Below are 114,252 nucleotides of genomic sequence, written 5' to 3' on the forward strand. Positions count from 1 at the left end.
CGAGGCGAACGCTCCCTTCGGCGGGGAGAAGAACTCCGGCCTCGGCAGGTTCCGCGGCGACTGGATCATCGACGAGCTGACCCGGTTGCACTGGGTCTCCGTCCAGCGGACACCGCGGGACTACCCGCTCGTCTGACCGATCGACCTGCTGACCCCGGCACCGGAGCCCGGTGCCGGGGTCAGAGGGCGAAGCGCGGGTGCGGTGCGCCGCCGGTCGCCAGGTCGGCGACGAGTTCGCCGATGAGCGGCGCGAACTTGAACCCGTGCCCGGAGAACCCGGTCGCCACCGTCAGCGGGCCGCGGCGGTCGATGACGAAGTCCTCGTCCGGGGTGGTGTCGTACAGGCAGCTGATGAACGTCGGACGGGTCGCGTCCACCCCCGGCACGTACCGCGCGACGTACGCCTGCAGCCGCTCGGCCTCGGCCGTCACCGGCAGGTGGTCGCGGGCGTCCGGATGGACGACCGGTCCGGTGCCGTGGAACCCGACCTTCACGCCCTCGCCCGGCGTGAGCAGTCCGTACACGTCGTCGCCGTCGGCCCAGTGCACGAACGACGGCCAGGCCTGGTCCGGCAGGTGGCTGGGGAAGTGCGCGGGCTGCTCCTGGGTGACGCGCACGGCCGGGAGGCGCGCCCCGCGTTCCACGAGCAGGTCGCCCACCAGCGTGGGCGCCCAGGACCCGACGGCGGCGACGACGCTCGGCGTGCGGACCGCCGTACCGTCGCCGAGCGTCACGGTGACGTCCGCGCCGTGGTCGTCGATCGCCGTGACCCGGGTGTCGAAGCGGAGCTCGGCGAGACCGGTGCGCTCGGCGAGCGTCAGGAAGACCTCGATCGCGTCGGCCGAACGGATGCGTCCCGCGGTCGCGTGTGCGAGGACGTGGCCCTCGAAGGAGATGCCGGGCCAGCGGGCCGCGGCGTCCTGCGGTGTGAGCGTCTCGTGCGGGATGCCCGCGTCCGACAGTGCGGCGGCGATCGCGTCGACGACGTCGGGGCGCCCGTGGTCCACCGCTCCCGTGCGGTCGAGGAGCGTGGTGCCGGATGCCCTCTCGAGTGCTTCCCAGAGCGTCAGCGCCCGGGTGGTCAGGGCGACGTACTCCGGGTCGGTGTAGCCCTGCCGGAAGATCCGCGTCGCACCGTGCGACGACCCCTCGTGGTGCCCGCGCCCGTGCTGCTCGACGAGCAGGACGCGTTCGCCGCGGGCGGTCAGGGCGTGGGCGGTCGCCGCGCCGACGACCCCGCCGCCGACGACCACGTGCGGTGCGGGACGGTTCGGGTGCACCGCGTCAGGCTACGACACGCGCCCGGGCCGGCTCGCCGCACGGCCCGCGGGGTGCCCTGGTCGAACGCCGGTGACCGGGCCTCGGCGTCGCCGCAGCCGCCTCGAGGCCGCCGCGGTACGTCGCGTCCGCCGACCGCCGCTACGATCGGCCCGGGACATCCCGATCACGGCGGAAGGTGCTGAAGTGGTGCGGCCCAGCAACGCGCTCACCCGTCCGGGTCGGCTCATCGCGTCGGCGTTCGCGGCGGCGCTGGCTGCCGGAACGGCGCTGCTGTCGTTGCCGATCGCGACGAGCAGCGGAACCGTGCCGCCGCTCGTGGACGCCCTGTTCACCGCGACCAGCGCACTGTGCGTCACCGGCCACGTCGTCGTCGACACCGGGACGTTCTGGTCACCGTTCGGGCAGGTGGTCATCCTGGTCCTCATCCAGGTCGGTGGGTTCGGGGTGATGTCGCTCGCGACGCTCCTCGGGTTGCTCGTCGCGCGGCGACTCGGGCTCCGGACCCGGCTGACGGCGGTCAACGAGACGCACAGCGTCGCCCTCGGGGACGTGCGGCGGGTGCTCCGGGGCGTCGGGACGATCACGCTCGTCGTCGAGGCCTCGGTCACGGTCCTGCTGACCGCACGCTTCGCGACCGCCTACGGGCACCCTCCCGGCACCGCGCTCTGGGAAGGCGTGTTCCACAGCGTCTCCGCGTTCAACAACGCCGGCTTCGCGCTCAGGTCGGACAGTCTCGTCGCGTACGCCACCGATCCGTGGGTGTGCCTGCCGATCTGCGCGGCGATCATCATCGGCGGTCTCGGCTTCCCCGTCGTGATGGAGCTGGTCCGCGGGCGTCGACCCCGGACGTGGACGCTCAACACGGTGACGGTCGTCGTCGGGACGGGCGTCCTGCTGCTCCTCGGCGGCGCGGTCCTCACGGCGCTGGAGTGGACCAACCCGGCCACCCTCGGCGCCCTCCGACCCGAGCAACGGCTGCTGGCCGGCTTCACCGCCGGGGTGATGCCGCGGACCGCCGGGTTCAACAACATCGACATCGGCGCGATGCACCCGGCGAGCTGGCTCGTGACGGACGTGCTGATGTTCATCGGCGCGGGCCCGGCCGGGACCGGCGGCGGTCTGAAGATCACCACGTTCGCCGTCCTGCTCTTCATCGTCCTCGCCGAGCTCCGCGGCGACGCGGCGGTCAACATGTTCAACAAGCGCCTGCCCCGCTCGACGCACCGGGAGGCGCTGACCGTCGCGCTCGTCGCCGTGGCCGTCGTGGTGACCGCGACGTTCGCGATCATGCTGATGACCACGGTCCGGCTCGACCGGGTCCTGTTCGAGGTCATCTCCGCGTTCTCGACCGTGGGGCTCTCGACCGGGATCACGGCGGACCTGCCGAGGGCGGCGCAGCTGATCCTCGTGGCCCTGATGTTCATGGGACGGCTCGGTCCCGTCGCCCTCGCCTCGTCCCTGGCGCTCCGCCGCACCTCCCGTCTCTACGAACTCCCGAAGGAGCGTCCGATCATTGGCTGACCACCTCTTCTCCAGGACCCGACGGGGCCGTGGCCCCGACACGGTCGCCGTCATCGGCCTCGGCCGGTTCGGCAGCGCACTCGCCACGGAGCTCGTCCGCTCCGGCACCGAGGTGCTCGGCATCGACACGGACGAGGACATCGTGCAGGCGCACAACGGTGTCCTCACCCACGTGGTCCGGGCCGACTCGACGCGGGAGGCGGTCCTCGAGCAGCTCGGGATCGCCGACTTCGACCGTGTCGTCATCGCGATCGGGACCGACATCCAGGCCAGCATCCTCACGACGTCGCTGATCAAGCGGATGGGCGGGCCGACGATCTGGGCGAAGGCGATCAGCGCCCAGCACGGGTTGATCCTCGAGCAGCTCGCGGTCGACCACGTCGTCTTCCCCGAGGCCGACATGGGGCGCAGGGCGGCGCACCTGGTCCGCGGATCGATGCTCGACTACGTCGAGTTCGACCAGGACCTCGTCGTCGCGAAGACCATCGTGCCGGAGAGCATCGTCGGCAAGCGACTCGACGAGGCGGGCGTGCGGCGGCGGTTCGGCGTCACCATCGTGAAGGTGAAGACCGCCGCCGGACGGTGGGAGCCGGCCGGTGCGGACACGGTGCCGCAGTCGGGGGACACGGTCATCGTGATCGGTCCGAGTGACCGCACCGAGGGCTTCTGCACCCAGTCGTGACGGAGCGGGAGCCGGCGGCCGCGCCACGGCAGCAGCCGCCGTGCTGCCGTCGCCCTCGTCACCGTGCGGCGACCGGGATCTCCCAGTAGGCGGGCTGCTCGTACTGCTCGGACCAGCCGCGCCGCATGCGGGTCGCCGCGCGGTCGAAGGCGTCGACGACGTCGGTGTCGTTCGTCAGGAGCGACTGCAGGCGGAGCCCGTCGTAGAGCGCGAGCAGCTGCTGCGCGCCCCGCACCGGGTCCATCGTCGCCGGCTCCCGGCCCGTGCGGACGTCCTCGGCGAGGGCCTGGCGGATCACCTCGCGGAACTCCAGGTACGCGGACCGGTAGTAGTCGGCGCCGTCGGCCGAGGGGTCGGTCGCGACGGTCAGGCTCGACGCGACCAGTCGCATGAGCGCCGGTTCCTCGGCGTGCGCCGCGAGCAGGGCGTGCAGGTACGCGACGGTGCCCTTCTCGGCGGCGAGCGGCTGCAGCGGCAGGGACACCGCCCGCGTCCAGCGCATGACCGTGGCGGAGAGCAGCGCGTGCGGGGCAGGGAAGAGCTCGGTGATCTGCGCGACGGTCATGCCGCTGCGTTCGGCGACGGCCTCCACCGAGAACCGGGAGACCCCGCCGTCGTGGATGACGGCGATGGCTCCGTTGATCGCCCGGGTCTTCGGCGCTTCTTCGTCGATGGTCCGCTGCGAGGTCAGGGGGGCGAGCGGGTGCTTGCGGAACCACTCGAGCAAGCCCCGGGCACGTGACGCAGCGAAGGCCGGATCGGTTGGACGCCCGGCGGTGAACAGGTCGCTGAACCCCGGGATCTGCTGCATGAGCGGGTCGAGGGACTGGAACGCCATGGACCAGTCCGGGAACGACCGCTGCTGGATCGTCTCGTCGAGCAGGACGCGCACGTTCGTGTGGCGAGGGTCCATGCGGACCTGCTCGAACCGGGCGTGGACGACGTCGTCCTCGCCCTCGAGGATCCCGATGCAGTTGTCGCCCTTGTGGGCGAGCATCCCGGTCACGCCGAGTCGCGTGTTCTTCTCGCGGCCGACGGCGAGGATCTGCGCGAGCTCCGAGTCCGTGATCGGACGGGTCTGCGTGCTGGTGTAGACGAGTGAGCGCATCTGCTTTCTCCTTGTTGCGCGGAGCACGGTGCTCCCGGTCGAGTCAAGACGGCTCCGCGCCGACGGGCAAGCCCCACGTTCGGGAACCGGAGCATGCTCTGACCCCGACCCCGACCCTGACCCGTTCCTCGGTGAGCGGGGTGTCCTCCAGCGGGTACGTCGCTGCGGCTCGCCGGGACGACGCCGCCGACGACGAGGGCCGGGCCCGCACCTGTCGTGCGGACCCGGCCCTCGTCGCCGTCGACCGGCGCTCGTCGCTGGTCAGGCCTGTCGGCGACGCCGCGACCCGATGACCGCCGTCACGGCGCCCAGCAGGAGCAGCGCGATCGCCGCCGCGATGCCGGGGCGCGGGTCCGACCCGGTGAAGGCGAGGTTGCCGGACGTCCCGGTGCCGCTGCCGTCACCGACGGTGACCGTGGTGCCACCGGTCCCACCGGCGGTGCCGTCGCCGACCACGACGTAGTCGAACGCGAGCGCGTCGCTCGTGCCGCCCGGGGTGCTGACGGTGATCGCCGTCGTGCCCTCGTCGCACGCCGGCGTGGTGAACGTCAGCGCGGTGCCGTCCTCCGAGACCGTGACGTCGGCCGGGTCGATGGTGACCCCGCAGATCGTGACGGTGATCGCTCCCGGCACGAAGCCGTCGCCGTCCACGGTCACGGTCGTGCCGCCGGTCGTCGGGCCGGAGCCGGGGGTGACGCCGGTGACCGCGGGGACGGGCAGGTAGGCGTAGGCGTCCTCGGCGACGGTGGTGCCGCCCGGGCCGGTGACGGCCACGTCCGCCGTGCCGACGGTGCCGGCGGGCGTGGTGACCGTGACGGAGGTGTCGGTCGGCTCACCGACGATGGTCGCGGGGGCGCCGTCGAAGGTGACCTCGGTGGTGCCGGCCAGGTCGGTGCCGCTGATCACGACGGTCTGGCCGCCTGCGGCCGGCCCGGAGGCGGGGGTCACGCCGGTCACGGTCGCCGCGGCGGCCGGCGCCACGTACCGGAACTGCGTCGGGGCGGTGAGCGTGGTGTCGCCCGGGAACCCGACGGTGACGTCCACGAGGCCGGTGCCGGCCGGTGACGTCACGACGATGCTCGTCCCGTCGTCGGACACGGACTGCACCTCGGCGAGGGCGTCACCGAAGCGGACCTCGTCGGCGGCCTGCAGGCCCGTGCCGGTGATGGTCACGGTCGTGCCGCCGGCGGTGGGACCCTCGGTGGGCGAGAGCGCGGTGACCGTCGGGGCGACGTACACGTAGGGCAGGCTGTCCGACGAACCGCCGCTCGTGACGACCACGGTGGTCTCGCCGGCGGTCCCCGCGGGCGTCACCGCGGTGAGCGACGTGCCGTCGTCCGCGACGGTGACGTCGGTGGCGGGGACGCCGCCGAACGTGACCGTCGTGTCGTCCCCGAAGCCGTCGCCCGTGATCGTGACGGTCTGGCCGCCGGTGGTGGGGCCGGTGCCGGGGGTGATGTCGGCGACCGTGACCGGCGCCGCGGCGGCGGTCGGGGTCTCGCAGTTCGCCTGCGCCAGCACCACGGTGGCGACGGCGTCGTCGGCCAGGGTGACGCCGGCGACGGTGCCGTCGAGGGTGACGGTGGCGAGGACCGAGGTCGCGGCGGCGGTCGTGGCCGTGGTGGTCGTCGTGCGGACCAGGTCGACGGTCAGGGTGACGCCGGCCAGGTCGCCGGTGAGCGCCGTCGAGGTCGAGACCGTGGGCGTGTCCGCGTCGAGCGTGACGGTCTCACCGAGCACGGTCAGGCCGGTGAGCAGTGCGTCGCTCGTCGGGGTGCCGCCCACCGGGCACGTCGCGGTGGCGGTCGCGGCGGCGGCGGTCAGCACGTCGAGGCCGAGCAGCTCGATGGATGCACCGGCGATGTCGGCCGACGCGGTCGACCGTGCGGCGTCGCTGCTGGCAGACGTCGAGACGACGTCCGCACCGATGTCGGCGACCGCTGCCTGCACGAGCGTCGAGGCGTCGCCGTCGAACTCGTCCGTCCCGGAACCGGTGACCGAGACGGCACCGGCGGACACGTCGGCGGTGAGCCCGAGGAGGCCGGCGAGGTCGGGCAGCGCAACGTCCGCACTGATCCCGACGGCTGCCGCGTCCCCCGGTGCCGCTGCTGCGGGGCTCGCGACCACGAGGGCGCCTCCCAGGGCGGTCCCGGCGGCGACGGACATCGCTGCGACCCGCATTGCCGAGCGTCGTTGCATGGCGTTCCTTCCGTTGAGGGTTCTGTCCCAGCGGAAGGTAGGCCCGCGTCCGGGGGCCGGTCCGACCCTCGTTCGGGGGGATGGACAGGGCCGTCGAAGCTGTAGAATCCCTCAGTTACGGGCGTTGACGCGCTCCAACCGAATCGGCCACGCCCTGATCGGCAACGATGATCCGCGTTCTGCGGCTTGCGCGCCGAGGACAGTCCGCACCCGGATGACGAGCCTCGAGGGCGTCGGCCCGTGCGTGAGCAGTCCCGCTCGGCTGCAGGACCGGCGGCCGGGGCCAGGGGGAGAATCGGAGCGAGTGACGGGAATCGAACCCGCGCTACCAGCTTGGGAAGCTGGAGTTCTACCATTGAACTACACTCGCGCATCCCGTCGAACGGGACGCAGCAAGCCTAGCGGATTCTCCGCTGGATGCCAGCCGAACGCGCGCCGCACGGTCCGTGGCGGTGGTGACCCGGACCTCCCGACCGGCGCGGCCCGACCACCGCTGGCGCGTCGCTCGGGAACCGCTGGCGTCGGCCCACCGTCCGGTGGCCGTGTCTCCCCTGTGAGGTGCCCGGGCTGACGGACAGGTGTCGTGGCCGTGTGTAGCGTCCAGGGGGTTCCGACGCCCTACCCCGAGGAGGACCGGATGGTCAGGCATCCCCTCATCGACGACGTGGTCGGCCCCGCCATCGTGGTCCGGTCCGCCTCGCCGGTCGTGTGGCTGACGGACTCGTTCGCCTCACTCCTGCGTCGAGCGTCCGAGTCGGGACGCACGGTCGTGCTCCGCACCGGCCGGGAGGCATCACTCACCCCCGCCCTGCGGCACGCGCTGGGCGCGCACCAGGCCGCATGGGCCGTGGACGACTTCGACGGCACCCTGCGGGACGGCCGTACGGGCGTCTTGGCGTCGGGCATCGAGGACTTCGTGCACCGCGGGCCGGAGCTCGTCGGCACGCCCTCACCGGAGCACCCGGTGTCGTCGGACTCGGTCCGGCAGATCAGCATCGACCTGACGCTGCGGCACCACGCGGACCGCGCGATCGACATCGGCACCGCGATCGAGGCCCTGTGCGACACCGTCGGCATTTGCCCGACGCGCTGGGGCACGAGCGAGCCACTGACGGTGCCGTGGGACCGGTGGGTCGTCACCCAGTACGCCAAGCACGAGGCGCCGGCCGTCTCGACGTCGTACGCGGTGGGCGAGGGGTTCTCGGCGACGATGACCGCGCACCTGCTCGACGGCGTCGTCGTGGAGACGATGTCCGCCGTGCTGACCATCCCCGAGGACGGTGCCGACCCGGCGCTCGCGTCGCGGCTGCTGGACGCGGTGCACCGCGTGGCGGACGAGGTCGAGCCGGTGTTCGGCGTGGTCATGCAGCGCCGCGGTGACGCGGACCACCTGGTGCGCGCCGTGTCGCACGGTGAACCGGAGCCGCTCGCGGTGGTCATCGGCGCGGAGGCGACGGAGTTCCTGGACCGAGGCGGCGTGTGGCCGCCACCGCGCACCACCACCTCGGTGTTCGGCGGGGGCGGGCTCGTGGTCCGCTTCGACGACGGGTGGGAGGCGCTCGAGGCGTTCCTCGACCGGATCGACGAGGACCGCTTCCTGCAGCTCGTCGGTGGTGCCCCGCTCGACCCCGCGCACGACGAGGGCACCCTCGACGGGCACGACCGCGGCGACCGCGCGCACGGGGCCCACGCCGGCTCCGGACGGACGACGGGCGGTCAGGGTGCCGCGTGACGTGACGCTGCTCTGCCGTGGACCGGTGGAGACGCGCGACGTCGCCGAGGCGCTGCTGCTGCACGACGAGGCGTGGGGTGTCCGTGCACTGGACGACGGCCCGGTGCTGCAGGTCTGCCGTGACGCGTCGCACCCGGTGATCACGGTGCTCGGGGTGCGGCGGGTGGACTCCCTGGACGAGGTCCAGCGGATCCTGCCGGACGCCCCGACCCTGGCGACCCCGCTCTGGTGGGTGGACACCGTGACGCCGTTCGGTCCCGCGGGTGAGGCGGGCGTCACCGCCGCGCTCGAGGCCTCGATGGAGCTCGACGCGGTCTGCATCGTCCACGGGGACTGAACGTCCACGGGGACTGAGCGGCAGCGCCCGTCCCCGAACGCCGGAGCCGGGTCAGCCCTGGTCGCGGTCGTTCATGGCGGCGAGGCGCTCGTTGTACGCCTTCAGCTCGGCGTCACCGTCGCGGTCGGCCTTGCGGTCGAGGCGCTTCGCGTCGCGCTTGTCGGTCCGCACCCAGTTGCGCACCACGAGCAGCGCGACGAACACCATCGGCAGCTCGGAGGCGCCCCAGGCGATCCCGCCGCCGGTGTGCTGGTCGTCGAGCAGCGCCCGGTCGTCGGTCTGCCCGAGCGCGTGGAACCAGTCGGCGGCGAACACCGACTGCGACGTCATCACTGCGACGCCGAAGAAGGCGTGGAAGGCCAGGGTCGCCAGGAGCGCGATGATGAGGATCGGGTACTGCGGACGCTTCGGGCCCGGGTCGACACCGACGAACACCCAGAAGAACAGGTAGCCGCTGAACACGAAGTGGACGACCATCACGACGTGCCACTCGTGCGACTGCATGGCGTACTGGAACGCCGGGGTGAAGTAGAACACCACGAGCGACCCGGCGAAGATGACGCCGGCGACGGCGGGCTTCGCGAGGAACTGCATGTACCGCGAGTGCGTGAAGAGCATGAGCCACTCGCGGGCGCCGCGCGAGCCGTCGTTCCGCACCGGCAGTGTGCGGAGCGCGAGCAGCACCGGGCCGCCGAGCACGAGCGGCAGCGGCACGAACATCATGAGCAGCATGTGCTGGAGCATGTGCGACGAGAAGTGCACCATGCCGTAGACGGCGGGGCCGGCCGAGGTGGTCCAGATGAACAGCGCGCAGCCGAGCAGCCAGGCGATGGTCCGGCCGACCGGCCAGGTGTCGCCGCGCTGCTTGAGCTTGCGGACCGACAGCAGGTACCAGCCCGCACCCACGACGGCGACGGCCAGGTAGACCCAGTCGATGTGCCACTGCGTCAGGTACGTCTGCACGGTCTGCGCGGGCGGGTACTCGTACCCGAGCAGGCCGGAACGGGTGTCCTGCCCGGTCTCGGGCGTCTGCGGGATCGGCGGCTGCGAGCGGGACACCGCGACCGAGACGCCGATGGCGACGGCCATGAAGACGATCTCGGCCAGGGCGAACCGGACGAACAGCCCGCGGTCGAGCGGGGCGCGGAGGAGCCCCGGCACGAGCCTGCGGCGCTGGGCGACGCCGGCCAGCCCGAGCAGCACGAGGATGAGTGCCTTGACGGTGATGAGCCAGCCGTAGGTGGTGGTGACGAGGTCGGCCGGGCCGGTCAGGCGCAGCGAGGCGTTGACGATGCCGGAGAACGCGACTGCGGCGAAGGCCCAGCCCGCGAGCGTCGAGTAGCGGGCGACGACGCGTCCGGTGGCGCCCTTCGTCCGGGTGCGGAGCAGCAGGACGGCGACCAGGCCGCCCGCCCAGACGCAGACGGCGACCAGGTGCACGGCGAGCGAGTTGACGGCGTTCGCGTGCTCGAGCGCACCGGCGGCGTGCCCGGACAGCGCGAGCGGCAGCAGCGCGAAGAGCCCGGCGACGGTCGCGACCGCGAGCGTGGTGGCCCGGGTGGCGAAGGCTGCGACGAGGGTGGCGACCAGGATCGCGGCGGCGGAGACGACGAGCGCCTGTCCGATCTCGACCTGGAACGCGAAGAGCAGGAAGTTACGGGCGAACACCGGGCTGGTGAGCGGCACGCCCAGGGTGTTCGCGCCCGTGAGCACGATGCCGACGACGGCGGCGAGGAACCAGACGGAGCCCGCCGCGGCAGCCCACCGTGCGGCGCGGTGCTGCACGCTCGACATGGTGCCGTGGTCGGCCTTCTTGGCGGGCAACGCGAACGCGGCGACGATGAGCAGACCGATCGTCAGCGCGGCCGTGGTGTCGTGCACGACGCGGGCGATCGGCAGGCCGTACTCGACCAGGTCACCGGCGGAGACGAGCTGCTGCGACGCGGTGAAGGCGCCGGTCAGGGTCATGCCGAGCACGGCGCACGCGACGGCGAGGGGGATCGCGATGACCAGGACCGTCGCGACGGTGGTGGAACGCGCGGAGGTGGGGGCGGGATCGGGTGCCGTGTCCCCGGGCTGCGTGGTGGCTGACGTGACGGTCATGACCGTCCAATGGTAGGTGCGCCGCCTGACACCCCGATCCCAGTCCGGCGGCGGCCGCACCGACCCGGTCGGGTCAGTCCCGGTGCTCCCAGATGCCCTCGCTGCCGACCCCGACGAACCCGACCGCCTCGTTGACGTCGAGCATCGGACGGTTCTCCTCGGCGTTGAACGTGACGATCGACGGCCGCTCCGGGAAGTCCCGCTCGACGGTCTCGATCCCGACCACCTTGAGCAACCATCCGAGTCGGTGCCCGCGGTGTTCGCGGAGCACGAGCGTGTCCCACTGCATGACCGCCCGACCTGCGGCGTCCGGCACCTTGATCTGGCTGAAACCGGCCAGGGTGGTGCTCTCGATGTGCTCGACGGCGACCGTCAGCATCGTGTGCGGACCGGTGGCGAGCTGCCCCTCGGACTCCCGGACGCGCTCGGCCGTCCAGACGTCCTCCGGCTCCTGCATGTCGCCCTCGGGGGTGTCGGTGCTCATCCGGGTGTGGAGCAGGGCGAGGCCGTCGAGCCACCGCTCGGGCGTCGGTCCCGTCCACACGTGCACCCGGTACCCGGGGCCGGCCGCGGTCTCCGCTCGCTCGTGCAGCTCCCGGACCACCGACGCGTCGGCGGGGAGCGCGAGCCGGCTGATCCGGTTCACCTGACCGAACCGCCACCCGCGGCCGGTCAGGAACCGCACGCCGGCCTCGTCCTCGGGCACAGCGCCGAAGCCGGTCGGTGCCGGGACGTACCCGGGCCCGTCGCCGGGGCCGACCTGGCGCGAGACGGCGTACGTCTTCCACTGTGTGCGCCCCTCGGCCCGGGCGACGCCCTCCAGGTGGTCGGCCAGCAGCGTCCCGATGCCGCGGCGCTGCCGGTCGGGCCGGACGCCGAGCGACAGCCAGCAGTTCGTCGTGCCCGGCTCGGTCTTCGAGTCGTACGCGCCCGAGGCCACGACCTCACCCGCGGCGTCGCGTACGACGAACAGGCGGCTCGGTGCGCCGGGCTCGTGGCACATCGGCAGGTACTCGGCGGGGGTCCAGGACAGCTCGGGGAGCCCGTGCACGGCGACCTCGGCGGCGTCGGACACGGCGAGCCAGTCGCGGAACGCCTGCACCCGGTCGGGCTCGTCGTCCATCGTCGTCGGCACGACGAGTTCCTCGACGGTGTACTCGGAAGCGGTGTCGGTCATCGTCGCCCCTGGTCGGCCGGTCGGACGGCCGTCGTCCGCCGCCCCGGGAGGGCAGCCTCGCAGCATATCGGCGACCACACCCTGCCGCTAGGCTTCCTGCGTGCTGCTCTCCGACCGCGACATCACCGCCCAGCTCGCCGAAGGCCGGATCGGGCTCGACCCGTACGACCCCTCGCTCGTCCAGCCGTCGAGCATCGACGTCCGGCTCGACAAGTACTTCCGGCTGTTCGACAACCACAAGTACCCGCACATCGACCCGGCCGAGGACCAGCCCGAGCTCACCCGCCTGGTCGAGACCGACCCGGACGAGGCGTTCGTGCTGCACCCGGGGGAGTTCGTCCTCGGTTCGACGTTCGAGGTCGTCACCCTGCCCGACGACATCGCCGCGCGGCTCGAGGGCAAGAGCTCGCTCGGTCGCCTCGGCCTCCTCACCCACTCGACGGCGGGCTTCATCGACCCGGGCTTCTCCGGCCACGTCACCCTCGAGCTGTCGAACGTCGCGACCCTGCCGATCAAGCTCTGGCCGGGCATGAAGATCGGCCAGCTCTGCTTCTTCCAGCTGTCGAGCCCGGCGGACAAGCCCTACGGCTCGGCCGAGTACCAGTCCCGCTACCAGGGGCAGCGCGGCCCGACGCCGTCGCGATCGGCGCTGAACTTCCACCGCGCGGACGTCTCCCAGCGCGACTGACGCCGCGGAGGGGATCGCCCCCGCGAGTGATGTACTACTGGGCCGCGAAATTTCGCATTTCGCTATCGTTCACGGATGGTCGAAGCACCCGCCCGTGGGCCCCAGCCGGTCGTGGCGTCCGAACTCATCCGTGACGCCCGGCTGCGTGCCGGCCTGACGCAGGTGCAGCTCGCCGCCCGGGCCGGCGTCACCCAGAGCGTCATCAGTACGTACGAGAACGGGCGGCGTGAGCCTTCGCTCGCCGCGCTGCAACGGCTCGTGCGCGCGGCCGGGTTCGAAGCGACGATCGACCTGCTCCCCGCAGACCCTCCGCCGCTGCCGGATCGCGCCGCCGCCGTCCGTGATCGTCCAGATCGGGGCCGCCACCGGCGCGCTGACCGTGCCGGGTGACGGACGGGAGGCCCGTGGCGGCGCCGCCACGGGCCTCCCGTCCGACCCTGCGCGTCCCGCGAGACGGGGGCGTCTGCGCGAGACAGTCGCGGGGCGGCGAGACGCCGCCGGAAGTGGCGGCGTCTCGCGTGGACCGCGGCGTCCCGCCGCGACGCCGGCGTTTCGCGAACGCCCCGGAACGCGGGAAGGCCCCGTCTCGCCGGAGCGAGACGGGGCCTTCCTCGTGCTGTGGTGCTGCTGCGGAAGGGGATCAGCCCTTCTTGGCGAGCTCCTCGAGGGTGTCGTTGCCCTTGTAGGCCTCGACCGCGTTCTCCTTGGTGACCAGGACCGGGGTCAGCTCGACGGCCGGCACGATCTTCTTGCCGTTGTCGTTGTTCTTGTCCTCGGTGGTCTCCGGGGTCTTGCCGTCGGCCAGGTCGGAAACCAGGTCGATCGCGGCCTGGGCCTCGTCGGTGGTGTTCTTGTAGATCGTCGAGTACTGCTTGCCCTGCATGATGAGCGGGATCGAAGCGGTCTCGGAGTCCTGACCGGTGACGACCGGGTTCGGCTTACCGGCCGCAGCGGTCGCGGTCAGGATCGCACGGGCCAGGGTGTCGTTCGGCGACAGGACGCCGTCGAGCTCGGTGTCGGTGTACGACTTCGTCAGGATGTCGGTCATGCGCGACTGGGCGTTCTGCGCGAGCCAGCCCTGCGTGTTGGTCTCCGAGAAGCTGGTGCGACCCGAGACGACCTTGACGGTGCCGTCGTCGATCTTCGGCTGGAGCACGTCCATGGCGCCGTTGAAGAAGACCTTCGCGTTGGCGTCGTCGGGCGAGCCGGAGAAGAGCTCGATGTTGTACGGGCCCTTGGCCTTCTTCTCCTTCATGCCGTCGAGCAGGGCCTGCCCCTGCAGCTGGCCGACCTTGAAGTTGTTGAACGCGACGTAGTAGTCGACGTTCTCGGTGTTCAGGATGTTGCGGTCCCAGGCGATGACGACCGCGCCGGACTTCTTCGCCGCGGCGACCTGCGTGCCGAGCTGCGAACCGTCGGCGGCACCGATGATGATCGCCTTCGCGCCCTTGGTGACCATCGACTGGATCTGGGCCTGCTGGTCCGGAACCGGGTTGCCGGCGTTCGCGTACTGGATGTCGGCCTTGAAGCCGGCCTCCTCGATGGACTTCTCGAAGGCGTCACCCGCGAGCACCCAGTTCTGCGAGGTCTTGGCGGGGAGCGCGACGCCGATCAGGGCGCCCTTCTCGATCTGGACGTTCGAGGCGCCGTCCGACGAGCCGGAGCCGGCGTCGGAGTTGCCGCGGGCCGAGCAGCCGCTGAGGGCCATGCCCGCGACGAGTGCCAGACCGATGCCGGCGATGAGCTTCTTGCGCATGAGATTGCTTTCTCTTCGTTGAGGGGTGGTGCTGTGAGGGGGATCCGTGCGGGCGGCCACCGGGGTGGCCGCCCGCCACGCGTTACTGGACGTTGACCTTCTCGGGCTGGTCCTCGATGCTCCGCGGCTGCTGCGCGGCCACCGTGTTCTGTTCGGTGTCCTTCCGCTGGAACTGCTTCAGCATCCCGCCGATCAGGGACGGACGACCCTGCGACTTCGAGTAGACGTCGAAGGCGACGGCGACGAGCAGGACGAGACCGCGGATGATCTGGACGCGGTTGGACTCGAGGCCCACCAGCGACAGACCGTTGGACAGCAGGGCCATGACGAGACCACCGATGATCGACCCGGAGATCGTGCCGATGCCACCCGCGACCGCGGCGCCACCGACGAACACGGCGGCGATCGCGTCGAGCTCCCAGCCGGTGCCGTCAGCGGGGCCCGAGGCGCCCGAGTAGCCGACGAAGACCATGCCGGCGATGGCGGCCAGGACCGACATGTTCATCATGACGAAGAAGTTGACCTTGCGGGCGCTGACGCCGGACAGGACGGCGGCGTTCGCGTTGCCACCGACCGCGTAGACCTGGCGGCCGAAGATCGTGTTCTTGGTGAGGAAGCCGTAGACGATGGTCAGGACACCGAGGATGATCGCGACGACCGGGATCGAGGTGCCGGCGGGGCCAGCGGCGAACAGGTAGGTGGCGACGAGGGTGACGGCCACCAGGATGCCCGTGCGGACGATCGAGACCCAGAGCGGGACGACGTCGGCGTGCATCTTCTTGCGACGCTGACGACCGCGGAACTCGAGGAAGATCAGCACCAGGCAGGTGATGAGGCCGAGCATGAGCGTGCCGTTCGAGAACCCGAAGTCCGGGCCGAAGTCGGGCAGGAAGCCCGAACCGATCTGCGCGTAGTCGTCCGGCACCGGCTGCGAGGTCGAGTTGCCGATGATCTGGTTCGCACCGCGGAAGATGAGCTGACCGGCCAGGGTCACGATGAAGGCCGGGACCTTCACGAACGCCACCCAGAAGCCCTGCCACGCACCGACGGCCGCACCCACGGCGAGGCCGAGGAGGATCGCGGCCCACGCCGGGAAGTTCCACTGCGCCATCGACTGGGCGACGATGATGCCGGTGAACGCCGCGACCGAACCGACCGACAGGTCGATGTGGCCGGCGATGATCACCATGACCATCCCCAGCGCCAGGATGAGGATGTAGGAGTACTGCAGGAAGACGTTGATGATGTTCGTGGGCTCGAGGATGAGGCCCTTGGTCCAGATCGAGAAGATGATCAGGATCGCGATCAACGCGATGATCATGCCGTACTGGCCGATGCTGTTGCCCTTGCCGAAGAGCAGTTTCAGGTTCTTCATGAGACGAGTGCGCCCTTCCGCGCGGAGGTCATGCTGCGCATGAGCGTTTCGGGATCTGCCTGGTCCGCGGGGACGTCGGCCGTGATCTGGCCCTCGAAGATCGTGTAGATCCGGTCGGAGAGGCCGAGGAGTTCGGGGAGCTCGGAGGAGATGAGGATGATGCCCTTCCCCTGTGCCGCGAGCTGCTGGATGATGCCGTAGATCTCGAACTTCGCGCCCACGTCGATGCCGCGGGTCGGCTCGTCGAGGATCAGCAGGTCGGGGTCGGTGAACATCCACTTCGACAGGACGACCTTCTGCTGGTTCCCGCCGGACAGCTTGCCGACGTTGTCCTCGACCGAGGGCACCTTCGTGCGGAGCATCTTGCGGTACTTCTCGGCGACGTCGTACTCCTGCAGGGAGTCCACGACACCGGCCTTCGAGATCTTCGGCAGGTCGGCGGCCACCGTGGAGCGCTTCACCGTGTCGAGCAGGTTGAGGCCGAGCGCCTTGCGGTCCTCGGAGACGTAGCCGAGACCGTTCGCGATCGCCTGCTGGACGTTCGTGACCTTGATCTCGCGGCCGTCCTTGATGATCTGGCCGTCGACGAAGGTGCCGTACGAGCGGCCGAAGATGCTCATCGCGAGCTCCGTGCGGCCGGCGCCCATCAGGCCCGCGAAGCCGACGATCTCACCACGGCGGACGTGGAAGTTCGAACCCTTGGCGACCAGGCGCGAGGGGTCCTGCGGGTGCTGGACGGTCCAGTTCTTGACCTCGAAGAAGACCTCGCCGATCTTCGGCGTGCGGTCCGGGAACCGGCTCTCGAGCGAGCGGCCGACCATCCCGCGGATGATGCGGTCCTCGTTGACGCCGTCGCCCTTCACGTTGAGGGTCTCGATCGCCTTGCCGTCACGGATGATCGTGATCTCGTCCGCGATCTGCTCGATCTCGTTGAGCTTGTGGCTGATGATGATGCTCGCGATGCCCTTCGACTTCAGCCCGACGATCAGGTCGAGCAGGTGCTGCGAGTCGTTCTCGTTGAGCGCCGCGGTCGGCTCGTCGAGGATGAGGAGCTTGACGTCCTTGTGCAGGGCCTTCGCGATCTCGACGAGCTGCTGCTTGCCGACACCGAGGTTCTTGATCTGCGTGTCCGGGTCCTCGTCGAGGCCGACGCGGGCGAGCAGGTCCTGCGCGCGCAGCTGGGCGCTGGTCCAGTCGATGACGCCGAACTTGCCGGGCTCGTTGCCGAGGAACAGGTTCTCGGTGATCGACAGCTCGGGGATGAGCGCGAGCTCCTGGTGGATGATGACGATGCCGGCCTGCTCGGACTGCTTGATGTCCTTGAAGCGGACCTCTTCGCCCTCGTAGACGATCTCGCCGCTGTACGTGCCGTACGGGTAGACGCCCGACAGCACCTTCATGAGGGTCGACTTGCCGGCGCCGTTCTCGCCGCAGATCGCGTGGATCTCGCCGGCGCGGACGCTGAGCGACACGTCCGAGAGTGCCTTCACACCAGGGAACTCCTTGGTGATCGACCGCATCTCGAGGATGGTCTCGGCGCTGGTGACGGACCTGGTGGCCAGGTCCGGTCCCTGTGGGGTTGACGCCACGGTGCATCTCCTTCTGCCGCTGCGGTGCGGCAGTCCTTCGGGTGGTGAGCTGCGGCATCGGGGGCGCAGGAGCACCTGCGTGGACCTCGTTGTCGCGTCCGGTGTTCCGCTCGGGGTCGTTTCCGACCGGCGATGTGACGGTCCATGTGAACGGTCACATCAGCAGAACGGAGGTAATTTACGCACAGCCCCGTCACGGCTGTCAATTCGGTCCGGTTGCGTTTGTGTAACGGCCCGCGCGATCTGGCGGAACCCGGGCGCGGCCGTCCCCCGAGGTGGGGGGACGGAGTGGTCCGGCACCGCCACCGGGTGTCCCGTGGCCCCGCTCCGGTCGCCCGCGGCGCCGTGCGCGGTGGTTCCGGTCGCAGGACGCGCCGCGTGCGGTCCTTCCGGTCGCGGAACGCGCCGCGCGGGGCGAACGTGAGCGGCAGGTCGTGCGACCAGAGCGAGCCGGTGGGGACGGGACGGACGGGAGGCGCGGACCGGTCTGGCACCGAACCTCCTGATGGAAGGGTGGCAGCTCCGGTCGCAGGACGCGCCGCCCGCGGTCGTTCGGGTCGCGGAACTCGCTGCGCGGGGCGAACGTGAGCGGCAGGTCCTGCGACCAGAGCGAAGCGGTCGGGACGGGACGGACGGGAGGCGCGGGGCGGCGCTGCCCCGGGCCGCCCGTCCGACGGGGGTCGGGGGTCGCGTCAGCGACGCCGCGGTGCGCCCGACGAGCCGCGCACGATGAGCTGCGGCACGAGGTCGACCGGCCGGAGCGCCTGGTCCTCCGACGGCAGGAGCAGCTCCACGCAGCGCCGGCCGAGCTCGGGGAAGTCCACCTGCACGGTCGTCAGCGGCGGCCAGAGGTGCTTCGCCTCCGGGATGTCGTCGTACCCCACCACCGACAGGTCGCCGGGCACGTCGAGCCCGTAGGACCGCGCCGCGTGCATGACGCCGAGCGCCATCGCGTCGTTCGAGCAGAAGATCGCCGTGCAGTCCCGGAACCGCAGGAGCTCACGGCCGGCGTGGTACCCGAAGTCCGCCGTCCAGTCCCCGAGGACCGGCGCGACCACGGGCATGTCCCGGTCGCTCATCTCGCGCAGGAACCCCTGCATCCGGGCGTCGGCCTCGATCCAGTCCTGGGGCCCCGCGATGTGCCGGACGTACTCGTGCCCGAGGTCGAGCAGGTGCGCGGTCGCGAGCCGGGCGCCCTCCATCTGGTCGATGAAGAGCGTCGTGGGCTCGTCGGCCGCGCTCGTGCGGAGCGCCACGTAGGGCGTCCGCATGCCGAGCTCCTCGATGAGGTCGAACACGCGCTGCTGCGGCGCGATGACGATGATCCCCTCGACGTCCTGGTCGAGCAGGTGGCCGAGACCGTCGCGGACCGCCTCGTCGGTGGCCGCGGCGATGTTCGACGTCGTCACCGAGTAGCCCCGGGCGACGGCGGCGTCCTCGATCGCCTGCATCGTCGCCGCGGGGCCGTAGTGCGACCGCTGCGCCGTGAGCACGCCGATGGTGTGCGTCCGGCTCGTGACGAGGGCGCGGGCGGCACGGTTCGGCCGGTACTGCAGCTGCTCCATCGCCGCGAGCACGCGGTCCTTGGTCTCCGCCCGGATCGCGTCCGAGTTGTTGAGCACGCGCGACACGGTCTGGTGCGAGACGCCGGCGACCCGCGCGACGTCGCGGATGCTGGGCGAGCGCGGTTGCTGTGTCCGCGGTGACGCCATCGTTGCTCTCTCCCGCCCGGGGCCGTGGCACGCCGATGTGCACGTTCACATTCCGAGCCAGATCATTATGCACGCCCGCGACCTGCGCGCCAGCCGTGGCGCCAGGCGGGCGCAGCCGTGCGCCATGCGGGCGTGGCCATGGCATCAGCCGGGCGCAGCCCTGCGCAGCCGTCCGCAGCCCTGCGCCAGGCGGGCAGCCGTGGCACCAGCCGGGCGTCAGGCCGCGGTGCTGCTCCCCGGCAGCCGGTCGCGCTCCCGGGACGAGCCTCGGCGCGACGCGTCAGCGCGTGATGTGCAGGCCCGCCTGCTCGAGCTCCGTGAGCTGCCACCCGAGCCAGGGGCTCCAGGCGAAGGGTGCACCGGCGACGGACTCGCGCAGGGACTCCTCGGACACCCACGCGTACTCGGCGACCTCGTCGTCCGCAGGGGCCGGCACGTCGTCGGTCACGGCACGGAACACCGGGCAGACCTCGTTCTCGACTATGCCCGACGCGTCGACCGCGCGGTACCGGAAGTCGGGCAGCACGAGCTCGACGTCGCGGACGGTGATCCCGAGCTCGCGCGAGGCGCGACGGGCGATCGCGTCCTCGAACGCCTCGTCCGGACCGGGGTGCCCGCAGAACGTGTTCGTCCACACCCCCGGCCACGTCTTCTTCGACAGCGCACGACGGGTCACCAGGACCTGGCCGTCGGCGTTCCGCACGTGGCACGAGAACGCGAGGTGGAGGGGCGTCTGGTCGGTGTGCACCGCGAACTTGTCCGCCGTCCCGACCGGGGTACGGTCGTCGGCCAGCAGCACAACGGTTTCCGGGAAAGTGTTCATCTGCCTCGATAGGTTAGGCCAATGAGCGAGGAAGCGGCCACCGTGGCGCAGATCGACCTCGCACTGGTCGACGACTGCATCGAGCGCTTCTTCGCGGTGTCGTCGGCCCGTGCGCGTCGGTTCGGCAGACCGTCCGAGGAGCTCTGGCGCGTGCTCCGCAAGGCGAGCATGGGCGGGAAGCGCTTCCGCCCCCGCATGGTCCTGACCGCCTACAGCGGACTCGGGGGCAGCGACGGGCTCGCCGCGGCGAACGTCGCAGCGGCCTACGAGCTGCTGCACACCGCGCTCGTCGTGCACGACGACGTCATCGACCGCGACTGGTCGCGCCGCGGCCGACCGAACGTCGCGGGCTCGTTCCGTGACACCGGCACCACCGGCGGCCTGGCGCTGCCGACGGCCGAGCACCGCGGGGTGAGCGCCGCCGTCATCGCCGGAGACCTCGCGCTCGCGGCCACCACCCGCTTCATCGAGGCCTCCGGCGTGACCGGCGAGCGTCGGAGCCGTCTGCTCGAGATCCTCGACGACGCGGTCTTCGCGAGCGCCGCCGGCGAGATGACCGACGTCGACCTCGCACTCGGCGTGATGCCCACGGTGGACGAGGTCCTGGCGATGGAGCGCGCGAAGACGAGCGTGTACTCGTTCGAGGCCCCGCTGCAGTCCGGCGCCGTGCTCGCCGGGGCCGACGAGTCCGTCGTCGCCGCGCTCGGCGCCTTCGGGCGGGAGATCGGCATCGCCTACCAGATCGTCGACGACCTGCTCGGGGTGTACGGCGACGAGTCCGTCACCGGTAAGTCGGTGCTCGGTGACCTGCGCGAGGGCAAGCGCACGATGCTCATCGCCTACGCCGCGACCACCGACTGCTGGGGGGACATCGCCCCCTACCTCGGCGACCCGGACCTGACCGAGGAGCGCGCCGCCGAACTGCGTGCGACCCTGGAGACCTGCGGCGCCAAGGCGGCGGCCGAGTCCCGGATCGCCGAGCACGCCGCACTCGCCCGTGCCGAGCTGTCGGCGCTGCCGTACGAGCTCGCCGAACGACTGGAGCACCTGGTGTCCGAACTGCTGGAGCGCGTGCGGTGACCCAGACCGCACCACCGCGTCTGCCCCTGTACGACGCGACGGCCGAGGCTGCGTCCGGGGTCGTCATCGAGCGCTACTCGACCTCGTTCGGGCTCGCGAGCCGGCTCCTCACGAAGGACACCCGCGAGCACATCCGCAACGTGTACGCCCTGGTCCGCGTCGCCGACGAGGTCGTCGACGGCCCGGCGACCGAGGCCGGGCTCGACCACGACCTCGCCCGCACCGTGCTCGACGAGCTCGAGGCGGACACCGAGCGGGCGATGGCGCTCGGCTTCTCGGTGAACCCCGTCGTGCACGCCTTCGCCCGCACCGCGCGCACGACCGGCTTCGGTGCCGAGCTCACGAAGCCGTTCTTCGCGTCGATGCGGATGGACCTCGAGCGCACCGAGCACGACCAGGAGTCGTTCGACCGCTACGTGTACGGCTCCGCCGAGGTCGTCGGGCTGATGTGCCTGCGCGCCTTCGTCCACCGCGCCGGTCGACCGACCTTCGACGAGGCCGTGCTCGTCGACGGCGCACGGGCGCTCGGGGCCGCGTTCCAGAAGGTCAACTTCCTGCGCGACCTGCACGCCGACTTCGAGGTGCTCGGCCGCTCGTACTTCCCGGGCGTCGACGTCCGCACCTTCGACGAGGCCACCAAGGTGCGCCTCGTCGCCGACGTGCAGGCGGACCTGGACCGCGCCGCGCTGACGGTCCCGCTGCTCCCGGTCGACGCGCGCAAGGCCGTCGGGCTCGCGCACGCGTTGTTCCAGGAGCTCAACGACCGGATCGCCGCGTGCCCGGCGGACCGCCTCGTGACGACGCGCGTGCGCGTGCCGAACCCGGTGAAGGCGCAGCTCGCCGCGCGCGTGCTCGCCGGTCGCGCCCCGCTGCCGTCCCGCGCAGCCCACCACCGGTCTGGAGGCCGTGCATGACCCCGCCCCGCGCCTCCCGTCCGTCACGTCCCGCCCCGGGCCGTGCGGTGCCCGCCCGACGTGCCGTCATCGTCGGCGGCGGCATCAGCGGACTCGCGTCCGCCGCGTTGCTGGCGCGTGACGGCTACGCCGTCACCGTGCTCGAGCAGCGCGACCAGCTCGGCGGCCGTGCCGGGTCGTGGGAGCAGGACGGCTTCCGGTTCGACACCGGCCCGTCGTGGTACCTCATGCCCGAGGTGTTCGACCACTTCTTCCGGCTGCTCGACACCACCGCCGACGCCGAGATGGACCTCGTGCGGCTCGACCCGGGCTACCGCGTCTACAGCGAGGGCCACGACGAGCCGATCGACCTGCGCGCTGACCGCGAGGCGAACATCGCGCTCTTCGAGTCCATCGAGCCCGGCGCCGGCGAGCGGATGCGGAAGTACCTCGACTCGGCCGAGGACACCTACGCGATGGCCGTCCGGCGGTTCCTCTACACGACGTTCCAGGACCTGACGAAGCTCGCTGCCCCGGACGTGCTCCGCCGGCTGCCGAAGCTCGCACGACTGCTGCTCCAGCCGCTGTCGGCGTTCGCGTCGAAGGCCGTGCGGGACCGACGGCTCTGGCAGGTCCTCGGCTACCCGGCCGTCTTCCTCGGCACCAGCCCGTACGCCGCGCCGAGCATGTACCACCTGATGAGCCACCTCGACCTGGCCGACGGGGTGCTCTACCCGAAGGGCGGCATCACCGAGGTCATCGCCGCCGTCGAACGCGTCGCCCGTCGCGAGGGCGCCGCGATCACCACCGGTGCGACCGTCGAGCGCATCGTCGTCGAGGACGGCCACGTCACGGGCGTCGTGCACCGCGACGCCTCCGGTGCCGAGCACACGGTGCCGGCCGACCTGGTGGTGAGCGCCGCGGACCTGCACCACACCGAGCTGCACCTGCTCGACGCGGAGCACCGGACGTACCCGGAGCCGCACTGGCGGAAGCGCGACCCCGGGCCGAGCGCCGTGCTCGCCTACCTCGGCGTCGACGGACCCGTGCCCGGGCTCCTGCACCACACGCTCGTGTTCACCGCCGACTGGGAAGCGAACTTCGGCGCGATCTTCGGGAAGGACCGGCACGTGCCGGACCCGGCGTCGATCTACGTCTGCGCCCCGTCGGAGACCGACGACTCCGTCGCACCCGCGGGGTCGAGCAACCTGTTCGTCCTCGTGCCCCTGCCCGCCGACCTGACCATCGGCCGGGGCGGGATCGACGGTGCCGGCGACCCGGAGGTCGAGCGGATCGCGGACCGGGCGATCGAGGTCATCGCCGAGCGAGCAGGCGTGCCGGACCTGCGCGACCGCGTCCGGGTCCGCCGCACGATCGGCCCGCAGGACTTCGCCGACGACTACAACGCGTGGAGCGGCTCCATGCTCGGGCCCGCGCACACCCTGGTGCAGAGCGCGTTCTTCCGCGAGAAGAACGTCTCCGGCAAGGTCGAGGGGCTGTACTACGCGGGCGCGTCGACCACCCCGGGCATCGGGCTGCCGATGTGCCTGATCAGCGCCGAGGTGCTGCTCAAGCGCATCCACGGCGACACCTCGACCGAGCCGCTGCCGACGCCGCTGCCGGCGCCGCTGTCGGGTCCGGCCGGGTCGTCGACGGCGGCGTCCGCCCGGACAGCGGGCTGATGCCGGGGGCCTACCTCGCCGGACTCGTGGTGTCGATCGCAGGCATCGCGGTCCTCGACGCCCGGTACCGGTTGTTCTTCTGGCGCAGCCCCCTGCGGGCCGCGGCCGTGATGGTGATCGGGCTCGTGTTCTTCCTGGTGTGGGACGTCGCCGGCGTCCACCTCGGGATCTTCTTCATCGGGCAGAACGAGCTGCTCACGGGCGTGCTGCTCGCTCCGGAGGTGCCGCTCGAGGAGGTCTTCTTCCTCGTGCTCCTGTGCTGGACCACGATGGACCTCTTCGGCGCCCTGCGCGCCGTCGTGGCCCGTCGGCTCGACCGGCCCGACCAGACGGACGGCCTCGACGAGGGGAGCCGGCCGTGACCGGGACGGCGACGTACGCACTGCTCGCGGTGCCGTTCCTCGGCGTCGCGGCGCTCGTCGCGGTGGCCGCCGGTGCGGTCGCCGCCCGTCGCCACGGTGCCGGCCGCCGTCCGGTCGGGGTCGTCAGCGCCGTGCTCGCCGGAGCCGTCCTGCTCGTCATGACCGGCGTCTTCAACAACGTGATCGTCGGGCTCGGGATCGTCGCGTACGACCCCGCACTCGTCTCCGGGGCGCGGGTCGGCCTGTTCCCCGTCGAGGACCTCGCCTACTCGATCGGCGCCGCCCTGCTGCTGCCGAGCTGCTGGGTCCTGCTCGACCGCCCGCGCGCCGAGCGACCGGTACGGTCGGAACGCCCGAGCCAACCACCCCGTCGACCGGAGGAGACCCCGTGAACGCCACCACCGCCTCCCGGCCGTCGACCCTGCGGGCGCTCTTCGTGTCGTCACGACCGATCAGCTGGGTGAACACCGCCTACCCGTTCGGCGCCGCGTACCTGCTCGGCAGCGGCGTCGGGGTCGACGGTGGCGGCGGGTTCTCGCTCGTCGCGTTCCTGGTCGGTGTCGTCTACTTCCTCGTGCCGTACAACCTGGCGATGTACGGCATCAACGACGTCTTCGACTACGAGTCGGACCTGCGGAACCCGCGGAAGGGCGGGGTCGAGGGGGCGCTGCTCGACAAGAGCGTGCACCGCGCCACGCTGTGGGCGGTCGTCGTCACGAACGTGCCGTTCCTCGTCGCGCTCGTGGTGCTCGGCGCGCTGTCCGGCAACGGGCCGTGGTCGTGGCTCGTCCTCGCGGTCAGCGTCTTCGCGGTGATCGCCTACTCGGCGCCGGGGCTGCGGTTCAAGGAGAAGCCGTTCCTCGACTCACTGACCTCGTCGACGCACTTCGTGTCGCCGGCGGTGTACGGGCTCGCGCTCGCCGGGCCGCACTGGACAGGACAGCTCGTCGCGGTGTGCGCGGCGTTCTTCCTGTGGGGTGTGGCCTCGCACGCGTTCGGTGCCGTGCAGGACGTCCTGGCCGACCGGGCCGGGGGCATCGGCTCCGTGGCGACCGTGATCGGCGCGCGGGCGACCGTGCGCCTGGCGTTCGTCGCCTACCTCGTCGCCGGGGTGACGCTGCTGTTCTCGGCGTTCCCGGGGCCGATCGCCGCGGTCGTCGTGGTGCCGTACGCGCTGAACGTGCTGCCGTGGTGGAACGTCACCGACGCCGGCGCCGAGTCGGCGAACGCCGGGTGGAAGCGGTTCCTGTGGATCAACTACCTGGCGGGCTTCATCGTGACGATGGCCCTCATCGCGTTCGCCTGGACGCACTGACGCACTGGCGCACTGACGCGTGGGGCGCCCGCGCCTGCGCCCGCGCCGTTCATCAATGGAGCAGAAGACGTCGGGTCGGGGGAACGCACTCGACGTCTTCTGCTCCATCGACGGGGCGCCGGCGGTCCCCTGCGCGACACTCGTCGCCGCCCTGACAGACTGGACGCACGCGCCGCGGGAGTCGTGGCGCCGCAGCCACGAAGGAGTGCACGCATGACGGTCCGCATCATCCACGTCGGTCTCGGAGGGTGGGGCGGCAACTGGGCCCGCACCGCCATCCCGCAGGTCACCGAAGTGGAGGTGGTCGGGCTCGTCGACCCGGTCCCCGCGACGCTGGACGCCGTGCGCCAGGACCTCGGCATGCCCGAGTCGGCCGCGTTCCCCTCGCTGACCGAGGCGCTCGCCGGGGTCGAGGCCGACGCCGTCGTCATCACCGCCCCGGCGGTCACGCACGTGCCGCTCGCGCTCGAGGCCCTCGAGGCCGGCAAGCACGTGCTCGTCGAGAAGCCCTTCGCGAACTCCACCGACGAGGCGCTCACCGCCGTCCGGCGTGCCGAGGAGCTCGGGCTCGTGCTGCAGGTCAGCCAGAACTACCGCTGGTACCCGGCACCCCGCGTGGTCAAGGAGCTGCTCGCGGCGAAGGAGGTCGGTGAGCTGTCCGCGATCAGCATCGACTTCCGGCAGTGGGACAACGACCAGCCCGTCGAGACCTACCCGCACTACCGGTTCCCGCACCCGATGATCAACGACATGGCGATCCACCACTTCGACCTGCTCCGGATGATCACCGGGCTCGAGGCCGTCCGCGTCTACGCCCGCACGTCGTACCCGAGCTACAGCAAGTACCAGGACGAGGCCGTCGCGTCGATGATCATCGAGCTCGAGGACGGGCTCGTGGTGAGCTACCGCGGCAGCTGGCTGTCGCGTGCGCCGCGGACCGCGTGGGCGGGGGAGTGGAGCATCCAGGGCGAGGACGGCGAGATCTGGTTCACGAGCCGCGACGGCTCCCCGAGCGAGGTCGCCGGGGACCGTGTGACGCTCCGTGCCGACCAGGACGCCGAGGCCGAGGCGGTCGAGCTCCCGACGCTCGAGCACACCGATCGACAGGGCGGGCTGCAGGCCTTCGCGCGCTCGGTCGAGGGTGGGCCGGCCCCGCAGACGAGCGGTCGCGACAACCTCCGCAGCCTCGCGCTCATGGAGGCAGCGGGCCGCTCCGCCGTGTCCGGCCGCCCCGAGGACGTGGTGCTGCCCGAGTAGGACGCCCGCCCCGGGCGAGCCCGGCGCCCCCGGCCCGCCCTGCCCGGCGCTTCCGGGCGTACCTGGTCGATTCGGGCGTACCTGGTTGTTCCGTTCGACCAGGTACGCCCGTTCCCACCAGCCATCGCAACCGTCCTGGGAAGGAACGGGCACGCGGGGACGCACGCCGCACCGGTCGGGAGGCACGGGGCGGGGCCGCCACGCGCCTCCCGTCCGCCGCCGGCCCGGCCCCGCTGCCCGACGAGCGACAGGCCGACGCGAGCCGTCGCGGCAGGATGTCGCGTCCGCGACAGCGCCGACGCGCTACGCGACGCCCGCGACCCGCCGGGCCTGCGCGACCGCGGCGCGGACACCCCGGTCGAACGCGGGCCCGTGGCCGGGCAGGACGTGCCGCGCCTCGGTGTCCTCGAGCCGACCGAGCGATGCGACCGCCTCGTCGACGTCCGACGTCGCGGCCGGCGCGACCACGCGCGGTCCGATCCCACCCGTGTACGGGTCGAAGGTGACCAGGGCGTCACCCACGATCAGGGCGTCCCGGTCGGCGAAGTGCAGCGCGACGTGTCCGTCCGTGTGCCCGGGCGTCTCGATGATCCACGGCGTGCCGGGGACGTCGGCCCGTGACTCCAGGGGCTCGGTGTCCTCGATCCCGTCGACCGTGGCCGCACCGGCGAGCAGCATCCGGCCGAGGGGTGCCAACCCGCCGGGGTGCAGCGCGACGAAGCCGAAGCGGTTCGTCTGCGGCCGGTACGAGTACGGGTGGGCGGCGAGGGCGCGGTCACCGGGGTGCACGTAGACGGGCGTGCCCCACTCCCGGTGCATCCGGGCCGCGGTGCCGACGTGGTCGAAGTGCCCGTGCGTGAGCAGCAGGCCCTCGACCCGGTCGGGCGAGTACCCGAGGTCGTGCACGGCGAGCAGCAGGTGCGGCCACGCGGCGGGGAGTCCCGCGTCGACGACGAGCAGCTGGTCGCCCGTCTCGACGAGGTACGTGTTCGTGTGTGCGATCTCGAGGCGGTGGATCCCCTCGGCGACGTCCCGGAAGAGCATGGACTGGACCGTAGACCGCGGTCGCTCGGTGCAGTGCCGGGTACCGCCTGGTAGGCACGATGCATGGCCAAGGACAGCATCCCCGAGCTGGAGCTCGCCAACGTGCGGACCCGCGAACGCCTGACGGACAGCGTCAGCGAGATCAGGCGGCGCTCCGACGTGCCCGCCCGCACCCGACTGGCGGTGGCGAAGGCACGTCAGCGCTGGCACCGCGACCCCACCCCGCTCGTGGCGATGGCGGTGACGGCGGCCACCGGCATCGCGGCGATCGTCCTCGGCACCCGGATCGGTCGGACCGACGCCGGGCACCTCGACCGTCCGTCGGCGTCGACGGCGTTCACCGCCCTGCTGCCGTTCGGCGCGCGCGGCGAACTCGACGCCGACCAGGCGAAGGGCGGCCGGAAGGCTCGGAAGGCCCGTCGCAAGGCGGCCGAGGAGGCACTCGAGCGTGACCCGGCGCACAAGAACCGGGTGAAGCAGCGGGTGGGCATCGTCGCCGTCCAGCGTCGGGCGAACAAGAACCGGAAGCAGGCCGCGAAGCGGTCGAAGGCGGCGGCCAAGGCCGCCGCGAAGGCGAGGGGCTAGACCATGGCGCACCACGACGAGCAGCACAAGCCCGCTCCGGACGACCCCCGGAAGCCCGACAGCCCGACGGACCTCACCAAGCCGTCCTTCACCTACACGCTCAAGAAGACCCTGCGGGAGTTCTCGAGCGACCAGTGCACCGACCTCGCCGCGAGCCTGACGTACTACACGGTGCTCGCGCTCTTCCCCGGCCTGCTGGCGGTGGTGTCGATCCTCGGCCTCGTGTCGAACCCGAGGGACACGATCGACAGCCTGCTCGAGGTCATCACCAACGTGGGCGGCGGGCAGGTCGCAGACCTGCTGCGGAACCCCGTCGAGGGGCTCGTCCGGTCGCCCGCCGCCCCGGTGACGTTCATCGTCGGTATCCTCGGCGCGCTGTGGTCGGCCTCCGGGTACGTCGGCGCCTTCGGCCGCGCGATGAACCGCATCTACAACGTGCGCGAGGGGCGTCCGATCTGGAAGCTCCGCCCGACGATGCTCGGTGTGACGGTCTTCACCGTCGTGCTGCTCGTCATCGGTCTGCTCGTGCTCGTCTCCGGTCCGCTCGCCCGGAACTTCGGCGACGTCATCGGTCTCGGCGACGTCGCCGCCCTGGTGGTGTCGATCGTGCAGTGGCCGATCCTGCTCGTGGTCATGATCATCGTCGTGGCGGTGCTGTACTACTGGGCGCCGAACGTCCGCCAGTCGAAGTTCAAGTGGGTGAGCGGCGGTGCCCTGGTCGGCATCACGATCTGGATCATCGCGAGCGTCGGCTTCGGCTTCTACGTCGGCAACTTCTCGAACTACAACGCGACGTACGGGTCCCTCGGTGGCGTGATCGTGTTCCTGCTGTGGATCTGGATCACGAACAACGCGCTGCTCTTCGGCGCCGAGTTCGACGCCGAGCTCGAGCGCGGTCGCCAGCTGCAGGCGGGCATCCGCGCCGAGGAGGACATCCAGCTCCCCGAGCGCGACACCCGCCAGATCGAGAAGCAGGACGAGAAGCACGCGCAGGACGTGCTCGAGGGCATCCGCATCCGCGAGAGCGCGGGACGCACGAAGGACGAGTGACGGCGCGGCCCCGGCGGGGCCGGGATCGTCGTGCGGGCCGCGTCCTCCACAGGCTGGAGGCGCGGCCCGCCTGCGTCACGCACCGTCCGTAGGCTGGTCGCATGACCGACACCGCGCTCCCCGCCGACCGTCCGACCGCCCTCGTCACCGGGGCCACCCGCGGGATCGGCCGGGCGATCGCGCTCGACCTCGGGCGGACGCACCACGTGCTCGTCGGTGGCCGGACGGCCGCCGCGGTCGACGAGCTCGTCGCCGAACTGCCGAGCGCCGCGCCGTTCGTCGGGGACCTCGGCGCAGGCGACGTCCCGGCGCTGCCCGACCGTCTCGACGTGCTCGTGCACAGCGCGGGCGTCGAACAGGGCACACGGATCGCCGACACGTCGCGCGACGTGTGGGAGCAGGTGTTCGCGACGAACGTCTTCGCGGTCGCCGAGCTCACCAGTCTGGCGCTCCCCGCGCTCCGGGCGGCGCGCGGCATCGTCGTCCCGATCAACAGCGGAGCGGGCTTCACGGCCGGCCCCGGTGGTGGTGTGTACGCGGCGTCGAAGTTCGCGCTCCGGGCCTTCGCCGACGCCCTGCGTGAGGAGGAGCGGGCGAACGGTGTCCGGGTGTCGAGCGTGCATCCGGGCCGGACAGACTCGGACATGCAGCGTGCCCTGACGGAGAAGCTCGGCGAGGACTACGACACGGCGTACTACCTGGCGCCCGAGGACGTCGCCGCCGCCGTCCGCACCGTCGTCGACCTACCGGAGCGCGGCACGATCGAGTCGCTGGCGATCCGGCCGACCCGGAAGCGCTAGCTGTGCCGGGGGGCGTCCGTGCCGCCGGCCGGTCACGTGCCCCCGTGTGATGACGGCCATGCTGCTCCCGCCGCTGAGCAAGAGGTGACAGGCTGGGGGCATGCCGGAGAACCTGTTGCCGAACCCGTCCGCGAACCCCGCCACCCTGCTGCCGGAGGAGCCCGAGGTGACCGCGGCGCTCGCCGCCGACGCCCCGGTGTCGAGCGTCGTCGTGTCGCACCCGGCCTCGAGCCTGGCGTGGGCGCTCCTCGCGGACGAGGCCTGGGAGCGCGGCGCGACCCTCGAGTCCTACGCCTACGCCCGCGTCGGCTACCACCGGGGGCTCGACGCCCTGCGGAAGGCGGGCTGGCGTGGTGCCGGGCCGGTGCCGTGGTCGCACGAGCCGAACCGCGGGGTGCTCCGGGCGCTGTTCGCACTGCGGCGGGCGGCCGAGGCGATCGAGGAGCCCGGCGAGCCCGAGCGCCTGACGGAGTTCCTCGACGCGTCGGACCCGGAGGCGCTCCGCGCCCTCTCCGCGGGGGAGTAGCCCCGCGAGCTTGCTGCGGCTCCGAAGGCCCGGCGCGGCCCCGCGCCGCCCTACCCGAGCACCACGCTCCACGAGAACGCCTGCGGCCACAGCTGGTGCTCCGGCAGCACGTCGAGCCCGCACGCCCGCGACCCCAGCCCGTGCTGCGCCGCGTCGAGGTACAGGTAGGCGTGCTCCGGCGTCGGCAGCTCGTACGGGTGCATCGCGCGCCCGAGCTCCTGCGCGGTCCACGGCGAGAGCGTGAAACCGGCCCGGTGTGCCCCGACGGTCGACACCGTGAACGGGCCGACCGACAGTGCACGCAGGTCAGGCCGGTGCCCGGTCTCCTGCGGCATCGAGTACTCGACGCCCAGGGCACGCACCGGCGCGCTGAACCGTCCGACCCGGGCCGCATGCGACGAGTCCGCGTAGGACTCGAGCGGCCCCGTCCCGAACCACGACGCATCGAGGTCGAGCACCGAGGCGGGCAGGTCGAACCGCACACCGATCCGCGGCCAGGTCACGTCCCACGCGCCGAACGGCACGGCGTCGGTCTGCAGCAGCAGCCCGTCGTCGGTCAGCGTCCAGCGGTGCGTCACGTCGACGCCCCACCCGCTGTTCGCCGCCGCCACGCGGACGCGCTGCTCCAGCCCGTGGTCGGTCCGCGACACCGACACGAGTCGGTGCGTCAGCCGGTCGAGACCGCGCTCGCGCCAGCGGGTTGCCGACGGAGGAGCGGAAGGGTCGCCGACGCCCTTCGTCAGCACCGGGTCCGCCGTCTCGTACCCGCCCTGCGACGCCAGGCTGTCGTTGTCGGTCGGCGCCCGCCACAGCTCGAGCCGCGGCCCGGCCACCGCGTGCCCCTTCCACGACACCAGGTCGCCGCGTGCGGTGAACGTCCCCTCGCCGAGACGGTCGCCGTCCCAGCCCTGCCGGGAGGTCCGGGGCGCCTCCGCCACGCGCGATGCGACGAGCCGTTGGGTGCGTGCGACGACGTGGCCGGTGTCCGCCCACGCGGTCGGGCCCGCCAGTTCCGCCGTCACGTCGAACCACAGTTCGTCACCGGGAGCGAGCGCGTCGGCGTCCGCCACCGCGGCGAGCACCTCGTCGGGCACCGGCACGGTCGCCGACTGCCGTGCGGCGACCACGCCGGGGGCGAACCGGCCGCTCGCCTCCACCACACCGTTCCGCGACAGGGTCCAGCAGAACCGCAGTCCCGCCGTCGATGCGGAGTGGTACCGGTTCTCGACGAGCACCGTCGTGTCCGACAGCGAGAACCGGATCGGGGCGACGACGGCGGCGAACTCCGCCAGGCCCGGGGTCGGTGTGTCGTCGGGCAGCACGAGCCCGTCCATCACGAAGTTGCCGTCGTGCACGACCTCGCCGAAGTCCCCGCCGTAGGCGTAGTAGTCCGCACCCGAAGCGGTCTGCGCGAGCAGCCCGTGGTCCCGCCACTCCCACACGAAGCCGCCGTGCAGCCGCGGGTACCGGTCGACCAGGTCCTCGTACTCCTGGATCTGGCCGGGGCCGTTGCCCATCGCGTGCACGTACTCGCAGTGCAGGAACGGCTTGGACCGCTGCCGCGCCGCCTCGGCCGGACCGCACCCGAGCAGCGGCGTCTCCGGGCCACCGCCGATCGACTCGGTCTCCTGCAGCGTCGGGTACATCCGCGAGTACACGTCCGTGTAGGTGCCGGTGTAGTCGCCCTCGTAGTGCACGGGCCGTTCGTCGTCGCGGTCGTGCACCCACTGCGACATCGCGGCGAGGTTCCTGCCGGTGCCGGACTCGTTGCCGAGCGACCACATCACGATCGACGCGTGGTTCTTGTCGCGCTCGACGGTCCGCGCGATCCGGTCGAGGTACGCCTCGCGCCACGCGGGGTCGTCCGAGGGGTTGCCGACCCAGTCGGTGAACAGGAAACCGTGGGTCTCGAGGTCGCACTCCAGGACCACCCAGAACCCGAGCTCGTCGGCCAGGTCGAGCACGCGGGGGTGCGGTGGGTAGTGCGAGGTGCGGATCGCGTTGACGTTGTTGCGCTTCATGAGCGCCATGTCCGCGCGGGCGTGCTCCTCGTCGAAGACCCGGCCCCGGACGGGGTGGGTCTCGTGCCGGTTCACGCCGTGGAACACCACGCGCTCGCCGTTGACCAGGAACCGGTCACCCTCGATCGACACCGAGCGGAAGCCGAGTCGGAGCGACACGGTCTCCCCGCCCGCTCTGCCACCCGCGTCCGTGCCGGTCGCCAGCGTGGCGTCGTACAGGCGGGGGAGCTCGGCGCTCCACGGCTCGACGCCGTCGACCGTGATCGGCCGGACGTCCGCAGCGGAGGCCCAGACGACGTCGACGCCGAGCGCCGGGACCGCGAAGCGCACCGGGAACACCGCGTCGAGCGTCGGGAACGTGACGGTGCCCGTGCCCGTCTCCGGACGCCCCGACGCGGCGGTGCCGGCGGTGGCGGCACCGCCGAGCGTCGAGGTCCAGCCGGCGCGCACGAACACGTCGTCGATCGGCGCGGTCGGTCGGGCGAGCAGCGTGACGTCGCGGAAGATGCCGGGCAGCCACCACTGGTCCTGGTCCTCGAGGTACGAGGCCGCCGACCACTGGTGCACCCGGACGAGCAGCTCGTTCGACCCGGGCACGAGCAGCGAGGTCACGTCGAACTCGGTGGCGAGTCGCGACCCGGTGCTCCAGCCCACGAGCGACCCGTTCAGCCACACCCGGAAGTGCGACTCGACACCGTCGAACCGGAGGAACACCCGTGCCGCGCCGTCGAACGACGTGGGCAGCGAGAATGTCCGCCGGTGGTCACCGGTCGGGTTCTCCTCCGGCGGGTGCGGCGGATCGATCGGGAACGGGTACTGCAGGTTCGTGTAGCTCGGCGCACCGTGCCCGTGCAGGACCCAGTGCGACGGGACGGTGAGGCTGCCCCACTCCGCCTCCGCCCCGGGGACCGGGACGTCCGCGACCGGCGACCACCGGAAGTCCCACTCCCCGTCGAGCGACAGGGACGGGGCGTCGGTGTGCAGCCAGGCCCTCGGCGCGAGCCGGGTGTCCGAGCCCGGTGCCGTCGAGGCGAGCGCCGCGAGCGCGTCGCGCCCGTCGGTCGTGGCGGTGGACGAGGTGGAGGGGGAGTGAGCAGCGATGGTCAACCCTTGACCGATCCTTCCGTGAGGCCCCCGCGCCAGAAGCGCTGCAGGACGATGATGGCGATGACGAGCGGGATGACCGAGACGAGCACCCCGCCGGTGGTGAGCTGGTAGAACTCCGGCAGCCGGTCCACCTGCGCACGCCAGTTGTTGAGTCCCAGTGTGATCGGGTACAGCTCCTGGTCTGCCAGCATGATGAGCGGCAGGAAGAAGTTGTTCCAGATGCCGACCACCTGGAACAGGAACACGGTCACCAGTGCAGGGGTCATCTGGCGGAGCACGATGGTGTGGAAGATCCGCAGTTCACCGGCCCCGTCGATGCGTGCCTGCTCGAGCAGCGCCGTGTCGACCGAGGCCGCGGCGTACACCCGGCACAGGAACAGGCCGAACGGTGACACGAGGCTCGGGATGAGCACGCTCCAGTACGTGTCGGTCAGGCCCATCGTCGAGAACAGCAGGAACAGCGGCAGGGCCGTCGCGGTCCCCGGGACGAGCACGCCGCCGAGGATCGTGCCGAACACGAGCTGGCGCCCGCGGAACTCGTACTTCGCGAGCGCGTAGCCGCCCGCTGCGGCGAAGTAGGTCGCCAGGACCGCGCCGACGCCCGAGTACAGCACGCTGTTCGCGATCCACCGGACGAAGATCCCGCCGTCGTACGAGAACACCTGCTGGATGTTGCTGAACAGGGCGAACTCGCCGCCGAACCAGAACCCGTTCGTCGCGAACAGCGCACCCGTGGTCTTGGTCGCCGCGACGACGACCCAGTACAGCGGCACGAGGAAGTAGATCGCGACGATGACGAGGATGCCCGTCACGACGATCTGCGACCCCGGGGAACGGTCGAGCTTGCGGCGCTGATGTGCCGTGATCGACGTGGTGTCGACGGGCTCGGCGGCCCGCTTGGTGACGGGCGCCTCGATGGCTTCGCTGGTCATCGGTCCGTTCCTTCCGTCGTCGCGACGTGACCGGACTGGAGGCCCGGATCGGCCTGGGTGGTGACCACCCGTCGGGCAGATGCTCGCGTCTGGAGCGCCCGCCGCGCCTCTCCCCACCGGCTCGGCCGGCCCGCCGCTGGCGCGTCGGTCCGGAACCGGCGGCGTGGGCCCAGACCGTCCCGTCGCGCCCGCTTGCGGCGATCTCGTTCGTCTCGCGGCGGCCGGTTCGTCAGCGCGAGGAACGCGAACGACAGGATGAACGCGGCCAGCGCGATGATCACGGCCTGTGCGCTCGCGACGCCGTACTCGTTGAACGCGAACGCGTTCGTGTAGGCGGCGTAGTTCGGCGTGTACTCGGTGTCGATCGCGGGGGCGACCGTGGACAGGATCTGCGGCTCGGCGAAGAGCTGCAGTGTGCCGATGATCGAGAACACCGTCGTGAGCACCAGGGCCGGGGCGATGAGCGGGATCTGGATCCGCCAGGCGACCTGGAAGGGTCCGGCGCCGTCCACCTTCGCTGCCTCGTAGACCTCGCCGGGGATCGACTTGAGCTGCGCCACGATGATGAGCATGTTGTAGCCGGTGTACGTCCACGTGACGATGTTGGCGATCGACCAGAGCACGCTGTCCGCGCCGAGGAAGTCCGGCTGCAGCCCCATCGACTGCAGCAGCGACACGATCGGCGACAGGCCGGGCACGTACAGGAACGACCACAGGATCGTCGCGATGACGCCCGGGACGCCGTACGGCATGAAGTAGACCGCGCGGAAGAAGGCGGGCCAGCGGGCGCTCGCCGACTCGAGCAGCAGCGCCAGGATCGTGCACGCGATGATCATGACCGGCACCTGCACGATGCCGAACAGCAGCATGCGGCCGATCGACGCGACGAAGCCGGCGTCGTTCAGGGCGGTGACGTAGTTGTCGAAGCCGGCGAAGCGGCCGGTGACGCCGTCCTCGCCGAACAGGCCCTCGCGGTCGACGGTCGTGAAGCTCTGGAAGAGCGCGCTGATGATCGGGATGACGAACGTCAGCAGGAAGAGCGCGAGGAACGGGGCGAGGAGGATCCACGGGGCGCGCTTCTGGGCGCTCGTGGCCTTGGTGCTCGTGCGGAAGCCGGTGCCCGGCTGCGAGGTGGCCGTCGTGCGGTCCTGGGTGGCGGTCACCGTGCGGTCCTGACGCTCAGGCCCTTGTCCGTGAAGGACTGGACGATCTCCCGCTGGGCGAGCTCGACGGCGTCGGTGAGCTTCAGCCCACCCGTGAGCTTGCGGCGGAACTGGTTCTGCAGGCTGGTGAAGGCCGACTGGGTCACGGGCGACCACGACCACTCGAGGTTCTGCTCCCGGGCCGAGGGGACGAAGACCTCCTCGTTGTAGTTCTGGCCGGAGAACCACTCGGAGGGCTTCTGCCGCGCAGCGCCGATGTAGTCCTTCGCCGGGGACCACCCGATGCCGCAGTACTCGATCATCGCGTCGACGCCCTCCTTCGAGGTGGTCATCCACGTGATGAACTCGAGCGCCTCCCGCGGGTGCTTCGCGTTGGCCAGGACGGCAGCCGTCGAGCCGCCGATCGAGCTCGAGCCGTAGCCGGTGTCACCCCAGGTCTGCATCGGCGCGACCTTCCACTTGCCCTCGCCGCCCTGGACGGACTGGATGAGGGCGTCGCCCCAGCTCGCGCTCGTGACGGCGGCGATCTTCCCGCTCGCCGCCGCGGCGTACCAGCCCGGGGAGTACGCCCCGGCGCTCGTGTCGACGAGCTTCTCGTCGATCACGCCGTCGAAGAACTCGGCGACCATCATCGTCTTGTCGTCGGTCATGTCGACCACCCAGGAGTCGCCGTCGGTCCGGAACCAGCGGGCGCCGGCCTGCTGCGCGTAGGCGGCGAAGGGCGAGGCGTCGGCGACCGGGAAGACCTCGAGGTAGTTCCCGTTGCCCGTGCCGCGCACCTTGTCGGCCAGGTCGCGCCACTCGTCCCACGTCGTCGGGGGCTCGCCGCCGGCCTGCTCGAGGATCGCGGTCTGGTAGTAGAAGCCCATCGGGCCGGTGTCCTGCGGGATGCCGTAGACGCCGTCGACGAACTGGACCTGCGACCAGGCGGCCTCGTCGTAGCGGTCCTGCACGTCCTCGGCGCCGTACCGGGCGAGGTCGACCAGGCCGTTCGCGAGCATGAACTCCGGGATCTGCCGGAACTCGACCTGCCCGATGTCGGGGCCGCCCCCGGCCGCGAGCGCGGAGTACATCTTCTGGTACCCGCCCGCGTTGCCGCCGGGGATCCAGTTCGCCGTCACCTGGATGCGCGGGTTCGCCGCGTTCCAGACGTCGCAGACCTTCTGCAGGTCCTTCAACCACGCCCAGTAGGTCAGCTGGACGGTCTCGCCGTCGGCGGCGGCCGGCACCAGCGCAGCCCGGTTGACGTTCGTGGAGCCCGGGACGGCACACCCGGCGAGCAACCCCGCCGCAGCTGTGCCGAGCCCGAGGCTCAGCAGGTTCCTTCTGGAGATCACAGTTCTCGGTGGGGTCGGCGTCATTGCCGGGCCTCCGGTTCGTCGTCGGATCGGGGTCCCTGCCAGCAAAGCACAGAACGGGACGAGCCTGTACGTCCACGCAGGATTCACGGCGTCCCGTGACCGGCTGCGACGACGGCGGGCCACGACTGCGTGTTCGCTCCGACCTGCGGACACCTCCAGGACCGAGCGCGCAGGGTGGTCGGCACAGCAACACCGAAGCCGCGAGCGGCCCGACGGCGCCGTCGGCGGCACGAACGGGAGGAGAGGCTTGTGACCGATCGCGGGAACACCACCCACGGACCCGAACTCGACGACCAGCTCGCGCACGAGGCGCAGAGCATCGTCCAGGGACACGGCAGCAATGCGCACGTCGAGGAGTTCCGGCAGTCCGAACCGGTCCCCGACGACACCGACGACGCCGAGACCGTGACGGCGTCCGGGTACGACGGAGCGCTCGAGGGGTCGCTGCAGGACGACACGACGGACACCGCTGCGGACGGCTCGGGGTCCGATGCCGTCTTCACGACCGAGACCGACGAGGACGGGAGCCGCTGATGGCGCAGACCACCCGTGAGGCCAGCGCCCTGCAGTCCGAGGTCGTCCAGGCGCTCCAGACGCCGGGCACCTGGACGTGGGCGTACGTCGACGCCTCCGGCAACCGCGAGGACCCGCGCCGACTCGCCGCCCTGCAACGACGCACGGTGTCGGACGCACTCAAGCAGCAGGGCTGCTCGGACCGGGCCGTCGAGATCATCGAGGAGGAACTCGTCGAGCAGCCCGGCGTTCCCGCACCCGTCGCCCGGTACGTGCTCGTCCGTGATGACGAACTCGTGCTCAGCGAGGTGCTCCCCGGACACCTGCACGGCCAGGAGTCGATCGGCACCGGGGCCGTGCCCGACCTGCTGCCCCTGCTCGCGCACCGGCCGTTCGACCTGCCGTTCCTGGTCGTCACCGTCGGGCGCGAGGGCGGCGGGTTCCGGGGCTACCGGCTCGGGCACGCGCCGAGCGGGGCGGCCGAGGACGAGCAGCGCATCCAGGGCCGCACCGACACGCTGCACAAGTCGAAGACCGGCGGCGGATGGTCCCAGCCCCACTGGCACCAGCACACCGAGGAGATCTGGAAGCAGACGGCCGGCGAGGTCGCGGCGGCGATCGAGGAGACCGTGAAGGCCACGTCGCCGAAGCTGATCCTGGTGGCGGGTGACATCCGCGCCCGGGAGCTCCTCCGAGGAGAGCTCTCCACCGCCACCCGGGCGCTCGTCACCGAGGTCGCGGTCGACCCCCGTGCCGACGACGCGTCCGAGAAGGCACTCGTGCAGCACGTCGACCTGGCGCTCGCGCGGATCCTCGCGTCGCGTCGGCACGACGTGCAGGACCTGCTCCGGACGCACGAGGGCCGTGGGGACAACGAGAGCGTGAGCGGGCTCGGAGCCGTCGTCTCCGCGCTGCAGCAGGCCCAGGCCGCCGTGGTCGCGCTCGACGCGGGGGCGCTCGGTGACCGCACGCTCCTGGCCCTCGACGCCGCCCCGTGGGTCGCCACCGCTCCCGAGCAGGCCGCCGGCGCGACCGTGCTCGGCCAGGTGCCGGCCGTCTGCGCGCTCGTGCGAGCGGTGGTGCTCACCGACGCCGAGCTCGTCCTGGTGAACGCCGCGTCCCTGCCGAGCGGCGCGCCCGCGTCCGCACTCCTGCGCTGGCCGGTGGGCCCCGCCGTCCCCGCCTGACGCCTCCCGCGGACGCTTCGGTTCGCTGCGCCCGCAGAACGCAACGAGAGCGGTTCCTCGCAGCGGTACTCCGTTGCGCGGAACCGCTCCTGTTGCGTCTCGGGAGGGGCAGCGTCTCGCGCAGGCACAGGCACAGGCGCAGGCGCAGGCGCAGGCGCACGCGCGGGCGCACGCGGTCAGTCGTGCGAGCGGTCCGTGCGTGGGACGACCGGCAGCGCCAGCAGGGGCAGCGCGGCCACGACCGCGAACGCCGCCGCGAAGCCGAACACCCCGACGAGGGCCCCGACCCCGGGGCCGACGGCGCTCGCCGCCAGGAACTGCCCGGTGTTCTGCGCGCCGAGTGCCCGCCCGGACCAGGACGGCCCCGCTGCCTCGGCCACCGACGTGTACGCGAGCCCGTTGTCCGCCACGGTGACGCTCGTCGCGACGACGAGGAAGACCGCTCCGGCGGCCCAGTGCGTGACGTCGACGAGCGCCAGCACGCCCATGACGACCGCCGCCGCGACCGCGACCAGCCGCAGTGGTCCCACGCGGGACCCGGCGCGGTCGCTCCAGGCCCCGACGAGGATCCGCCCCACGGCTCCGACGAACTGCGACGCGCCCACGAGCAGCCCCGCCGCCGGGGTCGACCACCCGAGACCCACCAGCCAGACGAGACCGTACGTCGAGAGCGTGAACTGCGGCACCACCAGGAGTACGGACACCAGGTGCACGCGCCACAGGAACCCGGACGCCCGGTACGGGTTCGCGGTGGCACCGACCGTCGCCGGTGCCGCGCGGGCCGGTCGCGGCGGGTCGGTGATGCCGACGGCGCAGAGCGCGGTGAGCACCGCGCAGAGGACGAACGGCAGGACGAGCGCGCTCCGGACGCCGTGCGTCTCCGTCAGCAGCGGCACCGTCACGGCCGCGAGCGTCACCCCGAGTGGCTGCGACATCTGCCGGATGCCCATCGCCAGCCCCCGGCGCTCCTTCGGGAACCACCCGACGACCACCCGGCCGCTCGCCGCGTTCGTCGACGCGCTCGTCATGCCCGCCGTGAGGAACGCGAGCCCGAGCAGCAGTGGATCGCCCGCGGACGCCCACGCGGCCACGACGGTCAGCGTCGTCAGCGCGAGCCCGCCGGCGATGACCACCCGTTCGCCGACGCGGTCCGTCACGGCGCCCCACGCGATGAGCGTCAGGACGAGGCCGATCGTCGGGGCTGCGGCGAAGAGCCCGGCCGAGGCGAAGGGCATGCCCTGCCGGAGCAGGTGCGGGATGAGCAGTGCGGGAGCGGAGACGACGAGGGTGCCCGCTGCCTGTGCGGCGACGCCGAGTGCGAGCATCGTCCACGCCCTGGCCGCGACGTCGGGCGGAACTGCGGCGGAGGTCGGCGAGGACAAGCGGATCCGTTCCGGGAGCGGTTGGTATACCACAACGGTATACCAAGGCGCCGGGATCCGCACTATGCTGGTGCGCCGTGACCGAGACGACCGCGAACGCCGTGCCCGTGTCGCAGACGAGCCAGCTCTACGACAACCTGCGCGAGGCGATCCTCACGCTCGACATCGCCCCCGGCGAGCGGATCTCGGAGCGCGGGCTCGAGAGCCGGTTCCATGCCTCCCGGACGCCGGTCCGCGCGGCGCTGTCGCGGCTCGAGCGCGAGGGGCTCATCCTGCACGAGGGGCGCTCGTGGACGGTGACGCCGATCGACCTCGACGAGATCGCCTCGCTCGCGGAGCTCCGGGGCGTGCTCGAGCCCGCGGCCGCGCGGCTCGCCGTCGAGCGCGCCTCGACCGACCAGCTCGACGAGGTCCGCGCGCACCTCGACGCTCTCCGGGGCACCCCCGACCGCGAGGCCGGCATCCGCATGGGCTCGACCTTCCACCTCGACCTCGCCGCGCTCGGCGGCAACCGGTTCATCACCGATGCCATCGCCGATGCGCTGACGCGACTGGAGCGCACACGCTGGATCGAGGTGCGGACCGCCGAGGCTCGCGAGGCCGCGTGGGAGGAGCACAGCGCCGTCCTGGACGCCGTGCGCGCGGGCCAGGCGGACCGCGCCGCGGAACTGCTGGCGGCGCACGTCGCCGGGACGAACGACCGCCTGCTCGCATGGATCGCGCAGGAGCGTCGGCGTCTGCGAGGTGCGGGCATGGCCATCGTCGGCAGCCCGGAGTTGCTCGGCGAACCCGACCAGGGCGAGGCAGCGGCCCGCTGACGCGACGGGCGGCGCGGAGTCGGCCCGTGCCTCCCGGCCGGCTGACGTGAGGCCGGCGCGGAGTCGGCCCGCACCTCCCGGCGACCATCCGGGCCGCCGCGCACGGTCAGGCTCTGGTCGTCGGCTCCTCGGATCCGTCGATGTCCTGAGCGGCCCCCGCCGCCCCGTGCTCCGTGTGGTCGAGGAGGGCGTCACGCACCTCGGCCTCGTCGGTGGTAAGTCGGATGGCGTGCTTGCTGCCGGACCGCGTCGACTGGGACATCGAGATCTCCTCCTGTGTGCGTGGGCATCGGTGGTGATGCGCTTCCTCACGGGGCGTTCTGAGGTCGCAACAGTCTGCGCCCGCTCCTCCACGACGCGCAAGCGTTCCCACCGACCTGTGGAGAAGGCGGTTCCCGTGCCGTGCCTAGGATGGTCCGGCCGCGCACCGGCGCGGCGGCCAGGCGCACGTCGGACGGGAGGCACGGCATGAGCACCCAGCGCACCGCACCTCCCACGGTCTACGACGTCGCGTCCGAGGCGGGCGTCTCCATCGCCACCGTCTCGCGCGTGCTCCGCACGCCCGACGCCGTCCGCGAGGGCACCCGCGACCGGGTCCAGGCGGCGATCCGGACGCTCGGCTACGTGCCCTCCGGCAACGCGAGGGCGCTGGCCGGCAAGCGGACCGGCGTCGTCGGGCTCCTGCTGCCCGGGTTCGACGTCGTGCCGGACGAGCGACCCGACCTCGTGACCGACGGTGGTGTCCGGGTCGTCGACGACCGGCGGCACGTGACCCAGCCGTTCTCGTCGAACCTGTACTTCGACGAGGTCCTGCGCGGCGCCGAGACCGAGGCGTGGCAGCGGGGTCTGGCACTGATGGTCGCGGCCGGGCGGGGCTCCTCGCGCGACGTCATCGTGAACGACGTCGCCGGGCGGGTCGACGGTCTCGCGGTGCTCGCCCAGACCGTTCCCGACGACCTGCTCGAGCACGTCGCCAGGCGGATCCCGGTCGTGGTGCTCGCGGACGACCGGCGGTCGCACGGCTTCGACTCGGTGAGCGTCGACAACGCCGCGGGCATGCGCACGCTGGCGTCGCACGTGATCGGGCGCCTCGGCATCCGGTCGCTCGCGTACCTGGCCGGCCCGATCGACTCGCCGGACGACATGGAGCGCTGGGCGGGCTTCCGGCAGGCGCTCGCCGACCACGCACTCCCGTCGTCCGACGTGCGGGTCGTGCACGGCGACTTCGGGCGGGCCCGGGCGCGGGAGCTCGCGTCCGTGCTGTTCGACGGTGCCGAGGTGCCCCGCGCGGTGATCTGCTCGAACGACCAGACGGCGCTCGGGGTCCTCGACGCCGCCGGGGCCCGTGGGCTGCGCGTGCCCGAGGACGTGGTGGTCACCGGCTTCGACGGCATCGACGCCGGGCGCTTCTCGGCGCCGCCACTGACGACGGTGCACCAGCCCATGGGGGAGCTCGGCCGCGCGGCGGTCCGGGCGATCGTCGACCGGTTCGAACGGCGCGAGGGGCCGCCGCGTGCCGTGCGCCTGCCCGTCGAGGTCCTGCTGCGTGAGAGCTGCCCGCCGGCCCTGTGAGCCCTGCCGGCCCGCTCGGACGGCCTGCGCTCGGCGGCACTCCGGGCGCGCGACGTCCCGCGGCGCAGGTGTTCCGGTCGCGCGACGCGCCATGGCGCAGGCGCACAGGTCGCGCGACACGCCGTGCCACGGCGGGCGGGGCGGCGAGTCGTGCGACCGGAGCCTCCGTCGGCGGCGAGTCGTGCGACCGGAGCCCCCGTCGTCGGCGGCGAGTCGTGCGACCGGAGCGTGCGGGGCGATCGGACGCGTGCCTCTCCCCGGCGGGATGTCGTGGCTTGCATCGCGGGATGTAAGCGCATACATTGGGCCGCGTACCCATTCGACACGGAGGTCGACCGAGCAATGACGCTTCCCCCACAGCGCCTGCCACAGCGCACGCGCCGGCGCGGACGCCTGATGGCCGCACTCGCCGGCATCGCCGTCGTGGCCCTCACCGCCACCGGCTGCAGCATCCAGGTCCGCTCCCAGCCGGACCCGAGCATCGGCAAGGACACGATGCTCATCAACGCCGACCGCGGCAACCCGCTGTTCGACCGGAACTTCAACCCGTACATCCCGAACGCCCGCACCGCGAGCAAGTGGATGTACGAGCCCCTCATCGAGATCAACCCCCTCGACGGTGAGGGCACCCCGTGGCTCGCGAGCTCGTGGGAGCAGCCGGACGCCCGGACGATCGACATGACCATCCGGAAGGGTGTCGAATGGTCCGACGGCACGCCGTTCACCCCCGAGGACGTCCTCTTCACCTTCGACCTGCTCAAGAAGTTCCCCGCGATGGACGTCAAGGGCGCCTGGCAGCACATCGACCGCATCGAGCGTGACGGCGACCACGTCGTGTTCCACCTCAAGGGCGAGGACGTGCCGAGCCGCAACATCATCGGCGCGACGTACATCCTCCCGGAGCACCACTACGGCGGGGTCGAGGACCCGGTCACGTGGCGGGACCCGAACCCGGTCGGCACCGGTCCGTTCGTGCTCGGCAACTACTCCGACCAGCAGTACTCGATGGACAAGAACCCGACGTACTGGCAGGCCGACAAGATCGCCATCCAGCACCTGGTCCTGCCGGCGACGAACACCCAGCTCGACACCGTCACGCGTGGCTACGACTGGGCGTACTCGTTCATCTCCGACGTCGAGGGCACGTGGGGTGCCGCGTCCGACACGAACGAGTGGTGGTTCCCTGCCGGCGGCGTGATCGGCCTCATCCCCAACCTGACGAAGGCGCCCTACGACGACGTCAACGTCCGCAAGGGCATCTCGTACGCGCTCGACCGCGACGGCATCGCGGAGACCGCATCCGAGGGCAACCTCAGCGCCGCGGGCCAGACCGGCCTGATCCTGCCGAACCAGGAGCAGTACCTCGACCCGTCGATCCCCGACAAGGGGATGATCACGCAGGACACCGACCGTGCCCTCGCCCAGTTCGCGAAGTCCGGCTACGAGCAGCGGGGCGGCAAGCTCGTCAAGGACGGCAAGCAGCTCGAGATCAACCTCATGACCGCGAACGGGTACTCGGACTGGCTCCGCGCCGCGCAGCAGGTGCAGCGGGACCTCGGGAAGATCGGCGTGAAGGTGCAGATCCAGGCACCGCAGCCCGCCGGGTACCAGCAGAACATCAACAACGGCACGTTCGACATGGCGATGGGCGGCATGGGGAACGGCGACGTCTTCCAGGCCTACAACTCCCTGCTGTCGAGCGACTTCTACCAGCCGGTCGGCAAGTCGACGGTGAACAACTTCGAGCGCTACAGGAACGCGGACACCCAGAAGCTCCTCGACGAGTACCGCGGTACGACCGACCGGGGCGAGCAGCAGCAGATCCTGAACAAGCTGCAGGCCATCGTCTACGACGACCTCCCGGTGATCGGCATGTACTACGGCGGCCTCTGGGGGCTGTTCAACACCGGCAAGTTCGTCGGCTGGCCGAGCGCGGAGGACCCCTACATGGCACCGCAGAACTACGACTCGGCCCCGCTGCTCATCTTCACGAAGCTCCGACTCCGTGACAGCGAGGCGGGCAAGAAGATCCTGGAGGAGCAGGCCAAGTGAAGTACATCCTCCAGAAACTCGTCCTCTTCGTCCTGACCCTCTGGGCCGCGGTCACCCTGAACTTCGTGCTCCCGCGCCTCATGCCCGGCAGCCCGTCGGACGCGGCACTCGCGAAGCTCAGCCAGAACGGTCCGGTCACCGACGCCACCAAGAAGGCCATCGAGGCGCAGCTCGGCGTCCCCAGCGGGAACCTCTGGGACCAGTACGTCAGCTACCTGCACCAGGTCGTCACCCTCGACTTCGGCACGAGCTACACGTTCTACCCGCAGCCCGTCGGTGACCTGGTCGGCCGCGCCCTGCCGTACACGCTCGTGCTCGTCGGCACGGTCACGGTCCTGGCGTTCGTCATCGGCACGCTCATCGGCGTCGCCGCGGCGTGGAAGCGCGGCACCTGGCTCGACTCGCTCCCGACCCTGTCCGGCTCGTTCATGTCCACGTTCCCGTACTTCTGGACGGCGCTCCTGCTGCTGTTCTTCCTCGGCTACGTCCTGCACTGGTTCCCGACCACCGGGGCATCATCGGCGACGAGCGTCCCGGGCTGGAACGGCACCTACATCGGCGACGTCCTGCGGCACGCGATCCTGCCGGCGGTGACGATCCTGGTGACGAGCCTCGGCGGCTGGATCATCGGCATGCGCAACGCGATGATCAACACCCTCGGCGACGACTACGTCACCTTCGCCGAGGCGAACGGCCTCCGCGGCCGCACGGTCGCCGTCCGGTACGCCGCACGGAACGCGATCCTGCCGAACCTGACCGGCTTCGGCCTGGCGCTCGGCGGCGTGGTCGGCGGCTCGGTCCTGGTCGAGCAGGTCTTCGGCTACCCGGGCATCGGCTACCTGCTGTTCAACGCCGTGATCGGGCAGGACTACCCGCTCATGCAGGCCCTCTTCCTGATGATCACCGTGTCGGTGCTCATCGCCAACTTCATCGTGGACGTCCTGTACGGCGTCCTGGACCCGAGGACGCGCCGATGACCAACACGCGCACACCCGACGCAACCGTCGCAGTACGCACGCAGCAAGACGAGCACGACGACCAGCAGCAAGCCCCCTCCAAGTGGAAGGCCGCCGCCCGCCAGTTCGGCGTCGTCTGGAGCAACACCAAGGCCCGCGTCGGCATCTGCATCCTCGGCTTCTTCGTCCTCGTGGCGATCGCCGCCCCGCTCCTCGCCCCCTACGGCGGCAGCGAGAACGGCTTCCCGAGGAATGCGGACGCCAGCGCCGCCCACTGGATGGGCACCACCGCCGCCGGCGAGGACGTCCTCTCCCAGCTCATCCACGGCGCCCGGGTCTCCGTGCTCGTCGGTGCGGTCGCGGGCTTCCTGTCCACGCTCGTCGCCGTCGCGATCGGCCTGAGCTGGGGCTACATCCGCGGCTGGGTCGCCGAGGTCATCGGGTTCATCGTGAACCTGTTCCTCGTCATCCCGGGCCTTCCCCTGATGATCGTCATCGCGGCGTACCTGCAGAACGGCGGCATCGCGGTGATCATCGCCGTGATCGTCGTCACCGGCTGGGCCTGGGGCGCGCGCGTCCTGCGCAGCCAGACACAGTCCCTCCGCAGCCGCGACTTCGTCACCGCGGCGCAGTTCTCCGGCGACGGTGCGACGCGCATCGTCTTCCGCGAGATCCTGCCGAACATGACGAGCCTGATCGTCGGCAGCTTCTTCGGTGCGGCGACGAGCGCGATCCTCGCCGAGGCGGGCCTCGAGTTCCTCGGGCTCGGCGACTCGTCGATCGTCAGCTGGGGCACGATCCTCTACTGGGCGCAGAACTCGAACGCGCTGCTCACCGGCCAGTGGATCCTGCTGTTCGCCCCGGGCCTCTGCATCGCCCTCCTGGCGATGAGCCTCACCCTGATCAACTTCGGCGTCGACGCCGTGTCCAACCCGCGGCTGCGCGAGGGCGCGCGTCGCAAGAAGGAGGCAGCAGCATGAGCAGCCAGCCCACGACCGGACTGGAGGCGCGGGACGGCGCCGCCCCGCACCTCCAGACCGAAGGCGCAGACGTCCTGCTCGACGTCCGCGACCTGTCCGTCGTCTACGAGTCGGCTGGCCAGACGGCCGTCCAGGCCGTCGACCACGTCTCCTTCTCGCTGCGCAAGGGGGAGTTCGTCGGGCTGGTCGGCGAGTCCGGTTCGGGCAAGTCGACCCTCGGCTACGCGCTCACCCGGCTGCAGAAGCCGCCGGCGCGCACCAACGGCGGCAACATCGTCTTCGGCGGTGCGGACATCCGCGACCTCGACGACGAAGCCCTGCGCCAGCAGCGCCAGGGCGGCTTCGCGATGGTCCTGCAGTCGGGCATGAACGCGCTCAACCCGGTGCGCACGGTCCGCAACCACTTCATCGACGTCTTCACGGCCCACGGCCACGTGCCGCGCGAGCGGTGGGACGCCCGGATGCGGGAGCTGGTCGGCAAGGTGAAGTTGCCCGAGACGATGCTCGCGCGGTACCCGGGGGAGCTCTCCGGCGGCATGCGCCAGCGCGTCTCGATCGCCCTCGCGCTGTCGCTCGAACCGCAGCTCATGGTGTTCGACGAGCCGACCACGGCCCTCGACGTCCTCGTGCAGCACGCGGTGATGGACACGATCATCGAGCTGCAGCGCTCCGAGGGGTTCACTGCGATCCTCATCAGCCACGACCTCGGCATCGTGCTCGAGGCCACCGAGCGCGTGCTCGTCATGCACGAGGGGCGGATCGTCGAGGACGGCCGCTCGCTCGAGGTCCTCCGTGACCCGCAGGACGACTACACGAAGATGCTGCTGTCGCACTACGCGGACCCGCGGGCCGAGGTCGTCTCGCTGCCGGGGTTCCCGGACCGTTCGCTACGCGATCCGTCCGCCACGCGCCAGGAGACGACCTCGTCCTTCAGCACCGTCGGCTCACGTGAGCGGTCCGCCGCGAAGAATCCGATCATCGTCGACCACCTCGTCAAGACGTACCCGGCGCCCCGCCGCGGCGAGCAGCCCGTGCAGGCCGTCCGCGACGTGTCGTTCACCCTCGAGCCCGGGCAGTCGCTCGCCCTCGTCGGCCAGTCCGGCTCGGGCAAGTCGACGATCGCGAAGATGCTCACCGGCGTCGAGCAGCCGACCAGCGGCACCGTGCGCTTCGGCGACACCGACGTGGCCAGGCTCGGTCGGCGCGGCCTGAAGGACCTGCGCGCCGAGGTGCAGATGGTGTTCCAGGACCCGTACGCGGCGCTCAACCCGCTGCACACCGTGGAGTACATCCTGTCGCGGCCGATCGCGAACTACACCGGGCTGCGCGGGCGTGATACCCGCCGGCGGATGCTCGAGATCCTCGAGACCGTGGGCCTGACGCCCGTCGAGCAGTTCGCGCAGAAGCTCCCCCACCAGCTCTCCGGCGGGCAGCGGCAGCGCGTGGTGATCGCCCGGGCACTCGCGAGCGACCCGCAGGTGATCATCGCCGACGAGCCCGTCTCGATGCTCGACGTCACGCTGCGGGCGGGCGTGCTCGCGCTGCTCGAGGACCTGCGGGAGCAGTGGGGCGTGTCGCTCCTCTACATCACGCACGACCTGCTGAGCGCGCGGCTCATCACCGACGACATCATGGTGCTGCACGACGGCGCCGTGGTCGAGCGGGGCCGCACGGCCGAGGTGCTGCAGCACCCGCAGGACGACTACACGGTCGCGCTGCTGGACGCGGTGCCGAACCCGCGGAGGACGCTGCTGGCATGAGCACCCTCCACGAGTTCCCCGCTGTTGCTCCCTTCGGCCACCTCCCCACCCCCGAGGGCGTCGACGTCGTCGGCATCGACCTGCCCGTCGGTCGGCTCACCGCCTACCGCGTCGTCCCGGACGGGCGGAGCAAGGGCACCGTCCTGATCGTCCCCGGGTACACCGGGTCGAAGGAGGACTGGCGCACCTTCATGCCGTTGCTGCGCGAGGCCGGCTGGACCGCGGTCGCGATCAGCCGCCGCGGCCAGGCCGACTCGGCAGCGCCCACGTCGCCGTCGGACCACTCACTGGACGAAGAAGCGGCCGACGTCGTCCGGGTCGCGGCCCTGCTCGACGAAGGCGCACCCGTGCACCTCATCGGGCACTCGCTCGGCGGGGTGATCGCCCGCGCGGCCGCGATCGCCTCGCCGGAGTCGTTCCGCAGCGTCGTGCAGTTCTGCTCCGGCCCCGACGGCTGGCCCTACCGCAAGGTCACCGAGCTCACGATCCTGGACGACACCGGCGGGAACCTCCGCCAGCTGTTCGACGCGACGAACCCGCTCTGGGCCGGGCGCCCGGACGAGGACCTGCCCGACGACGCCCGCATGGTCCGCGACCGCTTCGACGCGACGAGTCCGCTGAGCGTCGTCGCCGGCGGGCACATCCTCGAGGACCACACCGACGCCTCCGCCGAGCTCCGAGCGACCGGGCTCCCCGTCCTCGTGGCGCACGGCGAGTGGGACGGCGCCTGGCCGATCCCGTGGCAGCGGCAGATGGCGCTCGACACGGGCGCCCGGTACGAGGTGATCCCGACGAGCTACCACGGCCCGCACGTCGAGAACCCCGGCGCGACGATCGCGCTGTTCGACGACTTCCTGAGCCGGCACTCGTCGGCCGACGACTGAGAGGCACCACCATCACCACGCTGCAGTTCCCCGACGGCTTCCTCTGGGGTGCCGCCACCGCCGCCCACCAGATCGAGGGCAACAACGTCAACAGCAACTGGTGGGTGCACGAGCACGAGCCGGACACCACCATCGTCGAACCCTCCGGCGACGCCGCGGACAGCTACCACCGGTACCGCGAGGACATCCGCATCGCCGCCGACCTCGGCCTGAACTCCTACCGGTTCAGCATCGAGTGGGCGCGCATCGAGCCGGAACGTGGCTTCGTGTCCCGCGCCGAGATCGACCACTACCGCCGCATGGTCGAGGCCTGCCACGAGGCCGGCATCGAACCGATCGTCACGCTCATGCACTTCACCGTGCCGCGCTGGTTCGAGCGCGACGGCTTCTGGCGGGCCCCGGACGCCGCCGACCTGTTCGCCCGGTACACCGAGGCCGCGCTCCCGGTGGTGCAGGACGGCGTCCGCTACGTCTGCACGATCAACGAGCCGAACATCGCGGCGATGCTCGCGGGCGGCGAGGACGCGTCGAACCTGGTCGCCTACGGCCTGCCGAACCCCGACCTGGGTGTCGCGGACGCGCTGCTCGCGTCGCACAGGCGTTCCCGCGAGGTCCTCTCGCAGGTCGACGGCATCCAGAGCGGCTGGACCATCGCCACGCAGGCCTTCCGCGCGAACGGGGAGCCCGGCTCCGAGGAGATGCTCCGCGAGTACGGGTACCCGCGCGACGACTGGTACCTCGAGCAGGCCGCCGGCGACGACTTCCTCGGCGTGCAGGCCTACACCCGCACGTTCATCGGGCCGGACGGTCCGCTGCCCGTGTCGCAGGACGTCGAGACCACCCTGACCGGGTGGGAGTTCTACCCCGAGGCCTCGGCCGACGGGCTCCGCAGCGCGTGGGAGCTCTCCGGCCACGTCCCGCTGATGATCACCGAGAACGGCATCGCCACCGCCGACGACTCCCGCCGGGTCGCCTACACGCAGGGCGCCCTCGAGGGGATCCACCGCTGCATCGAGGAGGGGATCGAGGTCGTCGGCTACCAGCACTGGTCCCTCCTCGACAACTACGAGTGGGCCTCCGGCTACCGCCCGACCTTCGGGCTCGTGGCTTGGGACCGCGAGACGTTCGCGCGGACGCCGAAGGACTCGGCGCGCTGGTACGGCGGGGTGGCGCAGGCGAACGCACTCGAGACGCGTCGCGACTGACGCGACCGCCTGACGGGAGGCGCGGTGCCGGCTGGCGCCGCGCCTCCCGTCCGCCTGCGGGGGCCCGGTCAGCGGGTCGCTTCGTCGCTCGACGGGTCGTCCGCCACGTACGCCTCGCCCACGGCGTGTGCGTCGAACCAGGCGAGCAGGACCTCCTCCGCCTTGCGCGAGCCGCGCTCGCGGGCGATGTCGAGCGCGCTGCGGCCCTCGGCGTCGAGCACGGTGACGTCCGCGCCCCGCTCGAGGAGCGCCTCGGTCGTCCCGCGCCGGTCGAACCAGGCCGCGGCGTGCAGCGGGGCGAAGCCCCAGCGGGCGTCGACCTCGTCGATCCCCGCCGGGTCCGCGCCGAACCCGTCGAGCTCGAGCGAGAGCCCGCCGACGTCGCCGTGGGCGGCCGCGCGCACCGCGGGGGAGGCCCACTCGACCCAACCGTCCGGCACCGGGCCGTACCAGCCGTGGGCGGGGCGTTCCTGCAGGTCGGTCCACGCCGACTCGGCGACGGGCCGGACCTCGATCACCACGTCACGGAAGTGCACGGCGAGCTCGCCGGTGGGGGAGAGCAGGAGCCGGAGCTCCCAGACGTCGGCGTCGACGTGGGCGATCTCACCGCGGGAGACCTGCACGTCGCCGGCGAGGACCGCGAGCGGCTCGGTGTCCGCGGGCTCGAGCACGGCGCGGTGGAACTCGAGCGTCACGCGGGCGTGGTTCCAGCGGCGCCAGAGGCCGTCCGGGGTGTCGAGGACCTCGTCGTTCCGGACCACGACGACGGCCCGCACCGTGCGGGTCGGCGCCTCGTCGATGCCAGCGGTGTCCGGGCTGCCCGACGGCGTCGTGGTGGCGGTCTCCTGCCACTCGGCGATCCTGGCCTCGTTCCAGGTGACCGACGCGAGGGCTGCGACCGACGGGGGCGCGTCGGTGACCAGACGGGCGAGTTGCTCGGGGTAGCCCTCGACGTCCTCGAGGGAGACGTACCCGACCCCGGGCCAACCCACTCGACTCCATCGCACGGTCCGAGGATAGTGGGGCACGCCGATCGGTGCCTCGCGCGGCTCTGGGCCACCGGCGGCGCTTCGGCATCCGGAATGTTCAGCGGCAGCGGCGATGCTGAGAGGCGGGCTCGACGGCGCAGAGACGCCGCGAGGCCGATCAGCTCCTGGCCGCTGCGCAAGTGCGTCTCCGCAATGCCAAAGCCGCACGCGCTGGCGCGGCCGCGGCCCTCTCGGTTGACGCAAAGCGCGCGCCCGGCGTCGAACCGGGCTGATCAGGTCGTACTCGGCTACGAAGACGAGTAGGACGAGTTGGCGCCGCTGAACCCAAGCGCAGAAAGCACGATCACGCTCACCCTCCACGAGTACGAGTACGAGTACGAGTACGAGGCCGACCGGATCGAGTGGTCCCTTGCGTCGTCGGAGTAGCAAGGACGCCAGAACGAGACGAAAGCGACGTCGATCCAAAGCTTTCCTTCGACGAGCTCGACTGCGACCGCGACCGAAAGACAGTGTTCGCGAACATCGTCAGCATGCGCAGATGGCTTTCCACGGTTCGGACTGCCGCCCCAAAGGCCTCCGAAGCGGCGACGAAGGCAACGGGGGCCACCCGCGAGCGTGGTTGGTAGCTCAGAGCGACCGGGGCTCCTCACCAGGATCCGCGACGCGCTGGTGTGGGTTGCTCCGATGGGTGGCCGGGTTCACTGGCCGAAATGTGCTCCGATCTCTTCACGAAGCCGTGGCTATGGTTCCTGGAGATTCGTGAGGATCTCGTGTGTCAACCGCCTGCAGCGGCTGGCTGAGAAAGTCAAGAGCGCGACCGAGCAGCGTTGCAGCGGCCGCGCCATTACCGGCGGTCGCCGCCTCCCAGAATGCGGCAACAGCGCGTTCGATGCGGCCCTCGTCGACGGTGACCCGGTACTTCCGGAGCGAGCCGGGTTCATAGAACAGAGCCAACTGCTGGGCGGCGACGGATGCGAGTGCGTCTCCATCGCACAGGAGCTGGCAGATTGCGATGGTGTTCAGCGCAGGGGTCTCGCGCGCAGGAGGAGCGGGGAGGCGCTCTGCTGCAAGATGACTGGGGAGCCTTGTCAGGCAAGCTGCACGTAACACGAACAGTGCAGTCGCGATCGTGAAGTCATCGACCAAGTCGGTGACCGCGGAGCGGCATTCGTCGAATACACGAAGATCAGGGAAGTCGATCACGCGACCACCTTGCAGTTGACGAGCGAATTCGGAATGGCGAGGAAAAGCCTGAACGGATGAGATGCGGCAGCGCCGGTCACCGTCCTTGCGGCTGGCTCGGTGCCCGCTCGAGCAGGCGGCACCGTAGGGTCGCTGCCGAGGGCGAGTCGGATAGCGTCTGCTGCGCCGCCCACGCGGCGCACTTCCGAGCATGAAAAGTGGGTGGATCTGTTCATCTGACCGAGCTCCAAATAACATCCGCATGATGGCAGCGAGGCGGTGCAGCCCTGAATCAGGGCCCGCCTCGCGCATTTCGTGATCATGGATTTGCCTGATGCCACAGCACGGCCGCGGGCGCCGGAGGACGGCTCGTGACTGGCTTGAACGCGACCCGGCTGCTGCAGCGGTTGAGGCTCGGGCCGCCGCACCGGCGTGTTCGATGGCGGCACTGAGCGCTGCGCTGTACGAACTGAGAGCCGCAACTAGGTCGGTGCGAGCTTCGCGATGGCCGGACCGAGACCATGCGGATCTCAGACGGTGCAGTCACCCCCTCGAGAAGGGGAGTCCGAGACACTTGCAGCTCGTCCTTGAGGTCAACAAGCGCGATCTTGCTCCCCGGACCCAACGCCCCAGCAACGGTCGCTTCGAGTGCGACGTCGAGAATCTGGTCGGATGGCCGCCATCGTTCGCGGTACCCCCAGCCGTGCAACGGTGCCATCGGCGTTCCTCTCTCCATCCTGAACATGTAGAACCGCGCGTACCCACACAGCATGTAACATACTAGTTAAGGCTGAATGGAGGGAAGTCGACATGAGTCGTACTGGAGCAGTTGCGATCGTCTTGGGCACCCGCCCAGAGATCATCAAGCTCGCAGGCATCATCCGCGCCCTGGAGAAAGAGGCGCGCGTGATCCATACAGGACAGCACTACGACGAGTCCATGTCCGGGCAGTTTTTCGCCCAGCTCGGCATCGGCGAGCCGGATCTGGTCCTCGACGGCATCGGAGGCATGGACCGAGGGACCCAGATCGCGAGAGGGATCGCTGCGCTCACGCAAGAGTTCACCGCACGGCGACCCGCTGCTGTCATCGTCCAAGGTGACACCAACGCGGTCTCCGCGGGAGCCCAGGCTGCCAACTACCTCGGAATCCCAGTGATCCACGTCGAGGCAGGGCTGCGATCACACGATCGCTCGATGCCGGAGGAACTCAATCGCTTGGTCGCCGGCGTGCTCGCGGACGTGCACTGCGCTGCAACTGAGACGAACGTACGGAACCTTCTAGCTGAAGGTGTGGCCGCAGACCGCGTGGTCCTCACCGGAAACACTGTCGTCGAGGCCACCCTCGAGGCGCTCGAACAGCAGCGTTGTCGGGAGGACACTCCGGATGACCTACCGGCGTCATTCGCGCTCGTCACGATCCACCGGCCTGAGAACACCGACACCGAGGCGGCTCTTCGCCGTGTACTCGAGGGGCTCCACGCACTCGACCTACCGGTGGTATTCCCTGTGCATCCACGCACCGCAGCGGCGATCGCACGATTCGGGCTGCAGGACCTCACCCGCGGGATGCACTTGCTCGAACCTGTCGGACACGCTGAGTTCCTGCAGCTCGCATCGCGCGCGAAGCTCCTCGTCGCCGACTCGGGCGGCCTCCAAGAAGAGTGCACCGTCCTGAAAAAGCCACTCCTCGTGGTCCGACAGTCCACCGAGCGGCCTGAAGCAATCGCTGCCGGATTTGCGTCCCTCGTTCCACCGACTGCGAGCATCGCCGATGAAGCAGCCGCGCTCCTCGCGAACTTCGAAGCACAGCACCTCGCGGCAACTCCCTCCCCGTACGGAGACGGGTCAGCCAGCAAGACCATTGCCGACCTCGCGCGAACCTACATCAACTCACCCGCCTGACGGGGGGGGGGGGGCAACATCAGCGGCGTGGTGGGTGAGGGTCTCCCGTCCCGTCCTGGTGGCCTCCGAACCGGCTGTACCTGCTCGCCAGACTTTCACGGAGGGCCTCGCCTGCGTCCGGTCCGCGCTGCCGACCAGTACAAGTGCGTGGGCCCAGGTGAGGGCGCAATGCGAAAGCGGTATCACGCCCACAGGGGCGTGATACCGCTTTCGCCTCAGACGGACAAGTACGGGATGGCGCAGCAATCGGCCGTGCCGTCCCCGTACGGTGCTGTGCGCCCAGCTGCCCAAGCTGAGCCGGAGGGAGGGACGCTGCACTCCAGTCACAGCTCGATCCAATGAGCGAGCGTCAGCCGGTCATGGGTCGCTCTCGGCGCTACCGGAGCACACCCCCGCCGGTCGACCCCACAGCAGCAGGATTCGAAGTTGCCTACCTCGCCGCAGCTCGTTCGCGAGCGACAGCGGCCGGTGATGCACCATCACCCGCACCAGCTGACGCACGCCCTGCCCCGCTGGTGCCCAGAATCACCCGTTGCATGATCCCCGTCACGGGCGCAACGCGCAACTGTTGACGATCATGCCGTCACTCGCTTTGTCTCACGAGCCGCGTACGCTCCGCGCCGCAGGCGTTGTCGGACGGAATACAGCGAAGCCCTCAGGCGTCTCGCCAGTCCTCAGGAAGTAACGCGTACGGAAGCTATGTTGGTGCGCGCCCTGCTCATTCTTCAGCGCCTCGGGTGTCCCATGACGTTGTCGTAGTCGCCCCGACCGGCGACAGCAAGTCGCCGGCGAAGCGCGCGACCCTGGGTGTGCTCCTATGGCGTCACCCGACCATCGCTACGCGCCCGTGATGTTCTCTTGCGAAGCTCCCCTGGGCACGCCGCGGTGTCGCTTCAAGTTCCGTCGCATGAGGGCGGCCACAGCGTTACCGAGCCCGATTGCAGTCGCAACGATGAGTATCGAGCCGTTCAGGATTTCATTGCGCCACATGTGAATGGGACTCGTTACCACCGTGCCGACGACGCCCATGAGTGCAGCGCCGATGTGCAGTACTTCCATCGATGCGAGCCGCCGTGCGTGCACGCGCGCCTGACGGGACGCATCACGGAGGCTCGCCGTGGTGACATCAGTCATGAGCAGTAGGGCATTACCGACAACGAGGGCGACAGACCCGAACGTGACCCCCCACCCGAGCTCGTACGCGCCGGTCGCCCTCCACGCGACCACGAGCGCAATCAGGAACAAGAGTTGCACAAGTACTGTAGTACGCTCGGCCGCCACAACGCCAGGGGTCATGCGGGTATACCTCGACCCGACGCCTACCCGCACTGCGACGAAAACACCGCCGATCATGACAATCACTACGAGTGCCGACGCGGGAGCATCAATGACTGTGGTTTGCCCATTGATCCACAGCAGTGCTGCGCACACGGCGACGAAGGCGGCGTCAACGAGAGTGACGCCGATGCCGTTGGCAATGGCGGGAAACTTGCGACATTGAGTACCAATGCCCATGGTTAAACCTCGATAGCGGTCGGGCCGAGAACGTGCTTCTCGGCGTTACGGCGGGTTTTCGCCCACCCAGTTTTACGGGTGATGACGCGCCAGAACGCGCGGAAGATGCAGATGTACATATAGTAGACGTAGAGCCAGGAGCCAAATCCCCAGGCGACGCCGGTCCAGAAAGCGGCGGACGGTTCACACTTGCGACGATAGATTGGTCCCCACATTGCGAAGGGGGCAATTGCGAATGTTAAGACGAGCGCCAGGAGTCCCACAAACGCGATAGGGTCACCAATCAACGAGGCGGGGTCGCTGATGCCCCACGCAATCCGGAGGCCGAGCAGTGTGACAGTAGACAGCACCCCGATCACCTGAATGAACGGCAGGATGAGGTAGTAGCAGATCTCGATGACTCCGCCGGCATCGAACTGTGGTGATTTGACAATTTCTGGAATGTACTTGATGCACTGAATGTTGCCTTGCGCCCACCGCGTGCGTTGCGTGATGAGACGACGAATGTCGGGCAGTGCTTCCTGGGACACGTGGGTCTCGTAGACGTGGCGGTTCTCGTAGCCAGCAAGCAGCACGTGCAGGCCCAGCTCGTAGTCCTCCAACAGAGCTCCGTGCCACGGATCGCCGTACTGCGAACTGATGGCATCGAGCACGCTCAGTCTCGTGAATTGTCCGTTGCCGCCGAGCCCGACCGTGCCCGTCCTGGTGCGAAGAGACTGCATGGCAGCAATCACCGTTCGGAATTCAAGGTCCTGCATGCGAAGGAGATAGGAACCGAACCAGTTGATGAGGCGGCCGCGATCCGGGTACGGGTTTTTGTCGCCACGGTTCTTCATCCACACCGCCGTCTGCGCTGCCCCGACCTTCGGGTCGCCGAACACTGACTCGGAGGAGACGATCTCAAGTGCGTTCGCCGCCATCTCGCCATCCGCGTCGACAACACCAACCACGATGCGTGAGCGGTCCGCATCAACCGGGAGCCACGCGAGCAGCTGTCGGTAGGCGGCGTTCAGCGCGTCGCCCTTGCCGGTCCGAGCCTCGGGACGGCGGCGCTGGACGACGTGCACATGATCGTCCTCGGAGGCGAATCGATCCGCGATGAGGGACGTGTTGTCGTCGCTGTCGTCGTCGATCACCCAGACATGCGCATGAGGGAAATCTGTTCGCGCACGCGTGATGGTCTCTCCGATGACGACCTCTTCATCACGGCACGGGATGAAATAGTGCCACTCGAAGTCTTCGACGTTACCGGGCTGCGTTGGCTTGTGACGGAGAAATGGTATCAGGATGAAGAAGACGTACGCGATGAACATCACCGCGAAGAGCGTGGTGAGTGCGTTGAGTACCGGGAGCATGACGAGGGCCTTCTGATCGGGTGGCGCTACTTCGGGTTAGAGGACCACTCAGCGGCGACGGACAGTACCGGTGATGATGAGCAGGACTGCGAGGCCAGCGACGAAGCCGAGGATTCCGATGACGGAACCGATGTAGGTATGGCTCAATGGGTAGCCGAGGTCCACACCCCAGGCGTCGGATGCGAACGCGATGAAGGCGAGTCGGACTTCGTTGACGCTCGTGACAACCACCCACATTGCGCCGAGCCCAGCGGCTATGCGCCACCAGTGAACGCGAGTCAGCACGAGCAGAGCCGCGGCGAGGGCGACGAGCGGTGCGATGAGGATCAGAGCGGTGCACTCGGCCGTGATGACCAGGCCAATCATGCCGGTTGGTTGTTGCAGATAAAAAGTGGTGCCCGAGGCGCCCGTACCGTGCGCAAAGGGGCTCAAGACGATCGCAGCGAGGAAAGCTTCGAAGGCCCGATAATCCTGGTTCCAGTAGACGCAGGCGAATACCGCGGCCACCATGACAAGCGCTCCGAACATGCGGACCGGACGAGTCAGGGGATTCATCGGCCGCAGCGCTCGAAGCGTTCGGCGGTTCACAGAGCCAGGTTCTGCCGTGGTCATGGGTAACTTTCGGTATCCGGGTTGTAGTGGGTAGGAACGATGCGGACATGACGATGCCGAGCCGTCAGAGCTCATCGCAATGAGCCTGTGACGGCTCGGCATCAGGTCAAAACCCCTCGGCGCTACGCGTTCTGACGGTTACGGCGAACCATCGCGGCGCCGAGAAGAGCGATCGCGGCGACACCAGCACCGCCGGCGATCATCGGATCAACCACCGGGGAGGCGAGAATGGTCGCGACGAGGTCCTTGGTCTGGACGTTGTCGCCGACGGTCTGGGTGACCTTCAGGTCGTTGTCGCCGACGGCGAGGCCGGGAACGGTGACGTGCCACGTGCCGTCGGACTTGACGGTGGTGCTGACCGTGCCCGAGGGGCCCTTGACATCGATGGCCGCGCCGGGCTCGCCGGTGCCGCTCACCACTGCGGACTTTGCCGTCGAATCCACTGAATCAACCTGTGCTGTGAGATCCGCAACCACAGCCGGATACGTCTCGATCTGGGGGAAGGTGTCGATGAACGCCACAGCGTTTGCGGCGACCCAAGCCGCGCCGTTCGCGGCAACCTCCTTTCCGTTCAGATGCCCCCTGAGAGTCCAGCCGTAACCGGTACCATCGGTGTTCGCTTCGCGCCAGAAGAACTGCTGGGAAGCATTAGACGGGTCACAGGGCTGCATGACGCCCTCGCCCTTCGTATCAGGGTTTGCGCCGCTGAACGCGATGATAGTGAGGCACTTCCCGGCCCCGGCGCCCGACTTCGCAACGAGGGGTCCGGTGCTACCGGTGCTGGGGAGCTCGAAGGTATCCGCCTTCGAAGCGGCTTCTGCTTCGGATGATGCATTTCGACCGCGAACATGTTGATCATCCTGGACATACCAGCCCACCCAAGAAAGGGGAGTGCTCGAGGCGCTGTAATTCCAGGAATACATGGGGCCGAAGACGCGATCGGCGCTGGCGGCGCTCGTCGCGTGAGCGGGCGTTGCAGCGCCGATGGCCAGGACGCCAGCGATGCCAACGGTGCTGGCCGCGGCGAGGATGTTCGAGAATCGCATTGTTATGCGGATCCTTTCAAGGTGTTTGCTTGGTTGGACAGGTTTGCCGGCTGGAGTGCGGGTGGATAGGTCTCGATGTATCGCACCGGCGGCGTCATCGAGAACTCGTTGGCGCGATGGTTGCCATCGATCGGTGCAACGTGACAGGTCGGAACGATTCGCGTAGCCCGATCATTCGAATTGAGAGCGGCAGCTCGTCGGGCGCCTCGTGCCCGATTCATGCCTCGTGAAGCCGCCTGCTCACAGGGTCATGCAGCCTGGTTGGAGCGAGTCAGCATCCAGTTCCGCAAGGCCAAGAGGATCCCGAGCACCAGGGAGGCGCTGGCGATCACAGCGGGCAGGACCATCGAGCCGCTTCCGGTGTACGCCAGCGCTGCCGCGCTACCGCCACCGATGGTGGGTCCGATCCCACTCCCAGATCCATACATGAGACTTCCTTCCAACTGCTGACGTGCCACCCTTGAGTGGCACCTGAAGTATCACATTGGAGGGTTGGTATGGCAAGCCGGGCTGACCTTGCCGCGGAGTTGCCGTCACCCTCTTGCTGATCTCGTCGCAAGTGGGGCTCTGCGGGCCCCGCGAGTGCATGCAGCCTTGCGCGCCGGTCGCGTCCGTCGGACTTGCGTCGAGGGCTGCGGCGATGCCGATCGCGGTCGCAGCCTGAAGGAGCGACCACATCCGGATGACGTGCCTCCCGGATCGGGCCGCCATTCGGCCGCGCTCTTGCAGGGAGTGGGGGCAGTGAACGCACACACTGTGGGCGTGCCGGGCGCGATGCTCATCGGAAGTTGCGTCAGCTCAGCGCAACTTGCTTCGGCCGCTTGACGCTGGGGATGTCCTGGGTAAACTTGAGCCGAGCGGACGCAACTCCGCGTAGGCTTCAGCAAGACCCACGAACCCAACCGAAGGAGCACCAACACATGGGACGTGCAGTAGGCATCGACCTCGGAACCACCAACTCGGTCGTCAGCGTGCTCGAGGGTGGCGAGCCCACTGTCATCGCGAACGCCGAGGGACTCCGCACGACGCCCTCGATCGTCGCCTTCACGAAGGACGGCGAGGTCCTCGTCGGCGAGACCGCCAAGCGCCAGGCCGTCACGAACGTCGACCGCACCATCGCCAGCGTCAAGCGCCACATCGGCACCGACTGGACGACCGACATCGACGGCAAGAAGTACACGCCGCAGGAGATCTCGGCCCGCACCCTCGGCAAGCTCAAGCGCGACGCCGAGCAGTACCTCGGCGAGGACGTCACCGACGCGGTCATCACCGTCCCGGCGTACTTCAACGATGCCGAGCGCCAGGCGACGAAGGACGCCGGTGAGATCGCCGGCCTCAACGTCCTCCGCATCATCAACGAGCCGACCGCCGCCGCGCTGGCGTACGGCCTCGACAAGGGCAAGGAAGACGAGCTCATCCTGGTCTTCGACCTCGGTGGCGGCACGTTCGACGTCTCCCTGCTCGAGGTGGGCAAGGACGACGACTTCTCGACGATCCAGGTCCGCGCGACCGCCGGCGACAACCGCCTCGGCGGCGACGACTGGGACCAGCGGATCGTCGACCACCTGATCAAGAAGTTCAAGGACGAGCACGGCGTCGACCTGTCCACGGACAAGATCGCGAAGCAGCGCCTCAAGGAGGCCGCCGAGCAGGCCAAGAAGGAGTTGTCGTCGCAGATGTCGGCGAACATCCAGCTCCCGTACCTGACGCTGACGGCCGAGGGCCCGCTGAACCTCGACGAGACCATCTCGCGCGCCCAGTTCGAGCAGATGACCTCCGACCTGCTCGACCGCACGAAGAAGCCGTTCAACGACGTCATCAAGGAGGCGGGCGTCTCGGTCAGCGAGATCGCGCACGTGGTGCTCGTCGGCGGCTCGACCCGCATGCCCGCCGTGGCCGAGGTCGTCAAGTCGCTCACGGGTGGCAAGCAGCCGAACCAGGGCGTCAACCCGGACGAGGTCGTGGCCGTCGGTGCCGCGCTGCAGGCCGGTGTCCTGAAGGGCGAGCGCAAGGACGTCCTGCTCATCGACGTCACGCCGCTGTCGCTCGGCATCGAGACCAAGGGCGGCCTGATGACGAAGCTCATCGACCGCAACACCGCGATCCCGACCAAGCGGAGCGAGACCTTCACGACCGCCGATGACAACCAGCCGTCGGTCGCGATCCAGGTCTTCCAGGGCGAGCGTGAGTTCACCCGTGACAACAAGCCGCTCGGCACCTTCGAGCTGACCGGCATCGCCCCGGCCCCCCGCGGCGTCCCGCAGGTCGAGGTCACCTTCGACATCGACGCCAACGGCATCGTGCACGTGTCCGCGAAGGACAAGGGCACCGGCAAGGAGCAGTCGATGGTCATCTCCGGCGGCTCGTCGCTGCCGAAGGAGGACATCGAGCGCATGGTCCGCGAGGCCGAGGAGCACGCGGCGGAGGACAAGGCCCGCCGCGAGGCGAACGAGCGTCGCAACCAGGCCGAGCAGCTCGTCTACTCGATCGAGAAGCTCATCAAGGAGAACGACGAGAAGCTCCCCGCGGACGTCAAGTCCGAGGTGCAGGCGGACGTCGACTCGCTGAAGTCGGCCCTCGCGGGTGACGACGACGAGGCGGTGAAGACCGCGTTCGACAAGCTCAACGAGTCGCAGGGCAAGCTCGGCCAGGCCATCTACGCCCAGCAGGACGCGGGTGCCGCAGCCGGTGGCGAGCAGCCGACTGCCGACGGTCAGGGCCAGCAGGCGGACGACGAGGACATCGTCGACGCCGAGGTCGTGGACGACGAGGACGACAAGGACAAGAAGTAACGCATGGCTGACGACACCACCAACGAGAACCCGCAGGACGAGAACCTGCCTGGAGGCTCGGCTGACGGTGCGCAGGCAGGGCGCGGCCCGGCGGACGGTTCCGCCGGGCCCGCCGGCTCGGCCGGCGCCGGCCACCCGGACGGTTCCGAGGACGGCACGACCGCGGACGTCGACGGTGCCGAGGACCTGATCGAGGCCGAGGGCCCCGACGTCGAGGTCCCCACCGACGCCCCCGCGGCGAGCGACCTGTCCCCGGAGGACCAGGCCCTGCTCGACGACGCGGCCCGCGGCATGGAGGAGGACAAGCTGTCCCAGGCCGACCGCGACCTCCTCGCCGACATGCGCGCCGACATGCTCCGCGCCCAGGCCGAGCTGGTGAACTTCCGGAAGCGCGTCGAGCGCGACCGCGAGGCGAACCGCGACGCCGTCATCGCCGAGGTCGTCCGGGCCCTGCTGCCCGCGCTCGACGACCTGACCCGCGCCGAGGCCCACGGCGACCTCGCCGAGGGCCCGATGCAGGTCATCGCGCAGAAGATCCGCGGCGGGTTCGGCAAGTTCAAGCTGGAGCAGATCGGCGAGAAGGGCGAGCCCTTCGACCCGAACGTGCACGAGGCGATCGTGCAGCTCCCGACGCCGGGTGCGACCGACCAGACCGTGGCGGACGTCGTGGAGCCGGGCTACAAGCTCGGTGACCGCGTCCTCCGCGCGGCCAAGGTCGCCGTCGCGGTCCCGGCCTGAAGCACGGGAAGGAGGTAGGGATTCATGGCCAGTCAGGACTGGTTCGACAAGGACTTCTACAAGGTCCTCGGCGTCGACAAGACGGCGAGCGACGCTGAGCTGAAGAAGACCTACCGGAAGCTCGCGCGGCAGTACCACCCGGACTCCAACCCGGGCGACGCCGCCGCCGAGTCCCGCTTCAAGGAGATCAGCGAGGCGTACTCGGTGCTCTCCGACAAGGAGCAGCGCGCCGAGTACGACCAGATCCGTGCCATGGGCTCGGGCGCCCGCTTCACGGCGGGCGGCCCGGGCCAGGGCGGCGGCTTCGAGGACGTCTTCGGCGGGATGTTCGGCCAGCAGGGCGGACAGCGCGTCCGCTTCGGCCAGCCGGGCGGCGGTCGCGGCGGTGCCGGAGGATTCGAGGACATCCTCGGTGGCATGTTCGGTGGTGGTGGCGGCTTCGGTCAGCCCTCCGGCGGCTTCCGCGGGTTCGGTGGACCGACGAAGGGTCGCGACGTCACGGCATCGACGACCCTCGACTTCGCGACCGCCATCGCCGGTGACACCGTCAAGCTCTCGCAGGGCAACGGCCGCCCGGTGAACGTCCGCATCCCCGCGGGCGTCGCCGATGGTCAGAAGATCCGTCTGCGCGGCCGGGGCGAGCCGAGCCCGGACGGCGGCGAGGCCGGCGACCTGGTGGTCACGGTCAGCGTCCGCAAGCACCCGGTGTTCGAGCGCGACGGCCAGCACCTGCGCGTGGACGTCCCGGTGACGTTCGCCGAGGCGGCGCTCGGGGCGACGATCCAGGTCCCTACCCTCGGTGGCGACCCGGTGAAGCTGAAGGTCGCACCCGGCACCCCGTCGGGTCGTGTCCTCCGTGTCAAGGGTCGCGGTGTGACGACGAAGAACGGCACGGGCGACCTGCTCGCGACCGTCCAGGTCGCGGTGCCGTCCCACCTGTCGGACAAGCAGCGCGAGGCCGTCGAGGCCCTGCGTGACGCGCTGCCCGACGAGGACCCGCGCGAGGACCTGCTCGCCAAGGCGCGCAGCTAGCGCACCAGCAACGCGATGAGCCCGGTCTGGGCCCACGCCGCCGGTACCCGCCCGTCGCGAAGCGGCGGGCGGGCCGTGCCGGTGGGGAGAGGCTCGGTGCGGCTCCGTCAGGAACCGGCACCGGGCCTCCAGGCCGCCAGCACGACGGAAGGAGCGTTCGATGACCGACCTGGACGAGGAGTCGCCCGTATTCGCGATCGCGGTGGCGGCGGAACTCGCCGAGATGCACCCGCAGACCCTGCGGCAGTACGACCGGCTTGGCCTGGTCGTTCCCGGCCGCACCCGCGGTGGTTCCCGCCGCTACTCGATGCGCGACGTCGCCCAGCTCCGCGAGGTCGCGCGGCTCGGGTCCGAGGGTGTCTCCCTCGAGGGGATCCGGCGGGTCCTCGAGCTCGAGAACGAGAACCGTGCCCTGCGCGACCGCGTCCGGGAGCTGGAGCGCGCGCTCGCCGACCAGCTCATCAACCGGCCGGGCGCGCGGGTGTTCGCGGCGACCACGACCGGAGCGGCGATCTCGCTCCGCGCCGGGATGCGACCCGAGCGCAACACCGCGGTGGTGCTCTACCGTCCGCAGCGCTGACGCAGGGGCGCTGCGCCGTCGGCGCTGCGTCGCCGGCGCTGGGTCACCAGTGCTCCTCCGGCGGCTCGAAGAGCTCGCGGAGCGTCGCGTCCGTCACCGGGCAGCGCGGCGGACGCGCGGGGTCCGCGTCGACGCAGCGGCCGGTGGGGCGCCGCGACCGCACGTCCTCGATGACCTTCCGGAGGCAGGCGCCGCACACGTCACGCGCCCCGGTGGTCCGGGTCCTGCAGCAGGTGGATCGTCGAACTGGCCCGTTCGGCGAGCCGTCCGTCACGGCAGTCGACCGCGACCCGCAGCGCGACGAGCCCGTTCCGGATGTGCTCCCACGGCAGGGCCGCGCGGGCATCGTCGTGGCGGAGCCGGTACGTCAGGCCGTCGAGGGCGCCGCTCAGCGTGGAGGCGAGCAGCGGGTTCCCGCACGCGGTGATGAACATCCGGTACACGGGCGTGACCGCGTCGGAGCCCCAGTGCCACGTCGGGGCGGCCATGCAGTCGAGCACGAGCCCGAGGCGCCGGAAGAGCGTGGCACGGCTGCGGTCGTCGAACTCCGGGATCGTCGTGCGGACCACGCCGCTGAACAGCAGCCCGAGCGCCTGCAGCGTCGGCACGAGTTCCTCGCGGCGGGGCACCGTCACCCGCGTGTACCGGTTGGGTCGGAACTCCACCAGACCGAGGTGCCCGAGGTCGGACAGCGCCTCACGCACAGGGGTCCGTGAGCAGCGGAGCCGCTGCGCGAGCTCGTCGTCGTCCAGCAGCGTCCCCGGCGCGAGGTCACCGCCCATGATCTCGGCGCGCAACCGTTCTCGGGCCTGGTCACGGAGTCGGGGACGCGCCCCGACCTCTGGCGAAGCGAACATGGGCCCCTCTCGCTCGTCCTGCCGCTCGCGCGCCGCGCCGGCCTCACCGGAAGCGTAGGGCGTTGGGATACCAACAGCGCCGGTGATATACCGCGGATGTCCGTCCCGACGCCTCCGTCCGGCTGTCCTGGGTAGCCTTGGCCGATGCCGTTCGACTTCGCAGACCACTTCCGGCGCCACACGGACGGTGACCAGCCGGACATCGTCGCGATCGACGGCACCGACCGCTTCATGCTCGACGAGGCGCCGTTCCTGCACGGCGACGCGCTGCGGCAACCCGGCGAGGTCGCCGTCGTCGACGACCAGTACGGCGTGCTGACCCTCGGAGTCCTCGCGGTGCACGGGGCTCGCGACGTCCGCGTGGTGCAGGACTCGCTCGTGGGCGAACGGGCGCTGACCGCGAACGCGGGCACGTTCGGTCGGCGGGGCTTCCACCACCCTGCGACCCTCGAGGACGCGTTCCGCGACGTCCGGCTCGTGCTCCTCCGGCTGCCGAAGTCGAACGACCGGCTCGACGAGGTCGCCCGCGCGATCGCCCGGTGGGCCGCGCCCGACGTGGTGGTCGTCTGCGGCGGGCGCGTGAAGCACATGACGCTGTCGCAGAACGACGTCCTCCGCCGTTACTTCGGCGAGGTCACGGCGTCCCGGGGCCGGGCGAAGTCACGGCTGCTCATCGCGCAGGACCCGTTGCACGCGGCAGCCGCGCGGGCCGACGTGACCGCTCCGTGGCCCCGCCGCGTCCACAACGACGAGCTCGGCATCACGATCGCCGCGCACGGCGGGGTGTTCGCCGGCACGTCGCTCGACCTCGGCACCCGGGTGCTGCTCGACGTGGTCGACGATGCGGTGCCGGCAGCCCGGACGGCGGTCGACCTCGGCTGCGGCAACGGCACGATCGCGACGGTGCTCGCACGACGGCGTCCGTCGATCAAGGTCGTCGCGACGGACGTGTCGAGCGTCGCGGTCGCGTCGACGCGGTTGACGGCCGACCTGAACGGCGTCGGCGACCGGGTCACGACCACGCGGACCGATGCCGGCGACGAGCTCGACACCGGCTCCGCGAAGCTCGTGCTCTGCAACCCCCCGTTCCACGACGGCACGACGGTCAGCACCGACGCCGCGGCCGCGATGTTCCGGAACGCCGCTCGGATCCTGCAGCAGGACGGTGAGCTCTGGTGCGTCTGGAACGGGCACCTCCGCTACCGGTCGGAGCTCGAGCGGAGCGTCGGTTCGACCCGGCAGGTCGTCCGGACGTCCCGCTTCACGGTCACCGCGTCCCGCGTGACCCCCTGACGGACGACAGGCCCGTGGCTGCGCAGCCACGGGCCTGTCGTCCGTCAGGTGGGTCGCGTCAGGCGACCCGTGCGTCCGGCTGTCAGGCCGGCACGTAGTCGAACGTGTCCGGGTCCGGGCCGGTGCGGTGGCCCTTGTCGAGCGACGTGATCGCCGTCATGTCGTCGTCGGAGAGCTCGAAGTCGAGGATCGCGAAGTTCTCCTCGACGCGCGAGCGGGTGACCGACTTCGGGAAGACGATGTCACCGCGCTGGATGTGCCAGCGGAGGACGACCTGCGCCGGGGTCTTGCCGGTGGCGTCGGCGATGCGCGTGATGGTCTCGTCGTCGAGGACGAGGCCCTGTGCGATCGGCGACCAGGCCTCGGTCGCGATGCCGTGCTCGCGGCCGTAGGCGCGCAGTTCCTCCTGCACGAGGTACGGGTGCACCTCGATCTGGTTCACCGCCGGGGTGATCGTGGTCTCCGCGGCCAGGCGGTTCAGGTGGTGCGCCTGGAAGTTCGAGACGCCGATGGAGCGGGCGGTCCCGGCGTGGTACAGCTCCTCCATCGCCTTCCACGTCGGGACGAAGTCCGACACCGTGGGCAGCGGCCAGTGGATGAGGAACAGGTCGGTGTAGCCACCGAGCAGGTCGGCCGACTTCTTGCCGTTCTCGGCGGCGAGGGCCGGGTCGTGGAACCCGTTGTTGAGCTTCGAGGTGACGAAGATCTCCGACCGGTCGATGCCGGACTCGGCGATGGCTTCGCCGACCTCCTTCTCGTTGCCGTACATCTCGGCGGTGTCGATGTGGCGGTAGCCGACCTCGAGCGCCGTGAGCGTCGCTTCCTTCGTGTTCTCCGGCTCGATCTGGAAGACGCCGAAGCCGAGCTGCGGGATGGTCTTGCCGTCGTTCAGGGTGATGTTCGGAACGGTCATGTCGCCATGCAACCAAACGGGGCCCAGGAGCCATTCCGGCAACGTCCAGCCGGGCGCGTCCCCCGCGCGGATCGGACGGACGGTCGAGGTGCTCAGGCCAGGGACGCCTCGATGTAGGCGAGCAGCGCGGCGCCGTACGCCTCTGCCGCGTCCGCCCGGTCGAACGCGTGCCGCTCGCCGCTGATCGTCGCCGTGACCGTGAAACCCGCGGTCAGCGACACGAACGCGGGTCCGAGCAGTTCCCGCAGCTGGTCCTCGCGGGGCAGCCAGAGCGACTCGGAGACCGACACCGAGTCGAGCGCCCACTCCGTCGTGCCGTTGAAGCCGAGCACGGTGCCGGTCGGGTGGTCGTGGCGCTCGACCGTCATCTCCGAGACCGTGTAGACGTCGTCGTCGACGCCGGGCTTGTCGATGACGAACCGGTCGCCGGTGGCGGGGTGCCAGCGGAGCCCGGCGTCGCGGAGGGCCTTTGCGGTGTCGACGGTGATCACCCGCCCACCCTGCCACGACGTGCCGAGGAGTGCCGAGGCCCGCGGGTCACCCTCCGGGCGGAGGCGCGTGGCAGGGTCCACGTACTAGCATCGCCGAGCACCCCCGCGCGCGACGAGCGATCGTCCGCGCGCGCGGACGCGACGACGCTGGGTCACCGGTGCCGTGCCTCCAGGCCGTCCACGCGGCCACGGGCACGACCGCCGGCCGGCGTCGGACGGCCGGTCCCGACCGGCCGCCCGCGGTCCCGTCCGCACCGCCCCAGTCCGCCCAGCAAAGGACCCGCATGACCCTCGAGCGCGAGGAACTCCGCGACGACTGGACCGTGACGATCGCCGGTGACCAGCCGCCGGCGGGGGCGCCGGACGGCATCGCGGGTCGCGCCGTCCCCGCCACCGTGCCGGGGCAGGTGCACACCGACCTCGAGCGCGAGGGACTCGTCGTCGACCCGACGCTCGACCGCAACGAGGACGCCGCCGGGTGGGTCGGGCGTGCGGACTGGTCGTACCGACGGACGGTGGACGTGGCCCCGCGCGGCTTCGAGCGCGTCGACCTGGTCTGTGACGGGCTCGACACGGTCGCCGAGCTGAGCCTCGACGGCGTGGTGGTCGGCACGACGCGGAACATGCACCGCCGCTACCGCTTCGACCTCAACGACGTGCCCGGCGGGGCGGGGGAGCGCGAGCTCGAACTGCTCTTCGAGTCGCCCTACCGCGAGGCCGGCCGGGTCGCCGCCCGCGCCGGCTCGATGCCGGGCCCCTACGACGAGCCGTTCCCGTACGTCCGCAAGATGGCGTCGAACTTCGGCTGGGACTGGGGCCTCACCGCCGTGACGAGCGGCCCGTGGCGGCCGGTGGCGATCGAGCGCTGGTCGACGGCACGGCTCGCCGAGGTCCGGCCCCTCGTCGACGTGGAGGCCGGCGAGGGCGTGCTCGACGCGCACATCACGGTCGAGCGCTCCGGGATGAACGACCTCGACCAGGACGGCGAGGACGACGACCTCGTGCTCGTGGTCACCGTGAGCGGCCCGACGGTCGACGGTGGCACGACCCGGCAGCGTTCCCGCGCGCAGCTCACCCCGCAGAGCGACGAGACGGTCGTCACGGTGCGGGTCCCGGACGTCCGACGCTGGTGGCCGCGGGGCTACGGCGAGCAGGTCCGCTACGACGTGACGGTCGAGCTGCAGACGGTCGACGGCGAGGTCCTCGACCGCCGGACCAGCCGCACCGGCTTCCGCTCGGCCAGGATCGACACCGCGGCGGACGACGTCGGCAAGCCCTTCACGATCATCGTCAACGGCACGGTGATCGACGTCCGGGGCGTCAACTGGATCCCCGACGACGTCATCGTCTCCCGGGTCGACCGGGCCCGGATCGAGGACCGGCTGCGTGCAGCGGCCGACATGCACGTCAACCTGGTCCGCGTCTGGGGCGGCGGCGTCTACGAGTCGCACGACTTCTACGACGTCTGCGACGAGCTCGGCCTGCTCGTCTGGCAGGACTTCCTGTTCGCCTGCTCCGCCTACCCGGAGATCGAGCCGATCCGCAGCGAGGCGATCGCCGAGGCCCGCGACAACGTGGCCCGCCTCGCCGGCCACCCCTCGCTCGTCGTCTGGAACGGCAACAACGAGAACATCTGGCTGCACGACGCCGACGGCTGGGCCGACGAGCTCGGTGACCGCGGCTGGGGCCTCGACTACTACCTCGACCTGCTGCCGACGATCGTCGACGCGGTGGACCCGTCGCGCTTCTACACGGTGGCGTCGCCGTGGTCGGGGTCCGAGAGCCTGCCGGCGAACCACGTCGACCACGAGACGCACCACTCGTGGGACGTCTGGAACCGCGTGTCCGACGAGCACTACCGCGACTCCGTCCCGCGGTTCGTCTCCGAGTTCGGGTGGCAGGCGCCGCCCGCCTGGCGCACGCTGCGCGACGCCGTCGCGGACGAGCCGATGCGCGTCGACTCACCCGGTGTCGTCCACCACCAGAAGGCCGACGACGGCATGGGCAAGCTCGCGCGCGGCATCGCGCCGCGCTTCGGCGCCGTCGATCCCGGCGACCTCGACCGCTGGCACTACCTGACCCAGCTGCAGCAGACGCGCGCGATCGCGACCGGTGTCGAGCACTGGCGCACGCACTGGCCGCGGAACACCGGCGTCGTGGTCTGGCAGCTCAACGATCTGTGGCCGGTGTCGTCGTGGTCGGCGATCGACTCGGCGGGGCGGCTGAAGCCGCTCGCGCACGAGCTGCGTCGGCTGTACGACGACGTGCTGCTGACGATCCGCCCGGTCGCCGCCCGCACGTCGGACGCGGTCCCGGCGGACGGCGACGACCGGTCGGGAGGCGCGGCCCACCCCGACCGCGCTGCCCGCGACGGCCAGGCGGCCGGGTCCGGCGAGTTGGTGGACACGCTGTCCCTCGGGGTCTCGCCCGGTTCCTTCGGACACGCCCCGATCGAGGTGGCCGTCCGGTCCTCGCGCACCGGGGTCGACAGCGTCGTCCGGGTCCGGCGGGTCTCCCTCTCCGGGGCGATCCTGGCCGAGGCAACCCTGCCCGTGCAGCTGCCGTCGTCGGGCGTCGCGGTCGTGTCGCTGCCCGAGTCGGTCGGGGTCGTGGACGACCCGACGAACGAGCTCGTCGTGGCGGACATGGACTGGCGGCGTGCCGTGTGGACGCCCGCGCCCGACCGCGAGATGCGCTGGCAGCCCGCGCGGTACCGCACGACCGTGACACCGGCGCCGGACGGGGACGGCCACGACCTGGTCGTCGAGGCGGAGTCGCTCGTGCGGGACCTGCTGCTGCAGCCGGACCGCCTCGCTGCGACCGGCACCGTGGACCGCGGCTTCATGACGCTCCTGCCGGGTGAACGGGTGGGCTTCCGGCTCCGGGGGATCGGTCCGGCGCAGGTGGCGGCCGTCGACGAGGCACCCGTGCTCTGGACCCTCGATCGGGTGCTGATGCCAGACATCCAGAATTGATATACTGCGCGGGTGACGTTCGTCGTCACCCGCGCGTCTCCCGGCGCGTCGGTCGCCGAGCGGGAGGACCACCGATGTCGTTCGCGGTCCGTCACGGCACTGCGCATGCGGCGTCGATGTCGTCCGCGGTCCGGCCGGCGTCGCGAGCGGGCCTGACCGGGTACGGCTGGGCACTCGCCGGCGTCGACCTGGTCCTGCTCGTCCTCTCGTTCGCGGTGGCGCACGGCATCCGGTTCCCCGGCGAGTCGCTCCTCGCCCCGTCGCACCCGGGTTGGCTCGAGTTCGCCGCCGGACCGGCGATCGTCCTGCTGTGGTCGGCGATGCTCGCGGGCTTCCGCACGCGGGAGGCCCGCATCGCCGGCGTCGGCGCAGAGGAGTACCGCCGGGTGCTCACCGCGAGCCTGACGACCTGTGCGACGGTCGCGGTCGTCGCGTACTCGGCGCAGCTCGACATCGCCCGCGGGTACGTCGCGATCGCGTTCCCGCTCGGCACCGCCCTGCTCGTGACCGGGCGCAGGGCGGCGCGGTCCGTGCTGGCGCACCGGCGTGCACGGGGCGAGCTGCTGCAGGACGTCCTCGTCGTCGGCGAGCTCGTCGACGTCCGGTACGTGGGGCGGCGGATCGCGGCGACGCCTGCCGCCGGGTACCGGGTCGCGGCCGTCGCCACGACCGGGGACGACGTCGGGTCGAGCGTGGCGCTGGGCGCGGCGGACGTCCCGGTGGTCGGGAGCGTGGACGACGTCCTCGACCTCGCCGCCGAGCGCGGTGTCGGCGCCGTCGTGGTAGCCGGTGCGATCCCCGGGGGCCACGAGCGCCTGCGCCGCCTCGGGTGGCAGCTCGAGGAGCGCGGCATCGAGCTCGTCGTGTCGTCCCCGCTCGCCGACGTCGCCGGTGGTCGCGTCCACGAGCGTCCGGTCGACGGGTTGCCCCTCATGCACGTCGAGGCCCCGGACTACCGCTGCCGGACGGGCAAGCGCGCGGTCGATGTGCTCGGAGCGTCGATCGGACTCCTGCTGCTCGCACCGGTGTTCGTGGCCGTCGCCCTGGCGATCCGGATCGACGACGGCGGTCCGGTCGTCTTCCGGCAACAGCGCGTGGGTCGGGGCAGCCGGCTCTTCTCGATCTGCAAGTTCCGGACGATGTGCGTCGATGCCGAGGACCGCGTCGCGGAGCTCTCCGCGGAGAACGAGGGCGCCGGACCGCTCTTCAAGATCAGGCAGGACCCGCGGGTCACCCGGGTCGGAGCCTTCCTGCGGCGCTCGTCACTCGACGAGCTCCCGCAGCTGTGGAACGTCCTGACCGGCGCGATGAGCCTGGTCGGGCCACGTCCCGCTCTGCCCTGCGAGGTCGCGGCGTACGAGGACTTCGCCGACCGGCGGCTCCTCGTCACCCCCGGCATCACCGGACTGTGGCAGGTCAGCGGGCGCTCCGACCTCGACTGGGCCGAGGGTGTGCGGCTCGACCTGCACTACGTCGAGAACTGGTCGTTCCTGCACGACGTCGCCATCCTCGCGCGGACGATCCCGTCCGTCCTGCGCTCGCGGGGCGCCTACTGAGCGCCGGCGCCCCTCGACTCCGGCCCTGCCGCGACCCTTCGGCCCGGACAGTGCACGCTGCGGGACGCAGCGGCTCCCGGGGTGCTGCCTGTGCGTCCGGTGTCCGTCCGGCCGCCGATCTGGGCATCCCGGACGGCGCGGGTTACGATGAGGCGACGACGGACTTCCGCCGCTCGTGTCGACGACGACACGAGGACGGCGCGCAGACCCAGCAACCTAGGAGTCAACATGTGGCAAGGCCTCGGCGGGGTTCACCTGCTGATCATCCTCGGGATCATCATCCTGCTGTTCGGTGCGACGAAGCTCCCGGCGCTCGCCAAGGGCCTCGGTCAGTCGATCAACATCTTCAAGAAGGAGATGGGCGACGACAAGAAGCAGCCCCAGGACGGCACGGTGCAGGACACCGCACAGCCGGGCGCCGCGCACACCGGCACCACGACGAACGCCGCCGGTGCCGTCGTGAACCCGGGGCCGTCCGTGCAGCCGAACGCGCACTCCACCACGGAGCCCCGCAACTAGCGCTCCCTCCCCGGGGACCGGTACCAGGACACCCAGCCCCGTCCTGTCGGCAGCCCCCGCGACCACGTCGGTCGCGGGGGCTTCTCCGTGCGGGGTGTTCCCGAGGGGGACTGCCGGTCCGGGGGTGCCTCGGAGCATGATGGCGCCATGGTGACGCCGACCCACACCGCTCCGCTCCGTGACGACCGCCGTGTGGTGCTCGTCGTCGCGATCCTGGCGTCGTTCGTCGTCGGGCTCGACTCGAGCGTCGTGACCGTGGCACTGCCGGCGATCCGGCACGAACTCGGTGGCGGGCTCGTCGTGCAGCAGTGGGTCGTCGACGCGTACCTCGTCACCCTCGGGTCGCTGATCCTCGTGGCGGGTTCGCTCTCGGACGTGTTCGGTCGGGTCCGCATCGTCACGTGGGGGCTGGTCGTGTTCGGGCTGGCGTCGGTCGCGTGCGCGGTGGCGCCGACCGGTGCGGTGCTCATCGTCGCTCGCGCGGTGCAGGGGATCGGAGGGGCCCTCGTCACGCCGAGCTCCCTCGCGTCCATCGTCGCTGCCTACCGCGGCGCGGCGCAGGCGAAGGCGATCGGTTCGTGGACGGCGTGGTCCAGCGCAGCGGTCATCGTCGGCCCCGTGGTGGGCGGTCTCGTGGTCGACGGGATCGGCTGGCGCTGGGTGTTCGTGCTGTCGGCCGTGCCGATCGCGGTGACGATCCCGCTCGTGCTGCGGATCACCGGCGACGTCCGGCCGGAGCGTGGACAGCGCGTCGACGTGCTCGGTGCCGTGCTCGCCGTGGTCGGCGTCGGGGGTGTGGTCCTCGGCCTCATCGAGCAGGAGCGTCTGGGTTGGTCGTCGGCGCTCGTCGTGACCGCGCTCGTCGTCGGCGCGGCCGCCCTCGTGGTCTTCGTGCCGTGGGAGCTCCGGGTGACCAGGGCCGGGGGAGCGCCGCTCGTCCCGCTCGACCTGTTCCGCGCCCGCAACTTCGCGGTCGGGAACCTCGCGACGCTGTCGATCTACGGCGCACTCGGCATGGTCGGCTTCGTCGTCACGCTGTTCCTGCAGGAGGTCTGGCGCTTCCCTGCGTGGCTCGCCGGGGTCGCGAGCCTGCCGCCGACCCTCCTGCTCCTGGCGCTGTCGACCACCGTCGGGAGCCTGGCCGGACGGTACGGTCCGCGCTGGTTCATGGCGGCGGGCCCGGCGATCGCCGCGGTCGGAGCGCTCGTCATGCTCGGTGCTGGCGACGGACCGGCCGCGTACTGGTGGTCGGTGCTCCCGGGTCTGGTGCTCGTCGGCATCGGCATCGCGACGATGGTGACGCCGTTGACGAGCGCGGTGCTCGGGTCCGTGCCGGAGCGCGAGGCCGGGGTGGGGTCGGCGGTGAACAACGCCGTGGCGCGCGTCGCCGGGCTCGTGGTCGTGGCGCTCGCCGGTGTGGTCCTCGGCGGCGGGGTGAGCGTGTCGGGGTTCCACCGGGCCATGGTGGTGATGGCGTTCCTGCTGCTCGCCGGGGCGCTCGTCAGCGCGGTCGGGATCGGGAACACCACCTCCCGTTCGTAAGTTGAGTGCAGTAGACTCAAGTACGAGACCACCGCAACGAAAGGACGGACCGCATGGCGAACCTCCAGGGCGCCCCTGACTCGCAGGAGCGGCAGAAGACCGCCCTCGAGCAGTACGGCGTCGACCTCACCGCGATCGCCCGGAGCGGCAGGCTCGACCCGGTCATCGGGCGCGATGCCGAGATCCGGCGCGTCTCGCAGGTGCTGACACGCCGCACCAAGAACAACCCCGTGCTCATCGGTGAGCCCGGCGTCGGCAAGACCGCCGTCGTCGAGGGGCTCGCGCAGCGCATCGTCGCGGGTGACGTCGCCGACTCCCTCAAGGACAAGCGGCTCGTGTCGCTCGACATCTCCGCCCTCATCGCCGGCGCGAAGTACCGCGGCGAGTTCGAGGAGCGACTCAAGGCCGTGCTCAAGGAGATCAACGACTCCGACGGTCAGGTCATCACGTTCATCGACGAGCTGCACACCCTGATGGGTGCCGGTGGCGGCGAGGGCTCCGTGGCGGCGTCGAACATGCTCAAGCCGATGCTCGCACGCGGCGAGCTGCGGCTCATCGGCGCCACGACGCTCGACGAGTACCGCGAGTACATCGAGAAGGACGCCGCGCTCGAGCGCCGGTTCCAGCAGGTCTACGTGGGGGAGCCGAGCGTCGAGGACGCCGTGGCGATCCTCCGCGGCCTCAAGGAGCGGTACGAGGCGCACCACAAGGTGACGATCAACGACTCCGCCCTGGTCGCCGCGGCGAGCCTGTCGAACCGGTACATCTCCGGACGCCAGCTCCCGGACAAGGCGATCGACCTCATCGACGAGGCCGCGAGTCGTCTCCGCATGGAGATCGACTCGAGCCCGGTCGAGATCGACGAGCTCAAGCGGTCCGTCGACCGGCTCCGGGTCGAGGAGTTCGCCCTCAAGCAGGAGAAGGACGACGCGTCGAAGGCGCGGCTCGAGACCCTGCGGGCCGAACTCGAGGGCCGTCAGGAGCGTCTCGCCGAGCTCGAGCACCGCTGGCAGGCCGAACGCGCGAACCTCAACCGCATCGGTGAGCTGAAGCAGCAGCTCGACGACCTGAACATGCGGTCGCAGCGTGCCCAGCGGGAGGCGGACTACGAGACCGTGTCCCGCCTGGAGTACGGCGAGAAGCCCCGCATCGAGGCCGAACTCGCTGCAGCGGAGCAGGCCGAGAGCGCCGAGCGGATGGTGAACGACAGCGTCACCGACGAGGACATCGCCGCCGTGATCGCGCAGTGGACGGGCATCCCGGTGGGACGCCTGCTGCAGGGCGAGACCGAGAAGCTCCTGCACCTGGAGTCCGAGCTCGGCCGCCGGATCATCGGGCAGCGGAGCGCCGTCGGCACCGTGTCCGAGGCCGTCCGGCGCACGCGCGCGGGCATCTCCGACCCGGACCGTCCGACCGGCTCGTTCCTGTTCCTCGGCCCCACCGGCGTCGGCAAGACCGAGCTCGCCAAGGCGCTCGCCGAGTTCCTGTTCGACGACGAGAAGGCCCTCGTCCGCATCGACATGAGCGAGTACGGCGAGAAGCACTCGGTCGCGCGACTGATCGGCGCCCCGCCCGGCTACGTCGGCTACGAGGCCGGCGGGCAGCTCACCGAGACCGTCCGCCGCCGCCCGTACTCGGTCGTGCTGCTCGACGAGATCGAGAAGGCGCACCCCGAGGTCTTCGACGTGCTGCTCCAGGTGCTCGACGACGGGCGCCTGACCGACGGGCAGGGCCGGACGGTCGACTTCCGGAACACCATCGTGATCCTGACCTCGAACCTCGGGTCCCAGTTCCTCACCGACCGGTCGCTGGACGACGCCCAGCGCGAGGAGGCCGTGCGCGAACTCGTCCAGCAGTCCTTCCGACCCGAGTTCGTGAACCGTCTCGACGACATCGTCGTGTTCCACGCGCTCACGCAGGACGACCTCGGGCAGATCGTGTCGCTGTACGTCGACCGGCTCGCCCGACGGCTGTCGGACCGGCGGCTGGAGCTCGCCGTCACGCCGTCGGCACGCGGATGGCTCGCGGAACGCGGCTACGACCCGGTGTACGGCGCGCGGCCGCTCCGCCGCCTCATGCAGCGGCAGATCGACGACCAGCTCGCGCGGGCGATCCTGGCCGGTGACGTGCGTGACGGTGACACCGTCCGTGTGGACGTCGCCGACGACGGCGAGTCCCTCGTCGTCGAGCCCTTCGAGCTCGGGGAGATCGTCGAGGAGTAGCCCGGGTAACGGCCGGGAAACAGGGGTTCCGTCATGGTCGGGGCATGGACGCCTTCGCGATCGACGCCGTACCCCTGTTCACCGCCCCCGGCCCGAGCAGTCGGGTGTTCGTCGTCCGGCTCGACGAGATCCGGGGGACCGTCCACGTCGACCCAGCGGACTCGTAGGTACGACATGTGGAATACCGACATGCGAGTGCTGGTGGTGGACGACGAGGAGGCGTTGGCGGACCTGGTCGCCCGGGGTCTGAGCCGACAGGACATGGCGGTGGACGTGACGTACCGTGGCGACGACGCGGACGAGCTCCTCGCCGTCAACGACTACGACGTCGTCGTGCTCGACCGCGACCTGCCGGGCATGCACGGGGACGAGGTCGCGCGGCGACTCGCCACCCGCCCGGTCGGCACCCGGATCCTCATGCTCACCGCCGCGACGGCGCTGACCGACCGCGTGCACGGGCTCGAGCTCGGCGCGGACGACTACCTGGCCAAGCCGTTCGAGTTCCCGGAGCTCGTCGCCCGCGTCCGGGCGCTCGGACGGCGCAGCACCGTGGCCGTCCCACCCGTGCTCGAACGCGACGGGCTGATGCTCGACTCGAACCGCCGGATGGCGACGCGCGACGGACGGCCGCTCGACCTCACGACGAAGGAGCTCGGCGTGCTCGAGGTCCTGCTCCGGGCCGACGGCCGGGTCGTCCCGGCCGAGGAACTCCTCGAGAAGGTCTGGGACATGAACATCGACCCGTTCACCGCCGCGGTGCGCGTGACGATGTCGAAGCTCCGCCGGAAGCTCGGGGCCCCCGACCCGATCCGCACCGTCCCCGGGCAGGGCTACGCGCTGTGACGCGACTCTGGTCGATCGGGGCGCGGACGACCCTGGCCTTCGCGCTCGCGTCGATGGTCATCACGGCGGCCGTCCTGGTGCTCGTGACGAGCGGGTCGGTCCGGACCTTCGCGTCGGAGTACCGGGCGGTGTCGGTGGAACTCCGTCCCGACACCTCCGACGGCGCGGAACCGGCACCGGTGCCCGACGCGACCGGACCAGGCGGGGCAGGGGCCTCCGGTGGGGCCGCGGTCGTGCAGCTGGCGACCACGACGCAGTGGCAGTGGGCGGCGTTCGGCATCGTCACGTCGGGGGTGCTCGCAGGGTGCGTCGGGTGGTTCGTCAGCCGACGCGTCCTGCGACCCGTCGACCGGATCACCGCGATCACCCGCTCGCTGTCGGCGTCGACGCTGCACGAGCGCATCGCCCTCGACGGCCCCGACGACGAACTCCGTCGGCTCGCCCGGACGATCGACGACCTGCTCGACCGTCTCGAGACCGCGTTCGAGAGCCAGCGGCGCTTCGTCGCGCAGGCGTCGCACGAGCTGCGGACGCCCCTGGCCGTCCAGCGCGCGGCGTTGCAGGTCGGGCTGCCGGACGACGCCGATCCGGCTGGGATCGCCGCGGTGCGTGCGGAGCTCCTCGAGCAGAACCGGCGCACGGAACGGCTCGTGGACAGCCTGCTCGTGCTCGCCGAGGCCGAACGCGGGCTGGACGGCCGGACCGAGCCGGTCGACTGCGAGACGCTCGCGTGCGAAGTCGCCGGTGAGGCGACGGGCAGCGCAGGAGACGCCGGCATCGCGTTGACGTGTCGGACGACGGCCGACGTCGTCGACGGACTCGTCGTCACGGCTGAGCCGACGCTGGTCCGGCAACTCCTGCGCAACCTCGTCGCCAACGCGGTCGAGTACAACCGGCCGGGTGGCTGGGTCGAGGTCGTCGTGCGTCGTGACGGGTTCTCGGTCGCCAACAGCGGGGACGTGGTCGACGCGGTCACGGCGGGCAGGCTGGTGGAGCCGTTCTGCCGCGGTGATCGTGCCGGGTCGGACCGGCACAGCGGACTCGGACTCTCCATCGTCGCCGCGATCGCCCGGGCGCACGGGTGGGGACTCGACGTCCGGCCACGGGCCGAGGGCGGCCTGGTGGTCGACGTGCGCACCGCTGTTTCGTCGGCGTGACCATCGGTCGCGCGTCGGGGAAACGTCCTCGGCGCTGGAGTGGGACGCATGTCGAACACCACACGCCTCGGTCCCGTCCCCCTCTCGCGCCGCGCGACCATCGCCGCCGCCGTCCTGCTGCTCGTCGGAGGTGGTCTGACGGCGTGCTCCTCGACCGGGGGCGCCACCGACCCGACCCCGTCCGCCAGTGGTACGACGACGTCCGTCAAGGACCGCACGCTCGCGATCAACCAGTGCCTGCGTGACAAGGGCTACGCGGTGTCCGACGAGGGCGCGGGTGACGATGGCCACAAGTTCTCCGTCCCCGAGGGTGCGGACCCCGACCAGTACCTGGCGGACGCCGCGGAGTGCGCGGACAAGGTGCCGGGAGGGGGCGCAGTGGGCGTCACCGGACCGGCGCAGTCGTCGGGTTCCAGCCCGGAGTTCGCCGAGTGCTTGCGGGACGGCGGGTTCCCCGACTTCCCCGACGACCCGGAGGCGCAGACCGAGTACCAGCCGGGCGACGAGCAGGGGTACGAGCAGCGAGTCGAGCGCTGCTTCGACGAGCACCCGCCGGTGTCCGGAGGTCACTGACCGTCGCAGGCAGCCCGGGTTTCGCGCATGTAACCACTCCGGCTCACCTGCAGAAACACGGGTTTCCCGAGCATGGAGGACATGACCACGACATCACGATCCACCACGTTCCGCACCGCGGCGTTCCTCGCCGTGGCCCTGCCGTTCGGCCTCGCGGCCTGTTCGTCCGACGACACGACGTCGACCTCCACGGAGGCCGCCGCTGACGGCGTCGGCGCGAAGTGGTCCGCCTGCATGCGCGACGGCGGTTTCGACGTCGCCGACGTGTCCGACGACGAGGTCCGGTCGGGCGTCCAGGTCGTGCCGCCGGGTGTCGATCGCGACGCCTGGTCGACACGTGCGGGCGACTGCTCGCGACAGCTCGGCATCCAGGGCAGCAGCGATGCGCAGCACCAGAAGTGGGAGCGCCAGTACGCCGCGGTCGCCTCGTGCATCCGCGAGAACGGGTACCCCGACTTCCCCGAGCAGGAGCCAGGCGGCATCAGCACCGGAGACTACGCCCGCGCGACGGAACCGGAGTTCGAGGAGGTGTTCCAGGAGTGCCTCCACGAGTACGCGCCGGACACCCAGACGAAGCAGCTGTGACCAGCGCCCGGGACCAGGAGCACGACATGATCACCACGAAGCGCACCACGCGGCGCGTCCTCATCGCGAGCGTCTGCCTCGTCGCCGTGCTCGGCGCGGGCACGGCGACCTGGGCGTTGCTCGACGGCGGCCCGGACGCCGCATCGGCCGAGACGCCGCACGAGCGACGCGCGACCGCTCCGGTGACGAAGCAGACCCTGACCGACCAACAGGTCTTCGCCGGCACCCTCGGGTACGGGCAGCCCGTCGGCATCCCGGGTGTCGCGCAGGGCACGCTCACCTGGCTGCCGACCCCTGGGCAGGTGATCCACCGCGACGAACCCCTCTACGCCGTCGACGAGCGGCAGGTCCGTGCCATGCACGGATCCGTACCGCTCTGGCGGTCGCTCGAGTACGGACTCCGGGGCGCCGACGTCGCGCAGCTGAACACGAACCTCGCCGGGCTCGGGTACTCGGTGGCCGAAGACGACGTGTTCGGGAAGCGCACCCTCGCCGCCGTGCGGCAGTGGCAGGAGGACCGCGGCCGCACGGTCACCGGGGTCCTGACCGCGGACGACGTCGCGTTCGTGGACGGTGACGTCCGCGTCGATTCCGTCGTGGGGCAACTCGGCCAACCCGCTGGCGGCGACGTGCTGCAGGTGACGAGCACGGAGCGTGTCGTGACGGCGACCGTGGGGCAGCAGGACGCGGACCGGCTGTCCGTCGGCACGGAGGTCCGCGTGCTCGTCAACGGGACCGGCGACCCGATCACGGGCAGCGTCGTCGATGCCGCCCCGGTTCCGGCCGAGGGCGACTCCGCCGCGAAGGTCGCCGTCACGATCGCGCTCGAGCAGGGCGACCGGGAGCTCCCCACCGCTGCGTCGGCCCAGGTCACGGCTTCGGGCAGGACCGAGAAGGGTGTCACCACCGTGCCGATCGCGGCGCTCGTCGCCGGTGACCGGGACGGCGAGTACGCCGTCGACGTGGTGCACGGCTCGACCACGAAGCGTGTACCCGTCGAGGTCGGTTTCGTCGCGGACGGGCGTGCTGCGGTCACCGGGGGCGTGCACGAGGGCGACCGGGTCGTGGTGCCATCGTGAGCGCGTCCGACCGCCCGGCCGCTGATGCGCCCGTCGTCGCGCTCCGCGACGTCGTGAAGACCTACGGTGACGTCCATGCGCTCCGAGGAGTGTCGCTCGACGTCGACCCCGGCGAGCTCGTCGCCGTCGTCGGTCCGTCCGGCTCCGGCAAGTCGACGATGCTCAACATCGTCGGCACGCTCGACCGGCCGACCTCGGGCACGTTGACGATCGCCGGCAACCAGGTCGACGCCATGCGGGACGACGACCTCTCCGCCCTGCGCGCCGAGCACATCGGGTTCGTGTTCCAGCACTTCCACCTGCAGACGGGGGCGACCGCGACCGAGAACGTCGCCGACGGCCTGCTCTACACCGGCACCCCGCAGCGCGATCGGCGGCGGCGCGCCGTCGCGGCCCTCGAGCGGGTCGGCCTCGGACACCGCGTCGACCACCGGCCGCACCAACTCTCCGGTGGCGAGAAGCAGCGGGTCGCCATCGCCCGTGCCATCGTCGGCGACCCGTCGATCTTGCTCGCCGACGAGCCGACCGGCGCGCTCGACACCGCATCCGGAGCGGCGATCCTCGACCTGCTGCGCGAGCTCAACGCCGGCGGGACGACGGTGCTCGTGATCACACACGACCTCGAGCTCGCCGCCGCCCTCCCGCGGCAGGTCCGCATGCGGGACGGCGAGGTGCAGGAGGACTCGAAGGGCACCCGTACCGACGCCCGGGTGCTCGCCGAGACGATCCGCGCCGCGGGCACCGGGCTCGTCGGCGCGTACGGCTCCGGGGCCGAGCGATGAGCCGCCGGAGGGCAGTCGGCGCGGCTGACCTGCTGCGCCTCGGACTCTTCGGTCTTCGGACCCGACCCACCCGCGTCGTGCTGTCCGCCCTGGGCATCGCGATCGGCATCGCGGCCATGATCGCGGTCGTCGGCATCTCGTCGTCGAGCAAGGCGAAGCTCGACCAGGTGCTCGACGCCCTCGGGACGAACGTGCTCACCGCCACGAAGGCGCAGGGCTTCGGGGAGTCGCCGCCGCTCCCCGAGACGGCGGTCGACTCGGCTCGGCGGCAGGACGACGTCCTCGCAGCCGCTGGCGTCGGCAAGGTCGACAAGGGCTACGTCTACCGGAACCCGTTCGTGTCCCCGCTCGAGACGAAGGGCATCGGGACGATGGCGGCCTGGGGCGACGTGCCCGCGGTGCTCGGCGGCGGCACGGCCTCCGGACGCTGGCTCGACACCCGCCCGGACGCGGTCGACCAGGTCGTGCTCGGCGCCGAGGCCGCGGCGTCCCTCGGGATCGACCGCGTCCAGCCGGACACCCGCGTCTGGATGGGCGGGCAGTGGGTGCAGGTGGTCGGGATCCTCGACTCGTTGCAGCTCGCGCCTGACCTCGACACGCAGGTGTTCGTCCCCCGCGGGCTCGCCGAGCGCCTCGGCTTCACCGGGGAGCCGTCGGCGGTCTACACCCGCGTCGACCCGGCGCGGGTGCACCAGGCGCGTGACGTGCTGGCCCGTGCGATCCGTCCGGACCAGCCCGGCCTGGTCGGGGTGACGAACCCGTCGGACGCACTCGCTGCGAAGAACGCCACGGACGACTCCTTCACCGGGCTCCTCGTCGGCATCGGCGGGGTGGCGCTCCTGGTCGGCGGCATCGGCGTCGCGAACACCATGGTGGTCACGGTGCTCGAACGGCGGGCCGAGGTCGGGGTCCGGCGGGCGCTCGGTGCGAGGAGGCGGAACATCCGTGACCAGTTCCTGGTCGAGTCGCTGCTGCTGTCGCTGCTCGGCGGCATCGCCGGGGTCGTCATCGGCGTCGGCGTGACGGCGGCCTTCGCGATCGCGAACGGTGCTCCCGTGGCGGTGCCGCTGTGGGCGGTCGCCGGTGGCCTCGGTTCGACGGTGGTCATCGGCGGCGTGTCCGGGATCTACCCGGCGGCGCGCGCGGCGCGCATCCCGCCGACGTCGGCGCTCGCCGCGGTCTGACGACCCGGACCGACGGGACGCACCGCCAGGCCCGGTGCCGGTTCCTGGAACCGGCACCGGGCCTGGCGGCCTAGGGTCCATGACATGCCGGAACTGCCGATCTTGCGTCGCCTCACCGACTCCATCGAGCGCGCGAGCGTGCTCGACAAGGCCGTCGACCTCGACACGCGCCTCGTGCGCGCCGTCGCCAAGCCGAAGGCCCTCCGACAGCTGCTGCACGGCGTCCCGTTCGGACACCCGCTGCACCCGCTCATGGTGCAGGTGCCGCTCGGCGCGTGGATCTCGGCGGCCGTCCTCGACGCGATCGGCGGGAAGGGCAACGCCCGCGCGGCGCAGACCCTCACCGGGGTCGGGATCGCCTCGGCCGGGAGCGCCTCCCTCGCCGGGTACGTCGACTGGTCGGAGCTCTCCCTCGAGCAGCGGCGCACCGGGTGGGTGCACCAGGCCGTGAACTGGGTCGGCATCACGTTCTTCGGGCTCTCCTGGTGGCAGCGCCGGAAGGGGAACACCGCTGCGGGCAAGGCGCTCGGGTTCGCCGGCCTGCTCGTCGTCAGCGTCGGCGGCTACCTCGGCGGTCACCTGTCGTACCGGCAGCGCGCGGGGATCGGGTCGAGCGACCGCGTGCCGTACGACGACTGACGACCCGCTCGACCTCCACGGGAACGCCCTATCTGCTCCGGCAGGTCGGGCGTTCCTTCGTTCGTGTTGATTTCATGACGAAACGTTTGCGTTCGTGTGGCTTCCGGACGTACAGTTCCTGGAACCAACAGGAACGAAGGAGTTCGGGCATGTATGCAACCGAGCGGCAGGACGCCATCGCCGCCGCGCTGCAGTCGGCCGGGCGGGTGTCCGTCGCCGACCTCGCCGAGCACTTCGACGTCACGACGGAGACCGTCCGGCGCGACCTGGACGTGCTCGAGACCGCCGGGGTCCTGCGCCGTGTGCACGGGGGAGCGGTCCCCGTCGGTCGCTCCAGCGTCGTCGAGCTCTCCGTCGCCGAGCGCGAGGGACAGCACGGCACCGCGAAGACCGCGATCGCCCGCGCCGCGATGCGCCTGGTGCCGTCGACCTTCACCGGCTCCATCGCCCTCGACGCCGGCACCACCTGCGCTGCCGTCGCCGCCGAACTCGCCCGGTGGGAGCCCGCCACGGCCGGAGCGACCCTGACCGTCGTCACGAACTCGGTGCCGATCGCCGCGACCCTGCAGCACTCCGAGCACGTCGAGCTGCACCTGCTCGGCGGTCGGGTGCGCGGCGTCACCAGCGCCGCGGTCGGCACGGCCACGGTCGAGCAGATCGGGGCGCTCCGCCCGGACATCGCCTTCGTCGGCACGAACGGCCTGTCCGCCGGCTTCGGCCTGAGCACGCCGGACGAGTACGAGGCCGCCGTCAAGGGCGCCTACGTGCTCGCCGCCCGTCGCAGCGTCGTCCTCGCCGACGCCGCCAAGCACGGTGTCGAGGCGCTCATGCGCTTCGCCCGGCTCGACGAGGTCGACACCCTCGTCACCGACCAGGAGCCCCCGGCAGACCTCGCCGGCGCGCTCGCGGACGCCGACGTGGAGGTCGTGGTCGCATGAGCCCCGAGAGTCGCACCGTCCAGCACAGCACCCGGATCGTCACCGTGACCCCGAACCCGAGCCTCGACCGCACGATCGAGCTCGGCGGCGAGCTGCAGCGCGGCGCCGTGCAGCGGGCCGTCCGGACCACGGCCGAGCCCGGCGGCAAGGGCGTCAACGTCTCCCGGGTCGTCGTCGCGAGCGGCGGGGACACCCTCGCGGTCCTGCCCGGTGACGAGCTCGACCCCGTCCTGCTCGGCCTGGCGACCCGGGGCATCCCGACCGCCGCGCTGCCGATCGGCGCCCCGCTCCGCTCGAACGTCACCGTCACCGAGCCGACCGGCACCACCACCAAGCTCAACGAGCCCGGGCCCTCGCTCGCCGGGCGTCTCGACGACCTCGCCGCGCTCGTCGCGGACGCCGCCGGACCGACCCCGACCGGGCCGGGCGCCCGCTGGGTCGTCTTCGCCGGGTCCCTGCCGCCGGGGCTGCCGGACGACGCGCTCGCCGTGCTGGTCCGTGCCGTCCGCGCCCGGCACGGGGACGCCGTGCGCATCGCCGTCGACTCGTCCGGCGTCCCCTTCACCGCGCTGCTGCAGTCGGGCGAGCGAATCGACCTGGTCAAGCCGAACGCCGAGGAACTCGCCGAGGTCGTCGGCGGCGACCCCGAGGTGTACGAGCAGGACCTCGAGGCCGCCGTCGCCGCGGCCCACCGCCTGCGCGACAAGCACGTCGACACCGTGCTGCTCACCCTCGGCAGCGCCGGCGCGGTCCTCGTCTCGGGCGAGGGCAGCCACGTGGCCGCCGCACCGCGGATCGTCGCCCGGTCGACGGTCGGCGCCGGCGACTCGTCACTCGCGGGCTACCTGCTCGCCGAGGTCGCCGGGGCCCCCGCCGCGGAACGCCTCGCCCAGGCCGTCGCCACCGGAGCCGCCGCGGCGGCCCTGCCCGGCAGCGACGTCCCCGCCCTCGACCACACCGACCCCGGCAGCGTGACCGTCCGGACCCTGCACACGACGCAGGTCCCGGCGCCGACCGCCTGACCGACCCCGCAGCACCTCCCCTCGAACCAGGCAGCACCGTCGGCCTGGCCCCCGCGCCCCCGGCGCCACTGCAAAGGAGCAACCCATGTCCGCAGACACGACCCAGCGCCTCATCAGCGCTGAGCTCGTCGGCCTCGACGAGGACCTCGGCGCGACGTCGTCCGACGTCATCCGCGTGCTCGCCGACCGCGTCGCCGCGACCGGCCGCGCAGCCGACGGCAGCGTCCTGGCCGAGGACGCCATCGCGCGCGAGGCGAGCGTCGGCACCGGTGTGCCCGGCGGCATCGCGATCCCGCACGCCCGGTCGGCCTCGGTGTCGAGCCCGACCCTGGCGTTCTCGCGCCTGGCGCGGAAGGTGCCGTTCGGCGCCCCCGACGGCGACGCCGACGTCGTCTTCATGATCGCGGTGCCGGAGGGCGCCGACAAGGACCACCTCACCGTCCTGTCGACCCTCGCCCGGGCACTCATCCGCGAGGACTTCACGGCCGCGCTCCGTGCCGCCTCGACCCCGCAGGAGATCGTCGACCTGGTGCAGCGCGAGGTGGGCGGCGAGGTCGCCGCAGCCGGCGTCGGCACGGCGAGCAGCGCCTCCACCACGACGGCCGCGCCCGCCGCGGCAGCCGGCGCGCACGTCGCCGAGGACGGCGCCGGGGCACGCAAGGTCATCGTCGGTGTCACCGCGTGCCCGACCGGCATCGCGCACACCTACATGGCGGCCGACGCCCTCGTCGCCGCCGCCGAGCGCGCCGGTGCCGAGATGCACGTCGAGACGCAGGGCTCCTCGCAGGTCGAGCCCCTCGACCCGGCCCTCATCGCCCGCGCCGACGCCGTCGTGTTCGCGGTCGACGTGGACGTCCGCGACCGCGGTCGCTTCGCCGGCAAGCCGCTCGTGTCCGGTCCGGTCAAGCGCGGCGTCGACGAACCCGACGCGATGATCGCCGAGGCCATCCGAGCCTCCGACGACCCGCACGCCGCGCGGGTGCAGGGCGGCGCGGCGACCGCGACCGAGTCGAACAAGGCCGACGAGCACTTCGGTCAGGCCCTGAAGCGCTGGCTCCTGACCGGCGTGAGCTACATGATCCCGTTCGTCGCGGGCGGCGGGCTCCTCATCGCCCTCGGCTTCCTGCTCTCGGGCTACGAGATCGCGTCGACCCACGGTGACGACGGCGTGAACAACGCGGTCTGGACGCTGACGCACTCCACCCTGCTGGACCTGCCGCCGGAGGGGCTCGGCTACTACCTCGGGGCCGCTGCCTTCCAGATCGGGTCCGTCTCGCTCGGGTTCCTCGTCGCCGCGCTGGCCGGGTACATCGCCTACGCGATCGCCGACCGTCCGGGCATCGCGCCGGGCTTCGTCGCCGGGTCGATCGCCGTGTTCATGAACGCCGGCTTCCTCGGCGGGCTCGTCGGTGGTCTCATCGCCGGTGCCGCCGCTTACTGGATCGGACGCATCCCGACCTGGCGCTGGCTGCGTGGCCTCATGCCCGTCGTGATCATCCCGCTGTTCGCCTCGATCATCGCCTCCGGGCTCATGCTCCTGGTGCTCGGTGGTCCGATCGCGTGGCTCATGACGCAGCTCACCACCTGGCTCAACTCGCTCAACGGCGCCACCGCGATCCTGCTCGGTGTCATCCTCGGCCTGATGATGGCGGTCGACCTCGGCGGCCCGGTCAACAAGGTGGCGTACTCGTTCGCCGTCGCCGGGCTCGGCGCCGGCACCGCGTCGAACGTCGTGCCGTTCGAGATCATGGCGGCGGTCATGGCGGCAGGCATGGTCCCGCCGCTGGCCCTGGCGCTGGCCTCGACCGTGCTCTACCGCAACGGCTTCACGAAGCCGGAGCGCGAGAACGGGAAGGCAGCCTGGCTGCTCGGCGCCTCGTTCATCTCCGAGGGCGCGATCCCGTTCGCGGCGGCCGACCCGCTGCGCGTGATCCCGGCGTCGATGGTCGGCGCGGCGGTCACCGGTGCCGTCTCGATGGCGGCGGGCGTGACGTCCCGCGCGCCGCACGGTGGCGTGTTCGTGTTCTTCGCCATCGGGGACATCGCGATGTTCATCGTCGCGATCCTGGCCGGCACCATCGTCTCCGCGCTGGTCCTGGTCGGCCTGAAGAAGTGGGTGCGCAAGTCGCCCGGGTCCTCGGCCGCAGCCGCGGACCAGGCGGCGGTCGCCGGCGACACGGTCGGGCAGCGCGCCCCCGCCGCGGTCTGACGGACGCCACCACCTGACGGACGGGAGGCGCGGTGCCAGCCGGCACCGCGCCTCCCGTCCGTCGTCGCTGCGGTCCGACGCCGGCGCGCTCGTGCCACGCTCCCTCGGTCGCCACCCGGACGACGTACCGAGATCTGTCAGGGCACTCAGGGAGACTCGGGGGATGACGACCGCCCTGACGCTGCCGCCGATCCTGCCCGTGACCATCACCGCCGCGGGGTCGGGGACGCAAGGGACGGAGGACCTGGGCGGGCTGTCCGGCTTCGTCCTCCAGCTCATCGACGCCCTGGGAGAGTGGGGCGTCGCGCTCATGCTCTTCGTCGAGACGGTGTTCCCGCCGATCCCGTCCGAGGTCATCCTGCCGCTCGCCGGGTTCCTGGCGGGCGCCGGGCAGATGAACCTCGTGCTCGTGCTGCTGCTCGCGACGCTCGGCTCGTACCTGGGCGCGCTGGTGCTCTACTGGCTCGGCGCGGTGATCGGGTTCGAGCGGACCGTCCGGGCGCTCGGCAAGCTGCCGCTCGTCGACGAGGACGACTTCCGCAAGGCGGCCGACTGGTTCCACCGGCACGGCAAGAGCGCGGTGTTCTTCGGCCGGTTCGTGCCGATCGTCCGCAGCCTCATCTCGCTGCCGGCCGGTGCCGACCGGATGCACCTCGCCACGTTCTCGGTGTTCACGATCATCGCCAGCGGCATCTGGAACAGCGCCCTCGTGCTGCTCGGAGCGGCCTTCGGCACCCAGTACGACAAGGTCGAGCAGTACACCGAGTGGATCGACCGGGTGCTCTACGTGGCGATCGCGGTCGTCGTGGTGACGTTCGTCGTCCGCCGCGTCCGGCGCCTCCGCGCGGAACGGGCGGAGCGGCGTCCGAGCGGGACCGCGGACCGGTCGTCAGGCGTCCGCGGGCGCCGACGCGCGACGCCCACGGACGACTGAGGAGTCACTTCTCCGTGAGGGCAGACTCCTTGTGGGCGGCCTGCTTGCCGGACTTCTCCGACTCGACGATCCAGTACGGGTCGTCGTCCTTCGGCTTGAAGTCCTGACCGTCGAACGTGAAGTCCTCCGTCTTCTTCTCGACGAGCTTGCCGGTGGTCCGGCCCTGCGAGGTGTTCCAGTGGACCTCGTCGCCCTTCGACAGCGCCATGTTGTCCTCCTTGCGTAGTGGGAGCGGTCTCGTGCCCCCGGACGCTACCCCCGTACTTCCGCGGAACCACGGGCATCTGTCCCCCATCACGATGTCGTAACGCCCAAGCGGGATCGAAGTGGGACGCGTACCGTTGCAGGCGAGCCAACACGACGGCACCTGCCGCGGTCCCGATGGCTCCCGACGGAACGACGTGCAGCATGACCCTGGTCGACAGCGCACGAGCGGACACGGTCCTCGCGGGCCGGTACCGACTCGTCAAGCTCATCGGTACCGGTGGCATGGGCTCCGTCTACGAGGCCCGCGACGAGCACACCTACCGCGCGGTCGCCGTGAAGCTCTTCGCGACGCCGGACTCGATGACGACGGCCGACCGTGTCCGGCAGGAACGCGAGATCCGGCTGCTCAGCATGCTCTCGCACCCGGGCCTCGTCCCGCTCTACGACGCCGGCACCCACGACTTCGAGGACGGCCCGCACCGCTTCATCGTGATGGAGCTCATCGCCGACACCACCCTGCTGCGACGACTCGCGGGCGGTGCCCTGCACAACTACGAGGTCGCCGACCTCGGCGCGCAGCTCGCCGACGCGCTCGCGTACGTGCACTCGCGCGGCATCGTCCACCGCGACGTCAAGCCGGCGAACATCCTCATCAACGACGAGGGGGCTTCCGGCTTCGTCCGCTCCGTCAAGCTGACCGACTTCGGCGTCGCGCACTTCGTCGACGGCTCGCGTCTGACGAACGACGGCACGATCATCGGCACGGCCGCCTACCTCAGCCCCGAGCAGGTCGCCGGCGAGCCGATCGGGTTCGCCACCGACGTCTACTCGCTCGGCCTCGTGCTGCTCGAGTCGCTGACCGGCAAGCAGGAGTACTCGGGCACCCTCATCGAGGCGGCGCTCGCGCGGCTCCGCAACGACCCGGAGGTCCCCGACGAGGTCGGTCCGGACTGGAAGGACCTGCTCGCCAAGATGACCCACCGCGACCCCGCGAAGCGCCCGACGGCGATCGCGGTGGCGAACGCGCTGCGTGGCGGGTCGACCCAGATCACCGGGCCGGTGCCGCTCGGACCGGACCGCTCGAAGCACAAGCGCGACCACCGGCTGCACCGCGCGGCACACCGGCACGCCAAGCGCGGCACGTTCAGTGCCGTCCGTCGCTGGCGCCGCCGGAACGTGCTGGTCGGGTCGTTCGCCACGTTCGGCGTACTGGCCGCCTGTGCCGCCGCGTACATCGCCGGCACCCTGCACTGACGCCCGGCACCGGCCCAGGGCGTCGGTCCAGGGCACCTGCTCAGGGCATCGGCGGGTCCGGACGTCCGTCGTCCCTGGCAGGATGGGAGCATGACCGAACAGCGCTGGATCAAGATCTGCGGCCTGTCGACGCCCGAGACCGTTGACGCCGCCGTGGACGCCGGTGCCGACGCGGTCGGGTTCGTGTTCGCCGCGGGCAGCCCCCGGACCGTGACCGCGGACCTGGCGAAGGAGCTCGTCGAGCGCCTGCCCGAGGGCATCGACGCCGTCGGGGTGTTCCGCGACCAGCAGATCGACGAGGTAGTGGGCATCGCCTCCGAGGTCGGGCTCACCACGCTCCAGCTGCACGGCCGCGAGTCCGTCAGCGACTTCGCCCGTGCGCGCGACGCCGGGTTCTTCACCATCCGCGCCGTGTCCGCCGACGACTACCTGCGCGAGACCGCGGAGCAGCGGGCCGCGTTCGACCACGACCTGCTCCTGCTCGACGCGGCGGCGCCCGGGAGCGGCCACCTGGTCGACCCTGCGTCCATCGCTGGGAAGGTGGACGAGGCCTGGATCCTGGCCGGCGGCCTGACACCCGCCAACGTCGTCGCCGCGGTGCAGGCGCTCGACCCCGACGGCGTGGACGTCTCGAGCGGCGTCGAGTCGGAGCGCGGCGTCAAGGACGCCGCGCGGATCCGATCGTTCGTCGAGGCGGTCCGCAGCATCCCCTGACGGCACGCACGACGGACGGGAGGCCCGTGGCGGGCCCCGCCACGGGCCTCCCGTCCGTCGCTCCGCGCGTCAGCGCAGCGTCGGGATGAGGTCGCGGAGGAACGCGTCGGTGTCCTCCCAGCCCTCGACCGCGTGGCAGGGGACGCCGAGGGCCTTCACCGGGTAGTCGTTGCCCTCCGGGTCGAGCCGGTCGCCGACGAACAGCATCTCGTCGAGCGCGATGCCGGTCAGCTCCGCGAGACGGCGCATGCCGTAGGCCTTGTCGATGCCCTTTCGGGTGATGTCGACGCTCGTCGAACCGCCCGAACGGACCTCGAGGTCCGGCAGCTCCGCCTGGACGAGCCGGCGCAGGTGGTCCTTCTTCTCGCCGGTCGGGTCCCAGCGCTTCTTGACGTCGACCGGGGCGGACTGCCCGAGCGCCGAGAAGGTGATCTGCGAGCCGCGGTCCTCGAGGATCTCGCCCCAGGTCTCCGACTCCCAGTACCCGGCCGCCTTGGCCTGCGCCTCGACGGCCGCGAGGGCCCGGGCCTTCTCGTCGTCGGTGAGGTCCTCGGCGTACTGCAGGGACCAGTCCGACCCGGACCAGCGGTAGTACGCCGTGCCGCACGTCGGGAGCAGGTGCAGGTCGTCGAGGACGAGCCCGTCCCGCTCACGGAGCGGGTGCACGAGCTGCTGTTCGAACTGCTGGAAGTTGCCGCCCGAGATCACCGCGACCGGCACGGTGGCGAGCAGGGACGCGAACGTCTCGAGCATGCGCGGATCCAGCGGGGACTTCGACGGCGCGAGGGTGTCGTCGAGGTCGAAGGCGACGAGGCGGGGCGTGGTCATGGCACCGATTCTGTCAGGTGCCCGTCCGGGGCCGCTGTCCGTGCGGATCCCGCGGCTCGTGCCGGCGCGGTCGGGGTCCCGCCGTCCTCAGGAGCGGTGGGCGGCTGGGACGCGGTCGCGGGCGTAGGTGATGTCCGTGTAGCCGTGCGGTGCGGGGTTGCCGTCCTCGTCGAGGTTCACGAAGACGACCTCGTCGATGGTCAGGATGCTGCGGTGCGTGAACAGGTTCCGGGCCTCGGCGCGCATCGTCAGCGACGTGCGGCCGAAGCGCGTCGCGACGAGGCCGATCTCGACGATGTCGCCTTCCTGCGCGGAGGACACGAAGACGATCTCGGACATGTACTTCGTGACGACCTTGCCGTTGCCGAGCTGGATGATCGCGTACACCGCCGCTTCCTCGTCGATCCAGCGGAGGAGGCTGCCGCCGAAGAGGGTGCCGTTCGCGTTGAGGTCCTCCGGGCGGACCCACTTGCGCGTGTAGAAGTTCATCTCCGGCGTCGGGACGTCGAGGTGCTGGTCGGGCTGCTGCTGCTGATCCATGTCACTACATGGTACGACGGCCGGACCCGTCGGAGCCCGGCCGTCGTCACGCGCTGCTGCGCGGTCGTCACTACTCCTTGACGAGGACGACCTCGTCGAGGGGCAGGCGGGTGCGCGGGGCGACCTCGCGCTCGGCGGCCTTCTCGTCGAGCTGCGACGGGTCCGCCACGGTGCCGATCGCGGTCACGGTGTAGGGCAGGAAGCGCTCGGGCAGGTCGAACGCGGCGCGCAGGCCCTCCGCGTCGATGCCGGCCATCTGGTGCACGTGGAGTCCCTCGGCGTGTGCCTGCACGGTCAGCGCGGCGAGCGACTGGCCGAGGTCGTACTGCGCGAAGGGGCGCGCCTCGCCGTCCTCGGTCGTGGTCTCGAGCACACCGACGACGAGCGCGCTCGCGCGGAACGCCCACGCGGCGTTGAAGCCGAGCAGGTTCTCGTTGATCTTCGCGAACGTGTCGGTCCCGCGGCGGCCGGCGATGAAACGGCGCGGCTGGTGGTTCATGGCGGACGCAGCCCAGCGAGCGGCCTCGAGGACGGCGTCGAGCTGGGCGTCCGTCATGGTCGCGGAGTCGTCGTAGGAGCGGGGGCTCCAGCGCTCCTCGAGCAGCGGCACGAGCGGCTGGCTGGAGTCGGTCGAACGGGAGAGCGTGTCGGACGTCGAGGTCATGGTGGCTGCAACGGTGTTCGATGCGAACGCATTTCCAGTCTGAACGACGTCACATCCGCCGCAGACGGCCGCACGTGTTGCCGTGCTGGTCGTGGCGGCCGGGCCGTGCTGCGAGGATGGGTGCGATGGGTGGCGTGTTGACGGGGTTCGCGATCATCGGTGCGATCATCGCGACGGGCTACGTCGTGGGGCGCGTCCGGCTGCTCGGTCCGCACGCGCAGTTCGTGATGAGCCGCCTGGCCTTCTTCGTGCTCATGCCGTGCCTGCTGTTCCACACGATCGCCACGGCGCACATCGAGACGCTGCTCTCGCCGATGCTCTGGGTGTCGCTCGTGAGCGCCGTCACCGTGGCGCTCGTCGCGGTCGTGCTGTTCCGCCTGGTGCTGCGACGACCGGTCGCGACCACGACCGTGGGGGCGTTGGCCTCGGGGTACGTCAACGCGAACAACATCGGGCTGCCGGTGGCCGTCTACGTGCTCGGGCAGGCCACCGCGGTCGTGCCGGTCATCCTGCTGCAGCTCGTCGTGCTGGCGCCGCTCGCCCTGACCGTGCTCGACGCGGCGACGGCGGGCGGTGGCGGTTGGCGGTCGCGGGTGGTCGGCCCGTTCCGCAACCCGATCATCATCGCCTCGTTGGCGGGGCTGCTGTGCTCCGCCCTGCGTCTCGAGCTGCCCGCGCCCGTGCTCGAGCCGTTCTCGCTGGTCGGTGCCGCGGCGGTGCCCGTCGTGCTGCTGTCGTTCGGGATGAGCCTGCACGGTGCCGCGCCGCTGCGGGACCCGTCGATCCGGCCGGACGTGCTCGTCGCCTCCGCACTCAAGCTGCTCGTGATGCCGGCCGTGGCGTTCGTCGTCGCCCGGTACCTGTTCGGCCTGGGCGACCAGGACGTGTTCGTGCTGACCACCCTCGGCGCCCTGCCGGCCGCACAGAACGTCTTCAACTACGCGCAGCGGTACCAGGCGGCCGTGCCGGTGGCGCGCGACGTGGTGCTCATCTCGACGATCGGCTCGGTGCCGGTCCTGGTCGTCGTCGCCGCGCTCCTGCACCCGTAGCGGGCGTACCGTGGCCGACGACCGGGCGCAGTACCGCGCCGGCACCACGAGGAACCGGAGGACACCATGGACACCACGGCGATGATGCGGACGATGCCGACCGACGCCATGCCGATGACGTTGGACGGCGAGATGGTGCAGGACACGATGATGACGATGAACGCCGCGTCGATGGCTGCGACCATGTGCTCGGCGAGCGACGTGCGCATGGGCGGCGAGATGGCCACGTGCGCCGCGATGTGCGCGAACACCGCGATGCTCGCCGACACCGCGATGCGGATGCTGATGCGTCCGGAGGGCATGGACGCCGCCGCGATGCGCACGGTCCTCGAGGCCTGCGTCGCCATGGGGTCCGCCTGCGCCGCCGAGTGCCACCGTCACGCCGAGATGGACGAGGCGTGCCGCTACTGCGCGATGGCGTGCGACGAGATGGTCGCATCGTGCCGCACGATGCTGGACGCGACGACGGACTGAGCCGCCGGGCGGCTACCGGACGGCCCGAGCGGTGGCCGATCGGCCGCCGACGGTCAGGATCTCCGCGACCGGGTGGTGGGCGACGGGGTCACCGACGACGGCGGTGCCCCGGGCGTCCGCCACGCGGAGCGTCGTCACGGTGCCCTCCAGGAGCAGGACGGTGACGGACTCGTCGTGCACCTCGACCACCAGGCCGTCCCGCCAGGCGCGGGGGTTCGCGCCGGCCATGGCGCGCTGGATGGGAAGGATCGTCGACGGGGTCGTGCGGGACATGGCTTCACCTGCTCTCGGAGGGGTTCGGTGCAGACGAACCTACGCACGGAGCAGGAGCCCGTCGACGACGACGGACCCGCGGCGTAACACGGGTGTGGACGACGTCGACCGGTGCGCGAGCCTCAGAAGATCATCGGGCGGTCGTCGTCCAGCGAGGTCTCGAGGTCGAGGTCGACCGACACCGGCACGTGGTCGCTCGGGGCGTCGCCCTTCCGCTCGTCGCGGTGGATGGTCGCGCCGACCGTGACGTCCGCGAAGGCCTGCGAGCCGAGCACGAAGTCGATGCGCATGCCCTCGTTGCGGGGGAAGCGCAGCTGCTTGTAGTCCCAGTACGTGTAGCCCGCAGGCACGAGCGGACGCACGACGTCCTGCAGCCCGCGCGCCTCGAACTCGCGGAAGGCCGCGCGCTCGGGCTCGCTGACGTGCGTGGCGCCGTCGAACACCCGCATGTCCCAGACGTCCTGGTCGAGCGGTGCGACGTTCCAGTCGCCCATCAGCGCGAGCGGGGTGTCCGGCTCCGCGGAGAGCCACTCGCCGGTGCGGTCGGCCAGCTGCGCCAGCCAGTCGAGCTTGTACGTGTAGTGCGGGTCGCCGAGCTCACGGCCGTTCGGCACGTAGAGGCTCCACAGCCGGACACCGTCGACGGTGACGCCCATCGCACGGGCCTCGACCGGCAGGTCCGGCCCCTCGTGTCCCTTGAGGAACCCGGGCTGCCCGGGGAAGTCCCGGGTGACGTCCTCCATCGGCAGACGGCTGGCGAACGCGACGCCGTTCCACTGGTTCAGCCCGTGCGCCTCAACCTGGTACCCGGCGGCCTCGAACGCCTCGACCGGGAACTGCTCGGGCTTGCACTTGATCTCCTGCATGCCGAGGACGTCGACGTCCTCGCGCACCAGCCAGTCGACGATCCGGCCCACTCGGGTGCGGACGGAGTTCACGTTCCAGGTCGCGACGCGCATGGGATCGAACCTACCGGTGACGGCTGGTGCGGCGCTCGTCGGGCGGTTCCGACGAGCGCCGCACCGGTGGGCTAGAAGCCGACGCCGCGCGCGGCCATGAAGGGCGCGGGGTCCGTGGTCGCACCGTTGATGTGGACCTCGAAGTGCAGGTGGCAGCCGGTGGAGTTGCCGGTCGAGCCGACGAGGGCGATGAGCTGCCCCGCGGAGACCTGCTGGCCGGGGGAGACCCGGAAGCCGCCGTCGACGATGTGCCCGTAGGCCGTCGCGACCCCGCCGCCGTGGTTGATGCGCACGTAGTTGCCGTAGCCGCCGTACCAGCCGACGTACTCCACCGTGCCGGCAGACGCGGCGACGATCGCCGTCGAGCACCCGCTCGTCAGGTCGAGCCCGTCGTGCTTGGTCACCGCACCGGTGATCGGGTGGACCCGGTAGCCGTACGGACTGATGACGTAGCCGCCGGCGGGACGGACCCACCCGCTGCCGGTGCCGGTGCCGACACCACTGCCGCCGCCGCTCGACCCGCCGACCGGGGCGCCGCCGCCGCCACCGCCGCCGCCACCGCCGCCGCCGTTCGCGGCCGCAGCGGCCTCGGCGGCCCGCCGTGCCGCTTCTGCCTGCCGTGCCGCTTCGGCCTCGGCCGCACGTCGGGCGCGCTCCTCCGCCGCCTTGCGTGCGGCCTCGCCCTTGGCGAACTCGGCCTCGGTGCGCACGCGGCCCGAGGTGAGGGTCGCGAGCTGCGCGTCGAGCCGGGCCTTGTTCTCCTGCTGCTCGTCGTAGGCGGTCTGCACCTTGTTCGAGGCCGCCTGGGCGGCCTGCATCTTCTCCTCCGCCTTCGCGGCGAGGTCGTCGAGGGCCTTGGACGCCCGGTCCGCCTGCGCGGTGAGCGAGCGGGCGACCGCTGCGTCAGCGGAGGCGGCGGACTCGACGCGCTCGGCCTGCTCCGAGAGCTTGCTCAGCGCACCGAGGTCGTACAGCAGGTCGCGGGCGTCCTCGCCCTCGGCCAGGACCGACGCGGTCACGTCCGCGCCGCCGTGCCGGGCCATCTGCGCCGCGAACTGACCGGCCTGGGCAGCACTCTGCTCGGCGATCTCGGCGTGCTCGTCGGCGTCGGCGCGGAGCTTCTGCTCCTTCGCAGCGGCCTCCTGCGCGTCGCTCTGGGCTTCGAAGAACTCGTCGCCGAGCCGCTTCGCCTCGGCCTCGGCGGCCCGTACCTCGTCCTTCAGGCCCGAGATGATGCCGCGGATCTGCGTGATCTGCTCCTGCTTCGCGGACTCCTGTCCCCGCGCCGCCAGGACCTCGTCCCACGAGGGGTACTTCGCCGCGCTGGCGCTCGGCGCGTCGACGAGCACCGTCGCGAGCAGCCCGGTCAGGGCGAGCCCGGTGGCGAGCAGGCGGAGACGGAGGGCGGGACGCTGGAGGCGGTGGCTTGTGGGACGAGTCACGGGGACGAGCCTATACATCCGTACAGACGATCCGGCACGCCGCCGCGCCGCATGTGGACAACTCCCGCCGCGTCTCAGAACCCGCGGTCGCGTCGGATCCGGTCGGCGCTGCCCACCACGTCGCGCCGCAGGGTCTCGGCACCGGGCGTACCGGCGTAGTCGTACACGTCGAAGCCGGTGCAGTGGGTGATCGTGGCCGGCCTGCCGAGCGAGTCCTCGACCGCCGTGGTCCAGACGTCGTTCGCCCCGATGACGACGAAGGTCGGCCGGGCGTCGCGGTAGGCGCCGAGGTCGACGAGCCACGGGTAGGTCTCGAACGTGTCCCGCACCTGCAGCAGCTCGACGTCCGTCGACGCGTACGCCGCCAGGGGCCGGACCGTCCAGAACTGCCCGACGCCGGTGACCTGCCGTCCGTCGGCCCAGCGGTCGAGGCACGCCGCCGGCGCGTACCGGGCGGTCGCGACGGCGGTGATCGTCCCCGGTGCGGTGGCGATCCCCGCGACGAGCACGACGGTGCCCGCCACCGCGAACGTGAGACGGAGGCCCCGACCCGGGCGGTGCACGCGGGTCCGGCGGACCGCGGTGCGGACGAGCTCGCCGACCGCGACGAGCGCGAGGAGCGGGGCGGTCACGACGGGCTCGAGGTACCGCGGCGTCTCCGAACCGGCGACGACCACCCCGACGGAGACGGCGACGACGGTGACGAGCGGCAGCACGGTCGCCACGAGCACGGTCCGCGCGGTCCGCACCCGCCAGGCCCACACCGTGCCGCCGACCGAGGCGACCACGCCGACGAACAGCAGCAGCAGGCCGACGTCGCCGGCCGCCGACCCCGCCCGGTCGTCGGTCAGCGCGGCGAAGAACGCGAGGGTGGCCCCGGCGCGCTCCGGGTGGACGTACGTCGACGGGTCCAGCGACACGAACGGTGCGAGGGGGATGCGCAGCAGGTACCCGACGACCGACCCGGCGACGAGCACACCGGACATCCACGCTGCCGGGCGCCAGGGCAACCGGCGTGCCACCGCGAGCAGCACGAGGGTGACGACCACCGGGCCCGCCGACCACGGCACGTACAGCGGGTTCGACGCCGTCGTGCACGCGGCGACGAGGCCGGTGACCACGAGGACGGTGACCGACGCCCGTCCGGTGCGCACCGTCCGGAGGACGAGCACCGCGGTGCCGAGCATCGCGAGCAGCGCACCGTAGTAGTAGGTCGTGGTGAGCAGCAGGGACCCGAGTTCGAGCGACGTCGCGGTCGCCGACGACTCCGTGAGCACCACCGCCGTCACGAAGCCGAGTGCGAGCGCCGACACCGCGATCCGGGCGGACCGTCGCGCGGCGGGCATGAGCTCGTCCGCTGCCGCCCGCACGAGGGCGTACACGGCGAGCAGCACGAGCACGCCGTTGAGCGCCAGGGCCTGCTGCGGCGTCGCGGTCACGAGGGAGCAGAGCAGGTAGACCGGCAGCTCGGGGAAGAAGAACAGTGCCGGTGACATCGCCCACTCGAACGGCTGCCCGAGCCGGATCGAGCGTTCGACGAGCGGCAGCAGCACGGAGTCGCCGTCGTACCAGAGCAGGGCGACCCGCTCGGTCGCCACGACGTGCCGCAGGGCGATGACGGAGAGGGCCAGCGCGACGACGGCGCCCAGTGCCTCCCGTCCGACCGCCGACCACCGACGCCGCGCACGCGACGCCGGGGCCGGTGCGATCGCGACCGGCTCCGACACCGGCGCGGGACCCGGTCCGGGCGCGGTCTGGGGCATGCAGCGGAGCGTACCCAGCACGGGTCGACGCCGCCTGCGGACGCCGGCGGGCGCGATCCGGGGCCGAACGACTACCCTTGTGGGCTGTGACCGACACGCGCGACCAGTTGATCCAGCACATCTCCGCCGACGCGGTGTTCCACGGCGACTTCACGCTGACCAGCGGCAAGCAGGCGTCGTACTACATCGACCTGCGGAAGGTGAGCCTCGACCACCGGGTCGCGCCGCTCATCGGACAGGTCATGACCGACCTGCTCCAGCAGGTTCCGGACGTCGACGCCGTGGGCGGTCTCACCATGGGGGCCGACCCGATCGCGAGCGCCGTGCTGCACCAGGCCGCCGCACGTGGACTGGCCTACGACGCGTTCGTCGTGCGGAAGGAGCCGAAGGACCACGGTCGCGGCCGCCAGGTCGAGGGCCCGGACGTCCGCGGCAAGCGCGTCGTCGTGCTCGAGGACACCTCCACCACCGGCGGGTCGCCGCTCAAGGCAGCGGAGGCGCTCGAGCGCGAGGGGGCGGTCATCGCGGCCGTCGCCGTCGTCGTCGACCGCGACACCGGCGCCAAGGAGCGCATCGAGGCCGCGGGCTACCCCTACTTCGCGGCGATCGGACTGGCCGACCTGGGGCTGAGCGCGTGACCGGGGAGCGTCCGGACGACGCGCGCGAGCCCGACGGTACGGCCGGCCCGGCAGACGGGGCGGACGGACAGGAGGCCCAGCGCGCGTCCGCCTCGGACGCTCCGTTCCGGGGGCTGCGGAGCGCCGCGGACATCTTCGGCGCGCCGCGTGCGGCCGACGAGTGGCCGTCGCGCCGCGAGCGGCGTGAGGCGGAGCGTGCGGCCCGCGAGACGGGTGCGCCGCTGCCGGAGCCCTTCGAGCCCACCACCGACGAGGCCGCCGTGCCGCCCGCGGCGACCCCCTCGGCGGTTCCCACCGACGACGCCGGCGCCACGCAGGCGATCCGGATGGACGACGAACTCCGCGAGCCCTCGGTCAACCCGCAGGCGGCCGTCGAGCACGAGCGCGAGACGCTGGGGGAGCGGATCCCGCCCGCGGCGCCGGTGCCGCCGACGAGCACCGTGTCGCACCCGTCCTCGATCTCGCTGCCCACGGCGATGCGCCACCGCGAGCAGCGTGCCGCGGAGAACCGCGAGGTCGACGACGAACGCCGTCGGCTCGACCCGTTCGGGCAGGGCCGCAGCGACGTCGACTGGCTCGGCCGGGCGACGGGTTCGCAGCCGCCCGCGCCCGAGCAGACGCCCACCGGTCCCGTCGCGCAGCCGCTCGGGGTCGGGAACGTGCTGCCGCCGACACCGGCCGCGCCGACGAACGAGCCGCCGAGCTTCACCGAGCTGCTGCGGTTGCAGGGCACGGAGGACACCACGCGGACGGGCGCGACGGAGCGGCCGTTCGACTGGGCGATCCGCGACGCCGAGACCGGTGAGGTCCCCACGACGCTGACCACCGACCGGTTCGACACGACGGCGCTCGGAGCCGGGTCGTGGTCGCTGGCGGACGACTCGGACGACGACGTCGTGTCCGGGGAGGTCGACACCCCCGCCGGTGGGCTGCCGAGCGAGTTGCTCGCCGCACCGGCACCGGCACCGGCACCGGCACCGGCACCGGCACCGGCGCCGGACGCGGGCTCGGGTGCTGCCGAGCAGGACACCCCGACGACGGCACTGCCCGCGGTGGCCCACGAGGTGCCTGCCGGTGACGCTGGGGACGACGACGAGGACACGACGGCCCCGGGGACGCCGGCGCCCGTCGCGGCCGCGACCAGCCCCTGGTGGGCGGAGCCCGACGCCACCGTGCCCCCGACGGCAGCCCCGCCGCTGGTCGAGCCGGACGCGCACGACGCCACCGCCGCCTACCCCGCCCACCTGCCGCCGTCGGTCGGGCAGGACCTGGGGGCTCTCGCCGCCGCACGGAGCGGACACGACGAGCGCGCGGAGCCCGACCAGTACGACGAGCGCGCGGAGCCCGACCAGTCCGCCGAGCGCGACGAGCAGTCCGCGGAGCGTCTGCCCGCCGCTGCGCCGGACGACCTCGACCAGTCCGAGTGGGACGGCCGCGAGACGAGCGACACGAGCGTCATCAAGGACCTCTTCGGCACGGCGGCCGTGGGGCAGCTCGGCGGCACCGGGTACGACCCGGACGATCCGCGCACCCGGATGATGCCCGCGGTCGGCGGCCCGACCGGGTCGGCCGTCCCGGAACCCGGTCAGGACCGCACCCAGGACGGCTCCCGGACCGCTGTCGGGTCGGCTGCCGGGTCGGCTGCCGGGTCGGCCGGAGGTGACGACGGCGAACGGGACAACTTCATCAACGAGGGCTTCGGCCGGCTCGCCGGTGAGGGCAGGCGCGGCAAGCAGCTGCTCGTCGTCGGCGCGGTCGTGCTCATCGTCCTGATGCTCCTGGCGGTCTTCGGGCTGACCCGCTGGATCCTCGGTGGCTCCATCGGCGAGGAGCGCGCCCCGGCCGCGAGCGCGAGCGCGACCTCGGAGCCGTCGGAGGCCGACTCGCCCTCAGCGGCACCGTCCTCCGAGGCCGCCGCACCGTCGGCACCGGCGCAGCCCCTGCAGTTCGCCACGACCCCGGCGGCACCCGGCGAGCACCCGTGGACCGACCTCGCGGGCGGCGAGTGCCTCTCGCCGTACACCGACGCGTGGGCGCAGACCTACACGGTGGTCGACTGCGCGTCCCCGCACGCTGCCCAGTTGACCGCTCGGGTGCAGGTGAACGCCGGGCAGTGGCCGGGGCCGGACGCACTCGCCGCGCAGGCGTCCGAGGTCTGCCAGAGCGCACAGGCGATCGACACCGCCGCGGCCGCCACGTACGGGGACGTGCAGGTGCAGGGGTCGTACGCACCCGACCAGGAGACCTGGGACCGTGGCGGCACGTTCATCTCGTGCTTCGCCACGCGCTCGTCGGGCCAACCCCTGACGGGCTCGCTCGCCCCGAGCGGCGCCTGACCCTCCTTCCGCCGGACGCGACGTCGGCAGGTCCTCGCAGCGCGGTCCCACTGCGGGCGACCGCCGACGTCGCGTCTGGTGACGGGGCGTCAGGACGCGGCGGGGACCTTCGCGGACGCCTCGTCGAGCGTGCGGAGCTCCTCGGCGCTGAGCTCCAGGTCCGCGGACGCCAGGAGCGCCGGCAGCTGTTCGGTGTTCCGCGCGCTCGCGATCGGCGCGACGACGTCGGGCTGTGCCTGCAGCCAGGCCAGGGCGACCGAGGCGATCTCGGCCCCGTGGCCCCGGGCGATCTCGTCGAGGGCACCGACCACCGCGAGTCCCTCGTCGGAGAAGTACCCGGAGACCTGTCCCTCGCGGTCCTTGCCGGCGAAGTCGTCCGCCGTCCGGTACTTCCCGGTGAGGAAGCCCGCGGCGAGGGCGAAGTACGGCACGACGCCGAGGCCCTCGGACGCGGCGAGCGGGGCGATCTCCGACTCGTACGGCTCGCGGGTGACCAGGTTGTAGTGCGGCTGGACGGCGACGGGCAGCGCGAGGTCGTGCTCCTTCGCGATGCGGATCCACTCCTCCGCCCGTGCGCGCGAGTAGTTCGAGATCGCCGTGTACCGGACGAGCCCCTCGCGGACGAGCTGGTCGAACGCCCGCACGGTCTCCTCGAGCGGGGTGTCCTGGTCGTCGAAGTGCGCGTAGTACAGGTCGATCCGATCGGTCCCGAGACGCTCGAGGCTGGCGCGGGCGGCCGCGGCGACGTTCGACGCCGACAGCCCGCTGTACTGCGGGTGCTGCGAGACCTTCGTCGCCACGACGACGTCGTCGCGCTTGCCGGACGCTCGCAGCCACGAACCGATCACCCGCTCCGACTCGCCGCCCTCGTTGCCCGGAGCCCATGCCGAGTACACGTCGGCGGTGTCGATGAAGTCACCGCCGGCACCCGTGTAGGCGTCGAGCACCCGGTGCGAGGTCTGCTCGTCGGCGGTCCAGCCGAAGACGTTGCCGCCGAGGGCGAGGGGGAACACGTGCAGGTCGCTGGTTCCGATGCGGGGCATGCGGGGTCCTTTCGTGGTCGTCGGTGCCCCACGGCCGTCGGCCGGGGACCGGTCCACGCTATGCCTCGGCCCCGCGCACGGAACCAGCGGTCACACGGTGTTGCATGAGGGGATGACCACCCTCGCCGACGCCCTCACCGACCCCCGCCCGTCCGCCCGACTCCGCGCCGTCATGGCCGCGGGCACCGAGGCGCGGCCGTCCGACCTCGAGGTGCTCGTCGAGCAGTGCGCGGTGGATCCGGACCTGCAGGTGCGTGAGGCGTTGACGTGGGCGCTCGTGCGGCTGCCGGCGGAGTCGGTCGTGCCGCGCCTGGTCGACGAACTGCACCGACCCGAGGCGCAGGCCCGCTCGCAGGCGCTCCACACGCTGTCCAAGATCCGCGACGGCGCCGTGTACCCCGAGGTCGTGGACCGGCTCGGCGACGACGACCCCGGCGTGCGTCGGACGGCGTGGCGCGCGGCGGTCCTGCTGGCTCCGGACGGTGAGGGACCCGCACTCGCCCGGCATCTGGCCCGCGAGCTCGGGCAGGGGGACCGTGAGACCCGGCTGGCCCTGAGTCGCGCGCTCGTCACACTCGGTGAGGACGTCGTCGCCCCCGTCCTGGCCGACGTCGCGGAGCGACGCGGCGAGGCGGTCCGGGAGCACGTCGAGGAGACCGAGCGGATCCTGCGCGACCCGGACGCCGCGTCCGCGCTCGCCCTGGAGCGCGCCCGACGCGAGATGGCGTTGGGACGCGGCAAGCGCGCCTCCGGGTGACCACGGGACGGCTGGGAGGCACGGTGCGGCGCACCCACGCGCCTCCCGTCCGGCAGCGGCGGTCGGATGCGCGCCCGCGACCCGACGTCTGCACGCGCGGCACCGCACTGTTCCGTGGCGGGCCGGAGAAGACCTGGATTCGGTTCGACGAACAGGGCCGATCGGCTTGCACGAGCGGATCGGGGCACGGCAGCATGGTCGGCGAAGGGGAGTAGCTCCCAGCGCGTGCATCGACACACTGGCCATCACGAAGATCGGCCCGGTGCACCACCCGCCGGTCCCACCCGGCGGGCGAGCGAGACCTTCGGCCGTCCTGCCGTGCCGAAGCGCTCCCCCATCCCCGCGTCTCCGGTGCGGCCCCGACCAAGGGACCATCCCCGTGATCGACACCTCCACGCCCACGCCTGCCCGCGAGCACGCCCCGCCCGCCCGGATGGGCCGCAGCGCCTGGGGGCGCATCGCGATCTGCATCGTGGTCGCCCTGCCCGCCGTGGTCTTCCGGATCAGCGGGTCCGCGCCGGACCCCGTCGTCGACCTGTTCGTCTCCGGCGGCGCGGTCGTCGCCGCCTCGTTCCTGCTCGCCTGGGCCGCCGAGGCCGCGCAGAAGGACATCTCCGGAGCGCTCGCGATCGCGATCCTCGCGCTCATCGCCGTCCTGCCCGAGTACGCGGTCGACCTGTACTACGCGTTCCGCTCCGGCTCCGACCCCGCCTACGAGCAGTTCGCCGCCGCGAACATGACCGGCTCGAACCGGCTGCTGCTCGGCTTCGGTTGGCCGCTCGTCGTGATCGTCTCGCTGCTCGTCGCCCGTCGGTACGTCCGTGCCGGAGCCCTGCCGGCGTCGACGACGAAGGTGCTGCAACTGGAGCGGTCCTCGCGGCTGGACATCGGGTTCCTGGCGCTGCTCGCGGTCGTCGCGTTCCTCATCCCGCTGACGGGCTCCATCCCGCTGTGGTTCGGGTTCGTGCTGCTCGCCGCGTTCGCCGCGTACCTGTGGCGGGCGTCGAAGGTGCCCGACGACGGGGAGGACGAACTCGTCGGGATGGCGGGCGACATCGCCTCGATGCCGCAGCGTGCTCGCCGGTGGACCATCGTCGGGCTCTTCGTGGTCGCCGCCGCGGTTATCCTGTCGTCCGCGGAGCCGTTCGCCGAGGCACTCGTGGCCTCCGGCGGCGCGCTCGGCATCGACAGCTACTTCCTCGTGCAGTGGCTCGCGCCGCTCGCGACCGAGGCCCCCGAGTTCATCGTCGCCGCGCTCTTCGCCCTGCGCGGGATGGGCGGCGCGGCGATCGGGACGCTCATCGCCTCGAAGGTGAACCAGTGGTCGCTGCTCGTCGGGTCGCTGCCGATCGCGCACGTGCTCGGCGGTGGGACCACGGGCGGGCTGCCGCTCGACGGTCGGCAGGTCGAGGAGTTCGTGCTCACCGCGTCGCAGACCGTGCTCGGGGTGGCGATCATCATCGCGCTGCGCTTCCACCGGTGGTCGGCGCTCGCGCTCGTGGCGCTGTTCGCGGTGCAGTTCGTCGTGACGGACACCGGCGGGCGGTGGGTGCTCAGCGCGGTGCACGTCCTGCTGGCCGTCGCGGTGCTCTGGGTGAACCGGGCGTCGATCCTGCCGACGCTGCGCGCGCCGTTCCGGCGGGCGGGCGCGCCGGCCGCCTAGGGCGCGGGCGCGGCGGCCGGGCGCGGCAGGCGCCGCGGCGGCGGCCGGGCGCGGCAGCCTTCCGGTCGCACGACGTGCCGTCGGCGGGCGTTCCGTTCGCACAACGTGCCGTTGGCGGCGGAGGTGAGCGGCGTGTCGTGCGACCTGGTCGACGGGTCTGGAGGCGCGGGGCGGGCTGGCGCCGAGCCTCCTGTCTGGCGGGTTGCGCGCGGTTCCGGTCGCACGATGTGCCGTCGGCGGGCGTTCCGGTCGCACGACGTGCCGTTGGTGGCGGAGGTGAGCGGCGTGTCGTGCGACCTGGTCGACGGGTCCGGAGGCGCGGGGCGGGCTGGCGCCGAGCCTCCTGTCTGGCGGGTTGCGCGCGGTTCCGGTCGCACGACGTGCCGTCGGCGGGCGTTCTGGTCGCACGACGTGCCGTTGGTAGCGGAGGTGAGCGGCGTGTCGTGCGACCTGGTCGACGGGTCTGGAGGCGTGGGGTGGGGCTGGCGCCGAGCCTCCTGTCTGGCGGGTTGCGCGCGGTTCCGGTCGCACGACGTGCCGTCGGCGGGCGTTCCGGTCGCAGGACGTGCCGTTGGCGGCGGAGGTGAGCGGCGTGTCGTGCGACCTGGTCGACGGGTCTGGAGGCGTGGGGTGGGCTGGCGCCGAGCCTCCTGTCCGGCGGGGGCGCGCGCGGTTCCGGTCGCGCGAGGTGCCGTTGGTGGCGGAGGTGAGCGGCGTGTCGTGCGACCTGGTCGACGGGTCTGGAGGCGTGGGGCGGGTTGGCGCCGAGCCTCCTGTCTGGCGGGTTGTGCGCGCGGTTCCGGTCGCACGACGCGCTGTCGGCGGGCGTTCCGGTCGCACGACGCGCCGTCGGCGGCGGAGGTGAGCGGCGTGTCGTGCGACCACAGGGGTGCTGAGGACGGTGCTGGGGACGGCGGGGCGGCAGGCCGCGACGACGGGGGCCGCGCGGCGACGGGGGTCAGTCGGCGTCGGGGGCGAGCCAGATCGACGACGCGGCGGCGGCCGGCAGGTCGACGAGCGACTCCTCGCCGTCGGGGGACCGGCGGGCGACGGCGATCACCCCGGCGTAGTCGCGCACGCGCTCCACCCGGAGGTGGGTGCCGAGGCCGACCCCGAGTTCGTCGAAGTACCGGAGCAGCGCCGGGTCGTCGTCCGACACACGGTCCACGACCCCGCACGCGCCGGGCTCGATCGCGCCGAGCAGCGTCCCCGGGGACGACGGGACGGTGCCGTCCGCCGCCGGGATCGGATCGCCGTGCGGGTCGTGCGTCGGGTGGCCGAGGTCGGCGTCCACCCGGTCGAGGAACGTCTCGGACACGGCGTGCTCGAGCGCCTCGGCCTCGGTGTGGACCTCGTCCCACGAGTAGCCGAGCCGCCGCACCAGGAAGGTCTCGATGAGCCGGTGCCGTCGGACCATCGCCACCGCGACCTGCTGCCCGAGCGGGGTGAGCACGACGCCGTAGTACGGGGTGTGCTCGATGAGGCCGTCACGGTCGAGCTTCCGGAGGTTGCCGGACACCGTCGAGGCCGACACCCCGAGCGCGGCCGCGATGTCACGCGTCGCCAGACCCCCGTCGCCGCGCTCCCCGGCCTTCCACACCAACTTGACGTAGTCCTCCGCCATGGTCGAGAGGGAGGGCAGACGCATGCGTCAATGGTACAAACGGCGGGTGACCACCTCCGCGCCCGCACGTCGTGCTCGTCCCACCGTGCGGCGCTGGCCGGTGCCGCCGTCGCTCCTGCTCGGCCTCGCCCCGCTCGTCACCTTCGCCGCCGTGAGTGCCTGGCGCTCGCGGCCGAGCGACGACTACGGCTCCCTCGGGCGGACGGTCGACAGCGTCGTGGGAGCGCTCGTGATCCCCGAGGGCATCGCCGTCGTCGTCCTCTGCGTGTACGTGACGGCACTGGGTTGGTGGCGGGTCGCGACGGTCGACCGTGGGAGGTCGGCGCTGCGGTGGACGGTCACCGCGCCGGTCCTCATCGCCGTGGTGTGCGTCGCCCGGCTGCCGCTCGTCGAGTGGGGAGCGCAGCCCGTCCGCTACTTCGTGCTGCTGGCCGTCGGGGTGCTGTTCGTCGGGGTGTTCGAGGAACTGCTCACCCGCGGGGTGCTGCTCGTCGGCCTGCGGCGACGCCTGCCCGAGTTCGGCGTCTGGATCGCCTCGTGCGTGCTCTTCGGGCTGTTGCACTTCCTCAACGTGCTCGCCGGGGCGGGAGTCGGCACCACCGTCGTCCAGGTGGTGTTCGCCGCGTCGTTCGGCTCGACGCTGTACCTGGCCCGTCGGCTGACCGGCAACCTGCTCGTCCCGGTGCTGCTGCACGCGTTCTGGGACTTCGGGTCCATCGCGGTCTCCGCCACGGTCGACCTGCAGGACGTTGCGCGGATCGTGCCCGCCGGGCTCATCGGGCTGTTCGCCTTCGCGGTGCTCGCGCTGGGCGTCGTCGCCGGCGGCCTGGTCGCCTGGCGCGACGATCGACCCCGCCGCCTGCGGCGCCGGTGGCGGTCGGTACCGCCCGTGGAGGCGGTCGCGGCGCAGGCGGCCGAGCCGCGCCTCCCGTCCGCCCTCTGACGGCCCGGGCCCAGGCGACGGGGCCCGCGACTCAGAGGGACTCGAGCACGTCGAGCGCCCGCTGCACCCCGTGCTCCCGCCGCACGAGGTGGCCGACCTCGGCCGCCCGTGCACGTCGGGACAGGGCGTCGCCCATCGCCTGCGTGAGGGCACCGGCCGACGCGCGGCGCAGCGGGACCGGGGCGGCGGCCACCCCGAGACGGTGCAGTTGGGCGGCCCAGAACGGCTGGTCGGCGGTGACGGGCACGACGACGGCGGGCACGCCGGCCCGGGCGACGGCGTGGGAGGTGCCGGCCCCACCGTGGTGCACGGCGAGCGTCGCGCGCGGCAGCACCGCGTCGAGCGGCGTCGACCGTACCGCCAGCACGTCCGGGCCGCAGCACCCCGGTGGCAACGCGAGCCCACCCCACCCGGTGACGAGCAGCACCCGCAGGCCGTGGGAGCGGGCGGCCGTGACGATCGCCTGCCCCCGCGCCGACGCGTCCCCCCTCGCCATGGAGCCGAACGAGGCGACGACGCAGGGGCCGGCGTCCACGAACTCGCGGACGACGGGGTCGGGGGAGGCCGCCCCGTCGTACCAGGCCCCCGTCTGGTGCACCCGCTCCGGCCAGTCGTCGGGCCGCGGCAGCAGTGCGGGACTCACGGCCATGAGCGTCGCGCGCGACGGCGACCGCCGGGCGGGACGACGACCACCCGGGAGCCCGGCAGCGGCGCGCGCCACGTCGGCGTCGAGGAGGCGTGCGGCCGCGCGCGGTACGGCGTAGGTGAACCGGTTGGCCGCGCCGAGGTCGCGGGTGGCCGTGGGGCCGCCGGCCGCCGGGAACCGCTCGCTCGGGGTGGCCACCGGCGCGAACTCCACGAGCACGCGCGGCACACCGAGCGAGTCCGCCACCATCGGCGCACTGAGGACCAGCGGGTGGTGGACCACCACGTCGGGGTCGAAGGCGACCGTCTCACGCACCGCGGCGGCGAACAGCCGCCGCATCCCGTGCCGCACCTCGTCACGGACGTGGCGTGCGAGCGCCCGAGGGGTGCGACCGGCGGGGGAGAGCATCCGCCGCACGTCCAGACCGAGTGCCACGGCGTCCACCCCCTCGGGCGCCTCCGCGTCGTCGGGCAGGGCCAGCCGGACGTCGTGACCGCGGGAGGCGGCCTGTCGCGCGAGGACGGCGAAGGGCTCCACGTCGCCCCGGGTGCCGGCGGTGAGCAGCATCATGCGCATCCGCCGAGTGTGCCCCGGAAGCCTCCGCCGACGTCGACCTGCGCCGGGTACGCTCGGCCGGGTGACCGACGGGAGCGAGTTGACCTCGCGCACCGCGGTGCCCAGGATCGGTGTGGCGGTGCGCCGCCTGGTGCTCGTCTCGCGCCCGGTGCTGTGGATCAACACCATCGGCTCCGGCCTCGTCGGCGTGTGGCTCACGGGCACGCTGTTCGACCTGCGCGCGCTGCCGGTCATTCTGTGGCTCACCCTGCCGTTCAACCTGCTCATCTACGGTGTCAACGACATCTACGACCAGGACACGGACGCGGCCAACCCTCGCAAGGGTTCCATCGAGGGTGCCAGGATCCGGCAGTCCGAGGTGCGGCTCATCGCCTGGGCCGTCGCGGTCACCAACCTCCCGTTCCTCGTCGCCTTCTCCCTCACGCTGCCGCCGCTCGCGAACGCCGCGATCCTGCTCTACGCGGGTGTGTTCGTCTTCTACTCCGCACCGCCGCTGCGCTTCAAGGCGCGGCCCTTCCTCGACTCGCTGAGCAACGCGGCCTACGCGCTGCCACTGGTCATCGTGCCCGTGGCCCTCGGGACGACGCCGGTGTGGCCGGCCGCCGTCGGGCTCATGGCCTGGAGCGTGGCGAAGCACGCCTTCGACGCCGTGCAGGACATCGTCGAGGACCGCGACGCGGGCATCACCACCACCGCGGTGCGGCTCGGTGCCTGTGGGACGGCCCTGTGGAGCGGGGCCTGGTGGATCGTCTCGACGGCACTGTTCGCCGTGGTGAGCATCCCCGTGGCCGCCGTCAACCTCCTGATCGCCGGCGTGCTCGTGGTGGCCCTGCTGCGCGACCCGACGCCGGAGACCGGGCACCGCCTGTACCGTCTGTCGGTCGCCTTCCCGTACATCGCGGGGTCGTTCGCCGGGGTGCTGCTGATGGTCTCGATCGTGTTGGTGGGTCGCCCGTGAGCCGCATCGTCGTGGTCGGCGGTGGGATCGGTGGACTCACCGCCGCCGCGCTGCTCGCGCACGCAGGCCACCGGGTCACCCTGCTCGAGGCCTCGACCGAGCTCGGCGGCAAGAGCCGTCGCATCCAGCTGGGAGCGGACCGGGTCGACACCGGCCCGTCCCTGGTGACGTTCCCGGCGGTGTGGGACGAGCTGCTGCGGCGGCTCGGCGACGGCGGAAGTGCCCGTGACCGCGCCAGCGGCGACCGCGCCCGCGGCGACGACCGCGTGCGGGACGACGGTCACCTCGACCTGGTGCGGATGCCCGAGGTGGGCCGCTACTACCACCAGGGCGAGGAGACCTCCCTGCCGGTGGCACCCGACCACCCCTGGTACCCCGCCTGGCGACGGTTCTCCGACCTGCACGCGCCCCTCGCCGACGACGTGACCGAGCTGCTGCTCGCCGACCCCCTCGACCGTGCCGCCCTTCCGGCCGTGCGGAGGCTGCTGGCCGTCTACGGCTCGCGCCTCACGACGCGTGCGTACCTCGACGGCCTGCAGTGGCTGCCGGACGGGCTGCGCGAGATCATCGCGATCCACACCCTCAACGCGGGCGTCTCACCCGCTCGTACCCCGGCCCTCTACGCGAGCATGCCGGCGATCATGGCGGAGACCGGGGCCTGGGTCCCCCGCGGTGGCGTCTACGAGGTCGTGCTCGCACTGGGCCGGTTGGCCGAGGCGGCAGGCGTCGACGTCCGCACCGGTGAGGCCGTCACCCACATCGAGCGCGGCTCGGTCACCACCGAGGCCGGACGCCACCCCGCCGACCTCGTCGTCAGCGCGGTGGACGCCGATCGGCTCGCCGCACTGACCGGTCCATCACGGATCCCGACGCTCCCCCGTCGGCGCCCCCGCGCCCTCTCCTGCTCGGCCGTCGCGCTCTACGGCGTCCTGCGGGAGGAGCTGCCGGCGGACCTCGCGCCGCACAGCGTGGTGCTGCCGACGAAGCCCGCTGCGCTCCACCGGAGCCTCGAGGCGGGCGACGAGCCAGCGGACACCATGGTGTTCGTCAACCAGTACCGTGCGGGTGAGGTGTACCCGAACACGCGCAGCACCGTCGGTGTGCTGCTCACCGCCCCCGCCGACGGTGGCCACTACACGGTCGAGCACCCCTTCGTGCGGCGCGAGGTCGACCGCGTCTCACGGGTGATGGGCCTCGACCGGCCGATCACCGACCTCCTCGACGAGCAGGTGGTGCTCGACCCGCACCACTACGGCGTGGGCGGCGAACCCCACGGCGCGCTCTACGGGGCGGCGCGTCCGCCGTGGCAGAGCGGGCCGTTCCACCGCCCCTCGTACAACGACCCCTGGCGGCCCTGGTTGTGGCGGGTCGGCGCGTCGGTGCACCCCGGTGGCGGGGTCCCGGCGGTGGTGGGCGGCGCGATGATCGCGGTGAACCGCCTGCTGCAGTCCACGCCGGCCTGACACCGGGCGCGGGCGGCGTCCTGCGGTCGACGCCGGCCTGAGACGGGGCGGCGTCGCGGGACGACGAGCGTCGCGGGACGACAAGCGTCGCGGGAGACGCCCCGGATCTCGCCCTAGAGCTCGACCTCGACAGGTTCGGCGCGGACGAGCTCGTGCACGCCGGCGATGACCTCGCTCGGGCGGAACGGGTAGCGGTCGATCTCGGCCTGGTCGCTGATGCCCGTCATGACCAGGACGGTGTGCAGCCCCGCCTCGATGCCGGCCTGCACGTCGGTGTCCATCCGGTCGCCGATCATGCCGGTGTTCTCGGAGTGCGCCCCGATCCGGTTCATCGCCGACCGGAACATCATCGGGTTCGGCTTACCGACGACGTACGGCTGCTTGCCGGTGGCCTTCTCGATCATCGCCGCGATCGCACCCGTCGCCGGCAGGACACCCTCGGCCGATGGCCCGGTCGCGTCCGGGTTCGTGACGATGAACCGCGCGCCGTCGCGGATGAGCCGGACGGCCTTCGTGATCGCCTCGAACGAGTAGTTCCGCGTCTCACCGACGACGACGTAGTCGGGCGCCGTCTCGGTCATGATGAACCCGGCCTCGTGCAGGGCCGTCGTCATGCCGGCCTCGCCGATCACGAAGGCCGAGCCGCCGGGCATCTGCGAGCGGCAGAAGTCCGCCGTTGCGAGCGCACTCGTCCAGATGCGCTCCTCGGGGACCTCGAGCCCCGACCAGCGGAGCCGGGCGCTCAGGTCGCGGGGCGTGAAGATCGAGTTGTTCGTCAGGACCAGGAACTCGGTGCCCTCGTCGAGCCACTGCTGGATGAGCTCGGGAGCCCCCGGCAGTGCCTGGTTCTCGTGGACGAGCACGCCGTCCATGTCGGTCAGCCAGCACTCGACGTCGTCGCGGGTCGCCATGACCACAGCGTACTGGGGAGGGCCGCGGCGAGTCCGGCGGTCTGGTCACCCGGCCACCGGGACCTGGCCGACCGGACACCGAACGGCGTTCGGCTTTGGGCTACCATTTTCGGGACACGTACCGGATCAAGGAGGCCTCCCCGTGCTCGTCGACCCCGGACCCCCGACCGCCCAGCCCCGGACCGCGACCGACCCCGCACCGCGTCGCCGCCGCGGTCGCCCGAACGTCCTCAGCCGCGAGCAGGTGATCGACGCCGCGACGACCATCGCCAACGAGGAGGGGCTCGACCGCCTGTCCTTCCGCGCGCTCGGTGCCCGGCTCGGGGTCGCGCCGATGACCGTGCACCGCACCATCGGCGGTCTCGACGACCTGCACGCCGAGCTCGTCCGACGCACCGTCGACGAGTTCACCGCCACCTTCGTCTGGCCGGACGACTGGCGCTCCGTCATCCGTGTCTTCGCCTGCACCTTCCGCGACCTCATGCGCACCCACCCCCTGGTGCTCGAGTCGCACAGCCAGCGCGCACCGCTCGCCTCGACGGAGTCGGACGCCGTCACGAGGAAGGTCGTCGGCGCCCTGCAACAGGCCGGCCTGTCCGAGCGCGAGGCCATGTACGCGTTCTTCGTCGTCTACGACTTCGTCGTCGGGCACGCCGGCGTGCAGGTCGGTCGCGGCGACACCGAGGCCGGTCGCCCGGAGCGGCACCCGGTGGTCCGCGAGGTCCTCGGCGAGCACTCGTACGACGAGCGCTTCGACCTCGGTCTCGACATCATCACCGCCGGCATCGAGGCCCGCGTCGGCGCGCACCGCTGACGGTCGCCGGACGGGAGGCGCGGGGCACGCGCCCTACGCTGGTCACGTGACCGAGCGCCTCCCGTCCGACCCCGCGGTCCCGTCGACGGGACCGGCCCGCCCGGACGGCCCCGTCCCGGGACTGCCACCGACGCACGAGGCCACCACGAACGGCGTCGGCCCCCACCCCGAGCCGTGGCCGGACGACCCGCGGCTCGACCCGGAGCTCCTGGCCGCCGGGGACACCCGCAACGTCGTCGACCGGTTCCGGTACTGGTCGATGGACGCCATCGTCGCCGAGTTGGACACGCGTCGGCACGCGTTCGACGTCGCGATCGAGAACTGGCAGCACGACCTGAACATCGGGTCCATCGTGCGCAGCGCGAACGCCTTCCTCGCGGGCACCGTGCACATCATCGGCCGGCGCCGCTGGAACAAGCGCGGGGCGATGGTCACCGACCGCTACCAGCACGTGCGGTACCACCCGGACGTCGCCGCGTTCCTCGCCGCCATGCGCGAGGAGCACCGACCCGTGGTCGCGATCGACAACACCTTCGGTGCCGACCGCATCGAGACCGCGGCGATCCCGGAGCGCTGCGTGTTCCTGTTCGGGCAGGAGGGGCCCGGGCTCACCGACGAGGCCGTCGCCGGAGCGGACGCCCACCTCGAGATCACGCAGTTCGGGTCGACGCGGAGCATCAACGCCTCGGCCGCCGCGGCGATCGTCATGCACGCCTGGGTCGTGCAGCACGCGGAGCTGCCGGCCGACTGAGCGGGGCGCAGCCCGGGCGGGGTCAGCGGGCTGCGGTCGTGCGGCGGGCGACGAGCCGGGGCTCGACGAGGGTCTCCTGCGCCGGCGTGGTCGGGTCGGCGATCCGGGCGAGCAGCCGCTCCCCGGCGCCGCGACCGATCTCGACGCTGCGGTCGTCGATGCTCGTCAGCCCGACGTAGGCCGTCGCCGCGAGTGGCGTGTCGTCGTAGCCCATGACCGAGACGTCCTCGGGCACGCGCAGGCCACGCGCCGCCAGGCCGGACATCGCGCCGAGCGCCATCACGTCGTTCGCCGCGAACACCGCCGTGACGTCGGGGTGGGCATCGAGGAGGAGCC

Annotated in this window: 102 protein-coding genes, 1 tRNA gene and 1 pseudogene (1 of these 104 only partly in view); 64 read left to right on the top strand and 40 right to left on the bottom strand. The window is 71.6% G+C overall.

Annotation, left to right across the window (positions count from 1 at the left end; translation table 11 throughout):
• Positions 1-179: 179 nt before the first annotated feature.
• Entirely contained in the window at positions 180-1,280 is a 1,101-nt protein-coding gene (locus DEJ23_RS05750) for an FAD-dependent oxidoreductase (RefSeq protein ID WP_111239326.1), read from the bottom strand.
• Between the two features lie 187 nt (positions 1,281-1,467).
• Between DEJ23_RS05750 and DEJ23_RS05755 the strand changes: the two genes are divergently transcribed.
• Positions 1,468-2,802, top strand: coding sequence for a TrkH family potassium uptake protein (locus DEJ23_RS05755; protein ID WP_258375277.1), 1,335 nt, complete (start codon positions 1,468-1,470; stop codon positions 2,800-2,802).
• On the top strand, positions 2,795-3,484 hold the full coding sequence (locus DEJ23_RS05760) for a TrkA family potassium uptake protein (protein WP_111239327.1): 690 nt from the start codon (positions 2,795-2,797) through the stop codon (positions 3,482-3,484). The genes DEJ23_RS05755 and DEJ23_RS05760 overlap by 8 nt, the downstream gene beginning before the upstream one ends.
• Before the next feature lie 58 nt (positions 3,485-3,542).
• Here DEJ23_RS05760 and DEJ23_RS05765 read toward each other — a convergent pair whose 3' ends face one another.
• From DEJ23_RS05765 to DEJ23_RS05775, 3 genes are all read right to left on the bottom strand, one after another.
• A complete protein-coding gene (locus DEJ23_RS05765; RefSeq protein WP_111239328.1) occupies positions 3,543-4,592 on the bottom strand; it encodes a BLUF domain-containing protein in 1,050 nt (349 codons plus the stop codon).
• A 261-nt stretch (positions 4,593-4,853) separates the two neighbouring features.
• Entirely contained in the window at positions 4,854-6,791 is a 1,938-nt protein-coding gene (locus DEJ23_RS05770; RefSeq protein ID WP_111239329.1) for an IPT/TIG domain-containing protein, read from the bottom strand.
• A gap of 299 nt (positions 6,792-7,090) precedes the next feature.
• Positions 7,091-7,161: transfer RNA gene (locus DEJ23_RS05775), tRNA-Gly, on the bottom strand.
• 267 nt (positions 7,162-7,428) lie between these two features.
• On the opposite strand from DEJ23_RS05775, the gene DEJ23_RS05780 reads away from it, so the two are divergent.
• On the top strand, positions 7,429-8,523 hold the full coding sequence (locus tag DEJ23_RS05780; RefSeq protein WP_111239330.1) for a DUF6177 family protein: 1,095 nt from the start codon (positions 7,429-7,431) through the stop codon (positions 8,521-8,523).
• A gap of 25 nt (positions 8,524-8,548) precedes the next feature.
• A complete protein-coding gene (locus DEJ23_RS05785; RefSeq protein WP_146240201.1) occupies positions 8,549-8,860 on the top strand; it encodes a hypothetical protein in 312 nt (103 codons plus the stop codon).
• 51 nt (positions 8,861-8,911) lie between these two features.
• Here DEJ23_RS05785 and DEJ23_RS05790 read toward each other — a convergent pair whose 3' ends face one another.
• Positions 8,912-10,963: a cytochrome c oxidase assembly protein gene (locus DEJ23_RS05790; RefSeq protein WP_111239332.1), complete on the bottom strand. Its 2,052-nt coding sequence runs from the start codon at positions 10,961-10,963 to the stop codon at positions 8,912-8,914.
• A gap of 73 nt (positions 10,964-11,036) precedes the next feature.
• A complete protein-coding gene (locus DEJ23_RS05795; RefSeq protein WP_181429140.1) occupies positions 11,037-12,140 on the bottom strand; it encodes a GNAT family N-acetyltransferase in 1,104 nt (367 codons plus the stop codon).
• A 100-nt stretch (positions 12,141-12,240) separates the two neighbouring features.
• On the opposite strand from DEJ23_RS05795, the gene dcd reads away from it, so the two are divergent.
• Together dcd and DEJ23_RS05805 are read left to right on the top strand one after the other, a co-directional pair.
• Positions 12,241-12,828, top strand: coding sequence for a dCTP deaminase (gene dcd / locus DEJ23_RS05800; protein ID WP_111239334.1), 588 nt, complete (start codon positions 12,241-12,243; stop codon positions 12,826-12,828).
• A 75-nt stretch (positions 12,829-12,903) separates the two neighbouring features.
• Positions 12,904-13,218, top strand: a complete 315-nt coding sequence (locus tag DEJ23_RS05805; RefSeq protein ID WP_111239335.1) for a helix-turn-helix transcriptional regulator — start codon at positions 12,904-12,906, stop codon at positions 13,216-13,218.
• Positions 13,219-13,468: 250 nt separating this feature from the next.
• Here the strand turns inward: DEJ23_RS05805 and DEJ23_RS05810 are convergent, their stop codons facing one another.
• The 5 genes from DEJ23_RS05810 to idi all read right to left on the bottom strand — a co-directional run bounded on the left by DEJ23_RS05810 (position 13,469) and on the right by idi (position 20,083).
• Positions 13,469-14,584: a sugar-binding protein gene (locus DEJ23_RS05810; RefSeq protein WP_111239336.1), complete on the bottom strand. Its 1,116-nt coding sequence runs from the start codon at positions 14,582-14,584 to the stop codon at positions 13,469-13,471.
• An 82-nt stretch (positions 14,585-14,666) separates the two neighbouring features.
• On the bottom strand, positions 14,667-15,959 hold the full coding sequence (gene mmsB / locus DEJ23_RS05815; RefSeq protein WP_111239337.1) for a multiple monosaccharide ABC transporter permease: 1,293 nt from the start codon (positions 15,957-15,959) through the stop codon (positions 14,667-14,669).
• Positions 15,956-17,479, bottom strand: coding sequence for a multiple monosaccharide ABC transporter ATP-binding protein (gene mmsA / locus DEJ23_RS05820; protein WP_111239548.1), 1,524 nt, complete (start codon positions 17,477-17,479; stop codon positions 15,956-15,958). Before mmsA ends, mmsB begins: the two co-directional genes overlap by 4 nt.
• Before the next feature lie 761 nt (positions 17,480-18,240).
• A complete protein-coding gene (locus tag DEJ23_RS05825; RefSeq protein ID WP_111239338.1) occupies positions 18,241-19,260 on the bottom strand; it encodes a LacI family DNA-binding transcriptional regulator in 1,020 nt (339 codons plus the stop codon).
• Between the two features lie 280 nt (positions 19,261-19,540).
• The gene (idi, locus tag DEJ23_RS05830) at positions 19,541-20,083 is read right to left on the bottom strand and encodes an isopentenyl-diphosphate Delta-isomerase (protein ID WP_111239339.1); all 543 of its coding nucleotides are present in this window, start codon (positions 20,081-20,083) and stop codon (positions 19,541-19,543) included.
• A 21-nt stretch (positions 20,084-20,104) separates the two neighbouring features.
• Here idi and DEJ23_RS05835 point away from each other — a divergent pair, with 21 nt between their 5' ends.
• The 7 genes from DEJ23_RS05835 to DEJ23_RS05865 all read left to right on the top strand — a co-directional run bounded on the left by DEJ23_RS05835 (position 20,105) and on the right by DEJ23_RS05865 (position 26,672).
• Positions 20,105-21,163, top strand: a complete 1,059-nt coding sequence (locus DEJ23_RS05835) for a polyprenyl synthetase family protein (protein WP_111239340.1) — start codon at positions 20,105-20,107, stop codon at positions 21,161-21,163.
• Positions 21,160-22,077, top strand: a complete 918-nt coding sequence (locus tag DEJ23_RS05840; RefSeq protein WP_111239341.1) for a phytoene/squalene synthase family protein — start codon at positions 21,160-21,162, stop codon at positions 22,075-22,077. The genes DEJ23_RS05835 and DEJ23_RS05840 overlap by 4 nt, the downstream gene beginning before the upstream one ends.
• Positions 22,074-23,738 (top strand): phytoene desaturase family protein, encoded by a 1,665-nt coding sequence (crtI, locus tag DEJ23_RS05845; protein ID WP_111239342.1) that lies wholly within the window; start codon positions 22,074-22,076, stop codon positions 23,736-23,738. The genes DEJ23_RS05840 and crtI overlap by 4 nt, the downstream gene beginning before the upstream one ends.
• Positions 23,738-24,100 (top strand): lycopene cyclase domain-containing protein, encoded by a 363-nt coding sequence (locus tag DEJ23_RS05850; protein WP_111239343.1) that lies wholly within the window; start codon positions 23,738-23,740, stop codon positions 24,098-24,100. The genes crtI and DEJ23_RS05850 overlap by 1 nt, the downstream gene beginning before the upstream one ends.
• On the top strand, positions 24,097-24,492 hold the full coding sequence (locus tag DEJ23_RS05855; RefSeq protein ID WP_111239344.1) for a lycopene cyclase domain-containing protein: 396 nt from the start codon (positions 24,097-24,099) through the stop codon (positions 24,490-24,492). Before DEJ23_RS05850 ends, DEJ23_RS05855 begins: the two co-directional genes overlap by 4 nt.
• Entirely contained in the window at positions 24,489-25,415 is a 927-nt protein-coding gene (locus DEJ23_RS05860) for a prenyltransferase (protein WP_111239345.1), read from the top strand. The genes DEJ23_RS05855 and DEJ23_RS05860 overlap by 4 nt, the downstream gene beginning before the upstream one ends.
• Before the next feature lie 213 nt (positions 25,416-25,628).
• The gene (locus DEJ23_RS05865) at positions 25,629-26,672 is read left to right on the top strand and encodes a Gfo/Idh/MocA family protein (protein WP_111239346.1); all 1,044 of its coding nucleotides are present in this window, start codon (positions 25,629-25,631) and stop codon (positions 26,670-26,672) included.
• A 303-nt stretch (positions 26,673-26,975) separates the two neighbouring features.
• Here the strand turns inward: DEJ23_RS05865 and DEJ23_RS05870 are convergent, their stop codons facing one another.
• A complete protein-coding gene (locus DEJ23_RS05870; RefSeq protein ID WP_111239347.1) occupies positions 26,976-27,716 on the bottom strand; it encodes an MBL fold metallo-hydrolase in 741 nt (246 codons plus the stop codon).
• 63 nt (positions 27,717-27,779) lie between these two features.
• Here DEJ23_RS05870 and DEJ23_RS05875 point away from each other — a divergent pair, with 63 nt between their 5' ends.
• The 4 genes from DEJ23_RS05875 to DEJ23_RS05890 all read left to right on the top strand — a co-directional run bounded on the left by DEJ23_RS05875 (position 27,780) and on the right by DEJ23_RS05890 (position 30,677).
• The gene (locus DEJ23_RS05875) at positions 27,780-28,301 is read left to right on the top strand and encodes a hypothetical protein (protein WP_111239348.1); all 522 of its coding nucleotides are present in this window, start codon (positions 27,780-27,782) and stop codon (positions 28,299-28,301) included.
• A gap of 3 nt (positions 28,302-28,304) precedes the next feature.
• Entirely contained in the window at positions 28,305-29,351 is a 1,047-nt protein-coding gene (locus tag DEJ23_RS05880) for a YihY/virulence factor BrkB family protein (protein ID WP_111239349.1), read from the top strand.
• Positions 29,352-29,452: 101 nt separating this feature from the next.
• On the top strand, positions 29,453-30,151 hold the full coding sequence (locus tag DEJ23_RS05885; RefSeq protein WP_111239350.1) for an SDR family oxidoreductase: 699 nt from the start codon (positions 29,453-29,455) through the stop codon (positions 30,149-30,151).
• A gap of 100 nt (positions 30,152-30,251) precedes the next feature.
• Positions 30,252-30,677, top strand: a complete 426-nt coding sequence (locus DEJ23_RS05890; protein WP_111239351.1) for a DUF3151 domain-containing protein — start codon at positions 30,252-30,254, stop codon at positions 30,675-30,677.
• Between the two features lie 50 nt (positions 30,678-30,727).
• Here the strand turns inward: DEJ23_RS05890 and DEJ23_RS05895 are convergent, their stop codons facing one another.
• The 4 genes and pseudogenes from DEJ23_RS05895 to DEJ23_RS05910 all read right to left on the bottom strand — a co-directional run bounded on the left by DEJ23_RS05895 (position 30,728) and on the right by DEJ23_RS05910 (position 37,261).
• Positions 30,728-33,799: a glycoside hydrolase family 2 TIM barrel-domain containing protein gene (locus DEJ23_RS05895; RefSeq protein WP_111239549.1), complete on the bottom strand. Its 3,072-nt coding sequence runs from the start codon at positions 33,797-33,799 to the stop codon at positions 30,728-30,730.
• Between the two features lie 2 nt (positions 33,800-33,801).
• Complete coding sequence (locus DEJ23_RS05900) at positions 33,802-34,737, bottom strand: carbohydrate ABC transporter permease (protein WP_111239352.1); 936 nt, start codon at positions 34,735-34,737, stop codon at positions 33,802-33,804.
• Positions 34,738-34,958: 221 nt separating this feature from the next.
• Positions 34,959-35,900 (bottom strand): annotated as a pseudogene (locus tag DEJ23_RS05905) (carbohydrate ABC transporter permease); the annotation flags it as partial.
• Entirely contained in the window at positions 35,897-37,261 is a 1,365-nt protein-coding gene (locus DEJ23_RS05910) for an ABC transporter substrate-binding protein (protein ID WP_111239354.1), read from the bottom strand. The pseudogene DEJ23_RS05905 and the gene DEJ23_RS05910, both read right to left, overlap by 4 nt.
• 249 nt (positions 37,262-37,510) lie before the next feature.
• Between DEJ23_RS05910 and DEJ23_RS05915 the strand changes: the two genes are divergently transcribed.
• The gene (locus tag DEJ23_RS05915) at positions 37,511-37,795 is read left to right on the top strand and encodes a hypothetical protein (protein ID WP_111239355.1); all 285 of its coding nucleotides are present in this window, start codon (positions 37,511-37,513) and stop codon (positions 37,793-37,795) included.
• Positions 37,795-38,961, top strand: coding sequence for a Vms1/Ankzf1 family peptidyl-tRNA hydrolase (locus tag DEJ23_RS05920; RefSeq protein ID WP_111239356.1), 1,167 nt, complete (start codon positions 37,795-37,797; stop codon positions 38,959-38,961). Before DEJ23_RS05915 ends, DEJ23_RS05920 begins: the two co-directional genes overlap by 1 nt.
• A gap of 176 nt (positions 38,962-39,137) precedes the next feature.
• Here DEJ23_RS05920 and DEJ23_RS05925 read toward each other — a convergent pair whose 3' ends face one another.
• Positions 39,138-40,286: an MFS transporter gene (locus tag DEJ23_RS05925; protein ID WP_111239357.1), complete on the bottom strand. Its 1,149-nt coding sequence runs from the start codon at positions 40,284-40,286 to the stop codon at positions 39,138-39,140.
• 134 nt (positions 40,287-40,420) lie between these two features.
• Here DEJ23_RS05925 and DEJ23_RS05930 point away from each other — a divergent pair, with 134 nt between their 5' ends.
• On the top strand, positions 40,421-41,161 hold the full coding sequence (locus tag DEJ23_RS05930) for a GntR family transcriptional regulator (protein WP_258375280.1): 741 nt from the start codon (positions 40,421-40,423) through the stop codon (positions 41,159-41,161).
• A gap of 106 nt (positions 41,162-41,267) precedes the next feature.
• Here the strand turns inward: DEJ23_RS05930 and DEJ23_RS15635 are convergent, their stop codons facing one another.
• Positions 41,268-41,423, bottom strand: coding sequence for a hypothetical protein (locus DEJ23_RS15635; RefSeq protein WP_181429141.1), 156 nt, complete (start codon positions 41,421-41,423; stop codon positions 41,268-41,270).
• A 206-nt stretch (positions 41,424-41,629) separates the two neighbouring features.
• Here DEJ23_RS15635 and DEJ23_RS05935 point away from each other — a divergent pair, with 206 nt between their 5' ends.
• The 7 genes from DEJ23_RS05935 (at position 41,630) to DEJ23_RS05965 (ending at position 50,570) form a co-directional block, all read left to right on the top strand.
• Positions 41,630-42,733, top strand: coding sequence for a LacI family DNA-binding transcriptional regulator (locus DEJ23_RS05935; RefSeq protein WP_111239358.1), 1,104 nt, complete (start codon positions 41,630-41,632; stop codon positions 42,731-42,733).
• A 396-nt stretch (positions 42,734-43,129) separates the two neighbouring features.
• Complete coding sequence (locus tag DEJ23_RS05940; RefSeq protein WP_258375281.1) at positions 43,130-44,785, top strand: ABC transporter substrate-binding protein; 1,656 nt, start codon at positions 43,130-43,132, stop codon at positions 44,783-44,785.
• Complete coding sequence (locus DEJ23_RS05945) at positions 44,782-45,762, top strand: ABC transporter permease (protein WP_111239359.1); 981 nt, start codon at positions 44,782-44,784, stop codon at positions 45,760-45,762. Before DEJ23_RS05940 ends, DEJ23_RS05945 begins: the two co-directional genes overlap by 4 nt.
• The gene (locus DEJ23_RS05950) at positions 45,759-46,721 is read left to right on the top strand and encodes an ABC transporter permease (RefSeq protein WP_111239360.1); all 963 of its coding nucleotides are present in this window, start codon (positions 45,759-45,761) and stop codon (positions 46,719-46,721) included. The genes DEJ23_RS05945 and DEJ23_RS05950 overlap by 4 nt, the downstream gene beginning before the upstream one ends.
• Positions 46,718-48,481: an ABC transporter ATP-binding protein gene (locus DEJ23_RS05955; protein ID WP_258375282.1), complete on the top strand. Its 1,764-nt coding sequence runs from the start codon at positions 46,718-46,720 to the stop codon at positions 48,479-48,481. The genes DEJ23_RS05950 and DEJ23_RS05955 overlap by 4 nt, the downstream gene beginning before the upstream one ends.
• Positions 48,478-49,365 (top strand): alpha/beta fold hydrolase, encoded by an 888-nt coding sequence (locus DEJ23_RS05960; RefSeq protein WP_111239361.1) that lies wholly within the window; start codon positions 48,478-48,480, stop codon positions 49,363-49,365. The genes DEJ23_RS05955 and DEJ23_RS05960 overlap by 4 nt, the downstream gene beginning before the upstream one ends.
• A 20-nt stretch (positions 49,366-49,385) precedes the next feature.
• Positions 49,386-50,570: a glycoside hydrolase family 1 protein gene (locus DEJ23_RS05965; RefSeq protein ID WP_220034202.1), complete on the top strand. Its 1,185-nt coding sequence runs from the start codon at positions 49,386-49,388 to the stop codon at positions 50,568-50,570.
• A 68-nt stretch (positions 50,571-50,638) separates the two neighbouring features.
• Here the strand turns inward: DEJ23_RS05965 and DEJ23_RS05970 are convergent, their stop codons facing one another.
• On the bottom strand, positions 50,639-51,577 hold the full coding sequence (locus tag DEJ23_RS05970; protein WP_146240202.1) for a hypothetical protein: 939 nt from the start codon (positions 51,575-51,577) through the stop codon (positions 50,639-50,641).
• Between the two features lie 708 nt (positions 51,578-52,285).
• Positions 52,286-52,762 carry a hypothetical protein gene (locus DEJ23_RS15365; protein WP_146240203.1) on the bottom strand — a complete coding sequence of 159 codons (477 nt, stop codon included), beginning with the start codon at positions 52,760-52,762 and terminating at the stop codon, positions 52,286-52,288.
• A 789-nt stretch (positions 52,763-53,551) separates the two neighbouring features.
• Between DEJ23_RS15365 and wecB the strand changes: the two genes are divergently transcribed.
• Positions 53,552-54,643: a non-hydrolyzing UDP-N-acetylglucosamine 2-epimerase gene (gene wecB, locus DEJ23_RS05975; protein WP_111239363.1), complete on the top strand. Its 1,092-nt coding sequence runs from the start codon at positions 53,552-53,554 to the stop codon at positions 54,641-54,643.
• Between the two features lie 837 nt (positions 54,644-55,480).
• Here the strand turns inward: wecB and DEJ23_RS05980 are convergent.
• The 4 genes from DEJ23_RS05980 to DEJ23_RS15370 all read right to left on the bottom strand — a co-directional run bounded on the left by DEJ23_RS05980 (position 55,481) and on the right by DEJ23_RS15370 (position 59,171).
• Positions 55,481-56,158 carry a hypothetical protein gene (locus tag DEJ23_RS05980; protein ID WP_111239364.1) on the bottom strand — a complete coding sequence of 226 codons (678 nt, stop codon included), beginning with the start codon at positions 56,156-56,158 and terminating at the stop codon, positions 55,481-55,483.
• Positions 56,159-56,160: 2 nt separating this feature from the next.
• Positions 56,161-57,513: a glycosyltransferase family 2 protein gene (locus DEJ23_RS05985; RefSeq protein ID WP_111239365.1), complete on the bottom strand. Its 1,353-nt coding sequence runs from the start codon at positions 57,511-57,513 to the stop codon at positions 56,161-56,163.
• A gap of 48 nt (positions 57,514-57,561) precedes the next feature.
• Complete coding sequence (locus tag DEJ23_RS05990; protein ID WP_181429142.1) at positions 57,562-58,125, bottom strand: hypothetical protein; 564 nt, start codon at positions 58,123-58,125, stop codon at positions 57,562-57,564.
• Positions 58,126-58,247: 122 nt separating this feature from the next.
• Positions 58,248-59,171, bottom strand: coding sequence for an Ig-like domain-containing protein (locus tag DEJ23_RS15370; protein WP_146240204.1), 924 nt, complete (start codon positions 59,169-59,171; stop codon positions 58,248-58,250).
• A gap of 920 nt (positions 59,172-60,091) precedes the next feature.
• Between DEJ23_RS15370 and dnaK the strand changes: the two genes are divergently transcribed.
• The 4 genes from dnaK (at position 60,092) to DEJ23_RS06020 (ending at position 64,313) form a co-directional block, all read left to right on the top strand.
• Positions 60,092-61,963: a molecular chaperone DnaK gene (gene dnaK / locus DEJ23_RS06005; protein ID WP_111239369.1), complete on the top strand. Its 1,872-nt coding sequence runs from the start codon at positions 60,092-60,094 to the stop codon at positions 61,961-61,963.
• Positions 61,964-61,966: 3 nt separating this feature from the next.
• On the top strand, positions 61,967-62,701 hold the full coding sequence (locus tag DEJ23_RS06010) for a nucleotide exchange factor GrpE (RefSeq protein WP_111239370.1): 735 nt from the start codon (positions 61,967-61,969) through the stop codon (positions 62,699-62,701).
• Positions 62,702-62,725: 24 nt separating this feature from the next.
• A complete protein-coding gene (locus DEJ23_RS06015) occupies positions 62,726-63,733 on the top strand; it encodes a DnaJ C-terminal domain-containing protein (RefSeq protein WP_111239371.1) in 1,008 nt (335 codons plus the stop codon).
• 160 nt (positions 63,734-63,893) lie between these two features.
• Positions 63,894-64,313, top strand: coding sequence for a heat shock protein transcriptional repressor HspR (locus DEJ23_RS06020; protein ID WP_111239372.1), 420 nt, complete (start codon positions 63,894-63,896; stop codon positions 64,311-64,313).
• Between the two features lie 200 nt (positions 64,314-64,513).
• Here the strand turns inward: DEJ23_RS06020 and DEJ23_RS06025 are convergent, their stop codons facing one another.
• A complete protein-coding gene (locus DEJ23_RS06025) occupies positions 64,514-65,170 on the bottom strand; it encodes a GntR family transcriptional regulator (RefSeq protein WP_111239373.1) in 657 nt (218 codons plus the stop codon).
• Between the two features lie 144 nt (positions 65,171-65,314).
• Here DEJ23_RS06025 and DEJ23_RS06030 point away from each other — a divergent pair, with 144 nt between their 5' ends.
• Positions 65,315-66,463, top strand: a complete 1,149-nt coding sequence (locus DEJ23_RS06030; protein WP_111239374.1) for a class I SAM-dependent methyltransferase — start codon at positions 65,315-65,317, stop codon at positions 66,461-66,463.
• An 82-nt stretch (positions 66,464-66,545) separates the two neighbouring features.
• On the opposite strand, the gene DEJ23_RS06035 is transcribed toward DEJ23_RS06030, so the two are convergent.
• Entirely contained in the window at positions 66,546-67,376 is an 831-nt protein-coding gene (locus tag DEJ23_RS06035; RefSeq protein WP_111239375.1) for an aldo/keto reductase, read from the bottom strand.
• A 92-nt stretch (positions 67,377-67,468) separates the two neighbouring features.
• A complete protein-coding gene (locus DEJ23_RS06040; protein WP_111239554.1) occupies positions 67,469-67,867 on the bottom strand; it encodes a pilus assembly protein CpaE in 399 nt (132 codons plus the stop codon).
• A 284-nt stretch (positions 67,868-68,151) separates the two neighbouring features.
• Here DEJ23_RS06040 and DEJ23_RS06045 point away from each other — a divergent pair, with 284 nt between their 5' ends.
• The 18 genes from DEJ23_RS06045 to DEJ23_RS06125 all read left to right on the top strand — a co-directional run bounded on the left by DEJ23_RS06045 (position 68,152) and on the right by DEJ23_RS06125 (position 88,626).
• On the top strand, positions 68,152-70,842 hold the full coding sequence (locus DEJ23_RS06045) for a glycoside hydrolase family 2 protein (protein ID WP_111239376.1): 2,691 nt from the start codon (positions 68,152-68,154) through the stop codon (positions 70,840-70,842).
• 74 nt (positions 70,843-70,916) lie between these two features.
• Positions 70,917-72,398, top strand: coding sequence for a sugar transferase (locus tag DEJ23_RS06050; protein ID WP_111239377.1), 1,482 nt, complete (start codon positions 70,917-70,919; stop codon positions 72,396-72,398).
• A gap of 228 nt (positions 72,399-72,626) precedes the next feature.
• Complete coding sequence (gene tatA, locus DEJ23_RS06055) at positions 72,627-72,917, top strand: twin-arginine translocase TatA/TatE family subunit (RefSeq protein ID WP_111239378.1); 291 nt, start codon at positions 72,627-72,629, stop codon at positions 72,915-72,917.
• Positions 72,918-73,064: 147 nt separating this feature from the next.
• The gene (locus tag DEJ23_RS06060; protein ID WP_111239379.1) at positions 73,065-74,459 is read left to right on the top strand and encodes an MFS transporter; all 1,395 of its coding nucleotides are present in this window, start codon (positions 73,065-73,067) and stop codon (positions 74,457-74,459) included.
• Positions 74,460-74,512: 53 nt separating this feature from the next.
• Positions 74,513-76,681 (top strand): ATP-dependent Clp protease ATP-binding subunit, encoded by a 2,169-nt coding sequence (locus DEJ23_RS06065; RefSeq protein WP_111239380.1) that lies wholly within the window; start codon positions 74,513-74,515, stop codon positions 76,679-76,681.
• A gap of 44 nt (positions 76,682-76,725) precedes the next feature.
• Positions 76,726-76,848, top strand: a complete 123-nt coding sequence (locus DEJ23_RS15890; RefSeq protein ID WP_258375284.1) for a hypothetical protein — start codon at positions 76,726-76,728, stop codon at positions 76,846-76,848.
• 22 nt (positions 76,849-76,870) lie between these two features.
• Positions 76,871-77,524: a response regulator transcription factor gene (locus DEJ23_RS06070; RefSeq protein ID WP_111239381.1), complete on the top strand. Its 654-nt coding sequence runs from the start codon at positions 76,871-76,873 to the stop codon at positions 77,522-77,524.
• On the top strand, positions 77,521-78,681 hold the full coding sequence (locus DEJ23_RS06075) for a HAMP domain-containing sensor histidine kinase (RefSeq protein ID WP_111239382.1): 1,161 nt from the start codon (positions 77,521-77,523) through the stop codon (positions 78,679-78,681). Before DEJ23_RS06070 ends, DEJ23_RS06075 begins: the two co-directional genes overlap by 4 nt.
• Positions 78,682-78,729: 48 nt before the next feature.
• Positions 78,730-79,254 (top strand): hypothetical protein, encoded by a 525-nt coding sequence (locus DEJ23_RS06080; protein ID WP_111239383.1) that lies wholly within the window; start codon positions 78,730-78,732, stop codon positions 79,252-79,254.
• Between the two features lie 81 nt (positions 79,255-79,335).
• On the top strand, positions 79,336-79,839 hold the full coding sequence (locus tag DEJ23_RS06085) for a hypothetical protein (RefSeq protein ID WP_111239384.1): 504 nt from the start codon (positions 79,336-79,338) through the stop codon (positions 79,837-79,839).
• A 26-nt stretch (positions 79,840-79,865) separates the two neighbouring features.
• Complete coding sequence (locus tag DEJ23_RS06090; protein ID WP_220034200.1) at positions 79,866-80,918, top strand: peptidoglycan-binding protein; 1,053 nt, start codon at positions 79,866-79,868, stop codon at positions 80,916-80,918.
• A complete protein-coding gene (locus DEJ23_RS06095) occupies positions 80,915-81,700 on the top strand; it encodes an ABC transporter ATP-binding protein (RefSeq protein ID WP_181429143.1) in 786 nt (261 codons plus the stop codon). The genes DEJ23_RS06090 and DEJ23_RS06095 overlap by 4 nt, the downstream gene beginning before the upstream one ends.
• The gene (locus DEJ23_RS06100) at positions 81,697-82,884 is read left to right on the top strand and encodes an ABC transporter permease (protein WP_111239387.1); all 1,188 of its coding nucleotides are present in this window, start codon (positions 81,697-81,699) and stop codon (positions 82,882-82,884) included. Before DEJ23_RS06095 ends, DEJ23_RS06100 begins: the two co-directional genes overlap by 4 nt.
• A gap of 84 nt (positions 82,885-82,968) precedes the next feature.
• Positions 82,969-83,523: a DUF2231 domain-containing protein gene (locus DEJ23_RS06105; RefSeq protein ID WP_111239388.1), complete on the top strand. Its 555-nt coding sequence runs from the start codon at positions 82,969-82,971 to the stop codon at positions 83,521-83,523.
• Between the two features lie 149 nt (positions 83,524-83,672).
• Positions 83,673-84,461, top strand: coding sequence for a DeoR/GlpR family DNA-binding transcription regulator (locus DEJ23_RS06110; RefSeq protein WP_111239389.1), 789 nt, complete (start codon positions 83,673-83,675; stop codon positions 84,459-84,461).
• Positions 84,458-85,483, top strand: coding sequence for a 1-phosphofructokinase family hexose kinase (locus DEJ23_RS06115; protein ID WP_111239390.1), 1,026 nt, complete (start codon positions 84,458-84,460; stop codon positions 85,481-85,483). The genes DEJ23_RS06110 and DEJ23_RS06115 overlap by 4 nt, the downstream gene beginning before the upstream one ends.
• Positions 85,484-85,568: 85 nt before the next feature.
• Positions 85,569-87,692: a fructose-specific PTS transporter subunit EIIC gene (locus tag DEJ23_RS06120; RefSeq protein ID WP_111239391.1), complete on the top strand. Its 2,124-nt coding sequence runs from the start codon at positions 85,569-85,571 to the stop codon at positions 87,690-87,692.
• A gap of 163 nt (positions 87,693-87,855) precedes the next feature.
• Entirely contained in the window at positions 87,856-88,626 is a 771-nt protein-coding gene (locus tag DEJ23_RS06125) for a DedA family protein (protein WP_258375285.1), read from the top strand.
• Between the two features lie 4 nt (positions 88,627-88,630).
• Here DEJ23_RS06125 and DEJ23_RS06130 read toward each other — a convergent pair whose 3' ends face one another.
• Positions 88,631-88,834 carry a DUF2945 domain-containing protein gene (locus tag DEJ23_RS06130; RefSeq protein ID WP_111239392.1) on the bottom strand — a complete coding sequence of 68 codons (204 nt, stop codon included), beginning with the start codon at positions 88,832-88,834 and terminating at the stop codon, positions 88,631-88,633.
• 200 nt (positions 88,835-89,034) lie between these two features.
• On the opposite strand from DEJ23_RS06130, the gene DEJ23_RS06135 reads away from it, so the two are divergent.
• Positions 89,035-90,087, top strand: a complete 1,053-nt coding sequence (locus DEJ23_RS06135) for a serine/threonine-protein kinase (protein WP_181429144.1) — start codon at positions 89,035-89,037, stop codon at positions 90,085-90,087.
• A 90-nt stretch (positions 90,088-90,177) separates the two neighbouring features.
• Entirely contained in the window at positions 90,178-90,801 is a 624-nt protein-coding gene (locus DEJ23_RS06140; RefSeq protein WP_111239394.1) for a phosphoribosylanthranilate isomerase, read from the top strand.
• A gap of 69 nt (positions 90,802-90,870) precedes the next feature.
• On the opposite strand, the gene DEJ23_RS06145 is transcribed toward DEJ23_RS06140, so the two are convergent.
• From DEJ23_RS06145 to DEJ23_RS06155, 3 genes are all read right to left on the bottom strand, one after another.
• On the bottom strand, positions 90,871-91,629 hold the full coding sequence (locus DEJ23_RS06145; protein ID WP_111239395.1) for an HAD-IIB family hydrolase: 759 nt from the start codon (positions 91,627-91,629) through the stop codon (positions 90,871-90,873).
• A gap of 87 nt (positions 91,630-91,716) precedes the next feature.
• A complete protein-coding gene (locus DEJ23_RS06150; protein ID WP_111239396.1) occupies positions 91,717-92,169 on the bottom strand; it encodes an acyl-CoA thioesterase in 453 nt (150 codons plus the stop codon).
• A 70-nt stretch (positions 92,170-92,239) separates the two neighbouring features.
• Positions 92,240-92,833, bottom strand: a complete 594-nt coding sequence (locus tag DEJ23_RS06155) for a nitroreductase family protein (RefSeq protein WP_111239397.1) — start codon at positions 92,831-92,833, stop codon at positions 92,240-92,242.
• A 125-nt stretch (positions 92,834-92,958) separates the two neighbouring features.
• Here DEJ23_RS06155 and DEJ23_RS06160 point away from each other — a divergent pair, with 125 nt between their 5' ends.
• A complete protein-coding gene (locus DEJ23_RS06160) occupies positions 92,959-93,882 on the top strand; it encodes an AEC family transporter (RefSeq protein WP_111239398.1) in 924 nt (307 codons plus the stop codon).
• A 66-nt stretch (positions 93,883-93,948) separates the two neighbouring features.
• Entirely contained in the window at positions 93,949-94,356 is a 408-nt protein-coding gene (locus tag DEJ23_RS06165) for an aldehyde dehydrogenase (protein WP_111239399.1), read from the top strand.
• A gap of 12 nt (positions 94,357-94,368) precedes the next feature.
• On the opposite strand, the gene DEJ23_RS06170 is transcribed toward DEJ23_RS06165, so the two are convergent.
• From DEJ23_RS06170 to DEJ23_RS06185, 4 genes are all read right to left on the bottom strand, one after another.
• A complete protein-coding gene (locus DEJ23_RS06170; RefSeq protein WP_111239400.1) occupies positions 94,369-94,629 on the bottom strand; it encodes a nuclease in 261 nt (86 codons plus the stop codon).
• Between the two features lie 122 nt (positions 94,630-94,751).
• Complete coding sequence (locus DEJ23_RS06175) at positions 94,752-95,588, bottom strand: exodeoxyribonuclease III (RefSeq protein ID WP_111239401.1); 837 nt, start codon at positions 95,586-95,588, stop codon at positions 94,752-94,754.
• A gap of 71 nt (positions 95,589-95,659) precedes the next feature.
• On the bottom strand, positions 95,660-97,030 hold the full coding sequence (locus DEJ23_RS06180) for a M23 family metallopeptidase (RefSeq protein WP_111239402.1): 1,371 nt from the start codon (positions 97,028-97,030) through the stop codon (positions 95,660-95,662).
• A 74-nt stretch (positions 97,031-97,104) separates the two neighbouring features.
• Positions 97,105-98,793 carry a hypothetical protein gene (locus DEJ23_RS06185; protein ID WP_111239403.1) on the bottom strand — a complete coding sequence of 563 codons (1,689 nt, stop codon included), beginning with the start codon at positions 98,791-98,793 and terminating at the stop codon, positions 97,105-97,107.
• An 86-nt stretch (positions 98,794-98,879) separates the two neighbouring features.
• On the opposite strand from DEJ23_RS06185, the gene pyrE reads away from it, so the two are divergent.
• Both pyrE and DEJ23_RS06195 read left to right on the top strand, forming a co-directional pair.
• Positions 98,880-99,431 carry an orotate phosphoribosyltransferase gene (pyrE, locus tag DEJ23_RS06190; protein ID WP_111239404.1) on the top strand — a complete coding sequence of 184 codons (552 nt, stop codon included), beginning with the start codon at positions 98,880-98,882 and terminating at the stop codon, positions 99,429-99,431.
• The gene (locus DEJ23_RS06195) at positions 99,428-101,767 is read left to right on the top strand and encodes a septum formation family protein (protein WP_111239405.1); all 2,340 of its coding nucleotides are present in this window, start codon (positions 99,428-99,430) and stop codon (positions 101,765-101,767) included. The genes pyrE and DEJ23_RS06195 overlap by 4 nt, the downstream gene beginning before the upstream one ends.
• Before the next feature lie 89 nt (positions 101,768-101,856).
• Here DEJ23_RS06195 and DEJ23_RS06200 read toward each other — a convergent pair whose 3' ends face one another.
• On the bottom strand, positions 101,857-102,810 hold the full coding sequence (locus tag DEJ23_RS06200; protein ID WP_111239406.1) for an aldo/keto reductase: 954 nt from the start codon (positions 102,808-102,810) through the stop codon (positions 101,857-101,859).
• A gap of 112 nt (positions 102,811-102,922) precedes the next feature.
• On the opposite strand from DEJ23_RS06200, the gene DEJ23_RS06205 reads away from it, so the two are divergent.
• Positions 102,923-103,567 carry a HEAT repeat domain-containing protein gene (locus tag DEJ23_RS06205; RefSeq protein WP_111239407.1) on the top strand — a complete coding sequence of 215 codons (645 nt, stop codon included), beginning with the start codon at positions 102,923-102,925 and terminating at the stop codon, positions 103,565-103,567.
• A gap of 379 nt (positions 103,568-103,946) precedes the next feature.
• A complete protein-coding gene (locus tag DEJ23_RS06210) occupies positions 103,947-105,230 on the top strand; it encodes a sodium:proton exchanger (protein WP_258375287.1) in 1,284 nt (427 codons plus the stop codon).
• A 958-nt stretch (positions 105,231-106,188) separates the two neighbouring features.
• Here DEJ23_RS06210 and DEJ23_RS06215 read toward each other — a convergent pair.
• Positions 106,189-106,878 (bottom strand): metal-dependent transcriptional regulator, encoded by a 690-nt coding sequence (locus DEJ23_RS06215; protein ID WP_111239408.1) that lies wholly within the window; start codon positions 106,876-106,878, stop codon positions 106,189-106,191.
• Positions 106,879-106,900: 22 nt separating this feature from the next.
• Between DEJ23_RS06215 and DEJ23_RS06220 the strand changes: the two genes are divergently transcribed.
• Positions 106,901-107,797, top strand: a complete 897-nt coding sequence (locus DEJ23_RS06220) for a CPBP family intramembrane glutamic endopeptidase (RefSeq protein WP_111239409.1) — start codon at positions 106,901-106,903, stop codon at positions 107,795-107,797.
• Between the two features lie 31 nt (positions 107,798-107,828).
• Here the strand turns inward: DEJ23_RS06220 and DEJ23_RS06225 are convergent, their stop codons facing one another.
• Positions 107,829-109,019: a glycosyltransferase gene (locus DEJ23_RS06225; RefSeq protein ID WP_111239410.1), complete on the bottom strand. Its 1,191-nt coding sequence runs from the start codon at positions 109,017-109,019 to the stop codon at positions 107,829-107,831.
• A 61-nt stretch (positions 109,020-109,080) separates the two neighbouring features.
• Between DEJ23_RS06225 and DEJ23_RS06230 the strand changes: the two genes are divergently transcribed.
• Both DEJ23_RS06230 and DEJ23_RS06235 read left to right on the top strand, forming a co-directional pair.
• On the top strand, positions 109,081-109,977 hold the full coding sequence (locus tag DEJ23_RS06230; protein WP_111239411.1) for a UbiA family prenyltransferase: 897 nt from the start codon (positions 109,081-109,083) through the stop codon (positions 109,975-109,977).
• Complete coding sequence (locus DEJ23_RS06235) at positions 109,974-111,440, top strand: NAD(P)/FAD-dependent oxidoreductase (protein WP_111239412.1); 1,467 nt, start codon at positions 109,974-109,976, stop codon at positions 111,438-111,440. Before DEJ23_RS06230 ends, DEJ23_RS06235 begins: the two co-directional genes overlap by 4 nt.
• A 113-nt stretch (positions 111,441-111,553) precedes the next feature.
• On the opposite strand, the gene DEJ23_RS06240 is transcribed toward DEJ23_RS06235, so the two are convergent.
• Positions 111,554-112,351: an HAD-IIA family hydrolase gene (locus tag DEJ23_RS06240; RefSeq protein ID WP_111239413.1), complete on the bottom strand. Its 798-nt coding sequence runs from the start codon at positions 112,349-112,351 to the stop codon at positions 111,554-111,556.
• Between the two features lie 142 nt (positions 112,352-112,493).
• Here DEJ23_RS06240 and DEJ23_RS06245 point away from each other — a divergent pair, with 142 nt between their 5' ends.
• Both DEJ23_RS06245 and DEJ23_RS06250 read left to right on the top strand, forming a co-directional pair.
• Positions 112,494-113,165, top strand: a complete 672-nt coding sequence (locus tag DEJ23_RS06245) for a TetR/AcrR family transcriptional regulator (protein ID WP_181429145.1) — start codon at positions 112,494-112,496, stop codon at positions 113,163-113,165.
• Between the two features lie 46 nt (positions 113,166-113,211).
• On the top strand, positions 113,212-113,916 hold the full coding sequence (locus tag DEJ23_RS06250) for a TrmH family RNA methyltransferase (protein WP_375342263.1): 705 nt from the start codon (positions 113,212-113,214) through the stop codon (positions 113,914-113,916).
• A gap of 22 nt (positions 113,917-113,938) precedes the next feature.
• Here DEJ23_RS06250 and DEJ23_RS06255 read toward each other — a convergent pair whose 3' ends face one another.
• Positions 113,939-114,252 carry the 3' end of a LacI family DNA-binding transcriptional regulator gene (locus DEJ23_RS06255; RefSeq protein WP_111239414.1) on the bottom strand. The gene runs 706 nt beyond the window's last position, so the window shows 314 of its 1,020 coding nt (coding positions 707-1,020); the start codon falls outside the window, past its right edge; it ends in the stop codon at positions 113,939-113,941.

It is taken from the genome of Curtobacterium sp. MCSS17_008 (assembly GCF_003234185.1).
Taxonomy (GTDB): domain Bacteria; phylum Actinomycetota; class Actinomycetes; order Actinomycetales; family Microbacteriaceae; genus Curtobacterium.

Bases quoted from the DNA above. Each gene is read 5' to 3' on its own strand.
- DEJ23_RS05955 (WP_258375282.1), top strand. From the start codon at position 46,718: ATGAGCAGCCAGCCCACGACCGGACTGGAGGCGCGGGACGGCGCCGCC.
- DEJ23_RS05925 (WP_111239357.1), bottom strand. From the start codon at position 40,286: ATGCTCGCACTCGGCGTCGCCGCACAGGCAGCGGGCACCCTCGTCGTC.
- DEJ23_RS05850 (WP_111239343.1), top strand. From the start codon at position 23,738: ATGCCGGGGGCCTACCTCGCCGGACTCGTGGTGTCGATCGCAGGCATC.
- DEJ23_RS06025 (WP_111239373.1), bottom strand. From the start codon at position 65,170: ATGTTCGCTTCGCCAGAGGTCGGGGCGCGTCCCCGACTCCGTGACCAG.
- DEJ23_RS05920 (WP_111239356.1), top strand. From the start codon at position 37,795: ATGGCGCAGACCACCCGTGAGGCCAGCGCCCTGCAGTCCGAGGTCGTC.
- DEJ23_RS05990 (WP_181429142.1), bottom strand. From the start codon at position 58,125: ATGACCACGGCAGAACCTGGCTCTGTGAACCGCCGAACGCTTCGAGCG.
- DEJ23_RS06050 (WP_111239377.1), top strand. From the start codon at position 70,917: ATGTCGTTCGCGGTCCGTCACGGCACTGCGCATGCGGCGTCGATGTCG.
- DEJ23_RS05940 (WP_258375281.1), top strand. From the start codon at position 43,130: ATGGCCGCACTCGCCGGCATCGCCGTCGTGGCCCTCACCGCCACCGGC.
- DEJ23_RS05985 (WP_111239365.1), bottom strand. From the start codon at position 57,513: ATGCTCCCGGTACTCAACGCACTCACCACGCTCTTCGCGGTGATGTTC.
- dnaK (WP_111239369.1), top strand. From the start codon at position 60,092: ATGGGACGTGCAGTAGGCATCGACCTCGGAACCACCAACTCGGTCGTC.
- DEJ23_RS06155 (WP_111239397.1), bottom strand. From the start codon at position 92,833: ATGACCTCGACGTCCGACACGCTCTCCCGTTCGACCGACTCCAGCCAG.
- DEJ23_RS06010 (WP_111239370.1), top strand. From the start codon at position 61,967: ATGGCTGACGACACCACCAACGAGAACCCGCAGGACGAGAACCTGCCT.
- DEJ23_RS06160 (WP_111239398.1), top strand. From the start codon at position 92,959: ATGGGTGGCGTGTTGACGGGGTTCGCGATCATCGGTGCGATCATCGCG.
- DEJ23_RS05875 (WP_111239348.1), top strand. From the start codon at position 27,780: ATGGCCAAGGACAGCATCCCCGAGCTGGAGCTCGCCAACGTGCGGACC.
- DEJ23_RS06150 (WP_111239396.1), bottom strand. From the start codon at position 92,169: ATGGATCAGCAGCAGCAGCCCGACCAGCACCTCGACGTCCCGACGCCG.
- DEJ23_RS05780 (WP_111239330.1), top strand. From the start codon at position 7,429: ATGGTCAGGCATCCCCTCATCGACGACGTGGTCGGCCCCGCCATCGTG.
- DEJ23_RS06090 (WP_220034200.1), top strand. From the start codon at position 79,866: ATGATCACCACGAAGCGCACCACGCGGCGCGTCCTCATCGCGAGCGTC.
- DEJ23_RS06170 (WP_111239400.1), bottom strand. From the start codon at position 94,629: ATGTCCCGCACGACCCCGTCGACGATCCTTCCCATCCAGCGCGCCATG.
- DEJ23_RS06130 (WP_111239392.1), bottom strand. From the start codon at position 88,834: ATGGCGCTGTCGAAGGGCGACGAGGTCCACTGGAACACCTCGCAGGGC.
- DEJ23_RS06215 (WP_111239408.1), bottom strand. From the start codon at position 106,878: ATGCGTCTGCCCTCCCTCTCGACCATGGCGGAGGACTACGTCAAGTTG.
- DEJ23_RS05950 (WP_111239360.1), top strand. From the start codon at position 45,759: ATGACCAACACGCGCACACCCGACGCAACCGTCGCAGTACGCACGCAG.
- DEJ23_RS05825 (WP_111239338.1), bottom strand. From the start codon at position 19,260: ATGGCGTCACCGCGGACACAGCAACCGCGCTCGCCCAGCATCCGCGAC.
- DEJ23_RS06105 (WP_111239388.1), top strand. From the start codon at position 82,969: ATGCCGGAACTGCCGATCTTGCGTCGCCTCACCGACTCCATCGAGCGC.
- DEJ23_RS06185 (WP_111239403.1), bottom strand. From the start codon at position 98,793: ATGCCCCAGACCGCGCCCGGACCGGGTCCCGCGCCGGTGTCGGAGCCG.
- DEJ23_RS06125 (WP_258375285.1), top strand. From the start codon at position 87,856: ATGACGACCGCCCTGACGCTGCCGCCGATCCTGCCCGTGACCATCACC.
- mmsA (WP_111239548.1), bottom strand. From the start codon at position 17,479: ATGCGGTCGATCACCAAGGAGTTCCCTGGTGTGAAGGCACTCTCGGAC.
- wecB (WP_111239363.1), top strand. From the start codon at position 53,552: ATGAGTCGTACTGGAGCAGTTGCGATCGTCTTGGGCACCCGCCCAGAG.
- DEJ23_RS06225 (WP_111239410.1), bottom strand. From the start codon at position 109,019: ATGCGCATGATGCTGCTCACCGCCGGCACCCGGGGCGACGTGGAGCCC.
- tatA (WP_111239378.1), top strand. From the start codon at position 72,627: ATGTGGCAAGGCCTCGGCGGGGTTCACCTGCTGATCATCCTCGGGATC.
- DEJ23_RS05870 (WP_111239347.1), bottom strand. From the start codon at position 27,716: ATGCTCTTCCGGGACGTCGCCGAGGGGATCCACCGCCTCGAGATCGCA.
- DEJ23_RS05865 (WP_111239346.1), top strand. From the start codon at position 25,629: ATGACGGTCCGCATCATCCACGTCGGTCTCGGAGGGTGGGGCGGCAAC.
- DEJ23_RS05960 (WP_111239361.1), top strand. From the start codon at position 48,478: ATGAGCACCCTCCACGAGTTCCCCGCTGTTGCTCCCTTCGGCCACCTC.
- DEJ23_RS06100 (WP_111239387.1), top strand. From the start codon at position 81,697: ATGAGCCGCCGGAGGGCAGTCGGCGCGGCTGACCTGCTGCGCCTCGGA.
- DEJ23_RS05795 (WP_181429140.1), bottom strand. From the start codon at position 12,140: ATGACCGACACCGCTTCCGAGTACACCGTCGAGGAACTCGTCGTGCCG.
- DEJ23_RS05880 (WP_111239349.1), top strand. From the start codon at position 28,305: ATGGCGCACCACGACGAGCAGCACAAGCCCGCTCCGGACGACCCCCGG.
- DEJ23_RS06030 (WP_111239374.1), top strand. From the start codon at position 65,315: ATGCCGTTCGACTTCGCAGACCACTTCCGGCGCCACACGGACGGTGAC.
- mmsB (WP_111239337.1), bottom strand. From the start codon at position 15,959: ATGAAGAACCTGAAACTGCTCTTCGGCAAGGGCAACAGCATCGGCCAG.
- idi (WP_111239339.1), bottom strand. From the start codon at position 20,083: ATGAACACTTTCCCGGAAACCGTTGTGCTGCTGGCCGACGACCGTACC.
- DEJ23_RS05810 (WP_111239336.1), bottom strand. From the start codon at position 14,584: ATGCGCAAGAAGCTCATCGCCGGCATCGGTCTGGCACTCGTCGCGGGC.
- DEJ23_RS06065 (WP_111239380.1), top strand. From the start codon at position 74,513: ATGGCGAACCTCCAGGGCGCCCCTGACTCGCAGGAGCGGCAGAAGACC.
- DEJ23_RS06070 (WP_111239381.1), top strand. From the start codon at position 76,871: ATGCGAGTGCTGGTGGTGGACGACGAGGAGGCGTTGGCGGACCTGGTC.
- DEJ23_RS06175 (WP_111239401.1), bottom strand. From the start codon at position 95,588: ATGCGCGTCGCGACCTGGAACGTGAACTCCGTCCGCACCCGAGTGGGC.
- DEJ23_RS06205 (WP_111239407.1), top strand. From the start codon at position 102,923: ATGACCACCCTCGCCGACGCCCTCACCGACCCCCGCCCGTCCGCCCGA.
- DEJ23_RS15370 (WP_146240204.1), bottom strand. From the start codon at position 59,171: ATGCGATTCTCGAACATCCTCGCCGCGGCCAGCACCGTTGGCATCGCT.
- DEJ23_RS05885 (WP_111239350.1), top strand. From the start codon at position 29,453: ATGACCGACACCGCGCTCCCCGCCGACCGTCCGACCGCCCTCGTCACC.
- DEJ23_RS05910 (WP_111239354.1), bottom strand. From the start codon at position 37,261: ATGACGCCGACCCCACCGAGAACTGTGATCTCCAGAAGGAACCTGCTG.
- DEJ23_RS06135 (WP_181429144.1), top strand. From the start codon at position 89,035: ATGACCCTGGTCGACAGCGCACGAGCGGACACGGTCCTCGCGGGCCGG.
- DEJ23_RS06200 (WP_111239406.1), bottom strand. From the start codon at position 102,810: ATGCCCCGCATCGGAACCAGCGACCTGCACGTGTTCCCCCTCGCCCTC.
- DEJ23_RS05900 (WP_111239352.1), bottom strand. From the start codon at position 34,737: ATGACCAGCGAAGCCATCGAGGCGCCCGTCACCAAGCGGGCCGCCGAG.
- crtI (WP_111239342.1), top strand. From the start codon at position 22,074: ATGACCCCGCCCCGCGCCTCCCGTCCGTCACGTCCCGCCCCGGGCCGT.
- DEJ23_RS06115 (WP_111239390.1), top strand. From the start codon at position 84,458: ATGAGCCCCGAGAGTCGCACCGTCCAGCACAGCACCCGGATCGTCACC.
- DEJ23_RS05835 (WP_111239340.1), top strand. From the start codon at position 20,105: ATGAGCGAGGAAGCGGCCACCGTGGCGCAGATCGACCTCGCACTGGTC.
- DEJ23_RS06145 (WP_111239395.1), bottom strand. From the start codon at position 91,629: ATGACCACGCCCCGCCTCGTCGCCTTCGACCTCGACGACACCCTCGCG.
- DEJ23_RS15890 (WP_258375284.1), top strand. From the start codon at position 76,726: ATGGACGCCTTCGCGATCGACGCCGTACCCCTGTTCACCGCCCCCGGC.
- DEJ23_RS06120 (WP_111239391.1), top strand. From the start codon at position 85,569: ATGTCCGCAGACACGACCCAGCGCCTCATCAGCGCTGAGCTCGTCGGC.
- DEJ23_RS06110 (WP_111239389.1), top strand. From the start codon at position 83,673: ATGTATGCAACCGAGCGGCAGGACGCCATCGCCGCCGCGCTGCAGTCG.
- DEJ23_RS06060 (WP_111239379.1), top strand. From the start codon at position 73,065: ATGGTGACGCCGACCCACACCGCTCCGCTCCGTGACGACCGCCGTGTG.
- DEJ23_RS06240 (WP_111239413.1), bottom strand. From the start codon at position 112,351: ATGGCGACCCGCGACGACGTCGAGTGCTGGCTGACCGACATGGACGGC.
- DEJ23_RS06080 (WP_111239383.1), top strand. From the start codon at position 78,730: ATGTCGAACACCACACGCCTCGGTCCCGTCCCCCTCTCGCGCCGCGCG.
- DEJ23_RS05770 (WP_111239329.1), bottom strand. From the start codon at position 6,791: ATGCAACGACGCTCGGCAATGCGGGTCGCAGCGATGTCCGTCGCCGCC.
- DEJ23_RS06045 (WP_111239376.1), top strand. From the start codon at position 68,152: ATGACCCTCGAGCGCGAGGAACTCCGCGACGACTGGACCGTGACGATC.
- DEJ23_RS05890 (WP_111239351.1), top strand. From the start codon at position 30,252: ATGCCGGAGAACCTGTTGCCGAACCCGTCCGCGAACCCCGCCACCCTG.
- DEJ23_RS06020 (WP_111239372.1), top strand. From the start codon at position 63,894: ATGACCGACCTGGACGAGGAGTCGCCCGTATTCGCGATCGCGGTGGCG.
- DEJ23_RS05980 (WP_111239364.1), bottom strand. From the start codon at position 56,158: ATGGGCATTGGTACTCAATGTCGCAAGTTTCCCGCCATTGCCAACGGC.
- DEJ23_RS05805 (WP_111239335.1), top strand. From the start codon at position 12,904: ATGGTCGAAGCACCCGCCCGTGGGCCCCAGCCGGTCGTGGCGTCCGAA.
- DEJ23_RS05765 (WP_111239328.1), bottom strand. From the start codon at position 4,592: ATGCGCTCACTCGTCTACACCAGCACGCAGACCCGTCCGATCACGGAC.
- DEJ23_RS06140 (WP_111239394.1), top strand. From the start codon at position 90,178: ATGACCGAACAGCGCTGGATCAAGATCTGCGGCCTGTCGACGCCCGAG.
- DEJ23_RS06165 (WP_111239399.1), top strand. From the start codon at position 93,949: ATGGACACCACGGCGATGATGCGGACGATGCCGACCGACGCCATGCCG.
- DEJ23_RS06085 (WP_111239384.1), top strand. From the start codon at position 79,336: ATGACCACGACATCACGATCCACCACGTTCCGCACCGCGGCGTTCCTC.
- DEJ23_RS06015 (WP_111239371.1), top strand. From the start codon at position 62,726: ATGGCCAGTCAGGACTGGTTCGACAAGGACTTCTACAAGGTCCTCGGC.
- DEJ23_RS05790 (WP_111239332.1), bottom strand. From the start codon at position 10,963: ATGACCGTCACGTCAGCCACCACGCAGCCCGGGGACACGGCACCCGAT.
- DEJ23_RS06035 (WP_111239375.1), bottom strand. From the start codon at position 67,376: ATGACCGTTCCGAACATCACCCTGAACGACGGCAAGACCATCCCGCAG.
- DEJ23_RS15635 (WP_181429141.1), bottom strand. From the start codon at position 41,423: ATGTCCCAGTCGACGCGGTCCGGCAGCAAGCACGCCATCCGACTTACC.
- DEJ23_RS05935 (WP_111239358.1), top strand. From the start codon at position 41,630: ATGAGCACCCAGCGCACCGCACCTCCCACGGTCTACGACGTCGCGTCC.